The sequence below is a fragment of the Streptomyces sp. NPDC127114 genome (assembly GCF_042677525.1).
Lineage (GTDB): Bacteria > Actinomycetota > Actinomycetes > Streptomycetales > Streptomycetaceae > Streptomyces.
In genome coordinates this window covers 1-81,606 of sequence record NZ_JBHXTJ010000034.1, presented here as the reverse complement: position 1 = coordinate 81,606, position 81,606 = coordinate 1, and the positions used below count along the sequence as shown (strand labels likewise).

67 protein-coding genes are annotated in these 81,606 nt (G+C 72.0%); 43 read left to right on the top strand and 24 right to left on the bottom strand.

The annotated features are described in order from the left end of the window. Positions 1 to 43 precede the first annotated feature (43 nt). Both ACFVGS_RS28090 and ACFVGS_RS28085 read right to left on the bottom strand, forming a co-directional pair. The gene (locus ACFVGS_RS28090) at positions 44 to 2,353 is read right to left on the bottom strand and encodes a helix-hairpin-helix domain-containing protein (RefSeq protein ID WP_385694325.1); all 2,310 of its coding nucleotides are present in this window, start codon (positions 2,351 to 2,353) and stop codon (positions 44 to 46) included. Then, positions 2,350 to 3,336, bottom strand: a complete 987-nt coding sequence (locus tag ACFVGS_RS28085; protein ID WP_385694323.1) for an aldo/keto reductase — start codon at positions 3,334 to 3,336, stop codon at positions 2,350 to 2,352. Before ACFVGS_RS28085 ends, ACFVGS_RS28090 begins: the two co-directional genes overlap by 4 nt. Before the next feature lie 186 nt (positions 3,337 to 3,522). On the opposite strand from ACFVGS_RS28085, the gene ACFVGS_RS28080 reads away from it, so the two are divergent. Together ACFVGS_RS28080 and ACFVGS_RS28075 are read left to right on the top strand one after the other, a co-directional pair. After that, on the top strand, positions 3,523 to 4,572 hold the full coding sequence (locus ACFVGS_RS28080) for an LLM class F420-dependent oxidoreductase (protein WP_384414514.1): 1,050 nt from the start codon (positions 3,523 to 3,525) through the stop codon (positions 4,570 to 4,572). Between the two features lie 268 nt (positions 4,573 to 4,840). Then, positions 4,841 to 5,626, top strand: a complete 786-nt coding sequence (locus ACFVGS_RS28075; RefSeq protein WP_385694320.1) for a ferritin-like domain-containing protein — start codon at positions 4,841 to 4,843, stop codon at positions 5,624 to 5,626. A 29-nt stretch (positions 5,627 to 5,655) separates the two neighbouring features. On the opposite strand, the gene corA is transcribed toward ACFVGS_RS28075, so the two are convergent. Next, positions 5,656 to 6,648, bottom strand: a complete 993-nt coding sequence (corA, locus tag ACFVGS_RS28070) for a magnesium/cobalt transporter CorA (protein WP_384414698.1) — start codon at positions 6,646 to 6,648, stop codon at positions 5,656 to 5,658. Positions 6,649 to 6,744: 96 nt separating this feature from the next. On the opposite strand from corA, the gene ACFVGS_RS28065 reads away from it, so the two are divergent. The 5 genes from ACFVGS_RS28065 (at position 6,745) to ACFVGS_RS28045 (ending at position 13,524) form a co-directional block, all read left to right on the top strand. Further along, on the top strand, positions 6,745 to 7,434 hold the full coding sequence (locus ACFVGS_RS28065; protein ID WP_384414519.1) for a histidine phosphatase family protein: 690 nt from the start codon (positions 6,745 to 6,747) through the stop codon (positions 7,432 to 7,434). Positions 7,435 to 7,550: 116 nt separating this feature from the next. Beyond that, positions 7,551 to 8,141 carry a DUF3090 domain-containing protein gene (locus tag ACFVGS_RS28060; RefSeq protein ID WP_384414522.1) on the top strand — a complete coding sequence of 197 codons (591 nt, stop codon included), beginning with the start codon at positions 7,551 to 7,553 and terminating at the stop codon, positions 8,139 to 8,141. Beyond that, positions 8,105 to 8,959 (top strand): SCO1664 family protein, encoded by an 855-nt coding sequence (locus ACFVGS_RS28055; protein WP_384414701.1) that lies wholly within the window; start codon positions 8,105 to 8,107, stop codon positions 8,957 to 8,959. Before ACFVGS_RS28060 ends, ACFVGS_RS28055 begins: the two co-directional genes overlap by 37 nt. 166 nt (positions 8,960 to 9,125) lie before the next feature. Then, entirely contained in the window at positions 9,126 to 10,355 is a 1,230-nt protein-coding gene (mshC, locus tag ACFVGS_RS28050) for a cysteine--1-D-myo-inosityl 2-amino-2-deoxy-alpha-D-glucopyranoside ligase (protein WP_384414524.1), read from the top strand. A gap of 112 nt (positions 10,356 to 10,467) precedes the next feature. Beyond that, positions 10,468 to 13,524, top strand: coding sequence for an NPCBM/NEW2 domain-containing protein (locus ACFVGS_RS28045; protein WP_385694317.1), 3,057 nt, complete (start codon positions 10,468 to 10,470; stop codon positions 13,522 to 13,524). An 87-nt stretch (positions 13,525 to 13,611) separates the two neighbouring features. On the opposite strand, the gene ACFVGS_RS28040 is transcribed toward ACFVGS_RS28045, so the two are convergent. From ACFVGS_RS28040 to ACFVGS_RS28020, 5 genes are all read right to left on the bottom strand, one after another. Beyond that, positions 13,612 to 14,649, bottom strand: coding sequence for a PAC2 family protein (locus tag ACFVGS_RS28040; RefSeq protein WP_385694314.1), 1,038 nt, complete (start codon positions 14,647 to 14,649; stop codon positions 13,612 to 13,614). A gap of 153 nt (positions 14,650 to 14,802) precedes the next feature. Beyond that, positions 14,803 to 16,407 (bottom strand): FAD-dependent oxidoreductase, encoded by a 1,605-nt coding sequence (locus tag ACFVGS_RS28035; RefSeq protein ID WP_384414533.1) that lies wholly within the window; start codon positions 16,405 to 16,407, stop codon positions 14,803 to 14,805. Positions 16,408 to 16,423: 16 nt separating this feature from the next. Then, positions 16,424 to 17,953, bottom strand: coding sequence for a glycerol kinase GlpK (glpK, locus tag ACFVGS_RS28030; RefSeq protein ID WP_384414536.1), 1,530 nt, complete (start codon positions 17,951 to 17,953; stop codon positions 16,424 to 16,426). Positions 17,954 to 17,988: 35 nt separating this feature from the next. Further along, the gene (locus tag ACFVGS_RS28025) at positions 17,989 to 18,774 is read right to left on the bottom strand and encodes an MIP/aquaporin family protein (protein WP_384414539.1); all 786 of its coding nucleotides are present in this window, start codon (positions 18,772 to 18,774) and stop codon (positions 17,989 to 17,991) included. Between the two features lie 298 nt (positions 18,775 to 19,072). Beyond that, a complete protein-coding gene (locus ACFVGS_RS28020) occupies positions 19,073 to 19,837 on the bottom strand; it encodes an IclR family transcriptional regulator (protein WP_385694309.1) in 765 nt (254 codons plus the stop codon). 243 nt (positions 19,838 to 20,080) lie between these two features. Here ACFVGS_RS28020 and metH point away from each other — a divergent pair, with 243 nt between their 5' ends. The 4 genes from metH (at position 20,081) to ACFVGS_RS28000 (ending at position 28,130) form a co-directional block, all read left to right on the top strand. Beyond that, on the top strand, positions 20,081 to 23,599 hold the full coding sequence (gene metH / locus ACFVGS_RS28015; RefSeq protein WP_385694306.1) for a methionine synthase: 3,519 nt from the start codon (positions 20,081 to 20,083) through the stop codon (positions 23,597 to 23,599). Positions 23,600 to 23,730: 131 nt separating this feature from the next. Beyond that, positions 23,731 to 24,438 carry an HAD family hydrolase gene (locus ACFVGS_RS28010; RefSeq protein WP_384414547.1) on the top strand — a complete coding sequence of 236 codons (708 nt, stop codon included), beginning with the start codon at positions 23,731 to 23,733 and terminating at the stop codon, positions 24,436 to 24,438. Positions 24,439 to 24,893: 455 nt separating this feature from the next. After that, the gene (locus ACFVGS_RS28005; protein ID WP_385694304.1) at positions 24,894 to 26,483 is read left to right on the top strand and encodes an ABC transporter substrate-binding protein; all 1,590 of its coding nucleotides are present in this window, start codon (positions 24,894 to 24,896) and stop codon (positions 26,481 to 26,483) included. A gap of 69 nt (positions 26,484 to 26,552) precedes the next feature. Beyond that, the gene (locus tag ACFVGS_RS28000) at positions 26,553 to 28,130 is read left to right on the top strand and encodes an ABC transporter substrate-binding protein (protein WP_384414553.1); all 1,578 of its coding nucleotides are present in this window, start codon (positions 26,553 to 26,555) and stop codon (positions 28,128 to 28,130) included. Between the two features lie 70 nt (positions 28,131 to 28,200). Here ACFVGS_RS28000 and ACFVGS_RS27995 read toward each other — a convergent pair whose 3' ends face one another. Both ACFVGS_RS27995 and ACFVGS_RS27990 read right to left on the bottom strand, forming a co-directional pair. Further along, positions 28,201 to 28,872, bottom strand: a complete 672-nt coding sequence (locus tag ACFVGS_RS27995) for a response regulator (protein ID WP_384414555.1) — start codon at positions 28,870 to 28,872, stop codon at positions 28,201 to 28,203. A gap of 50 nt (positions 28,873 to 28,922) precedes the next feature. Then, on the bottom strand, positions 28,923 to 29,819 hold the full coding sequence (locus ACFVGS_RS27990) for a RecB family exonuclease (RefSeq protein ID WP_384414557.1): 897 nt from the start codon (positions 29,817 to 29,819) through the stop codon (positions 28,923 to 28,925). Positions 29,820 to 29,979: 160 nt separating this feature from the next. Here ACFVGS_RS27990 and ACFVGS_RS27985 point away from each other — a divergent pair, with 160 nt between their 5' ends. From ACFVGS_RS27985 to ACFVGS_RS27975, 3 genes are all read left to right on the top strand, one after another. Further along, positions 29,980 to 31,170, top strand: coding sequence for a site-2 protease family protein (locus ACFVGS_RS27985; RefSeq protein ID WP_384414560.1), 1,191 nt, complete (start codon positions 29,980 to 29,982; stop codon positions 31,168 to 31,170). 151 nt (positions 31,171 to 31,321) lie between these two features. Continuing rightward, positions 31,322 to 32,209, top strand: a complete 888-nt coding sequence (locus tag ACFVGS_RS27980; RefSeq protein WP_384414563.1) for a tRNA (adenine-N1)-methyltransferase — start codon at positions 31,322 to 31,324, stop codon at positions 32,207 to 32,209. Positions 32,210 to 32,517: 308 nt separating this feature from the next. Further along, entirely contained in the window at positions 32,518 to 33,087 is a 570-nt protein-coding gene (locus tag ACFVGS_RS27975) for a hypothetical protein (RefSeq protein ID WP_384414566.1), read from the top strand. Between the two features lie 33 nt (positions 33,088 to 33,120). Here ACFVGS_RS27975 and ACFVGS_RS27970 read toward each other — a convergent pair whose 3' ends face one another. Beyond that, complete coding sequence (locus ACFVGS_RS27970; RefSeq protein ID WP_384414568.1) at positions 33,121 to 33,432, bottom strand: ferredoxin; 312 nt, start codon at positions 33,430 to 33,432, stop codon at positions 33,121 to 33,123. Between the two features lie 242 nt (positions 33,433 to 33,674). Between ACFVGS_RS27970 and arc the strand changes: the two genes are divergently transcribed. The 5 genes from arc (at position 33,675) to prcA (ending at position 39,275) form a co-directional block, all read left to right on the top strand. Further along, positions 33,675 to 35,441 (top strand): proteasome ATPase, encoded by a 1,767-nt coding sequence (gene arc, locus ACFVGS_RS27965; protein WP_384414571.1) that lies wholly within the window; start codon positions 33,675 to 33,677, stop codon positions 35,439 to 35,441. 165 nt (positions 35,442 to 35,606) lie between these two features. Beyond that, positions 35,607 to 37,118, top strand: a complete 1,512-nt coding sequence (dop, locus tag ACFVGS_RS27960; protein WP_384414573.1) for a depupylase/deamidase Dop — start codon at positions 35,607 to 35,609, stop codon at positions 37,116 to 37,118. A gap of 145 nt (positions 37,119 to 37,263) precedes the next feature. Continuing rightward, complete coding sequence (locus ACFVGS_RS27955) at positions 37,264 to 37,476, top strand: ubiquitin-like protein Pup (protein ID WP_030759619.1); 213 nt, start codon at positions 37,264 to 37,266, stop codon at positions 37,474 to 37,476. Between the two features lie 159 nt (positions 37,477 to 37,635). Next, a complete protein-coding gene (prcB, locus tag ACFVGS_RS27950) occupies positions 37,636 to 38,475 on the top strand; it encodes a proteasome subunit beta (RefSeq protein WP_385694296.1) in 840 nt (279 codons plus the stop codon). A gap of 47 nt (positions 38,476 to 38,522) precedes the next feature. Continuing rightward, positions 38,523 to 39,275 carry a proteasome subunit alpha gene (gene prcA / locus ACFVGS_RS27945; protein WP_385694293.1) on the top strand — a complete coding sequence of 251 codons (753 nt, stop codon included), beginning with the start codon at positions 38,523 to 38,525 and terminating at the stop codon, positions 39,273 to 39,275. A 160-nt stretch (positions 39,276 to 39,435) separates the two neighbouring features. On the opposite strand, the gene ACFVGS_RS27940 is transcribed toward prcA, so the two are convergent. Next, a complete protein-coding gene (locus tag ACFVGS_RS27940; protein ID WP_385694290.1) occupies positions 39,436 to 40,467 on the bottom strand; it encodes a LacI family DNA-binding transcriptional regulator in 1,032 nt (343 codons plus the stop codon). Positions 40,468 to 40,591: 124 nt separating this feature from the next. On the opposite strand from ACFVGS_RS27940, the gene ACFVGS_RS27935 reads away from it, so the two are divergent. The 12 genes from ACFVGS_RS27935 to ACFVGS_RS27880 all read left to right on the top strand — a co-directional run bounded on the left by ACFVGS_RS27935 (position 40,592) and on the right by ACFVGS_RS27880 (position 53,631). Next, positions 40,592 to 41,923, top strand: coding sequence for an MFS transporter (locus ACFVGS_RS27935; protein ID WP_385694287.1), 1,332 nt, complete (start codon positions 40,592 to 40,594; stop codon positions 41,921 to 41,923). A gap of 9 nt (positions 41,924 to 41,932) precedes the next feature. Continuing rightward, positions 41,933 to 43,294, top strand: a complete 1,362-nt coding sequence (gene pafA / locus ACFVGS_RS27930) for a Pup--protein ligase (protein ID WP_384414588.1) — start codon at positions 41,933 to 41,935, stop codon at positions 43,292 to 43,294. Positions 43,295 to 43,422: 128 nt separating this feature from the next. Beyond that, positions 43,423 to 44,361 carry an FKBP-type peptidyl-prolyl cis-trans isomerase gene (locus ACFVGS_RS27925; protein ID WP_385694284.1) on the top strand — a complete coding sequence of 313 codons (939 nt, stop codon included), beginning with the start codon at positions 43,423 to 43,425 and terminating at the stop codon, positions 44,359 to 44,361. 64 nt (positions 44,362 to 44,425) lie between these two features. Next, complete coding sequence (locus ACFVGS_RS27920) at positions 44,426 to 44,806, top strand: FKBP-type peptidyl-prolyl cis-trans isomerase (RefSeq protein WP_384414594.1); 381 nt, start codon at positions 44,426 to 44,428, stop codon at positions 44,804 to 44,806. Positions 44,807 to 44,983: 177 nt separating this feature from the next. Continuing rightward, on the top strand, positions 44,984 to 45,988 hold the full coding sequence (locus tag ACFVGS_RS27915) for a helix-turn-helix transcriptional regulator (protein WP_384414596.1): 1,005 nt from the start codon (positions 44,984 to 44,986) through the stop codon (positions 45,986 to 45,988). Between the two features lie 16 nt (positions 45,989 to 46,004). Beyond that, on the top strand, positions 46,005 to 46,955 hold the full coding sequence (locus ACFVGS_RS27910; RefSeq protein WP_384414599.1) for a helix-turn-helix transcriptional regulator: 951 nt from the start codon (positions 46,005 to 46,007) through the stop codon (positions 46,953 to 46,955). An 89-nt stretch (positions 46,956 to 47,044) separates the two neighbouring features. Next, positions 47,045 to 47,299 (top strand): hypothetical protein, encoded by a 255-nt coding sequence (locus ACFVGS_RS27905; RefSeq protein ID WP_385694280.1) that lies wholly within the window; start codon positions 47,045 to 47,047, stop codon positions 47,297 to 47,299. Positions 47,300 to 47,371: 72 nt separating this feature from the next. Then, positions 47,372 to 47,569 carry a hypothetical protein gene (locus tag ACFVGS_RS27900; protein WP_384414606.1) on the top strand — a complete coding sequence of 66 codons (198 nt, stop codon included), beginning with the start codon at positions 47,372 to 47,374 and terminating at the stop codon, positions 47,567 to 47,569. 186 nt (positions 47,570 to 47,755) lie between these two features. Next, positions 47,756 to 48,040 (top strand): Sec-independent protein translocase subunit TatA, encoded by a 285-nt coding sequence (gene tatA / locus ACFVGS_RS27895; RefSeq protein WP_384414608.1) that lies wholly within the window; start codon positions 47,756 to 47,758, stop codon positions 48,038 to 48,040. A 104-nt stretch (positions 48,041 to 48,144) separates the two neighbouring features. After that, positions 48,145 to 49,047, top strand: a complete 903-nt coding sequence (tatC, locus tag ACFVGS_RS27890) for a twin-arginine translocase subunit TatC (protein WP_384414704.1) — start codon at positions 48,145 to 48,147, stop codon at positions 49,045 to 49,047. Between the two features lie 128 nt (positions 49,048 to 49,175). After that, positions 49,176 to 52,004: a DEAD/DEAH box helicase gene (locus ACFVGS_RS27885; RefSeq protein WP_384414610.1), complete on the top strand. Its 2,829-nt coding sequence runs from the start codon at positions 49,176 to 49,178 to the stop codon at positions 52,002 to 52,004. A gap of 220 nt (positions 52,005 to 52,224) precedes the next feature. Next, positions 52,225 to 53,631: a cytochrome P450 gene (locus tag ACFVGS_RS27880; RefSeq protein ID WP_384414613.1), complete on the top strand. Its 1,407-nt coding sequence runs from the start codon at positions 52,225 to 52,227 to the stop codon at positions 53,629 to 53,631. Between the two features lie 13 nt (positions 53,632 to 53,644). On the opposite strand, the gene ACFVGS_RS27875 is transcribed toward ACFVGS_RS27880, so the two are convergent. From ACFVGS_RS27875 to ACFVGS_RS27865, 3 genes are read right to left on the bottom strand one after another with little or no spacing between them, the layout of a single operon-like run. Further along, positions 53,645 to 54,598, bottom strand: a complete 954-nt coding sequence (locus ACFVGS_RS27875; RefSeq protein ID WP_385694275.1) for an ADP-ribosylglycohydrolase family protein — start codon at positions 54,596 to 54,598, stop codon at positions 53,645 to 53,647. Between the two features lie 9 nt (positions 54,599 to 54,607). Beyond that, entirely contained in the window at positions 54,608 to 55,081 is a 474-nt protein-coding gene (locus tag ACFVGS_RS27870; RefSeq protein WP_385694272.1) for an ABA4-like family protein, read from the bottom strand. Beyond that, a complete protein-coding gene (locus ACFVGS_RS27865) occupies positions 55,078 to 55,980 on the bottom strand; it encodes a hypothetical protein (protein ID WP_384414706.1) in 903 nt (300 codons plus the stop codon). The genes ACFVGS_RS27870 and ACFVGS_RS27865 overlap by 4 nt, the downstream gene beginning before the upstream one ends. A gap of 193 nt (positions 55,981 to 56,173) precedes the next feature. Between ACFVGS_RS27865 and ACFVGS_RS27860 the strand changes: the two genes are divergently transcribed. Beyond that, entirely contained in the window at positions 56,174 to 56,818 is a 645-nt protein-coding gene (locus ACFVGS_RS27860) for a MerR family transcriptional regulator (protein WP_385694270.1), read from the top strand. A 219-nt stretch (positions 56,819 to 57,037) separates the two neighbouring features. Further along, positions 57,038 to 58,828 (top strand): hypothetical protein, encoded by a 1,791-nt coding sequence (locus ACFVGS_RS27855; protein ID WP_385694268.1) that lies wholly within the window; start codon positions 57,038 to 57,040, stop codon positions 58,826 to 58,828. 139 nt (positions 58,829 to 58,967) lie between these two features. Here ACFVGS_RS27855 and ACFVGS_RS27850 read toward each other — a convergent pair whose 3' ends face one another. Both ACFVGS_RS27850 and ACFVGS_RS27845 read right to left on the bottom strand, forming a co-directional pair. Beyond that, a complete protein-coding gene (locus ACFVGS_RS27850; RefSeq protein ID WP_385694265.1) occupies positions 58,968 to 59,804 on the bottom strand; it encodes a siderophore-interacting protein in 837 nt (278 codons plus the stop codon). 233 nt (positions 59,805 to 60,037) lie between these two features. Beyond that, positions 60,038 to 60,943, bottom strand: coding sequence for a 5'-3' exonuclease H3TH domain-containing protein (locus ACFVGS_RS27845; RefSeq protein WP_385694328.1), 906 nt, complete (start codon positions 60,941 to 60,943; stop codon positions 60,038 to 60,040). 273 nt (positions 60,944 to 61,216) lie between these two features. Here ACFVGS_RS27845 and ACFVGS_RS27840 point away from each other — a divergent pair, with 273 nt between their 5' ends. From ACFVGS_RS27840 to ACFVGS_RS27825, 4 genes are all read left to right on the top strand, one after another. Further along, entirely contained in the window at positions 61,217 to 62,386 is a 1,170-nt protein-coding gene (locus tag ACFVGS_RS27840) for a glycine betaine/L-proline ABC transporter ATP-binding protein (protein ID WP_385694262.1), read from the top strand. Continuing rightward, positions 62,379 to 64,190 (top strand): ABC transporter permease/substrate binding protein, encoded by a 1,812-nt coding sequence (locus tag ACFVGS_RS27835; RefSeq protein ID WP_385694261.1) that lies wholly within the window; start codon positions 62,379 to 62,381, stop codon positions 64,188 to 64,190. Before ACFVGS_RS27840 ends, ACFVGS_RS27835 begins: the two co-directional genes overlap by 8 nt. Positions 64,191 to 64,394: 204 nt before the next feature. Continuing rightward, a complete protein-coding gene (locus ACFVGS_RS27830) occupies positions 64,395 to 64,946 on the top strand; it encodes a helix-turn-helix domain-containing protein (RefSeq protein ID WP_384414634.1) in 552 nt (183 codons plus the stop codon). Continuing rightward, positions 64,943 to 65,716, top strand: a complete 774-nt coding sequence (locus tag ACFVGS_RS27825) for a helical backbone metal receptor (protein ID WP_384414637.1) — start codon at positions 64,943 to 64,945, stop codon at positions 65,714 to 65,716. The genes ACFVGS_RS27830 and ACFVGS_RS27825 overlap by 4 nt, the downstream gene beginning before the upstream one ends. Here the strand turns inward: ACFVGS_RS27825 and ACFVGS_RS27820 are convergent. Further along, positions 65,643 to 66,800: a TDT family transporter gene (locus tag ACFVGS_RS27820; RefSeq protein ID WP_385694256.1), complete on the bottom strand. Its 1,158-nt coding sequence runs from the start codon at positions 66,798 to 66,800 to the stop codon at positions 65,643 to 65,645. The two genes, ACFVGS_RS27825 and ACFVGS_RS27820, sit on opposite strands and share 74 nt — an antisense overlap. 70 nt (positions 66,801 to 66,870) lie before the next feature. Here ACFVGS_RS27820 and ACFVGS_RS27815 point away from each other — a divergent pair, with 70 nt between their 5' ends. Further along, entirely contained in the window at positions 66,871 to 67,803 is a 933-nt protein-coding gene (locus ACFVGS_RS27815) for a LysR family transcriptional regulator (RefSeq protein WP_384414643.1), read from the top strand. Positions 67,804 to 68,011: 208 nt separating this feature from the next. Here the strand turns inward: ACFVGS_RS27815 and ACFVGS_RS27810 are convergent, their stop codons facing one another. Both ACFVGS_RS27810 and ACFVGS_RS27805 read right to left on the bottom strand, forming a co-directional pair. Next, a complete protein-coding gene (locus tag ACFVGS_RS27810) occupies positions 68,012 to 69,631 on the bottom strand; it encodes an amidohydrolase (protein WP_384414646.1) in 1,620 nt (539 codons plus the stop codon). Between the two features lie 14 nt (positions 69,632 to 69,645). Beyond that, entirely contained in the window at positions 69,646 to 70,308 is a 663-nt protein-coding gene (locus ACFVGS_RS27805) for a TetR/AcrR family transcriptional regulator (protein WP_385694253.1), read from the bottom strand. 71 nt (positions 70,309 to 70,379) lie between these two features. Here ACFVGS_RS27805 and ACFVGS_RS27800 point away from each other — a divergent pair, with 71 nt between their 5' ends. Beyond that, the gene (locus tag ACFVGS_RS27800; RefSeq protein WP_385694250.1) at positions 70,380 to 71,801 is read left to right on the top strand and encodes a purine-cytosine permease family protein; all 1,422 of its coding nucleotides are present in this window, start codon (positions 70,380 to 70,382) and stop codon (positions 71,799 to 71,801) included. Here ACFVGS_RS27800 and ACFVGS_RS27795 read toward each other — a convergent pair. The 3 genes from ACFVGS_RS27795 to ACFVGS_RS27785 all read right to left on the bottom strand — a co-directional run bounded on the left by ACFVGS_RS27795 (position 71,791) and on the right by ACFVGS_RS27785 (position 74,837). After that, a complete protein-coding gene (locus ACFVGS_RS27795; protein ID WP_384414655.1) occupies positions 71,791 to 72,474 on the bottom strand; it encodes a gamma-glutamyl-gamma-aminobutyrate hydrolase family protein in 684 nt (227 codons plus the stop codon). The two genes, ACFVGS_RS27800 and ACFVGS_RS27795, sit on opposite strands and share 11 nt — an antisense overlap. 32 nt (positions 72,475 to 72,506) lie before the next feature. Then, on the bottom strand, positions 72,507 to 73,955 hold the full coding sequence (gene eat / locus ACFVGS_RS27790; protein ID WP_384414657.1) for an ethanolamine permease: 1,449 nt from the start codon (positions 73,953 to 73,955) through the stop codon (positions 72,507 to 72,509). Positions 73,956 to 74,108: 153 nt separating this feature from the next. Next, positions 74,109 to 74,837 (bottom strand): FadR/GntR family transcriptional regulator, encoded by a 729-nt coding sequence (locus tag ACFVGS_RS27785; RefSeq protein ID WP_385694246.1) that lies wholly within the window; start codon positions 74,835 to 74,837, stop codon positions 74,109 to 74,111. 78 nt (positions 74,838 to 74,915) lie between these two features. Here ACFVGS_RS27785 and ACFVGS_RS27780 point away from each other — a divergent pair, with 78 nt between their 5' ends. From ACFVGS_RS27780 to ACFVGS_RS27765, 4 genes are all read left to right on the top strand, one after another. Continuing rightward, a complete protein-coding gene (locus ACFVGS_RS27780) occupies positions 74,916 to 76,280 on the top strand; it encodes a glutamine synthetase family protein (protein WP_384414662.1) in 1,365 nt (454 codons plus the stop codon). 7 nt (positions 76,281 to 76,287) lie between these two features. Continuing rightward, positions 76,288 to 77,652 (top strand): aldehyde dehydrogenase family protein, encoded by a 1,365-nt coding sequence (locus ACFVGS_RS27775; protein ID WP_385694243.1) that lies wholly within the window; start codon positions 76,288 to 76,290, stop codon positions 77,650 to 77,652. 5 nt (positions 77,653 to 77,657) lie between these two features. After that, positions 77,658 to 78,443 (top strand): 3-oxoacyl-ACP reductase, encoded by a 786-nt coding sequence (locus ACFVGS_RS27770; RefSeq protein WP_384414667.1) that lies wholly within the window; start codon positions 77,658 to 77,660, stop codon positions 78,441 to 78,443. 159 nt (positions 78,444 to 78,602) lie between these two features. Next, the gene (locus tag ACFVGS_RS27765; RefSeq protein WP_384414670.1) at positions 78,603 to 79,868 is read left to right on the top strand and encodes an HAD family hydrolase; all 1,266 of its coding nucleotides are present in this window, start codon (positions 78,603 to 78,605) and stop codon (positions 79,866 to 79,868) included. Between the two features lie 11 nt (positions 79,869 to 79,879). Here ACFVGS_RS27765 and ACFVGS_RS27760 read toward each other — a convergent pair whose 3' ends face one another. Next, positions 79,880 to 81,082, bottom strand: coding sequence for an amino acid deaminase/aldolase (locus tag ACFVGS_RS27760; protein ID WP_384414672.1), 1,203 nt, complete (start codon positions 81,080 to 81,082; stop codon positions 79,880 to 79,882). Positions 81,083 to 81,606: the final 524 nt, after the last annotated feature.

Here is an 81,606-nt window from a genome sequence, read left to right as displayed (position 1 = left end):
GCCCTTCCCGTGGAGAGCGGGGAGGGCGCGCGCCGTCTTCACCTCACGCCTCGGAGTCCTCGTGCAGCAGCGCCTCCAGAAGCGGACGCAGCCGCGTCGTGCGCTCCGGGTCCCGGCCCTCGGCCACCGCCCGGGGCAGCGCCTGCTCCACACCGTGGACGACCGACAGATGGCGCTCCGCGCGCCCGAACGCCGTGTACACCCAGGACCGGGTCAGGCCTCCCGCCGCGTCGCCGGGCAGCACGACGACCGCGGCCGGCCAGCGCGCCCCGACCGCCTGGTGCGCGGTTAGCGCCCAGCCGTGCCGCAGGGCGGACTCGACCCGCTCCTTCGCTACGACGACCTTCTCGCCCTCGCAGTCCAGGTGCAGGCCCTCGGCGTCGGCCGAGACGACCGTGCCGACCCGGGTGCGGCCCGGGGCGGGGGAGTGGGCCACCCGGTCGCCCGGGTCGAAGCCGCCGAAGCGGCCCGGGCCCGGGTTGAGGCGCTCCTTGAGCGCGGCGTTCAGGGCGCGGGTGCCGGCCGAGCCGCCGTGGCCGACCGTGATCACCTGGGTCTGCGCCGCCGGCACGCCGATCGCCCGCGGGATCGAGTCGGCGACCAGCTGCACCGTGCGGTGCACCGCCTCGCCGGCGTCCCGGACCGGGACGATCACGACCTCCTTGCCCGGTGCGGCCACCGGGTTCAGCTCTCCGACGCCGATGCCCGACACCAGCTCGCCCACCGGGCCGGGGTCGGGCACCCGGGAGGCGATCTGCGGGGCGACCCGGGCCGCGAGCAGATCGGCGAACACCCGGCCGGGGCCCGCCGGGCCGAGCACGTGCGGATCCCCGCTGAGCACCAGCCGGCAGCCGTCGGGCAGCGCCTCCACGAGCGAGGCCGCGCTCTCCACGTCGAGCTGCGGCGCGTCCAGGACGACCAGCAGGTCCAGGGCGAGGCTGCCCTCCGCGTCCCGGCCCGGACCGGCCGCGCCGGACAGCAGCGCGGCCACCGGCACCGCCCCGTCCCGGGCCGTGTGCGCCGCGAGCGCGACCCGCAGGCCCCGTGCGCGGGCGGCCTCGGCCAGCGCGGCCGGCTCGGCGCGGGCGGCCTCGCCGCCGGTGTGCAGCACGAGGCCGTGGGCGCCGGCCGCCCGGGCCAGTTCGGGGCCGTCCCACTCCGCGGCCTCGACCGTACGGATCAGGCGGGCGAGACCGTCGGCCAGGCTCTCCTCGGCGAGCGCGAAGCGCTCCAGGCCCAGCAGCACCGGCGTCTCGGGGCGCGGCTGCTCCCGGGCCTCCTCGCCGTCCTCCCCGGTCTCCTCCGGCTCCTCGTCCTGTTCCTCCTCCTGGAAGACCAGCACCGCGGCCTCGGAGACCGCGAGGTCGACGGCCTTGTCGGGCTCGGGCACCGAAAGCCTGGCGAGCCCGTCCCGTACGGCGCCGATCTCCAGGGCCGTGTGCCCCTTCAGGGCCGCCTGGTCGAGGAGCCAGGCGGTGAGGGCCACCACCCGGCGCGGGTCGGCGGGACCGCACTGCGGGCCCAGCAGCGCCCGCGCGAAACCGTCCGCCTGCTCGGACCGGACGCCCGGCACCGCGAGCAGCTGCCACGGGTCGTCCTCCAGCGCCCGAGCGGCGCCCTCGCCGAGGACCGCGGCGACCTGACCGGCGAGCGCCTCGGGCGCGCCGCCGCGCGCGAGGACCTGCCGCACGGCCGCCGTGGTCTCCTCGGTGACCAGCGGCGCCTCGGGCACCGGCGGGCGCACGGTCGTCTCGGGGGCCGCCGCCGGTGCGGACCGGGCCGGCTCGGGCGCCTCGACGCGCGGCACCGAGACCGGTCTGGCGCCGCTCTCCACCGCCCGCACCGCGGCGAGGAGGTCCGCGGCGGTGCCCGTCAGCTTCCCGCCCGCCTCCACGGGCGAGCCGCGCTCGGCCTTGCGCCGCTCGATCTTCGCCCGCAGATCCCGCTGCGCGGCCAGCTCCGCCTGCGCCTCGGACAACTCGGACGCGCCGGCACCCTCCGCACCGCCTTCGCCCGCACCGGAGCCTTCGCCCTCAGCCGTACCCGAGCCTTCGGCCGTACCCGAGCCTTCGGCCGTACCCGAGTCCTCGGCCGTACCCGAGCCGTCGGCCGTACCCGAGCCGTCGGCGGTACCCGAGTCCTCGGCGGTACCCGAGTCCTCGCCGGTACCTGCGTCCTCGGCCGTATCCGAGTCCTCGGCGCCGTCGGTGTCCCCGGTTTCCGCCGCACCCGGCGCCCCGTCGGCCTCCGGCCCCGCCTCGGGTGCGTCCGGCGGGCCCGAGGACGGTTCGCGGGCGTCGGTGGCGGTCTCGGTCGCCTCGGGCGGCGCGGTGTCGCCGGAAGGCTCGGTCACAAGGTGCTCCAGTCGTGATCCGGATAGCGGTGCACGGGCGCCGACACGTCGTCGAGGGCCCGGCAGATCTCGTCAGGAAGACTAAGGCTCTCCACTGACAAAGCCGCCGCGAGCTGCTGCGCGTTGCGCGCGCCGACGATCGGGGCGGCGACGCCGGGCCGGTCGCGGACCCAGGCGAGGGCGACCTGGAGCGGCGTGGTGGCGAGGCCGTCCGCCGCCGTGGTGACCGCGTCCACGATCCGGCTCGCGGCGTCGTCCAGATACGGCTCGACGAACGGCGCGAGCGCCTCCGAACCGCCGCGCGAGTCCGCCGGAGTGCCGTGCCGGTACTTGCCGGTGAGCACTCCGCGCCCGAGCGGCGAGGAGGGGAGCAGCCCGATGCCCAGGTCGAGCGCGGCCGGCAGCACCTCGCGCTCGACGCCCCGCTGGAGCAGCGAGTACTCCATCTGCGTCCCGGCGAGCCGGGTCCGGTCCCCGGCGTGCTGCCAGGTCCCGGCCTTCGCCAGCTGCCAGCCGCAGAAGTTGGAGACGCCCACGTACCGCGCCCGGCCGCTGCGCACGGCGATGTCGAGGGCGTGGAGCGACTCCTCCAGCGGGGTGTACGGATCGAAGGCGTGCAGCTGCCAGAGGTCCACGTAGTCCGTGCCGAGCCGGGCGAGCGAGGCGTCGAGCGCGGCGAGGAGGTGGCCGCGCGAGCCGTCCGTGCGCCGGTCGGGGTCGGGCACGCTGCCGGCCTTGGTCGAGATCACCAGGTCGCGGCGCGGGATCAGGCCCGACCTCTCGTCCACGAGCCGTCCGAGCAGATACTCCGCCTCGCCGCCCCCGTACACGTCCGCGGTGTCCACGAGCGTGCCGCCCGCGTCCCAGAACACCTTCAACTGCTCGGCGGCGTCGTGCTCGTCGGTGTCGCGGCCCCAGGTGAGGGTGCCGAGCCCGAGCCGGGACACGCGCAGGCCGGTACGTCCGAGATGCCTCTGCTCCATGGCCGCGAGATTACTGGCCACGGCACCACGCGGAGAGACCCTGTGGACAACCTGTCCACAGGCCCCCCGTCCGAGCCCCGCCGACCCGGTCGGCGCCCTGCTCCCCGCCGGCTCCTGACGAATGCCGGGACCGCGCGCTAGAGTCCCCGGCACAGGGACGTTACCGATGGGTAAGGGGTACGTGGCATGCGGCTCGGCATCAACCTCGGCTACTGGGGCGCGGGCATGGACGGCGACAACCTCGCCGTGGCCCAGGAGGCGGACCGCCTCGGCTACGACGTCTGCTGGGCGGCGGAGGCCTACGGCTCCGACGCCCCGACCGTGCTCTCCTTCGTCGCCGCGAAGACGGAGCGGATCGACATCGGCTCGGCGATCATGCAGATCCCGGCCCGGCAGCCCGCCATGACGGCCATGACCGCCGCGACCCTCGACTCGCTCTCCGGCGGCCGCTTCCGCCTCGGCCTCGGCGTCTCCGGCCCCCAGGTCTCCGAGGGCTGGTACGGCGTCAAGTTCGACAAGCCGCTGGCCCGCACCCGCGAGTACGTGGAGATCGTCCGCCGCGCGATGTCCCGCGAGCGCCTCACGTACGAGGGCGAGCACTGGACCCTGCCGCTGCCGGACGGCCCGGGCAAGCCGATCAAGCTCACGGTCCACCCGACCCGCCCGCACATCCCGCTCTACATCGCCGCCATCGGCCCCAAGAACCTGGAGCAGACCGGCGAGATCGCCGACGGCGCCCTGCTGATCTTCCCGGCCGCCGAGCACCTGGAGGAGACCGCGCTGCGCCACCTCCGCGCGGGCCGCGAGAAGGCCGGGCTCACCATGGACGGCTTCGACGTCCACCCGACGCTGCCGCTCGCCCTCGGCGACGACATCGACGCGCTGGCGGACGTCTTCCGCCCGTACACCGCGCTCTACGTCGGCGGCATGGGCAGCCGCAAGCAGAACTTCTACAACCAGCTGGCCCAGCGCATGGGTTACGAGAAGGCCGCCGCCGAGATCCAGGAGAAGTACCTGTCCGGCGACAAGGCCGGTGCCGCCGCGGCGGTGCCGCGCCAGCTCATCGACCAGACCACCCTGCTCGGCTCCGTCGAGCGGATCGCCGACCGCATGAAGGCCTACGCGGCGGCCGGCGTGACGACCCTGACGCTGGCCCCGGCCGGCTTCACGCTCGACGAGCGGATCGCGGCGCTGCGGGCCGGCGTCGAGGCCCTGGAGCGGGCCGGACTCGCGTAACGGGTCAGCCCCGACAGGCTCCGGGCCGTGTCCCGGACAAGCCTGCGGCCGTGGTGGGGGCTCGGGGGTCTTCCCCGCCACGGCCGTCACGCAGCACAACGCGTGAGCGCGCCCCGGGGTTACGGGCCGTGGCGCGGCCCGCCCGCCCCGGCCCGTACGTCGTTCGGCCCAGCGCCGGCCGTCCTCCTGTTGCCCGTCCCGGCACGGCGGTCTTGACTCGTACTCCACGGGCGTGCGGAGTGCGGACGTCCGCATGGAGGTGGCACCCATGCTTTCGGCCAAGAGCCTGTTCCAGGAAATCATCGACAACGACGAGTCGTTCCGGCTCTTCTGTTCCATCGCCGCCAGCGGCGAGGCACAGGGCGGCTGGGAGAACGGACGCATCGCCGCCCTCGTCGCCCCCGGCATGCGGGAGATGGCTCCCAAGATCACCCGGCACGGCGCCGACGAGGACAAACACGGCCGGATCTTCAACGCCCTGCTGAGGAAGCGCGGCCTCGATCCCGTACCCGTACCGCCCGAGACCGACTACACGATGCTGCTGGAGAAGCGCGGGATCGGCCTCGCGCACGACAAGCTGCGCCGCGACGAGCCGCTGACCGAGCGGGACATCGTCGTCTACCTCAGCCACAGCCGGGTCACCGAGCAACGGGCCGCCGACCAGATGGACATGCTGGTCAAGTACTTCGGGGACCACCCCGAACTGGGCAAGGCCATCCACATGATCGACAACGACGAGACCAACCACCTCGCCTACTGCCACGAGGAGCTGCTCCGCCTCAACTACGCGGGCCACGGCCGCCTCATCCAGCGCACCCTGCGGGAGTCCGCGCTCGTCGAGATCCAGGTCTACCGGGACGTCAGCCTCGCCGTGATGAGCCACATGGGCCGCATCCTGCGGTGGCCGAAGGCGAAGGCAGCCGCCCTCGCCGCCGGCATCCACGGCATGTACGCGTACGAGCGGGCGGCCGGATGGCACCGGATGGTGGGCCTGACGATGCCCGAGCGGCGCGACGCCCTGGGAGGGCCCGCGACGCCCGCCCCGGCCTTCTGAGGCACCGGCTCTTCGCCTGCGTCCCGGCCCTACATCCAGCCGCGCCGCTTGAACAGCCGGTACAGGCCCAGGACGGTCCCCGCCATCAGCAGGAGCAGCGCCGGGTACGACCACACCCAGCGCAGCTCCGGCATGTGGTCGAAGTTCATGCCGTAGATCCCCGCGACCATCGTGGGGACCGCGGCCATCGCCGCCCAGGCCGAGATCTTGCGCATGTCGTCGTTCTGCCGCACGCCCATCTGCGCCAGGTGCGCCGACAGCACGTCCGACAGCAGCCGGTCCAGGCTCTCCACCTGTTCGTTGGCGCGCAGCAGATGGTCCTGCACGTCACGGAAGAACGGCGTGGCCTTGTCGTGCACGAAGGGCACCGTGCCCGTGGCGAGCCGGGCCATCGGCGCGGTCAGCGGGCTCGCCGCCCGGCGGAACTCCAGGACCTGCCGCTTGGCCGTGTAGATCCGCTCCGCGGTCCGCTTCGGGCTGCCGCCGGACGGCGCGAAGACGTCGGCCTCCAGCTCCTCCAGGTCGATCTGTAGCTCCCCGGCGACGTCGATGTAGTGGTCCACGACCGCGTCGCTGATCGCGTACAGGACCGCGGTGGGCCCGTGCCGGAGCACGTCCGGCGTGGCCTCCATGCGCTTGCGCACCGCCGTCAGCGGGCTGCCGGCCCCGTGCCGCACGGTCACGACGAACGAGTCGCCGACGAAGACCATCACCTCGTCCGAGCTGACCCGGTCGCTCTCCGGCTCGTACACCACCGGCTTGAGCACGACGAAGAGGCAGTCGTCGTACACCTCCAGCTTGGGCCGCTGATGCGCCTTCAGGGCGTCCTCCACGGCCAGCGGGTGCAGCGCGAACTCCGAGGAGACATGCTCGAACTCGGCCTCGGTCGGCTCGTACAGGCCCACCCACAGGAACGCGTCGCCGCTCGACCGCGCCTCCGCCAGCGCGTCCGACAGGTCGGCGGGGCTCTCCTTCCGCTGCCCGCGCCGATAGATGGCTGAGTCCACGATCACGCGCCGTATTCTCCCCCCATCGCCGCCGGACCGCATCCCCGCGGGGAAGCGGTCCGGCCGCTCGGGCGTCCCCACGCGCGCGTGCCTGCGCCTACGCTGGCCCCCATGGTCACCCTGATCCTCGTACGGCACGGACGCTCCACCGCCAACACCTCCGGGGTGCTCGCCGGACGCACGCCCGGCGTCGCGCTCGACGAGCGCGGCGCCGCGCAGGCCGTCGAGCTGCCCGGGCGGCTGGCCGGAGTGCCGCTCGCCGCCGTCGTCTCCAGTCCGCTCCAGCGCTGCCACGAGACCGTGCGCCCGCTGCTCGACGCCCGCCCCGGGCTGCCGCTGCACACCGAGGAGCGGATCAGCGAGTGCGACTACGGCGACTGGTCGGGCCGCAAGATCGCCGAGCTCATGGACGAGCCGCTGATGCAGGTCGTCCAGGCGCACGCCTCGGCCGCCGTCTTCCCCGGCGGGGAGTCCATGCGCGCCATGCAGGCGCGGGCCGTGGACGCGGTGCGCGACTGGAACGCCCGGATCGAGGCCGAGCACGGCGAGGACGCCGTCTACGCGATGTGCTCGCACGGCGACATCATCAAGGCGATCGTCGCCGACGCCCTCGGCCTCCACCTGGACCTCTTCCAGCGGATCCAGGTCGATCCCTGCTCGGTCACCGCGATCCGCTACACGCGCCTGCGTCCCTTCCTGCTCCGCCTCGGCGACACCGGCGACCTGGCCGCCCTCGCCCCGCGCGAGACCGCCGGCGGACAGGGGGAGGCCGAGGTCGGGGGCGGTGCGGGCGCACCGTGATCCATCCGCGCAGTAGGGTGGACGCGCCGCTGTAGGGCCGTTCCGCGACACCGGCGGCCACGAGAGCAGCGTTCACGACAGCAGCACCACAGCCGAGAGCCAAGGGAGTCAGGAACGTGTCCCGTCAGGTGTTCCTCTACGACCCACCGGAGCGTTTCGTGGCCGGCACGGTCGGGCTGCCTGGCCGCCGTACGTTCTTCCTCCAGGCGTCCGCGGCCGGCCGGGTCACCAGCGTCGCCCTGGAGAAGACCCAGGTCGCGGCCCTCGCCGAGCGGATCGACGAACTGCTCGACGAGGTGGTGCGCCGTACCGGCGGCAACGCCCCCGTACCGGCGATGGCCCCCGCCGACATCACGGACACCGCCCCGCTCGACACCCCCGTCGAGGAGGAGTTCCGGGTCGGCACCATGGCGCTCGCCTGGGACGGCGAGGAGCAGCGGATGATCGTCGAGGCGCAGGCCCTCGTCGAGCTCGACGCGGACTCCGAGGAGGACCTCGCCGAGGCCGAGGAGCGGCTGCTCCAGGACGAGGAGAACGGCCCGCCGATGCTGCGCGTCCGGCTGACCGGGGCCCAGGCCCGGGCCTTCGCCAAGCGGGCCCTCGACGTGGTGAACGCCGGCCGGCCGCCGTGCCCGCTGTGCAGCCTGCCGCTCGACCCCGAGGGCCATGTCTGCCCGCGTCAGAACGGATACCGTCGCGGCGCATGAGCAGCCATCAGGCCCCTGCGACGCCCACGACTCCCGCGGTCCTCGAACTGCTCGGCCGCGGTGAGCTCACCGTCCGCGGCCAGGTCCGCGAGGCGTCCAACGCGGTGCTGTTCTGCTCCGTCGCGTACGCGGGCGAGGAGGCGGACTGCGTCTACAAGCCGGTCGCCGGGGAACGCCCGCTGTGGGACTTCCCCGACGGCAGCCTCGCCCGTCGCGAGGTCGCCGCCTTCGAGCTGTCCGAGGCCACCGGCTGGGGCCTGGTCCCGCCGACCGTGCTGCGGGACGGGCCGTACGGCGAGGGCATGGTGCAGCTGTGGGTCGAGGCCGACCCGGAGGCGGCCCTGCTCGCGCTGGTCGAGGACGAGGAGCCGGGGGAGGGCTGGAAGGCCGTCGGCCCCGCCCAGGTGGCCGAGGACCGCACGGCGCTGCTCGTCCACGCCGACAGCCCGCAGCTGCGCCGGCTGGCCGTCCTGGACGCCGTCATCAACAACGGTGACCGCAAGGGCGGGCATCTGCTGCCCGTACCCGACGGACATCTGTACGGGATCGACCACGGCGTCTCCTTCCACGTGGACGACAAGCTGCGCACCCTGCTGTGGGGCTGGGCGGGCGAGGAGCTGACCGAGGAGGCCGTCGCCGTGCTGGCCGGTCTCGACGCGCGGCTCGCGCCCGGCACTCCACTGGCGGAACGGCTCGCGGCGCTGCTGACCGCCGCCGAGGTGGACGCGCTGCGGGCGCGGGTCGCCCGGCTGCGCGGGACCGGGCGGCATCCCGTACCGTCGGGGCGGTGGCCAGCCATCCCCTGGCCGCCGGTGTAGCGGCGGGTGTTGCCCCGGCGGACCGATGCTTTTCCGCCAACCTCCCGCGGACGCGCCACACCCCCTAGGGGTATGCACGAACGGCTCTGACCCGCAAGACCGCCTATTCGGTCAAGATCCCGGGTGCGGTTCGTATCCGGAACACCTGTCCGGTTACGCTCAGGACATGCATGCCTGGCCCGCTTCTGAGGTCCCCGCCCTGCCCGGCAAGGGCCGCGACCTCCGGATTCACGACACGTCGACCGGCGGACGAGTGACCCTCGACCCCGGCCCCGTCGCCCGTATCTACGTCTGCGGCATCACGCCGTACGACGCCACCCACATGGGGCACGCGGCGACCTACAACGCGTTCGACCTCGTGCAGCGCGTGTGGCTCGACACCAAGCGGCAGGTCCACTACGTCCAGAACGTCACCGACGTGGACGATCCCCTCCTCGAGCGGGCCGTCCGCGACGGCATCGACTGGGTCGGCCTCGCCGAGCGCGAGACCGCCCTGTTCCGGGAGGACATGACCGCCCTGCGCATGCTGCCCCCGCAGCAGTACATCGGGGCCGTCGAGGCCATACCGGGCATCGTCCCGCTGGTCGAGCGGCTGCGGGACGCCGGTGCCGCCTACGAGCTCGACGGCGACATCTACTTCTCCGTCGAGGCCGACCCGCATTTCGGCCAGGTCTCGCACTACGACACCGCGCTGATGCGCCACCTGTCCGCCGAGCGCGGCGGCGACCCGGACCGGCCGGGCAAGAAGAACCCGCTCGACCCGATGCTGTGGATGGCCGCCCGCGAGGGCGAGCCCAGCTGGGACGGCGCCAGCCTCGGCCCCGGCCGCCCCGGCTGGCACATCGAGTGCGTCGCCATCGCCCTCGACCACCTCGGCATGGGCTTCGACGTCCAGGGCGGCGGCTCCGACCTGATCTTCCCGCACCACGAGATGGGCGCCTCGCACGCCCAGGCCCTCACCGGCGAGTTCCCCATGGCCAAGGCGTACGTCCACGCCGGCATGGTCGCCCTGCACGGCGAGAAGATGTCCAAGTCCAAGGGCAACCTGGTCTTCGTCTCCCGGCTCCGCAGGGACGGCGTCGACCCGGCCGCCATCCGGCTCTCCCTGCTCGCCCACCACTACCGGGCCGACTGGGAGTGGACCGACCAGGTGCTCCAGGACGCCGTCGCCCGCCTGGGCCGCTGGCGCGCCGCCGTCTCGCGCCCCGACGGCCCGTCCGCCGACGCGCTCGTCGAGGAGATCCGCGAGGCCCTCGCCGACGACCTGGACGCCCCGGCCGCGCTCGCCGCGGTCGACCGCTGGGTCGCGCTCCAGGACGCCGAGGGCGGCACCGACGAGTCCGCCCCCGGGCTCGTCTCCCGTGCCGTCGACGCGCTGCTCGGCGTCGCCCTGTAGCCGTCCCCGGCGACGCCTCCGGCTGCCCGACCGCCCTCGGACTTCCCCTGGAAGTCCGGGGGCGGTTCCTTTTGTCCTGTCGCCACGCTCGAATCTGCGCTAAACAGACGCCATGCAATCATCAATGCGCATGAGAGCTGCAGTCGCCGGCACACTCCTCGGCCTGCTCGCCGTCTTCGCCGGACCCGGAAGCCCCGCGTCCGCCGAGCCGTCCGACACCACCGTCGGCGCCGTCACCGGCTTCGCCGCCGAGGGGTCCGTCTACCGCCTGACCGCGGGCCACGCGGAGGCCCGGGTCAGCTTCGTCACGGACGAGACCTTCCGCATCGAACTCGCCCCCGACGGAAAGTTCACCGACCCCACCGGACACGACATCGTCCTTCCGCAGGGCCCGCCGCCCGCCACCCGCTGGGCCGACCGCGGCGACCGCTACGAACTCAGCACCGCCCGGGTGACCCTGCGCGCCTACAAGTCCCCGCTGCGCTTCGCCGCGCTCCGCGCCGACGGCACGCCGCTGTGGACCGAGACGCAGGGCCTCACCTGGAACCAGGACCGCACCGTCCAGACCCTGGCCCGCGGCGCCGACGAGCAGTTCTACGGCGCCGGCATGCAGAACGGCCGCGGCAACACCTCCCACCGCGGCAAGACCGTCGAGGTCGGCGTCGACTACAACTGGAACGACGGCGGCCACCCCAACTCCGTCCCGTTCTACCTCTCCTCGGCCGGCTACGGCGTCTACCGCAACACGTACGCGCCGAACACCTACGCCTTCGGCGAGCCCGTCACCACCACCGCCCGCGAACAGCGCTTCGACGCCTACTACTTCGCCGGTGACGGCAAGGACGCCCTCAAGGACGTCATCGGCCAGTACACCCGGCTCACCGGCAAACCCTTCCTCCCGCCCGTCTACGGGCTGGAGATCGGCGACGCCGACTGCTACCTGCACAACGCCAACCGCGGCGAACGCCACACCCTCGACGCCCTGAAGGTCGCCGACGGCTACGTGCAGAACGACATGCCCAACGGCTGGATGCTCGTCAACGACGGCTACGGCTGCGGCTACGAGAACCTCGCCGAGACCGCCCAGGGCCTCCAGCAGCGCGGCATGCAGCTCGGCCTGTGGACCGAGGACGGCCTCGACAAGCTCGCCGACCAGGTCAGGGCCGGTCAGCGGGTCGCCAAGCTCGACGTCGCCTGGGTCGGCGAGGGCTACAAGTTCGCCCTCGACGGATGCAAGGCCGCCCACGCGGGCATCGAGGCCAACAGCACCGCGCGCGGCTTCACCTGGGCGCCCGAGAGCTGGTCCGGCGCCCAGCGCTGCGGAGTCCAGTGGTCCGGCGACCAGTCCGGCAGCTGGGAGTACATCCGCTGGCAGATACCCACCTACGCCGGCGCCTCCATGTCCGGGCTCGCCTACACCACCGGCGACGTCGACGGCATCTTCGGCGGCAGCCCCCGGACGTACACCCGTGACCTCCAGTGGAAGACCTTCCTCCCGGTCACCATGACCATGGACGGCTGGGCCGACCACGACAAGCAGCCCTTCCGCTACGGCGAGCCCTACACCTCGATCAACCGGGCCTCGCTCAAGCTCCACGAGGCCCTGCTGCCGTACATCTACTCGCACGCCCACCGGGCCACCGAGACCGGCGTCGGCCTCGCCCGGCCCCTCGTCCTCGAATACCCCGACGACCCGGTGGCCGCCTCCGACGCCGCGAAGTACGAGTTCCTGAGCGGCGAGGACTTCCTCGTCGCGCCCGTCTACAAGGACGCCGTGGAGCGCGACGGCATCTATCTCCCCAAGGGCACCTGGATCGACCACGCCACCGGGCGCACCTACGAAGGCCCCGTCACCCTCGACGACTACAGCGCCCCGCTCGACACCCTGCCCCTGTTCGTCCGGGCCGGCGCCGTCGTCCCCATGTGGCCCGGCGGCATCCGCTCCGCCACCGACCGCAGGCCCGGCGACCCGATCGCCTGGGACGTCTACCCGCAGGGCACCTCCTCCTTCGAGCTGTACGAGGACGACGGCGTCACCCGCGAACACCGCTCGGGCCGGTACGCCACCCAGCGCGCCGAGGTGACGGCCCCGCAGCGCGGAGCCGGCGACGTGACCGTGCGCATCGGCGCGAGCGTCGGTGACCACACCGGCAAGCCGGCCGCCCGGCCGTACCACTTCACCGTCCACACCGGCGACGCGCCCGGCGCCGTCACCCTGGGCGGCCGCGCGCTGGCCCGGCACACCACGAAGGCCGCCTTCGAGGCCGCCACGCAGGGCTGGTGGTACGACCGCGACGACCGCGGGGGAGTGGTCCGGGTCAAGACCGCCGCCCAGCCCACCGACCGTGCCTTCACCCTCGTCCTCAGCGGCACCAGCGCCGTCGGCGGGGCCGTGCCCGGCGCCGCCGCCACCCTCACGGCGTCCGCCGGCCAGGAACTGGGGGCCGGCGTGCCCGGCACCGTCGCCGTGGACGTCACCGCCGGCACCAGGGATGCCACCGCGGTCGAGGTCGGCCTCGACGTCCCCGCCGGCTGGCAGGTCGCCCCGGTCGCGCCGATCGCCCGCGTCCCGGCCGGCACCACCCGGCGCGTGGAGCTCGCCGTCACCCCGGCCGCGGACGCCGCCCCCGGCGAGGCCACGCTCACCGCGACCGCCCGGCACCGCGCGGCGGGCGCGGACCTCACCGCGAGCCTGCGCTTCGCCGCCGGAGTCATGCCGCCACCGCCCACCGCGCCCGCCTGGGCGAGCGACCTCGTGTGGCTGAAGTCGGCCAACGGCTGGGGCCCGCCCGAACGCGACCGCTCCAACGGCGAGTCGGGCGCCGCCGACGGCCACACCCTCACCCTGGCGGGCAGGACCTACGAGAAGGGCATCGGCGCCCACGCCGACTCCGACATCGAGGTCTATCTCGGCGGCCGCTGCACGTCCTTCACCGCCGACGTCGGCATCGACGACGAGATCGCCGGCTACGGTGACGTGGCCTTCTCCGTCGAGGCCGACGGCAGGGTGCTGTGGACCTCGCCACGGGTGACCGGGGCCTCGGCCACGGTCCCGGTGGACGTCGACGTGACCGGCGCCCGCCACGTCCGCCTGAGGATCACCGACACCAACGGAACGAAGAGCGGCGACCACGGGGACTGGGCGGCCGCCCGGTTCGACTGCGCCTGACGGTCCCGGTCCTGGTGGGGCGTCCGGCCACCACGGGCAGGAAAGACGCGTACGGGAGGGGCGGTCGCGCCGCCCCTCCCGTACCGGTCACTCCTCGGCGTCGTCGCCGTCGGACTCCTCGCCCCGTTCCGCGTCCGAGCCGCCCTGTGTGTCCCCGTCCGCGCCCGGGACCGCCTCGGGACCCGGCTGCTGCGGCTTCGGCGGACGGGTCCGCTCGCCCGGACCGTCCCTCAGGTACGAGGTCTCGCCGCCTTCGGTCGCCACCCCGGGCCCCGGACCCTGGCCCGGGTCGCGGCGCCGCAGATAGCGCTCGAACTCGCGGGCGATGGCCTCTCCGGAGGCCTCCGGCAGCTCCGCCGTGTCCCGCGCCTCCTCCAGGGTCTGCACGTACTCGGCGACCTCGCTGTCCTCGGCGGCCAGCTGGTCCACGCCCAGCTGCCAGGCCCGCGCGTCCTCCGGCAGCTCGCCCAGCGGGATGCGCAGGCCGATCAGGTCCTCGAGGCGGTTGAGCAGCGCCAGCGTCGCCTTCGGGTTCGGCGGCTGCGACACGTAGTGCGGCACCGCCGCCCACAGGCTCACCGCCGGGACGCCGGCGTGGGTGCAGGCCTCCTGGAGGATGCCCACGATGCCCGTCGGGCCCTCGTAGCGGGTCTCCTCCAGGTCCATCGTGCGGGCCAGGTCCGGGTCGGAGGTGACGCCGCTGACCGGCACCGGCCGGGTGTGCGGGGTGTCGCCGAGCAGCGCGCCCAGGATCACCACCATCTCCACGCCCAGCTCGTGGGCGAAGCCGAGCAGTTCGTTGCAGAACGAACGCCAGCGCATCGACGGCTCGATCCCGCGCACCAGGACCAGGTCCCGGGGCTTCTCGCCGCCGATCCGCACCACGGAGAGCCGGGTCGTCGGCCAGGTGATCTTCCGGACGCCGCCGTCCAGCCACACCGTGGGCCGGTTGACCTGGAAGTCGTAGTAGTCCTCGGCGTCGAGCGCCGCGAACACCTCGCCCTTCCATTCCCGGTCCAGATGGGCGACCGCCGCGGAGGCGGCGTCACCGGCGTCGTTCCACCCCTCGAACGCGGCCACCATGACCGGGTCGATCAGCTCGGGAACCCCCTCGAGCTCGATCACCCAGCGCCTCCTTCGTCGAAGTTCCTGTCGTACGGACCAACCTTACGGCTTTCCCCGGCCGCGTCGGCCTTGATCAACTACCCAGGAAAACCGGGCCGCACACGGAACGGGTAAGGGGCGGTCCCCAATGGAGACCGCCCCTTACCGCACCGCTCACTTGCGCAGCATGTCCTCGACCTTGCCGCGGATCTCGTCGGTGGCGAGGCCGCGGATGGTCAGGGTGGTGCGGCGGCGCAGCACGTCGTCCGCGGTCTCGGCCCACTCGAGGTCGCGGGCGTAGGCGACCTGGGCCCAGATCTCCGGCGCGTCGGGGTGGATGCGCTCGGCGAGCTCGGGGCTCTCGTTCGCCATGCGGGCGATGTCGAAGGCGAGCGAGCCGTAGTGGGTGGCCAGGTGCTTGGCGGTGTCGGCGGACATCCGCGGGCCGGGCGCCGGGCCGTCCACGAGCAGCCGGTGGGCGACCGCGTTCGGATTGGCGATGCCGGGCAGCGGCAGCCGCTTCGGCAGCGCCGACACCGGCTCGTAGTCCTCGCCGAGCGGGTGGCCCGGGAGCGACTCCAGCTTCTTCATGATCGTGCGGCCGATGTGGCGGAAGGTGGTCCACTTGCCGCCGGCGACCGACAGCATGCCGCCGCGGCCCTCGGTGACGACCGTCTCCCGCTTGGCCTTGGAGGTGTCGCCCGGGCCGCCGGGCAGCACCCGCAGGCCGGCGAAGGCGTAGGTGATCAGGGAGCGGTCGAGCTGTTGGTCGCGGATGGAGAAGGCGGCCTCGTCCAGGATCTGGGCTATGTCCTTGTCGTTGACCGCGACCTCGGCCGGGTCGCCCTCGTACTCCTCGTCGGTGGTGCCGAGCAGGAGCATGTCCTCCCACGGGAGGGCGAAGGTGATCCGGTACTTGTCGATCGGGGTGGCCAGCGCGGCCTTCCACGGAGAGGTGCGCTTGAGCACCAGGTGGGCGCCCTTGGAGAGGCGGATGGAGGGCGCCGCGTTGGGGTCCTCCATCTTCCGCAGGTGGTCGACCCACGGGCCGGTGGCGTTGAGCACCAGGCGGGCGGTGACGCCGAACTCCTCGCCGGACAGCCGGTCCCTGAGCTCGGCGCCGGTGACCCGGCCCTTGGTGAAGCGCAGGCCGGTGACCTCGGCGTGGTTGAGGACGACCGCGCCGGCGTCGACGGCGGCGCGGACCGTCATCAGCGCCATGCGGGCGTCGTTCATCTGGTCGTCGCCGTAGACCGCGACGGCCTTCAGGTTGTCGGTGCGCAGCTCCGGCACGTCCTGGGCGGCCTTGGCGGGGCTCAGCAGGTGGCCGACGCCGTCGCCGAAGGCGGACAGGGCGCTGTAGGCGAAGACGCCGGCGCCGAGCTTGGCCGCGCCGTGCGGGCCGCCCTTGTAGACGGGCAGGTAGAAGGTGAGCGGGTTGGACAGGTGGGGGGCCACCTGTCGGGAGACCGCGCGCCGCTCGAAGTGGTTCTCCGCGACGAGCTTGACCGCGCCGGTCTGCAGGTAGCGCAGACCGCCGTGGAGGAGCTTGGAGGAGGCGGAGGAGGTGGCGCCGGCGAAGTCGCCGGCGTCCACCAGGGCCACCCGCAGCCCGGACTGCGCGGCGTGCCAGGCGGTGGAGATGCCCAGGATGCCGCCGCCGATCACCAGGAGGTCGTACGTCGCCTTGGACAGCTGCTCCCTGGTCTCGGCGCGGGTCGGAAGCGAACCGGCGGCCGGGTGCGTCCCCAGGGAGGGGAGGCTCTGCAGGGTGGTCATCGCGAATTGCTCCTCGTCAGTTCTCTTCTGCTTCGATCCAGCCCATGGAGCGCTCTACGGCCTTGAGCCAGTTCTTGTACTCGCTGTCGCGCTTGTCGGCGTCCATGCGAGGGGTCCACTCGGCGGCCCGGCGCCAGTTGGCGCGCAGGGCGTCGGTGTCGGGCCAGAAGCCGACGGCCAGGCCGGCGGCGTAGGCGGCGCCGAGGCAGGTGGTCTCGGCGACCATCGGGCGCACGACGGGGGCGTCCAGGAAGTCGGAGAGGGTCTGCATCAGCAGGTTGTTGGAGGTCATGCCGCCGTCGACCTTGAGGGCCGTCAGCTCCACGCCGGAGTCCTTGGTCATGGCGTCGGTGATCTCGCGGGTCTGCCAGGCGGTGGCCTCCAGGACGGCACGGGCGATGTGCGCCTTGGTGACGTAGCGGGTGAGGCCGGCGATGACACCGCGGGCGTCGGAGCGCCAGTACGGGGCGAAGAGGCCGGAGAAGGCGGGCACGAAGTAGGCGCCGCCGTTGTCCTCGACCGAGGAGGCGAGGGTCTCGATCTCGGCGGCGGACTTGATGAGGCCCATCTGGTCGCGCATCCACTGCACCAGGGAGCCGGTGACGGCGATCGAGCCCTCCAGCGCGTAGACCGGCTTCTCGTCGCCGATCTGGTAGCCGACCGTGGTCAGCAGACCGCTGTAGGAGTTGATGATCTTGTCACCGGTGTTCATCAGCATGAACGTTCCGGTGCCGTACGTGGACTTGGCCTCGCCCTCGGCGAAACAGGTCTGGCCGAACAGGGCGGCCTGCTGGTCGCCGAGCGCGGAGGCGACCGGGACGCCGTCGAGGACGCCGCCCTTGACGGTGCCGTACACCTCGGCGGAGGAGCGGATCTCCGGCAGCACCGCGGCCGGGATGTCCATGGAGGCGAGGATGCGCTCGTCCCAGGCCATCTCGTGGAGGTTCATCAGGAGGGTGCGGGAGGCGTTGGTGACGTCGGTGACGTGGTGGCCGCCCTCGACACCGCCGGTCAGGTTCCAGATGACCCAGGAGTCCATGGTGCCGAAGAGGATGTCGCCGCGCTCGGCGCGCTCGCGCAGGCCCTCGACGTTGTCGAGCAGCCAGCGGACCTTGGGGCCGGAGAAGTACGAGGCGAGCGGGAGGCCGGTCTCGCGGCGGAAGCGGTCCTGGCCGACGTTGCGGCCGAGTTCCTTGCACAGGGCGTCGGTGCGGGTGTCCTGCCAGACCAGCGCGTTGTGCACCGGCTCGCCGGTGTTCCTGTCCCACATCAGGGTGGTCTCGCGCTGGTTGGTGATGCCGATCGCCTTGACGTCGGCCGCGGTGATGCCGGCCTTGGCGATGGCGCCGGCGACGACCTCCTGGACGTTGGTCCAGATCTCCATGGCGTCGTGCTCGACCCAGCCCGGCTTCGGGAAGATCTGCTCGTGCTCCTTCTGGTCGACGGAGACGATGCGGCCGTCCTTGTCGAAGACGATGCAGCGGGACGAGGTGGTGCCCTGGTCGATGGCGGCGATGAACGGTCCGGCGGTGTGGGCGTCGGTCACGGTGTACTCCAAGGGAAGGCTGGAAGAAGGACGGCTCAGGCGAACGCGAGGTTGTAGATACCCGCGGCGATGGCGCCGCCGATCAGCGGACCGGCGACCGGGATCCAGGCGTAGCTCCAGTCGGAGCCGCCCTTGTTCGGCAGCGGGAGGAGGGCGTGCACGATGCGCGGGCCCAGGTCGCGGGCCGGGTTGATGGCGTAGCCGGTCGGGCCGCCCAGCGAGAGTCCGATGGAGACCACCACGAAGGCGGTGATCAGGGCGCCGATGACGCCGAGGCCCTTGCCGCTGTCGTTGAGGCCCTGGGTGAGCACGGCCAGCACCAGCACGACGGTGCCGATGATCTCGGTGGCGAGGTTCTGCCAGGGGTTACGGATCTCCGGGCCGGTGGAGAAGATGCCGAGCACCGGACCCGCCTTGGGCGCGGCCTTCTGGTCGACCATGCCCTCCTCGTGCGGGGTCGAGATGATCGACTCGTCCGTGAGGTGGGCCCGGAACTGGCCGTAGTAGGCGATCCAGACCAGCGCCGCGCCGATCATGGCGCCGAGCATCTGGCCGGCGACGTACACCGGCACGTCGCTCCAGTCGCCGCTCTTGATCGCTATGCCGATCGTGACGGCGGGGTTCAGATGGGCGCCGGAGAGGGAAGCGGTCATGTAGACCGCCGTCATGACGGCGAAGCCCCACCCGAACGTGATCGCGAGCCAGCCCGCGTTGCGGGCCTTGGAGCTCTTCAGCGTCACGGCGGCGCAGACGCCGCCGCCGAGCAGGATGAGTACGGCGGTACCGATGGTCTCGCCGATGAAGATGTCGGAGCTGGACACCCGCGACTCCTTTGTCCTTCGTCCAGGGGAAGGCGAACCACGGGTCCCTCCGGTGGTTCGCGCCCTCAGGTGAGGGCGTTGCCGGCCCTTGGCACTGTCACACCTTAGCGCGTATTGCCGGTAGCTGTTCGACAATGCCGACCGATGAACGGAAGTTTTGCGCCACGGTTAACAGCGCGTCAAGGGTCGCGAGCGCGAAAAACCCGCCGATAACGCGATCGTTACCGACGGGTTGGAACGTGCTCCGGCGGAGCCGGACACGCGGCCCCGCGAGCGGCCTCGGAAGGGCCTGTGGGGGTCAGAAACGGCCCGCGCCCAGGTCGCGGGAGACCGCGCGGGCGCAGTCCCGGACGGCCGCCACGAGCTCCGAGCGCAGCTCGCCGCCCGCGCAGACCCGCTCCACCGCACCCGTGATGGCCACCGCCCCCACCGGCATCCGGCGCCGGTCGTGGATGGGCGCGGCCACCGAGGCCACGCCCTCCCAGGTCTCCTCCACGTCCGCCGCCCAGCCGCGCGCGCGGGTCATGTCCAGCAGCATCTCGAAGTCCGCGAGCGCGGTGACCGTACGGGGCGTGAACGGCTCCCGCTCGACCTCCACCGCCTCGCTGTGCGCCACCGGGTCGTACGCCGAGAGCACCTTGCCGAGGGCCGTGGAGTGCAGCGGCTGCATGGCCCCCACCTCCAGGACCTGGCGGCTGTCGTCCGGCCGGAAGACGTGGTGGACGATGAGCACGCCCTGCTGGTGCAGCACGCCCAGGTGGACGCTCTCGCCGCTGGAGCGGGCCAGGTCGTCCGTCCAGACCAGGGCCCGCGCGCGCAGCTCGTGCACGTCGAGATAGCTGTTGCCGAGGCGCAGCAGCTCCGCGCCCAGCTGGTAGCGGCCGGACGCCGGGTCCTGCTCGACGAAGCCCTCCGCCTGGAGGGTGCGCAGGATGCCGTGTGCCGTGCCCTTGGCGAGGCCCAGCGAGGAGGCGATGTCGGACAGGCCGAGCCGGCGCTCGCCGCCCGCGAGCAGTCGCAGCATCGCCGCCGCCCGTTCAAGCGACTGGATGTTCTTCGCCATCGCCCGGCCCTTCTCCTCACATGCTGTTCGACAATGCTGAACACTATCGGTCGATGCCGACCTTGTGTCACACCTGACAGTGTCGGACAAGAACGGGCCGGACCGGGAGTCCCCGGACACAGGATGCCGTCCACCTGCTGGAACCCCGTGTCCACCCCGGCACTCACGCGGCTACTCTGGGCCCGTGCACCCTCCGCCGAGGGCGCAAAGCCGACAGCCGTCGCATCCCAGGGAGCCCTATCCATGGCCTCGTCGCCGACCCCTTCCGCCGCACCCGCAACCGCCGCCCGGCGGGCCGACGCCCTCCGCGAGGCCTTCGCCTCCCGGGTCGTCGTCTCCGACGGCGCCATGGGCACGATGCTCCAGGCCCAGGACCCCTCCCTCGAGGACTTCCAGCAGCTCGAGGGCTGTAACGAGATCCTGAACGTCTCCCGCCCGGACATCGTCCGTTCGGTCCACGACGCCTACCTCGCGGTCGGCACCGACTGCGTCGGCACCAACACCTTCAACTGCAACTTCTCCGCGCTCGGCGAGTACGACATCGCCCACCGCATCCACGAGCTCTCCGAGGCCGGCGCGCGCATCGCCCGCGAGGCCGCCGACGAGTACACGGAGAGGACCGGACAGCAGCGCTGGGTCCTCGGCTCGATGGGCCCGGGCACCAAGCTGCCCACCCTCGGCCACGTCGAGTACAGCACCATCCGCGACGCCTACCAGCAGAACGCCGAGGGCCTCCTCGCCGGCGGCGCCGACGCCCTGCTCGTCGAGACCACCCAGGACCTCCTCCAGACCAAGGCCGCGATCATCGCCGCGCACCGCGCCATGGAGATCGCCGGCTACACCGTCCCGCTGATCACCTCGGTCACCGTCGAGACCACCGGCACCATGCTGCTCGGCTCCGAGATCGGTGCCGCGCTGACCGCGCTCGAGCCGCTCGGCATCGACATGATCGGCATGAACTGCGCCACCGGCCCCGCCGAGATGAGCGAGCACCTGCGCTACCTCGCCCGGCACGCGGGCATCGCGCTCTCCTGCATGCCCAACGCCGGCCTGCCCGTGCTGACCAAGGACGGCGCGCACTACCCGCTCTCGGCCGAGGAGCTGGCCGACGCCCACGAGACGTTCGTCCGCGAGTACGGCCTCAACCTGGTCGGCGGCTGCTGCGGCACCACGCCCGAGCACCTGCGCCAGGTCGTCGAGCGCGTCCGCGGCGTCGTTCCGCCCGTCCGCGAGCCGCACCCCGAGCCCGGCGCCGCCTCGCTCTACCAGACGGTCCCGTTCCGCCAGGACACCTCGTACCTCGCCATCGGCGAGCGGACGAACGCCAACGGCTCGAAGAAGTTCCGCGAGGCCATGCTGGAGGCCCGCTGGGACGACTGCGTCGAGATGGCCCGCGACCAGATCCGCGAGGGCGCGCACATGCTCGACCTCTGCGTGGACTACGTCGGCCGCGACGGCGTCGCCGACATGAAGGAGCTGGCCGGCCGCTTCGCCACCGCCTCCACCCTGCCGATCGTCCTCGACTCCACCGAGGTCGACGTCATCCAGGCGGGCCTGGAGAAGCTCGGCGGCCGCGCGGTCATCAACTCCGTCAACTACGAGGACGGCGACGGCCCGGAGTCCCGCTTCGCGAAGGTCACCCGCCTCGCCCAGCAGCACGGCGCGGCCCTGATCGCCCTGACCATCGACGAGGAGGGCCAGGCCCGCACCGTCGAGAAGAAGGTCGAGATCGCCGAGCGGCTCATCGACGACCTCACGGGCAACTGGGGCATCCGCGAGTCGGACATCCTCATCGACACCCTGACCTTCACCATCTGCACCGGTCAGGAGGAGTCGCGGGGCGACGGCATCGCCACGATCGAGGCGATCCGCGAGCTGAAGCGGCGCCACCCGGACGTGCAGACCACGCTCGGCCTGTCCAACATCTCCTTCGGCCTCAACCCGGCCGCGCGCATCCTGCTCAACTCCGTCTTCCTCGACGAGTGCGTGAAGGCCGGCCTGGACTCGGCCATCGTCCACGCCTCGAAGATCCTCCCGATCGCCCGCTTCGACGAGGAGCAGGTCACCACCGCGCTCGACCTGATCTACGACCGGCGCACCGAGGACTACGACCCGCTGCAGAAGCTGATGGCCCTGTTCGAGGGCGCCACCGCCAAGTCCCTCAAGGCCGGCAAGGCGGAGGAACTGGCCGCCCTGCCGCTGGAGGAGCGACTCAAGCGGCGGATCATCGACGGCGAGAAGAACGGCCTGGAGGCCGACCTCGACGAGGCCCTGACCACCACGCCCGCGCTCGACATCGTCAACAACACGCTGCTCGACGGCATGAAGGTGGTCGGCGAGCTGTTCGGCTCCGGCCAGATGCAGCTGCCGTTCGTGCTCCAGTCCGCCGAGGTCATGAAGACCGCGGTGGCCTACCTGGAGCCGCACATGGAGAAGTCCGACGCGGAGGGCAAGGGCACGATCGTGCTCGCCACCGTCCGCGGCGACGTCCACGACATCGGCAAGAACCTCGTCGACATCATCCTGTCCAACAACGGCTACAACGTCGTCAACCTGGGCATCAAGCAGCCCGTCTCCGCGATCCTCGAGGCCGCCGAGGAGCACTCCGCCGACGTGATCGGCATGTCCGGTCTGCTGGTGAAGTCCACGGTGATCATGAAGGAGAACCTGGAGGAGCTGAACCAGCGCGAGCTGGCCGCCAGGTACCCGGTGATCCTCGGCGGCGCCGCCCTCACCCGCGCCTACGTCGAGCAGGACCTGCACGAGATCTACCAGGGCGAGGTCCGCTACGCCCGCGACGCCTTCGAGGGCCTGCGCCTGATGGACGCCCTCATCGCCGTCAAGCGCGGCGTGCCCGGCGCGGCCCTGCCCGAGCTCAAGCAGCGCCGGGTCGCCAAGGGCGCCGCCACCCTCCAGATCGACGAGCCGGAGCCCGGCGGCCGCTCGGACGTCGCCACCGACAACCCGGTGCCGACGCCGCCGTTCTGGGGCACCCGGGTCGTCAAGGGCATCCAGCTCAAGGAGTACGCGAGCTGGCTCGACGAGGGCGCCCTGTTCAAGGGCCAGTGGGGCCTCAAGCAGAACCGCGCCGGCGACGGCCCCTCGTACGAGGAGCTCGTCGAGACCGAGGGCCGGCCGCGGCTGCGCGGCTGGCTGGAGCGCCTGCACACGGAGAACCTCCTGGAGGCGGCCGTCGTCCACGGCTACTTCCCCTGCGTCTCCAAGGGCGACGACCTGATCATCCTCGACGAGGCCGGCAACGAGCGCACCCGCTTCACCTTCCCGCGCCAGCGGCGCGGGCGGCGCCTGTGCCTCGCGGACTTCTTCCGCCCGGAGGAGTCCGGCGAGACCGACGTCGTCGGCCTCCAGGTCGTCACCGTCGGCTCGAAGATCGGCGAGGCCACGGCCGAGCTCTTCGCGTCCGACTCCTACCGCGACTACCTGGAGCTGCACGGCCTTTCCGTGCAGCTGGCCGAGGCCCTCGCCGAGTACTGGCACGCCCGGGTCCGCGCCGAGCTCGGCTTCGGCGGCGAGGACCCCGCCGACGTCGAGGACATGTTCGCGCTCAAGTACCGCGGCGCGCGCTTCTCCCTCGGCTACGGCGCCTGCCCCGACCTGGAGGACCGGGCGAAGATCGCCGAACTCCTGGAGCCGGAGCGGATCGGCGTCCACCTCTCGGAGGAGTTCCAGCTGCACCCCGAGCAGTCCACGGACGCCATCGTCATCCATCACCCCGAGGCGAAGTACTTCAACGCTCGGTAACCGGTACGGGGGTAAATCCCTGCGCCGCGTGTGATCGCGACGTACACTGGTCGGTCCAGTGCAGGCCGGTCGCCCACCCCCGTACCGGGGAGGGTGGCCGGCCTCTTCGTCCCTCCATGGAGGTGTGCCGGATGACCAGTACGGTCCCCGCGTCCTTGTTCCGTGCCAACGGGAGCTCCGCGCTGCAGGCGGTCTTCCTCGACATGGACGGCACCCTCGTCGACACCGAGGGCTTCTGGTGGGACGCGGAGGTGGAGGTCTTCGCCGACCTCGGACACCGGCTCGACGAGGCCTGGCGGGACGTCGTCGTGGGCGGGCCCATGACGCGCAGCGCCGGCTACCTGATCGAGGCCACCGGCGCCGACATCACGCTGGAGGAGCTGACCGTACTGCTCAACGAGAAGTTCGAGCAGCGCATCGACCGGGGCGTGCCGCTGATGCCGGGCGCCGACCGCCTGCTCACCGAACTGGCCCGGCACAACATCCCGACCGCCCTGGTCTCCGCCTCGCACCGCCGCATCATCGACCGGGTGCTCGCCTCGCTCGGCCGGGACCGGTTCGCGCTGACCGTCGCGGGGGACGAGGTGGCCCGCACCAAGCCGCACCCGGAGCCGTATCTCACCGCCGCACGGGGCGTCGGCGCCGAGCCGGCGCTGTGCGCGGTCGTCGAGGACACCGCGACCGGCGTCGCCGCTGCCGAGGCGGCCGGCTGCCGGGTCGTCGCGGTGCCCTCCGTCGCCCCGATCGCGCCCTCCGCGGGCCGGGTGGTGGTCCGCTCCCTGGAGGAGGTCGACGTGCCCTTCCTCCGGACGCTGATCGCCTCGCCCAGGGCCGTCTGACGGCCCGCGCCGTTCGCGCCCGGAAACTTCAGGCCATCCGCCGGAAGGAACCCTGAGTGACTTTGGTCACCCAGAGTGCCGACCGGCGGGTGGCCTGTCTGCGTGCGGTGTCCCGAAACCACCGGTTACACCCCGCCCTTGTGTCCCGGTTCGCTACCGCCCGTACGAATCATTCCCGCGCATGACTATCGAACGCACCGTATTCATGCTTGTCGGCCGGGTGCCTTCGCCGTCTTCCCCGTCCGGTGGCACTGGTGTAGCCCACTAATCTTTCGCACGTACTCCGCCGCACCCTCCGCGTGCCCCGGCGGCCACCCAAGTCGCCGCGTACGCAGGACCGATCGCACCACGTCCCGGCCCGATCGCCACGCCCCGACCGGGCGTCCGGCGGAGTGACCGAAGCCGCTGTACCAATGCCGGCCGTCACCCCGTGCCGGACGAGGAGAACGTCCCTGATGAACCGCAAGACCCTGGTGCTGCCGGTCGTGGCCGCACTGCTCACCCCCCTGCTCGCCGGCTGCGGTGAAGGGGACGAGAGCAGAGCGATCGTCGTCGGCACCACGGACCAGTTCGTCGCCACCGAGGACGCCCCGGCCCCGCTCGACCCCGCCTTCGCCTACGACACCGGCGCCTGGAACATCCTGCGGCAGACCCTCCAGACCCTCATGCACGTCCCGCGCGGCGGCGGCGCCCCGGTCCCCGAGGCGGCCCAGAGCTGCGGCTTCTCCGACAAGGAGAGCGAGAGCTACCGCTGCAAGCTCCGTGAAGGACTCACCTTCGCCGACGGCACCCCGATCACCGCCGAGGACGTCAGGTTCTCCGTCGAGCGCGTGCTCGCCATCAAGTCCGACAACGGCACCGCCGCGCTCCTCGCCAACATCGACACCGTCGAGACCAAGGGCGACCTCGAGGTGATCTTCCACCTCAAGACGCCCGACGCGACCTTCCCGTACAAGCTCTCCACCCCCGTCGCGGGCATCCTCAGCAAGGACAAGTACGACGGGAAGTCGCTGCGCGAGGGCTTCGACGTCGACGGCTCCGGCCCGTACACGATGAAGGCCGAGCGCGACGGCGACAAGGCGACGAAGTTCGTCTTCACCAAGAACACCCGCTACAAGGGCGACATCACCCTGCGCAACGACAGGGTCGAACTGCGCACCTTCGCCGACGCCGACGGCATGGACAAGGCGCTGCGCTCCGACGACATCGACATGGCCGCCCGCGCCATGTCCCAGCCGCAGATCAAGGAACTCACCGAGAAGCCCCAGGAGGGCATCGAACTCACCGAGGTCCCCGGTCTGGAGATCCGCTACCTCGCCTTCAACACCAAGGCCCCCGCCGTCAAGGAGAAGGCCGTCCGGCAGGCCATGGCCTCCGTCGTCGACCGCGGCAAGCTGATCGACCAGGTCTACGGCCCCACCGCCGAGCCCCTCTACTCGCTGATCCCCTCCAGCGTCACCGGCCACGCCACCTCGTTCATCGACACCTACGGCGAGCCCGACCCGTCGAAGGCCGCCAAGCTGCTGCGCGAGGCCGGCGTCAAGACGCCCGTCCCGGTCACCCTGCACTACACCACCGACCACTACGGCGCCGAGACGGCCGACGAGTTCGAGGCGCTGCGCGCCCAGCTCAACGCCACCAAGCTCTTCGACGCCCGCATCCAGGGCACCGAATGGTCCAGGTTCCGCCCGGCCCAGAAGCGCGGCGACTACGCCGTCTACGGCCTCGGCTGGTTCCCGGACTACCCGGACCCGGACAACTACGTCGCTCCGTTCCTCGACAGCGACAACTTCCTCAACACCCCCTACGTCAACCAGTCCGTCCGTGACCGGCTCATCCCGCAGTCGCGCCGCGAGGCCGACCGCACCGCCGCCGCCCCGGTCTTCGAGCAGATCCAGAAGATCGTCGCCAAGGACGTCCCCGTCCTGCCGCTGTGGCAGGGCAAGCAGTACGTCGCCGCCCGCGACGACATCACCGGCGTCGAGTGGTCGCTGAACACCTCCTCCGACATGCTCCTGTGGGAGCTCGGCCGCGGCACCGCCTGACCCCTTCGTTTGTACCGGCCGCGCAGCGGTTGCGCGGCCGGCCTGGCAAGAGATCAAGAGGCAAGTTCTGTGAAGGCACACAACAAGTGGCTGACCGCCCCGCTCGCCGCGGGCCTGGCCGCGACCCTGCTCAGCGGCTGCGGCACCGAACAGGGCGGTGACTCCGGCGGCGCCGGGTCCGCCGTCCGCGTCGGCATGTCGGACGAGATCATGGCGACCGACCCGGCCGCCGGTTACGACCCCGGCTCCTGGCTGCTGTTCAACAACGTCTTCCAGTCCCTGCTCGCCTTCCCGAAGGGCGCCTCCGAGCCCGAGCCCGAGGCCGCCGACAAGTGCGGCTTCTCCGGCGGCAGCAAGATCTACACCTGCACCCTGCGCGACGGCCTGAAGTTCTCCAACGGCAACCCGCTCACCTCGGAGGACGTCAAGTTCTCCTTCGAGCGCGCCCTGAAGATCGCCGACCCCAACGGCCCCGCCCCGCTGCTCTCCTCGATCGACTCCATCGAGACCCCCGACGAGAAGACCGTCGTCTTCAAGCTGAAGGTCCCCGACGCCACCTTCCCCAGCAAGATCGCCTCGGGCGCCGGTTCCATCGTCGACCACCGCGAGTACCAGGCCGACGGCCTGCGCACCGACGGCAAGGCCGTCGGCTCCGGCCCGTACAAGCTCGACTCCCTCAGCGACACCGAGGCCGTCTTCAGCGCCAACGACTCCTACCAGGGCAACGCCAAGCGGAAGAACGGCAGCGTCACCCTCAAGCTCTACCAGGGCGACCGCGAGGCCCTGGCCAAGGCCCTCTCCGCCGGCGACGTCGACGTCGCCTACCGAGGCCTGGCCGCCGACGACATAGCCGCCCTGGAGAACTCCCAGGGTGACAAGGGCATCCAGGTCGTCCAGGGCTCCAGCGCCGAGGTCCAGCACATGGTCTTCAACGTCAAGGACCCCGTCGTCGGAAAGCTCGGCGTCCGCAAGGCCATCGCCCACCTGGTCGACCGCGAGGCGCTCGTCCAGAACGTCTACAAGTCGACCGCGACGCCGCTCTACTCCATCGTCCCGGCCGGCATCGCCGGACACTCCACCTCGTTCTTCGACACCTACGGCGAGCCCGACAAGGCCAAGGCCAAGGCCGCGCTGCGCAAGGACGGGATCACCGAGAAGGTCAAGCTCACCCTCTGGTCCACGCCGAACCGCTTCGGCCCCGCCACCGACCAGATGATGGAGGCCATCGCCGGCCAGCTCAACGCCAGCGGCCTGTTCGACGCCAAGGTCCGGTCCGTCTCCTTCGAGCAGTACGAGAAGGACATCGCGGCCGGCAAGTACGGCGTGTACGTCCGCGGCTGGGTCCCCGACTACCCGGACGCCGACAACTTCACCTCCCCGTTCTTCGGCGACGACAACGTCCTCGGCAACCGCTACGAGAACGCCCTGATCACCGGCGAGCTGCTGCCCGCCGTCGCCGCCTCCCCGGACCGCTCCCAGACCGGCTCCACGTACACCAAGGTCCAGGACCTCGTCGCCGACGAGCTCCCGCTGCTGCCGCTGTGGCAGGGCAAGCAGTACGCGGTGGCCCGCGAGGGCGTCACCGGCCTCGAGTGGACCCTCGACGCGTCCACCGTCTTCCGCTTCTGGGAGATCAAGAAGGGCTGACGCCCCTCCGCCACGACGAGGGCCCGGCGCGCCTGCGGCGCACCGGGCCCTCACCCGTACCTCCGGAGACTCACTGCGCGCCGGGACGCACCAGACCGCTCTCGTACGCGTACACCGCCGCCTGCACCCGGTCCCGCAGACCCAGCTTCGTCAGCACATGCCCGACGTGCGTCTTCACCGTCGTCTCGCTGACGAACAGGTCCGCCGCGATCTCCGCGTTCGACAGACCCCGCGCCACCAGCTTCAGCACCTCGACTTCGCGGTCGGTCAGCGTGTTCAGCGTGTCCGGCACCTGCTCCTCGCCCGACGGCAGATGCGCCGAGTACTTGTCGAGCAGCCGGCGGGTGATCGACGGCGCCAGCATCGCCTCGCCCGCCGCCACCACGCGGATCGCCTGCACCAGCTCGTGCGCCGGGGCGTCCTTCAGGAGGAAGCCGCTCGCCCCCGCCCGCAGCGCCTCCACCACGTATTCGTCGAGGTCGAACGTGGTCAGCACCAGCACCTTCGCCGGACCGTCCCGGCCCGGACCGGTGATCTGCCGCGTGGCCTCCACCCCGTCCATCCGCGGCATCCGGATGTCCATCAGCACCACGTCGGGCTGCAGCGCCCGCACCTGGTCCAGAGCCTGGAGACCGTCCCCGGCCTCACCGACCACCGCGAGGTCCTGCTCGGCCTCCAGGATCATCCGGAAACCGGTGCGCAGCAGCGGCTGGTCGTCGACCAGTAGGACGCGGATAGCCACGGACAACTCCTTCACGGCGTGGGCTGGACCTGATCCATTCTGCCCTGGGCCTACTCCGCGGACTCCGGCGGGCGCGCGGGCACCACCGGCAGCGGATACACCGGGGGAGTGCCGCCGAACTCCGGACACACCGCCTGGTGGTCGCACCAGCCGCACAGCTTCGTCGGCCGCGGCCGCCAGTCACCCGTCTCCGTCGCCAGCCGGATCGCCTCCCACAACGCGTGCAGCTTGCGCTCCACCCGCAGCAGATCCGCCTCCACCGGGTCGTACGTCAGGACGTCGCCGCTGCCCAGGTACACCAGCTGCAGCCGGCGCGGCACCACGTTTCTCAGCCGCCAGACCACCAGCGCGTAGAACTTCATCTGGAACAGCGCGCCCTCGCTGTACTCGGGCCGCGGCGCCTTGCCCGTCTTGTAGTCGACGATCCGCACCTCGCCCGTCGGCGCCACGTCCACCCGGTCGATCACCCCGCGCAGCCGCAGCCCGGACGCCAGCTCCGTCTCCACGAACAGCTCGCGCTCGGCAGGCTCCAGACGCGTCGGGTCCTCCAGCGTGAACCACCGCTCGACCAGCGCCTCCGCCTCCGACAGCCAGCGCGCGAGCCGCTCGGCCCGCGGCTCCGTCGGATCCGTGCCCTGCGCGTCCTCCGCGAACAGCTCGGCGAGCTCCGGACGCGACTCCAGGAGCCGGTCCCACTGCCCCGGGATCAGCGCCTTCGCCCGCGGCACCGTCCGCTCCACCGCCGGCGCGTCGAACAGCCGCTCCAGCACCGCGTGCACCAGCGTGCCGCGCGTCGCCGCCGCGCTCGGCTTCTCCGGCAGCCGGTCGATCACCCGGAACCGGTACAGCAGGGGGCACTGCATGAAGTCGCTCGCCCGCGAAGGCGACAGCGACACGGGCGGCCGTGCCTCCACGGCGCCCACGGGCGGCTGCTCGCTCGTACTCATGACACAGACCCTACGGCCCGCCACCGACAGTCCGTAGCCGTCCGACCCTGATCCACCCGACGGGCGCGCGCGGAATACCATCGACGCAGGACCCGTCGCGCTGCATGATCGAACCGTGACCGAGTGCGCGGGCCGAGCGGCCCGGCGACGAGAGGAACCCGTGAACCAGGACGAGTCCAAGCCGCAGCGGACCGAGGAGCCAGGCGGTGGCATCCTCATGGGCCGGCCCTTCGGCGTGCCCGTCTACGTAGCCCCCAGCTGGTTCCTCGTCGCGGCCCTCATCACGTGGGTCTTCGGCGACCAGATCGAACGCGTCCTGCCCGAACTCGGCGCCGCCCGCTACCTCGTCTCGCTGTTCTTCGCCATCGCCTTCTACGCCTCCGTACTCGTCCACGAACTCGCCCACACGCTCGCCGCGCTCCGCTTCAAGCTCCCGGTGCGCCGCATCCAGCTCCAGTTCTTCGGCGGCGTCTCCGAGATCGACAAGGAGACCGAGACCCCCGGCCGCGAGTTCGTCCTCGCCTTCGTCGGCCCGCTGCTCTCCCTCGTGCTCGCCGGACTCTTCTACCTCAGCCTCTACGCGGTCGAACCCGGCACCGTGCCCGGCGTACTCCTCGGCGGGCTGATGATCTCCAACCTGATCGTCGCCGTCTTCAACCTGCTGCCCGGCCTGCCCCTCGACGGCGGCCGCATGCTCCGCGCCGTCATCTGGAAGATCACCGGCAACGCCATGAGCGGCACCGTCGCCGCCGCCTGGGTCGGCCGCGCCCTCGCCGTCACCGTCCTCATCGGCCTCCCGCTGCTCACCCGCACCGGCTGGCTCGGCAACTCGCCCGAGGACATCTCCGGCTTCACCACCGTCACCGACGCCCTGCTCGCCGCGATCCTCGCCGCGATCATCTGGACCGGCGCCGGCAACAGCCTCCGCATGGCCCGGCTGCGCGAACACCTCCCGGAGCTGCGCGCCCGCGCCCTCACCCGCCGCGCCATCCCCGTCGAGCCCACCACCCCGCTCTCCGAGGCCCTCCGCCGCGCCAACGAGGCCGGCGCCCGCGCCCTCGTCGTCGTCGACGGCCACGGCGCACCCACCGGAATCGTCCGCGAGACCGCCATCGCCGCCGTCCCCCAGCACCGCCGCCCCTGGGTCGCCGTCAGCGCCCTCACCCAGGACCTCGTCGACGGCATGAGGGTCCCCGCCGAGCTCACCGGCCAGCCCCTCCTTGACCACCTCCGCGCCAGCCCGGCCACCGAGTACCTGGTCGTCGAGGAGACTGGCGAGATCTACGGCGTGCTGTCCACCGCCGACGTCGAGAAGGCCTTCGTCAAGGCCATGGCACGCCCCTCCTCGTAACGCCGGTACACGGCTTCCGAGCCGAAGGTCCGCGGCGGCGCCGAAAGGGAGAGCGCGCGGAGGCCCCGAGGAACGAGTGGCCGAGCACGGTCGACCGTCGGTGCCGACTTGAGCGGGCCGGAGGCGAGGAAGCCCTTGATAAGGTGCTCACATGTCCGAACCGACCGGTGCCGCCCGCCGTCGCGGGCCCTTCAAGGTCGGGGACCAGGTCCAGCTCACCGACCCCAAGGGACGCCACTACACGTTCACGCTCGAGGCCGGGAAGAATTTCCACACCCACAAGGGGTCCTTCCCGCACGACGAGCTGATCGGCGCTCCCGAGGGCAGTGTTGTCCGTACCACGGGAAACGTCGCCTACCTTGCGCTGCGCCCCCTGCTCCCCGACTACGTCCTGTCCATGCCCCGCGGCGCCGCCGTGGTCTACCCCAAGGACGCGGGGCAGATCCTGGCCTTCGCCGACATCTTCCCCGGCGCCCGCGTCGTCGAGGCGGGTGTGGGCTCCGGCTCGCTGAGCTCCTTCCTCCTGCGCGCCATCGGGGACAGCGGCATGCTGCACTCCTACGAGCGCCGCGAGGACTTCGCCGAGATCGCCAAGGGCAACGTCGAGCGCTACTTCGGCGGCCCCCACCCCGCGTGGCAGCTGACCGTCGGCGACCTCCAGGACAACCTGTCCGACAGCGACGTCGACCGCGTCATCCTCGACATGCTCGCCCCCTGGGAGTGCCTGGAGGCCGTCTCCAAGGCGCTCGTCCCCGGCGGCATCCTGTGCTGCTACGTGGCCACCACCACGCAGCTCGCCCGCACAGTGGAGTCCATCCGCGAGTTCGGCTGCTACGCCGAGCCGCAGCCCTGGGAGTCCATGATCCGCAACTGGCACGTCGAGGGCCTGGCCGTGCGCCCCGATCACCGCATGATCGGCCACACCGGCTTCCTGGTCACCGCCCGCCGCCTCGCGGACGGCGTCGAGCCCCCGATGCGCCGCCGCCGGCCCGCCAAGGGCGCCTACGGCGAGGACTACGAAGGCCCCAACAAGGGCTGACGCCCTCACCGGGGCTGACGCCCCGACAACGCAACGGTGCCGCCGCCGAGTTCCCGCCCCAGAGCGCGGAAGTCGACGGCGGCACCCTCATGTTCGCAGCCGAACCGGAGCCCGCACGGCCGAGCCCCCGCCCGCGACGCCCGCGGCCGGTGCGACTCGGCCCGCCACCCGTAACACCCGTGCCCCGGCCCGTAACCCCGCGCGCCGGCCCGTAACACCGGAGCCGACCCCGCCTGTTCCGCACTCCTGTGACGTGTGGCACGATGCCCGCAACTCCTTCCGCACCACCCTCACAGGAGACTTCTCGCGTGCAGACCTCCGCCGTCACGGACCTCGCGCACACCCACGCCCGCCCGGTGCACTGGCTGACCACCGCCACCGCCATGGCCGCGGTCGTCGCCCTCGCCGGCCTCCTCCAGCCCGACCCCGCCGGAGCCACCGGCGCGCACGGCGCCCCCGCCCCGCGGCCCGCCCCCGACGCCGACACCGCCCACTACCCCCTGGAATGCGGCGGAGCGCCCAGCACCATCGCCCGACGGGCCACCGGCGACCTCGACGGCGACGGAAACCCCGAGACCGTCGCAGTCGTACACTGCGAAGCCGGCTCCGGCACGCCGCCCAGCGGCATCTACGTCCTCACCCACGGCAAGGGCTCCGGCACACCCGCCGCACGCGTCGTCGCCACCCTCGTGGAACCCTCGCAGCAGCAGAACGTCGGCGACTTCGCCGTACGCGGCGGAGCGGTCCACGCCACCCTGCTCGGCTACTCCGGCCCCGACGTCCCCAGCTGCTGCCCCGACCAGCGAGAACAGGTCAGCTGGCGCTGGCAGGGCGGAACCTTCGTCCGCACCGCCCAGGACCAGGCACGCGCGGTCTGACCGGCCGGCCCCCGCCGGCCCGTCACCGGGACGTCACTCCGCGTCGGGACCGTACACCTCGACGCCGTCCCCGACCCGGCGCACGTGGATGCAGTCGCCCGGGCACTCCTTCGCGGAGTCCACCACGTCCTGCAGCAGCGGCAGCGGCACCGGCGTCGTCGCCCCCGGCTCCTGGAGCAGCTCGTCGTCCGCGCTCTTCACATAAGCGAGCCCGTCGATGTCCAGCTCGAAGACCTCGGGAGCGTACTGCGCGCAGATCCCGTCCCCGGTGCACAGGTCCTGGTCGATCCAGACCTCCAGCGCCTCGTCGGCACCCGTCGCCGGGGCCTCCTGCTGCACGGTCATATCTCCTGCCGTTTCTGCGTCGCGTCGATAAGTCGGGCAAACCCTGACGGGTGTTGACCACCCACGACGATACAACCGGGCGCTTTTGCCGTGCCCGCCGGTGGGTATTCCCCTGGCGTGAGGGGAAGCGCAAGGGTGAAGATCGGACACACCCCAGAGTCTTTTTGATCTAGGGGTTTCAATCATCACCCACCCAGGTAGGGTCAGGAAGCGTCCAGCTCCCCTTGGAGGAGGTGAGGACCGTGGCAGCCCACGACGACGACATCAACCGCGGCATCCGGCCGGGGCGGGGGTCTGAGGACCCCGCCGGCCAGGTTGCCTATCTCGAGCAGGAAATCGCCGTCCTGCGCCGCAAGCTCGCCGACTCTCCGCGTCACACGAGGATTCTCGAGGAGCGGATCGTCGAGCTGCAGACGAACCTGGCCGGCGTGTCCGCTCAGAACGAGCGACTCGCCAATACGCTCCGTGAGGCCCGCGACCAGATCGTGGCCCTCAAGGAGGAGGTCGACCGGCTCGCCCAGCCGCCGGCCGGCTTCGGTGTCTTCCTGCAGGCCAACGAGGACGGAACGTGCGACATCTTCACCGGGGGCCGCAAGCTCCGGGTGAACGTCAGCCCCAGCGTCGAGCTCGACGAGCTCAGGCGGGGCCAGGAAGTCATGCTCAACGAAGCGCTCAACGTGGTCGAGGCCATGGAATTCGAGCGCGCCGGCGACATCGTCACCCTCAAGGAGATCCTCGAGGACGGCGAGCGCGCCCTGGTCATCGGCCACACCGACGAGGAGCGGGTCGTGCGGCTCGCCGAGCCCCTCCTCGACATCACCATCCGCCCCGGAGACGCCCTCCTCCTGGAACCCAGGTCGGGATACGTCTACGAGGTGATCCCGAAGAGCGAGGTCGAGGAACTCGTCCTCGAAGAGGTCCCGGACGTCGACTACGACAAGATCGGCGGTCTGGGCAACCAGATCGAACTGATCCGCGACGCGGTCGAGCTCCCGTACCTCTACCCCGACCTCTTCAAGGAGCACGAACTCCGGCCGCCGAAGGGCATCCTGCTCTACGGCCCGCCCGGCTGCGGCAAGACGCTGATCGCGAAGGCCGTCGCCAACTCCCTTGCCAAGAAGGTCGCCGAGGTGACCGGCCAGCCCGCCGGGAAGTCCTACTTCCTGAACATCAAGGGCCCCGAACTCCTCAACAAGTACGTCGGCGAGACCGAGCGGCACATCCGCCTCGTCTTCCAGCGTGCCCGGGAGAAGGCGAGCGAGGGCACCCCCGTCATCGTCTTCTTCGACGAGATGGAATCCCTCTTCCGCACCCGCGGCTCCGGCGTCAGCTCGGACGTGGAGAACACCATCGTTCCCCAGCTGCTCGCCGAGATCGACGGCGTGGAAGGCCTGGAGAACGTCATCGTCATCGGTGCCTCCAACCGCGAGGACATGATCGACCCCGCGATCCTGCGGCCCGGCCGGCTCGACGTCAAGATCAAGATCGAGCGCCCGGACGCGGAAGCGGCCAAGGACATCTTCGCCAAGTACCTCACGGCCTCCCTCCCGCTGCACGCCGACGACCTCGCCGAGCACAGCGGATCCAAGGAGGCCGCCGCCCACGGAATGATCCAGTCCGTGGTCGAGCAGATGTACGCGGAATCCGAGGAGAACCGCTTCCTCGAGGTCACGTACGCCAACGGCGACAAGGAAGTCCTCTACTTCAAGGACTTCAACTCCGGCGCGATGATCCAGAACATCGTCGACCGGGCCAAGAAGATGGCCATCAAGGCCTTCCTCGACCACGACCAGAAGGGCATCCGCGTCTCCCACCTCCTCCAGGCCTGCGTGGACGAGTTCAAGGAGAACGAGGACCTGCCCAACACCACCAACCCCGACGACTGGGCCCGCATCTCCGGAAAGAAGGGCGAGCGGATCGTCTTCATCCGCACCCTCGTCACCGGAAAGCAGGGCGCGGACACCGGTCGCTCCATCGACACGGTGGCCAACACCGGTCAGTACCTGTAGTGACGCGCACCGGCTGCGGATGTCCGGAATTCGGGCATCCGCAGCCGTCGCTTTCCACTCACCCAATCGCATTCGATCTCCCCGTACGCGCGCGGCCGCTCTAGGCTCGTGGGTACCGCCGAATCACGCACAGTGCGGGGGTCGGCGCCGGGCAAGGAGGGCCGCATGACCGTACGGCGCGTTATGGGCATCGAGACGGAGTACGGGATCTCCGTCCCGGGGCACCCCAACGCCAATGCCATGCTCACCTCGTCCCAGATCGTCAACGCCTACGCGGCGGCGATGCACCGGGCGCGCCGCGCCCGCTGGGACTTCGAGGAGGAGAACCCGCTGCGGGACGCCCGCGGCTTCGACCTCGCCCGCGAGGCCGCCGACTCCAGCCAGCTCACCGACGAGGACATCGGCCTCGCCAACGTCATCCTCACCAACGGCGCACGGCTCTACGTGGACCACGCCCACCCCGAGTACAGCGCCCCCGAGGTCACCAACCCCCGCGACGCCGTCCTCTGGGACAAGGCCGGCGAGCGCATCATGGCCGAGGCCGCGGAACGGGCCGCCCAGCTGCCCGGCGCCCAGCCGATCCACCTCTACAAGAACAACACCGACAACAAGGGCGCGTCCTACGGCACGCACGAGAACTACCTGATGAAGCGGGAGACCCCCTTCTCGGACATCGTGCGCCACCTGACGCCGTTCTTCGTCTCCCGCCAGGTCGTCACCGGCGCGGGACGCGTCGGCATCGGCCAGGACGGCCGCGAGCACGGCTTCCAGATCAGCCAGCGCGCCGACTACTTCGAGGTCGAGGTCGGCCTGGAGACGACGCTCAAGCGCCCCATCATCAACACGCGCGACGAGCCGCACGCGGACGCCGAGAAGTACCGCCGGCTCCACGTGATCATCGGGGACGCCAACCTCTCCGAGATCTCCACCTACCTCAAGCTCGGCACCACGTCCCTCGTCCTCTCCATGATCGAGGACGCCTTCATCACCGTCGACCTCGCCGTCGACCAGCCCGTACGCACGCTCCACCACGTCTCCCACGACCCCGGGCTCCAGTACCTGATCACGCTGCGCAGCGGCCGGACACTCACCGCCGTGCAGCTCCAGATGGAGTACTTCGAGCTGGCCAGGAAGTACGTGGACGAGCGGTACGGCTCGGACGCCGACGAGCAGACCAAGGACGTGCTGACCCGCTGGGAGGACACGCTCAACCGGCTCGAGAACGACCCGATGAGCCTGGCCGGCGAGCTGGACTGGATCGCCAAGCGGGAGCTCATGGAGGGCTACCGCAAGCGCGACGGCCTGGACTGGGACGCCGCCCGGCTGCACCTGGTGGACCTCCAGTACGCGGACGTGCGGCCCGAGAAGGGCCTGTACAACCGTCTGGTGGCCCGTGGGCGCATGAAGCGCCTCCTGGACGAGGAGACGGTGGAACGGGCGGAGACGAGCCCTCCAGAGGACACCAGGGCCTATTTCCGCGGCCGCTGCCTGGAGCAGTACGCGGACGACGTGGCCGCCGCCTCCTGGGACTCGGTGATCTTCGACCTCCCGGGCCGGGACTCGCTCCAGCGCGTCCCGACCCTGGAGCCCCTCCGGGGTACCCGGAACCACGTCAAGGAGCTCCTGGACCGCTGCCGGACGGCCGAGGAACTGGTCCGCGTCCTTTCCGGCGGCTGAGGCGGCTGAAATGCCCGGGCACTGGGAATCATGAGACCAGTGCCCGGACGTTGCGGAAACTGCAGGGCCGATGTCAGTCCCGGCTTGTAGGGTCGGATCTTGTACAGACCCACACGAGCGGGCCGATTCGAGCGGGGTGAGGTTTATGGCGACCAAGGACACCGGCGGCGGACAGCAGAAGGCGACGCGTTCCACCGAGGAGGTCGAGGAGACCACGGCGGAGGCGAGCTCCGACCTCAAGGAACGCCAGGAGAAGCTGAGCGACGACGTGGACTCCGTCCTGGACGAGATCGACGACGTCCTCGAGGAGAACGCCGAGGACTTCGTTCGCTCCTTCGTGCAGAAGGGCGGCGAGTAGCCGCTCAGGCGCCCACCCGACCCTCCGTCCCCGGAGCCCCGGAAAGCCGCGGGTCCGGGGACGGATGACAGGCGCAGGCACGGGTAAGGTCCGTGCACAGCAAGCAAGATCGGCCCGTGCGTCCCACGGCGGGCCGTCGTTCCCATCGGAAGGAATCGCGTGGAAGCCAACCCTCGTAGTATCGGGCGTCTGCCGGCGGCCTTCCTGACGCCGGGCTCGTCCTCCTTCATGGACTTCCTCTCCGACCACTCGCCGGAGCTGCTCCCGGGCAACCGGAAGCTGCCCGAGGGGATCGTCGAGGCGCCGCACGGGACGACCATCGTCGCCGCGACGTTCCCCGGCGGCGTGGTGCTCGCCGGTGACCGGCGGGCGACCATGGGGAACATGATCGCGCAGCGGGACATCGAGAAGGTGTTCCCGGCCGACGAGTACTCCGCGGTCGGCATCGCCGGTACCGCGGGTCTCGCCGTGGAGATGGTGAAGCTGTTCCAGCTGGAGCTGGAGCATTTCGAGAAGGTGGAGGGCGCGACGCTCTCCCTGGAGGGCAAGGCGAACCGCCTGTCCACGATGATCCGCAGCAACCTGGGCATGGCCATGCAGGGCCTCGCCGTCGTGCCGCTCTTCGCGGGCTGGGACGAGGGCAAGGAGAAGGGCCGGATCTTCTCCTACGACGTCACCGGCGGCCGCTCCGAGGAGCACGGTTACGCCGCCACCGGCTCGGGCTCGATCTTCGCGCGCGGGTCGATGAAGAAGCTCTACCGGGACGACCTGACCGAGCAGCAGGCCACCACGCTCGTCGTCCAGGCGCTGTACGACGCGGCGGACGACGACTCGGCGACCGGCGGCCCGGACCTGGCCCGCAGGATCTTCCCGATCGTCACCGTCATCACCGACGAGGGCTTCCGCAGGCTCACGGAGGCGGAGTCCTCCGAGCTGGCCCGGTCGGTCACCGAGCGGCGTCTGGAGCAGCCCGACGGGCCGCGCGCCGCTCTGCTCTGACCGTTCGTCGACCCCTGTAGAAGCCCAGAAGAAAGGGACGGTAGCCGGTGTCCACGCCGTTCTATGTCTCACCTCAGCAGGCCATGGCCGACCGGGCCGAGTACGCCCGCAAGGGCATCGCCCGCGGCCGTAGCCTCGTCGTCCTCCAGTACGCCGACGGCATCGTCTTCGTCGGCGAGAACCCGTCCCGCGCGCTGCACAAGTTCAGCGAGATCTACGACCGGATCGGCTTCGCCGCAGCCGGCAAGTACAACGAGTACGAGAACCTGCGGATCGGCGGCGTGCGCTACGCCGACCTGAGGGGTTACACCTACGACCGTGACGACGTCACGGCCCGTGGTCTGGCCAACGTGTACGCCCAGACGCTGGGCACGATCTTCTCCAGCGCGGGCGAGAAGCCGTACGAGGTGGAGCTGGTCGTCGCCGAGGTCGGCGCGGAGCCGGAGGGCGACCAGATCTACCGGCTGCCGCACGACGGGTCGATCGTGGACGAGCACGGCTCGGTCGCGGTCGGTGGCAACGCGGAGCAGATCAGTTCCTTCCTGGACCAGCGGCACCGCGACGGCATGTCCCTCGCCGAGGCGTTGAAGCTGGCCGTGCAGGCGCTGTCCCGGGACACCAACGGCAGTGAGCGGGAGATCCCCGCGGAGCGGCTCGAGGTGGCGGTCCTGGACCGCACGCGTCCGCAGCAGCGCAAGTTCAAGCGGATCGTCGGCCGGCAGCTGAAGCGGCTGCTCGAGGCGGACGACGCGGCCATGGCGAAGACGGACGACCCGTCGGACGAGGCCGCGGAGGAGTAGGCCGCGGCGGAGGATTCCGCCGTCAGGCGTTTCGGCCCTGGTCCGCTCCGGCGGGCCAGGGCCTTCGTCGTGCCCGGGTGCGGTCCGCCGTATGCGGGTGCGGTCCGTCGTACCCGGGTGTTCGTCGTATCCGGGTGCGGGTGCTCGCTGCCGGGTGCCTTCAGACGGCCGGAGCGGGGCCCGAGGAGCCGCGGACCACCAGTTCGACGGGGAGTTCGACCGGCTCGGGCCGTTCGCCGGCGAGGACGGCGTCGAGGGCGGCCATGCCCCGCCCGCCGAACTCCTCCGCGGGCAGTCGCACGGTGGTGAGTTCCGGCTCCAGTGCGGTGGCGAGCGCCATGTCGTCGAAGCCGGTGACGGAGAGGTCCTCGGGGACGCGCAGTCCGAGCCGGCGGGTGGCCTTGAGGACGCCGGCCGCGAGGATGTCGTCGTCGCAGATCACGGCGGTGGGGCGGGGGCCCGGGGCGGTGAGCGCCGCGGTGGCGGCCTGTGCCGCGTCGGCGACGTCGAGCGGGGCGCGGGCCGTGCGGAGCCCGGCGTGCGGCTCCGTTCCGTGCAGGGCCTCGGCGAGGGCGGCTGCGCGTACGTCGAAGGTCCAGGACGGGACGGCGGACGCCAGGTGCAGGAAGCGGCGATGACCGAGGCCGAGCAGGTGGCCGGTGACCCGGCGCATGCCGTCCGCGACGTCGAGGTTGACGTGCGCGGCGGCGGTGCGGTCGGCCGGGTCGCTGTCGAGCATGACGAGGGGCAGGTCGGTGCCCTGGAAGGCCTTGAGGGCGTCCGTGGCCATGGAGGAGGCGATGACGCCGTCCAGGGAGGCCGGTGCGGAGGCGAAGGGGTCCTTGGCGGGGCCGACGCCGTCGGGGGAGGGGTACAGGACGACGCCGAAGCCGTGCCGGGCGGCCTCGGCGGCGGCGCCGGTGTAGACGTGCGCGAAGAACTCGTTCGTGAGCGCGGGGACGACGAGGAGGGCGGTGCGGGTGCGGCCGAGGCGCAGGTTGCGGGCGGCGAGGTTGGGCCGGTAGGCGAGCGCCTGGGCCGCGGCGCGGACCGACTCGGCAGTGCGTTCCGAGACCCGGCCGCGCCATTTGCCGCCGAGGACGAGGGAGACCGTGGCCTGGGAGACTCCGGCCGCCCGGGCGACGTCCCGGCTGGTCGGCCGAGTGGCGGCGGGCTGTTCCGGCGTGTGCACTGGAGCCTCCGGGTGGGGAACGGGTGCGGTACGCGGGGTGGACCGCCGTGCTGCCGACATGGTACGTATGACCCAGGACGTTATACGTAAAACCTCGGGCGGATGCCCCGGGAGGGGAGCGATCATGGCCACCGAGGCCAGAGCGGGCAGCGGCTATCTGGACATCCTGCGCGCCCCGCACGCCGCGCGCCTGCTGACCGGCACCCTGGTCGGCCGGCTGCCCAACGGCACCGGCCCGGTCGCCATCACCGTGTTCACCCGCGCCGAGGGCGGCAGCTACAGCCTGGCCGGCGGCCTCATCGCCGCCTACGGCCTCGCCACAGCCGTCGGACAGCCGCTCCTGGGCCGCGCCGTCGACATGAAGGGGCAGCCCCGCGTCCAGCTCCCCGCCGCCGTCGTCTCCGCACTCGGCATGGCGGCCCTGGCCGTCACCGGCATCGGGAACCTGTTCCTCGCCTACGCCGCCGTCCTGGTCGCCGGGCTCTTCACGCCGCCGCTCGAAGGCGGGCTGCGGGCCCTGTGGCCGAGCGTCCTGGGGCGCGAGGACCGGGTCCACCGGGCGTACGCGCTGGACGCGGTCGCCCAGGAGGTCATGTTCACCGTCGGGCCGCTGCTGCTGACCCTGCTGGTGTCGCTCTGGTCGCCCGCCTCCGCGCTCCTCGTCATCAATCTGCTCGGCGTCCTGGGCGCCCTGTCGGTCGTCGTCTCCAAGCCGTCCCGCGCCTGGCGCTCGGCGCCCCGCGAGGCGCACTGGCTGGGCGCGCTCCGCTCACCGGGCCTCCTCGCGCTGCTGGCCTCGTTCTTCTTCGTCGGTCTCGCCCTCGGCTCCATCACCGTCGCCGCCGTCGCGTACGCGGACGACCGCGGCAACGAGGCGGTGTACGGCTGGCTGATGGCCGCCCTCGGCCTCGGTGCCCTCGTCGGCGGCGTGGCCTACGGCGCCCGCCAGTGGGCCGGTGCGCCCGAGCGGAGGCTGCGGGTCCTGGTGCTGCTGCTGGCGCTCGGCTACCTGCCGCTGCTGCTGGTGCCCGGCCCCGCCGCCATGACCGCGCTCGCCGCCCTCTCCGGGGTCTTCCTCGCGCCCGCCATCGCCTGCGCCTTCATCGTGGTCGACCGCCACGCGCCGCGGGGCACGGTGACGGAGGCCTTCTCCTGGCTCGTCACCACCTTCGGCGTGGGCGCCGCGCTGGGCTCCGCGGTCTCCGGGCCGGCCGTCGAACTCGCCGGGACCCCGGCCGGTTTCGCCGTCGCCGGCGTCGGCGGGCTCATCGCCTTCCTCGTCCTCCTCGCCACCGGTCGTGTGCTCGGGCCGCCCGCGGGGGCGCGACACGCCGTGAGCGGGGGCGCCGCGGGCGACGGGGCCGGGGCCGGGGCGGCCGAAAAGAACGCGCACTCATCGGAAAATGATCGAAACGGGGCCGTCGAACCCGGTTTCAGCTCAGGTCTTCAGGCGTAATGTTCAGACATGGACCGCCGCATTTTCGGGCTGGAGAACGAGTACGGCGTCACGTGCACGTTCAGGGGACAGCGCCGACTGTCTCCTGACGAAGTGGCGCGCTACCTCTTCCGCCGTGTCGTGTCATGGGGCCGCAGCAGCAATGTCTTCCTGCGGAACGGCGCCCGCCTGTACCTGGACGTGGGTTCGCATCCGGAATACGCAACTCCCGAATGCGACAACGTGGTCGAACTGGTCACCCACGACAAGGCGGGCGAGCGCATTCTCGAAGGACTCCTCGTCGACGCGGAACGCCGCCTGCACGAGGAGGGAATCGCGGGCGACGTCTATCTCTTCAAGAACAACACCGACTCCGCCGGAAACTCCTACGGTTGCCACGAGAACTATCTGGTGGCCCGCCACGGGGAGTTCTCCCGGCTCGCGGACATCCTCATTCCGTTCCTCGTCACCCGTCAGCTCATCTGCGGTGCCGGAAAGGTGCTGCAGACCCCGCGCGGCGCCGTGTACTGCGTCTCCCAGCGCGCCGAGCACATCTGGGAGGGCGTCAGCTCCGCCACCACGCGCTCGCGTCCCATCATCAACACCCGCGACGAGCCGCACGCGGACGCCGAGCGCTACCGTCGGCTCCACGTCATCGTCGGCGACTCCAACATGTCCGAGACGACCATGCTGCTGAAGGTCGGCGCCACCGACCTCGTGCTGCGCATGATCGAGGCGGGCACCGTGATGCGCGACCTCACGCTGGAGAACCCGATCCGGGCCATCCGCGAGGTCAGCCACGACATCACCGGCCAGCGCAAGGTCCGCCTCGCCAGCGGCCGGGAGGCCTCCGCCCTGGAGGTCCAGCGGGAGTACTACGAGAAGGCCGCCGACTTCGTCGACCGCCGTGGCATCCGCAGCGGCACCGTCGCGCAGGTCCTCGAACTGTGGGGCCGTACGCTCGACGCCATCGAGCAGGAGCAGCTCGACCGCATCGAGACCGAGATCGACTGGGTCATGAAGTACAAGCTCCTGGAGCGGTACCGGGCGAAGCACAACATGACCATGTCGCACCCGCGGGTCGCCCAGATAGACCTCGCGTACCACGACATCCACCGCCGCCGCGGCCTGTACTACCTGCTCCAGAAGAACGGCCAGGCGGCGCGGGTCTGCAACGACGTGAAGATCTTCGAGGGCAAGTCGGTGCCCCCGCAGACCACGCGGGCCCGGCTCCGCGGCGACTTCATCCGCCGTGCCCAGGAGCAGCGCCGGGACTTCACCGTCGACTGGGTCCACCTCAAGCTCAACGACCAGGCACAGCGCACCGTGTTGTGCAAGGACCCGTTCCGTTCGGTCGACGACCGGGTGGAAAAGCTGATCGCCGGAATGTAGGACCGGCACAGTTCCGCAGGCGGTCGCACCTCGGCCCCGCACGTTTCACGTGCGGGGCCGACGGCATCACAGGACGGTCCCCTAGAGTGTCCGGACAACTACTGTGCCGTCTGAGATCTGAGGAACTAGTGCGCCGACTTGCCGGCCTGCTCGTCGTCCCGCTTCTGCTGCTCACCACAGCGGCATGCGGCAGCGACGACAAGGGCTCCGATTCCGGTTCGATGAAGAACGGGCTTCCCGCCATCACCGCGGGGGAGAAGTTCGGGGAGAAGCCGACCCTCTCCAAGGGCGTGGGCGACCCGCCGAAGGCCCTCAAGGTCAACGTCATCAGCGAGGGCGACGGCGCGGTCACCAAGAAGGGCGACGCGCTCTCGGTGAACTACCTGGGTCAGGAGTGGGACGAGACCACCCCCTTCGACAACAGCTTCGACCGGAAGCAGCCCTTCTCGCTGACCCTCGGTGAGGGCCAGGTCATCCAGGGCTGGGAGAAGGGCCTGGAGGGCCAGAAGGTCGGCAGCCGCGTCGAGATCGGCATCCCGCCGGAGCTCGGTTACGGTGCCCAGGGCCAGGGCGACATCAAGGGCAACGCGACCCTGGTGTTCGTGGTCGACATCCTGAAGGCCGTCACCATCCCGAAGTCCGCCAGTGGCACCGAGGTGGCCCAGGACAACAAGGACCTGCCCAAGGTCGGCACCAACACCGACGGCAAGCAGCCGTCCCTGACCGTGCCCAAGGTCGACCCGCCGACGAAGCTGGTCTCCAACTACGTCCTCGAGTCCAAGGGCGAGACCGTCGCCGCCACGGACACGGTCGTCGTGAACTACGTCGCCGCCCTGTGGAAGGACGGCAAGGTCTTCGACTCGACGTACACGCAGGGCAAGCCCGCCAACTTCCCGCTCGCCCAGCTGACCCTGAAGGGCCTCAAGGACGGCCTCGTCGGCAAGAAGGTCGGCAGCCGCGTCCTGATCGTCGCCCCGCCGTCCGAGGCCTTCGGCGACAAGGAGCAGCAGGGCATCCCGAAGAACTCCACGCTCGTCTTCGCCGTCGACATCCTGGCGAAGGTGTAAGACTGTCCAGGTCGCACAGATCATCGTCTGTGCGGTTCGTAGTTCTTCTGAGGAGCGCACTGCAGTGAACATCGAGAAGCCCGAGGTCGACTTCCCGGGCGGCGAGCCGCCGGCCGACCTGGAGATCAAGGACATCTGGCTGGGTGACGGTCCGGTCGCCGAGGCCGGCGACCTGGTCGACGTCCACTACGTGGGTGTGCTGTTCGAGTCCGGCGAGGAGTTCGACGCCTCCTGGAACCGCGGTAACCCGCTCCAGTTCCAGCTCGGTGTCGGCATGGTCATCCAGGGCTGGGACCGCGGCGTCCAGGGCATGAAGGTCGGCGGCCGCCGCCAGCTGATCATCCCCGCGCACCTGGCCTACGGTGACCGTGGCGCCGGCGCCAAGATCGGCCCCGGCGACACGCTGATCTTCGTCTGCGACCTGGTGGACGTGAAGAAGGGCTGATCCGGCCCCGTCGTACGGCTTCGAGGGCCCCCGCCTCCCCGGCGGGGGCCCTCGGTCGTGTCCGGCCGGGGCACTCGGCCCTTGCCCCGTCCCGGCCCGGCTTTTGTCCGGACACCCCGGGGCGGTACGGTCGGACGTCCGAGAAGTCAATCCGGCAGAAGAGGGTGCGGGGCGTCGATGGCGATTGCCAAGGCCGAGCGGCTGATGAATCTTGCGCTGTGCCTGCTCGGAACCCGCCGTCCGCTGAGCAAGCGGGAGCTCCGCGGCTCCATCGAGGCATACGTCGAGGCCTTCGGGCCGGGCATGGGTGCGGCCTTCGGGCCGGGCAACGGCCCGGCGGCCGGCGACGACGCCTTCAACCGGATGTTCGAGCGCGACAAGGATGATCTGCGCGAGCTCGGCCTGGTGATCGAGACCGTCGAGAACCTCGACGGCGAGATCGGCTACCTCGCCCGCCGGGACTCCAACCGGCTGCCTCCGATCACCCTCGACGCCGAGGAGGCCGCGGCCCTCGGCCTCGCCGCCAAGGTCTGGCAGCAGGCGCGGCTCGCCGGGGCCGCGAGCGGTGCCCTGCAGAAGCTGCGCGCCGCCGGGATGCCGGAGGCGGAGGACTCGTACGACTCCCAGCACAGCGCCCTGGAACCGCGCATCCCGGTGCACGAGGCCGCCTTCGAGCCGCTGATGCTGGCCTGCCGCGACCGCCGGCCGGTCGTCTTCGACTACCGCAAGGCCACCGCCGCCCGCCCCGAGACCCGGCACGTCGAGCCGTGGACGCTGGAGTGCTGGCGCGGCCACTGGTACCTCGCGGGCTGGGACCGGGACCGCGGCGCCGAGCGGGTCTTCCGGCTCTCCCGCATCACCGGCAAGGTGCGCTCCCGGGCCGGCGCCTTCACCGCGCCCGTGCCCGACGTCGTCACCGTCCGCGAGACCGTCGAGAGCTGGGCGGGCGAGACCGCCACGCGCTCCGCCCGGATCCGGCTGCGGGCCGGCTGCGGCTACCCGCTGCGGGCCCGCGCGCTGTCCGTGACCGAGGGCGCGGACGGCTGGGACGAGCTGGAGATCCCGTACGGGCACGGCCTCGACGCCTGGCTCGTGGAGTTCGGGCCGGACGTGGTCGTCCTGGAGCCCGCGGACCTGCGGGCCGACGTGGTGGAGCGGCTGCGCGCCGTCGCCAAGGGCTGAGGGGGAAGGAACGACCATGGCCGCCAACGCCATCGACCAGACGAGGCGCATGCTCTCCCTCGTCACGTATCTCCGGGAGCGCCCGGGCGCGCACGTCGCCGACGTCGCCCGCGCCTTCGGGATCACCGAGGACGAGCTGATCTCGGACCTGGACGTGCTGCCGATGTGCGGCACCAGCTTCCGGGGCGGCGACCTCCTCGACATCGACACCGACGGCGACCGGATCTGGTGGCACAACCCCGACGACGTCGCCGCCCCGCTGCGGCTCGCCGCCGACGAGGCCACCGCCCTGCTCGTGGCGGCGCGCGCGGTGGCGACCCTGCCCGGCCTGCGCGAGGGCGACCGCGAGGCGCTGCTGCGCGCCACCGCGAAGCTGGAGGCCGCGGCGGGCGAGGCGGCCGGCGCCAGCTCCCGGCTCTCGGTGACCTTCGAGTCCGAGGGCGGGGTCTTCGCCGAGGTCGACCGGGCCATCTCCGAGCGGCGCCGGCTGTGGCTGCGCTACTACTCGCCCGCGCGGGACGAGCTGACCGAGCGCGAGGTGGACCCGATCCGCCTCTTCGCCGTCGGCCACACCTACATGGAGGCGTGGTGCAGGCTCTCCGAGGCGCGCCGCACCTTCCGGCTCGACCGGGTCGCCGAGATCCGGATCCTGGACGACCACGCCGCGCCGCCGGAGATCGAGCTGCGGGACCTGTCGGAGGGGCTGGTGCAGCCGTCCGCCGAGGACCCCGAGGTCGTGGTGGAGGTCGGGCCCGGCGGCCGCTGGGTCGCCGAGTACTACCCGCACGACCGGGCCGACGAGCTGCCCGACGGCGGCCTGCGGATCACGCTGCGCACCCCGTCACCGGCCTCGCTGCGCCGGCTGGCGCTGCGGCTCGGCAGCGACGGGCGGATCGTCGCCCCGCAGGAGCTCGCGGACAGCGCCCGGGAGGCCGCCGTGGCGGCGCTGGCCGCGTACGAGGGCTGAACAGCAGGGGGGAACGTGACGTTCCGGGGGGACCGGACGCTGTTCCCGGTGGGACCGTACCCGTACCGCAGTGGGGAGAGTTGAGGGAAATGTCCGCGATGTCCGCCCTTACGGCGCCGGTCGCCCCGGTCACCTTCAAGGCCGCCTGCCCCGACTGCCGCGCCCGCTTCGAGCTTTCCGCGGGCGCCCTGCGGCTCGCCATCGGCGCGAGCCGCCGCACCACCTTCTACTCCTTCACCTGCCCCGAGTGCGGCAGCGCGGTCCGCAAGCCGGCCGGTGAGCGGATCGTCGAGCTCCTCACCGGTGGCGGCGTGAACACCCTGCGACTGCACACCACCGGCTGACGGGCCGCCGCGCCCGCGGCCACCGGCCACACCGCCCGCGGCCCGGCCGCCGGCAACGTCTAGGCTCGGCACATGTTCTGGCCCATGCTCGCCATCGCCCTCGGCTTCCTCGGCATCGCCGTCCTCGGCGTCCTCGGCATCAAGGTGTTCCTGGAGGCCCAGCGTCTCGGCCGTCAAGTGGCCCGCACCACACAGCGCATCCAGCAGGCCGCCGAGGACCTCGAGAAGGCGGCCGTCGGTCTGGCGCGAACGGGCGAGACGCTGCGCTGAATTCGCCCCGCACGCTGCACGGACGGCCGCCCGCGCCCACGTCCGGTACGCAATCCGGAGTATGCAAGGGCATTGCCGCCCGTTTACTCCTGCGGGTTACGATCGCTAGCAGCGCGGTGGCCGGACGCATGTCCGACCGGCCGGGCACGCACTCCAATGTCGCCTCGGTGAAGAAGGTAAACAGCTATGGGTAGGCTCGGCCCCACCGAGATCATTCTGATCCTCGTCGTGATCATCCTGCTGTTCGGCGCCAAGAAGCTCCCGGACATGGCGCGTTCGCTGGGCAAGTCCGCCCGCATCCTCAAGAGCGAGGCCAAGGCGATGAAGAGCGACGACCAGCAGAGCGCCCCCGCCGACCCGCCGCACCCCGCGCCTCAGGACCAGGCCGCGCCGCGCACCATCCAGGCCGCGCCCGGCGACGTGACCAGCTCGCGTCCCGTGACCGAGCCCACCGACACCACCAAGCGCTGACCCGGTCCGCCGCGGCCGCCGCCGGGGGCGGCGGCCGCCGCACGAGATGAGGACGTGGGTTGCTCAAGTCTGCCCGCAAGCAGGAGAAGGATCCCGAGGGCCGGATGCCCCTCGTGGAGCACCTGCGTGAACTTCGCAACCGCCTGGCGAAGGGCCTGCTGGCCATCGCGGCGGTGACCGTCGTCGCCCTCGTGTACAGCGAGGACCTGATGGTGTTCCTGACGAAGTCGGTACCCAAGTGCCCCGAGGGAACGATGGGCGACGGAGGCAACTGTGCCGTCGTCTCCTTCAACACGCTGATCGCGCCCTTCAGCACGACCATCCAGGTCAGCCTCGTGACCGGCCTCGTCGTCGCGAGCCCGGTCTGGCTGTACCAGCTCTGGGCCTTCATCGCGCCCGGACTGCACAAGCACGAGAAGAAGTACACGTACGCCTTCGTCGGCGCCGCGGTCCCGCTCTTCTCGGCCGGCGCCTACCTCGCGTACCTCATCCTTCCCATCAGCGTGAAGGTGCTCATCAGCCTCACGCCCGAGGGCTCCGCCAACATCCTCTCGCTGGCCGACGTCCTCGACTTCACCCTGCGCATGGTGCTGGTCTTCGGCCTCGCCTTCGAGCTTCCGCTCGTCCTGGTGATGCTGAACCTCACCGGAGTGCTCAGCGGGAAGCGCATGGCCCGCTGGTGGCGCGGCGTGATCATGGGCGTCTTCGTCTTCGGCGCCGTCATCACGCCGACGACCGACCCCGTCGGCATGCTCGCCCTGGCCGGCCCGATCACCCTCCTCTACCTGGCGGCGGTCGGCTTCTCGCTCCTCAACGACAAGCGGCGCAGCCGCAACAACCCCGACGCCGAGCTCGGCGACGACGAGGCCTCGCGGCTCGACCTGACGCCCGAGGCCGTCGGCGAGGTCGAGACCGTCAGCGCCGCCCGGGCCCTGCCCGAGCAGGCCACCGGGGAGTCGGAAGGCGCCAGGTCGCACCGGCTGAACGGGTACGACGACATCACCTGACCCGTCACGTGCTCCGCCAGGTCCCTCCGGACGCCGTCCGGGGGGACCTGCGCGTTCCCGCCCCCTCCCGCAGCGCCTCGATAAAGATCGCGTCACTGTCAGAGGGGGCGGGTAGGCTCGACAACAAGATGACAGAGGACCTCACACCAGCCGAAGCGTACGCAGCTGCCCGCGCCCGCAACGCGGAGCAGGCCACCGCGCTGGCTCCCTTCCGCGAGATGTACGACTTCGGTCTCGACCCGTTCCAGATCGAGGCATGCCAGGCTCTCGAAGCGGGCAAGGGCGTGCTCGTCGCCGCACCCACGGGCTCCGGCAAGACCATCGTCGGCGAGTTCGCCGTCCACCTCGCCCTCCGGCAGGGCCGCAAGTGCTTCTACACCACGCCCATCAAGGCGCTCTCCAACCAGAAGTACGCCGACCTCGTGAAGCGGTACGGGCACGAGAAGGTCGGCCTGCTCACCGGCGACAACAGCGTCAACGGTGACGCCCCGATCGTCGTCATGACCACCGAGGTCCTCCGCAACATGCTCTACGCGGGGTCGCAGGCACTGTCCGGCCTCGGCTACGTCGTCATGGACGAGGTCCACTACCTCTCGGACCGCTTCCGCGGCGCCGTCTGGGAGGAAGTGATCATCCACCTCCCCGAATCGGTGACCCTGGTGTCACTCTCCGCGACCGTGTCGAACGCCGAGGAGTTCGGCGACTGGCTCGACACCGTCCGCGGCGACACCGAGGTGATCGTCTCCGAGAGCCGCCCCGTGCCGCTGTGGCAGCACGTCCTGGCCGGCCGCCGGATGTACGACCTCTTCGAGGAGGAGACCGACCACGGCGGCCGCGGCGCCTCCCGCCGCGAGGTCAACCCCGACCTGCTGCGCCTGGCCCGCACCGAGAACTCGCGCACGTACAACCCGCGCGACCGGCGCCGCGGCAAGATGGTCCGCGAGGCCGACCGCGAGCGCGAGCGCCGCCAGCGCTCCCGCATCTGGACGCCCGGCCGGCCCGAGGTCATCGAGCGCCTCGACGCCGAGGGCCTGCTGCCCGCGATCACCTTCATCTTCAGCCGCGCCGGCTGCGAGTCCGCCGTCCAGCAGTGCCTCTACGCGGGACTCCGGCTCAACGACGACGAGGGCCGTGCCCGCGTCCGCGAGATCGTCGAGGAGCGCACCGCCGCCATCCCCACCGAGGACCTGCACGTCCTCGGCTACTACGAGTGGCTGGAAGCCCTGGAGCGCGGCATCGCCGCCCACCACGCCGGCATGCTCCCCACCTTCAAGGAGGTCGTCGAGGAGCTGTTCGTCCGCGGCCTCGTCAAGGCCGTCTTCGCCACCGAGACCCTCGCGCTCGGCATCAACATGCCGGCCCGTTCCGTGGTCCTGGAGAAGCTCGTCAAGTGGAACGGCGAGCAGCACGCCGACATCACGCCCGGCGAGTACACCCAGCTCACCGGCCGGGCCGGACGCCGCGGCATCGACGTCGAGGGCCACGCGGTCGTGCTGTGGCAGCGCGGCATGGACCCCGGCCACCTGGCCGGACTCGCCGGCACGCGGACGTATCCGCTGCGCTCCAGCTTCAAGCCCTCGTACAACATGGCGGTCAACCTGGTCGACCAGTTCGGCCGGCACCGCTCGCGCGAACTCCTCGAGACCTCCTTCGCCCAGTTCCAGGCCGACCGCTCGGTCGTCGGGATCTCCCGGCAGGTCCAGCGGAACGAGGAGGGCCTGACGGGCTACCGGGAGGGCATGACCTGCCACCTCGGCGACTTCGAGGAATACGCGCGGCTCCGCCGCGAGCTCAAGGACCGCGAGACCGAGCTGGCCCGGCAGGGCGTGGCGCAGCGCCGCGCCCAGGCCGCCGCGTCCCTGGAGCGGCTCAAGCCCGGCGACGTCATCCACGTGCCGACGGGCAAGTTCGCCGGCCTCGCGCTCGTCCTCGACCCGGGCGTCCCCGCGGGCCGTACCAACGGGCACCGCGGCTTCGAGCACCACGACGGGCCGCGTCCGCTGGTCCTGACCGCCGAGCGGCAGGTCAAGCGGCTCGCCTCCATCGACTTCCCGGTGCCGGTCGAACCGCTGGAGCGGATGCGCATCCCGCGTTCCTTCAACCCGCGCTCCCCGCAGTCCCGCCGCGACCTCGCGTCGGCGCTGCGCAGCAAGGCCGGGCACATCAACCCGGAGCGGCACCGCAGGCAGCGCTCGGCCGCCGCCGACGACCGCGAGATCGCGCGGCTGCGCACCGAGATCCGGGCCCATCCCTGTCACGGCTGCGACGAGCGCGAGGACCACGCCCGCTGGGCCGAGCGCTACCACCGGCTGCAGCGCGACACCAAGCAGCTGGAGCGGCGGATCGAGGGCCGCACCAACACCATCGCCCGCACCTTCGACCGCATCGTCGCGCTTCTCACCGAGCTCGACTACCTGCGCGGTGACGAGGTCACCGACAACGGCAAGCGGCTCGCCCGGCTCTACGGCGAACTCGACCTGCTCGCCAGCGAGTGCCTGCGCGAAGGCGTGTGGGAGGGGCTCAACCCGGCCGAGCTGGCGGCGTGCGTCTCCGCGCTCGTCTTCGAGGCCCGGCAGTCCGACGACGCCGTCGCGCCGAAGCTGCCGACCGGGAAGGCGAAGGCCGCGCTCGGCGAGATGGTGCGGATCTGGGGCCGGCTCGACGCGCTGGAGGAGGAGTTCAGGCTCCACCAGACGGAGGGCGTCGGCCAGCGCGAGCCGGACCTGGGCTTCGCCTGGGCCGCCTACCAGTGGGCCTCCGACAAGGGGCTCGACGAGGTGCTGCGCGAGGCCGAGATGCCCGCGGGCGACTTCGTGCGCTGGTGCAAGCAGGTCATCGACGTGCTCGGGCAGATCGCGGCGGCCGCTCCGAAGGAGAACAGCACGGTCGCCAAGAACGCCCGCAAGGCCGTGGATTCGCTGCTCAGGGGAGTCGTCGCCTACAGCTCGGTCGGCTGAGCGGACAGGAGCCGACAGGAGTCGACGGGAGTTGATGGGTGCTGACAGGCGTCGATGGGCTGACAGGCGCTGAAAGGCGTTGACCGTGGCGTGACGGTGGGTGTGACGGTGAACTGACAAGGGTTTTCCACAGGGGTGGCGGAGTGTCGGTTCCTTCCGCTTCCATGAACTCGTACAGCAGAACGAGATCGTGAAGCAATTCCGCAGGGGGGAACCGCACTTGACCACGCACGCCGGTCCGTCCGCCGTCGCCGGCGCGACCGCGGACGGACGGAAGACCGTCCCGGGCCCCCGGGGCGTCCCTTTCCTCGGGAACCTGCCGGAGTTCGGCAAGGACCCCCTGGCCTTCTTCGAACGGCTGCGGGAGCGCGGGGACTTCGTCCGCTGGCGCTTCGGCCGCACCAACTCCCTGTTCATCGCCCATCCCGAGGCCATCGGCGAACTCCTCACCGAGGTCGAGCGGACCTTCGACCAGCCCGACCTGGGCATCGCCTTCCGCACGCTGCTCGGTGAGGGTGTCGTCGTCTCCAAGGGTGCCGACTGGCGGCGCAAGCGCTCCCTCGTGCAGCCCTCGGTGCGGCCCCGTCAGGTCAAGTCCTACGCCGCGACGATGGCCGAGTGCGCGGTGGACCTCGCCGGGCGCTGGACCGACGGGCAGCGGGTCGACATCAAGAAGGAGATGGCCGCTCTCACCCAGCTCATCGCCGTCCGCACCATCTTCGGCGTCGACACCGCCGCCGACGCCGAGGCGATCGGCCGTGCCATGGACGTCGCCCAGAAGGAGATCGGCGCCGAGTTCAGCGGCATCGGGGCGATACTGCCCGACTGGCTGCCCACTCCCGGCCGGGCCCGCATCAAGCGGGCGACCGCCGTCATCGACGCCGAGGTCGCCCGGGTCGTCGCCCGCCACCGCGACGGCGACACCGAGCGCCCCGACCTGCTCAGCCGGCTGCTCGCCGCGCAGGACGAGACCGGTGCCCACCTCTCCGACCGGGAGATCCGCGACGAGACCGTCACGCTCTACATCGGCGGGCACGAGACCACCAGCTCCACCCTCGTCTGGGCCTGGTATCTCCTCTCCCGCAACCCGCGCGTGGCCGAGGCCCTGGGCGCGGAGCTCGACCGGGTGCTCGGCGACCGCGAGCCGGGCTTCGACGACTACGCCGAACTCGCCTACGCCCAGGCCGTGGTGAAGGAGACCCTGCGGCTCTACCCGACGATCTGGCTGCTCACCGGCATAGCGAAGGAGGGCGCCATGCTCGGCGGCGCCCCGGTTCCGCCCGGCACGCGGGTCTGGAGCAGCCAGTGGGCCACCCACCGCGACGCCCGCTGGTACCGGGACCCGCTGGAGTTCCGCCCCGAGCGCTGGCTGACACCGGGGGAGGGCGAGGAGGCGGAGGAGATACCCGAATACGCCTGGTACCCCTTCGGCGGCGGGCCCCGCGTCTGCCTCGGCACGCGTTTCGCCATGGTGGAGGCGGTCCTGATCCTGGCTGTCCTGGCCCGCCGCTTCCGGCTGGACGTCACCGCCGAGGACATCCGCCCGGTGCCGGGGCTCACCCTCCAGCCGGACCGGGACGTGCTGGCGACGGTGCGGTCGCGCGGGGGCCGGCCGGAAGGGGCCTGAGCACGGGCCCGGTTCAGGCCTGGTGAGGGACCTGCTGGGAGTCCTGTCGGGCCAGGGCCCGGGCCAGGGCGCGCAGGTCTTCGGCGCGCAGGACGCGGTCGCCGAAGCCCGGCAGGGGGACGTGCAGGGCTTCGGCCCAGCGGGGCGGGACGGCGTCCGGTCCGTACACCGCGCCGGCGAGCATGCCGGTGACGGCGGCGACGGTGTCCGTGTCGCCGCCGAGGTCGACGGCGGCGGCGAGGGCCTGTTCGAACGAGGTGGTGCTGCGCAGGGCCCACAGGGCGGAGCCGAGGCAGGGCCAGACGGCGCCGTTGAACTCGGTGGCGTCCTCGGGCCGCCAGTCGGGGGCGAGGACGGTCGCCCACCGTTCCCGGTGGGCTTCCGCGACGTCGCCGAGCACGTCGGGTACGGCCGCGAGCGGATCCTCGCCGAGGAGGGCGACGCGGACCAGTTCGTGGAGCACCGCCGTGCCCTCCCAGGCGGCGGCGTCCCCGTGGGTCAGGGCGGCGATCCGTCGGGCCGCGTCCATGGTGGCGGTGCGGCCGGTGGAGGCGAAGCGGACGGCCGATGTGGCGGCCCGCATCAGTGAACCGTTGCCGGCAGCACGGCCGTTGAGCTGGAAGTGCAGGGCTGCGGCGATGTCCCAGGGATCGCCGCCGAGGAGCACGGCCTCCGTCTGCAGGCCGATGTCCTTGGGCTCGGCGGCTGCCCAGCGACGGAAGCGGTCGAACATGTCCGGCAGATCGAGTCCGCCGCGTTCGAGGAGCGACTCCCCGACGAGCACGGCCATCTGCGTGTCGTCCGTGGCTTCCCCGGGGTCCCAGCCGCCGCCCCCGCACATCTCACCGGTGCCGTCGGGGAAGCGCTCCCGGAACACGCCGGGAAGTCCGAACTCGAAGGGCGCGCCGAGCGCGTCCCCGACGGCGGATCCCAGTACGGCGCCGACGGCCCGGTCCTCGTGTCGCATGCGGCGAGGCTACAGGCGGGCGGTCTGGGCCGGGTGGGCGGAGGCGGAGCGGTCGGGGCGCTCCGTGCGGGACCGGCGGGCTGCCCGGATCGGGAGGAAGAGGAGGAGGGCGAAGGGGGAGAGGAGGATCGTGAGGACGAGGAGCGGGCCCATGAGGAAGGGCGAGAGGCCGAGGCGGCGGCCCTCGCGGTAGATCCACTGCCCGAGGAGCAGGTCCCAGGCGATGATCTGGGCCCAGACCGCACTCGCGCCGTTGGCGAGCACGGTGAGGTCGCGGAAGGCGTCGATGTCCGGGCTGCTGACCGCCGTCCAGAGCTCCGGGAGGACCGGGGCCACGAGGACCAGGTAGAGCGCGAGGACCGGGAGCACGGTCAGCGGCGAGGCGGCCACGCGGTCCGTGATGCTCCGGCCCGGCGCGAAGATCATCAGCAGCCAGACGGGCGCCGCGAGGAAGAAGGTGAGTTCGAAGAGGAAGCCGGTCATGCGGCGAGTTCCTGACGGTCGGCCGATACGGAGGTCTGCGGGAGGCGGAGCGCCAGCGCGGTGGCCGCGACGGTGAGGACGGCGAGGGCGCCGGCCGCGGCGAGCGTGAGGGCGTCGGGCGAGAGCAGCGGCTGGCCGCGCAGGGCCTGCCAGGTGACCAGGGCGAAGGTGCCGGCGTAGGCGCCCGAGGCGACGAGCGTCAGCCGGAGCCGGACCCGGTCGTCGGCGAGCCGGGCGAAGCGCGGCGCGAGGGCGGCGAGGAGCAGCAGGAGCAGCGGGACCAGCTGGAGCGCGTGCATCCCGAAGAAGTGGGCGATGCGCAGGTCACCACCGGTGGTGGACCAGCCGATGAGCGGGATGCCGGGGCCGCCGTCGGGGACGCCCACGCTGTGCGCGCCGGTGACCGGCGGGTCCTCCTGGGCGAGCTGCTCCGGCGTCGGCCGGACCATGAGGAAGCCGACCGCGGCGCCGGCCAGGGCGATGAGCGAGGAGAGACGTACGGCCCAGGCGGTGGCGCGGTCCAGGATGCGGGCGCGCAGAAGCAGCACGGCGATCACGAGTGCGGCCAGCCAGAGCACGACGACCGTCATGCCCATGAGCTGGAAGACCGCCGCGTCGAAGGCCGTCCCGACGTTGAAGTGGCTCTGCGTGCCGCGCACCACCTGGCCGGTGATGAGGACCATCTCGACGGCGCTGGCCGCCGCGAGCACGGTCCCGGCCCACCAGCCGACCCGCCGGGCGCGGGCCCCGGGCAGCAGGGAGAGCATCCAGGCGAGCGTGAGCGCGTACGCCACGAACGAGACGGAGAACTTGAACGGCTTGGCCCAGATGGGCACGCCGAGCAGCATCCGGTCGTCCAGCACGAGTCCGCCGGCCGAGACCAGGGCGAGCAGGACCATCGAGCCCGTGAACCAGACCAGGGGCCGGTGCAGGGTGCGGAGCCGCAGCTGGGGTGCCGATGAGGTTGAGGACATGAGGATCCCCCCGTGGGATGGAATAGATAGTGGCACTTGCCGCTATCTGATAGCTCCACTATCTATGATGAGGGGCGGGTCGGCAAGGCCATAGCGCGACCGGAAAGGTGAACACGCGGTGCGAATCGGAGAGTTGAGCCGGAGGACCGGGGTGTCCGTGGCGACGATCAAGTACTACGTACGGGAAGGACTGCTGCCTGCCGGGCAGCTCACGAGTCCGAACCAGGCCTCGTACGAGGAGTCGCACGTCCGGCGGCTGCGCCTGATCCGAGCGATGATCGACGTCGGCGGACTGTCCGTAGCCGCCGTCCGCGAGGTCGTCGCCGCGGTCGACGACCCGGACCGCCCGCTGCACGAGATGCTCGGCGCCGCCGCCGACAACGTGGTGCCGCGCTACGAGGGCGCGGGCGACGAGCCGGGCGAGGCCCTCGTGGCCGCCCGCGCCACGGTCGCCGACCTGATCGCCCGCCGGGGCTGGCTCTCCCACCGCGACGCCCCGGCCGGAGAGGCCCTCGCGGTCGCCATCGCCGCCCTGGAGAACGTCGGCCACGGCGGATTCTCCGAGGCGGTCCTCGAGGAGTACGCGGACGCGGCGGAACGCGTGGCCCGGGTGGACGTCGACTACGTGGCCAAGAACGTCGCCCGCGAGGAACTCGTCGAGAGCGTGGTGGTCGGCACGGTCATCGGCGACGCGGTCTTCGCGGCCCTCCGCCGCCTCGCCCACATCGAGGCCTCGCGCCGCGTCTTCGGCATCGAGCGCTAGCTCTTTCAGGGCGGGAACCTGGGCCGGCGCCCCACCGGGCGCCCCGCCGGGCGCCGTCGTCGGGCGGCCCCGCCCGGCGGGCCGCCTTGGAGAGGGTGCGGCTCCGGTCGGGTGAATTACGGGTGGGGGCCCGGCGCGCGCGGGTGCCGACGCGTCCGCAGAAACGATCGGGCTCTGGTACGACGGGCGCGTTCCGACACGACCGAAGGGAACTCGCCCATGCCTCCCACGACCCTCGACGCACCGGAGCCGGGGACGCCCCCGCGGCCGAGACCGAGCCGTCGGCGCGGTTTCGCGGCGCTGCTCACCGGTGTCCTGCTGGCCGCCGTCCTCCCTCTGGCCGCCGGGGCCCCGCAGGCCCGGGCCGCCGTGGGCATCGACGAGTACCCCGTGACCAACCCCAGTACCCCCGTCGGCATCACCACCGGGCCGGACGGCAACCTGTGGTTCACCGAGGCGGTCGGTAACAAGATCGGCCGGATGAGCCCGACGGGCACCCTCATCGCCGAGTACCCCCTGCCCTTCGAGTTCAGCACCCCGCACGACATCACCACCGGTCCGGACGGGAACGTCTGGTTCACCATGCAGCACTGGGACTCCCGGGTCGGGAAGATCGACATGAACGGCACGGTCACCGAGTACCCGCTGCCCGAGCAGTTCGTCGAACCCACCGGCATCACCGCGGGCCCGGACGGGGCCCTGTGGTTCACCGAGCAGAACGCCGGCCGGATCGCACGCATCACCACCGCCGGCGCCCTCACCGAGTTCCCGCTGCCCACCGGCTCCGGCCAGCCGTCCTCCATCACCACCGGACCTGACGGCAACCTGTGGTTCACCGAGATCGGCGCCGACCGCATCGGCCGCATGACCCCGTCCGGCACCGTCACCGAGTTCCCGGTCCCCGGCGGCGGCGGTCCGGCCGACATCACCACGGGACCCGACGGGAACCTCTGGTTCACCGTGTTCGGCGGCAACCGGATCGGCCGGATCACGCCGTCCGGCGCGATCACCCAGTTCGACCTGCCGCCGAGCGAACTCGCGCCGCAGCCCCAGGACATCACCGCCGGGCCGGACGACAGCCTGTGGTTCACCGAGCTCAACAACGGGAAGATCGGGCGGATCAGCACGTCCGGCGTCATCGCCGAGTTCCCGCTGCCCTCTTCGGAGTCCGCCCCCTGGGGCATCACCAAGGGCCCGAACGACGACATCTGGTTCGCCGAGGCCACCGGCTTCGTCGGGCACCTCCGGCTGACCGACGCCAACCTGACCGTCGCGAAGTCCGACACGGGCTCGGACCCCGTCGTGGAGGGGCAGAACGTCACGTACACGCTCACCGCGACGAACAACGGCCCGCAGACGGCCGAGGGAGTCGTCCTCCAGGACACCCTCCCGGCCGGACTGCAGTTCGTCTCCGCGTCGCCCGGTTGCACCGCCGCCGGCACCACCCCGGACGTCGTCACCTGCGCCATCGGCACCCTCACCGCCGGAGCGAGCGCCGCGCGGACCATCACCGCGACGGCCACCACCGAGGACGTCGTCGTCGACACGGCGGGCGTGGCCGGCGCGGTCTCCGACCCGGCCCCCGCCAACGACACCGCGACGGAGACCACCACCGTCGACGCGGTCACCTGCTTCGGCGAACAGCCCACCCTCACCGGCACCCAGGGCGACGACCAGCTCACCGGCACGCCCGCGCGCGACGTCATCCTCGCCCACGGCGGCAACGACAGCATCAGCGGCCTCGGCGGCGACGACCTGATCTGCGGCGGCCCCGGGGCGGACTCGATCACCGGCGGTCCCGGCCACGACCGCATCGCGGGCGGCGCTGGTGACGACACCGTCCACGGCTCCCCGGGCGACGACACCGTGACCGGCGGCCCCGGCGACGACTCCCTCTTCGGCGACGTCGGCAACGACGACCTCGACGGCGGCCCGGGTACCAACAGCAACAACGGCGGCCCCGGCACCGACGTCTGCGCCAACCCCGGCACGGGCCCGGGATGCCCGTGACCTGACGCCGACGGGGTGCTCCCGGGACGGGGAGCACCCCGTCGGCCGGTGTGCGGATGAGCCGTGTGCGGCGTGCGCCGTGCCTTGCGGCGCGTGCGGTGCGCGGCTCGCTCAGCGTGCTCCGTACGCGCCGCGCGCGTCAGTTCTCCTGTTCGCGCTCCACCTGCTCGTTCCACTCGCGCTTGATCGCGCGCCAGGCCTCGTCCGTCTTGCCCAGACGCCAGTAACCCGAGATGGACAGGCGCTCGCGCGGCACCTCACGGTCGAGGCGGAGGTGGCGGCGCAGTTCCTTCACGAAGCCGGCCTCGCCGTGGACGAAGGCGTGCACGTCACCCGCCGGGAAGTCCAGGCCGCGCACCGCCTCGAGCAGCGCCTCGCCCACCGGGCGGGCGCCGCGGTGCAGCCAGGTGACGTCCACCCCGGCCGCCGTCGCGAACTTCTGCTCCTCCGCCGCGTCCGAGACCTCCAGGAACGCGTGCACCGTGGTGCTGGCCGGCAGCCGCTCCAGGGCGACCGCGATCGCCGGGAGGGCGCTCTCGTCGCCGACGAGCAGGTGCCAGTCGGCGGCCTCGTCCGGCGCGTACCCGCCGCCGGGGCCGAGGAAGCGGATCGTGTCGCCCGCCTGGGCGCGCGCCGCCCACGGCCCGGCCAGACCCTCGTCGCCGTGCACCACGAAGTCGACGGTCAGCTCACGATGCACGGCGTCCCAGGCCCGCACCGTGTAGGTCCGGGTCGTCGGCCACTGCTCACGCGGGAACTCCGCCCGGATCCGCTCCATGTCGAACGGCTCCGGGTAGCTCACGCCCTCCGGCGCGAAGAGCAGCTTCACGTAGTGGTCGGTGTACTCGCCGATCTCGAAGGCGTCCAGACCAGGACCGCCGAGCACCAGGCGCACCATGTGCGGAGTGATCCGCTCCGTGCGCACCACCTGGGCCTCGTGTGCCCTCGGTGCCTTGCGTGCGGGCTGTTCTGCCACGGAGGTCTCCCGTTCCCGGTAATGACTTAGGTTTACCTAAGTTAGCATCCCGTGAGGGGACCGGCGAGGAGCCCCCGGAAGCGGCCGGCCTCCCGGACTCCGGGGCCCGGGCCCGCAGTCCCCTAGGCCCCGCACGCCCCGTCGCGCCAGGCCCCGCACCACCCCGTCGCCCCGGGCCCGGCGCACCCCCGCCACCCCCAGGCCCGGCACGCGCCGCCCGGGGCTTCGAGGCCTCAGCGCGCCAGGACCGGCAGCAGCCGGGCCACCGCCCCTCCGAGCCCCCACCGCTCCACCAGGCCCGCCAGCGCCTCCGGGTCCCGCGGCTCCGACGGCAGCGCCGCCGAGAACTCCGGCAGCGGCGCGTCCCGCGCCACCCGCACCACCGTCGGCGCCACGTCCAGGTACTCCGCCGCCTCCACGATCCCGCGCCGCTTCGCCGGAGTCAGCCGCGAGGTCCGGTCGCCCGCCGCCGCCCGCACGCCCGCCAGGTCCCCGTACTCCGTGATCAGCTGCGCCGCCGTCTTCTCGCCGATGCCCTTCACCCCGGGCAGCCCGTCGCTCGTGTCGCCGCGGAGCGCCGCCATGTCCGCGTACTGCTCCGCCCGCACCCCGTACTTCGCGAGGATGAACTTCTCGTCCACCAGATCGCAGTCGCCCACTCCCTTGCGGGGATACAGCACCCGCACCCCGCGAGCGTCGTCCACGAGCTGGAACAGGTCCCGGTCGCCCGTGACGATGTCCACCGGGCCGGCCGCCCGGGCGGTCAGCGTGCCGATCACGTCGTCCGCCTCGAAGCCCGCCGCACCGACCCGCGCGATGCCCAGCGCGTCGAGCACCTCCACGATCACCGGCACCTGCGGCGACAGCGTGTCCGGAACCTCCTCCACGTCCGGGCCCGCCGGCGTCTCCTCGGCCACCCGGTGCGCCTTGTACGAGGGGATCAGGTCCACCCGCCACTGCGGCCGCCAGTCGTCGTCCCAGCAGGCCACCAGGTCGTCCGGCCGGTGGTCCTGGACGAGCCGGGTGATGAAGTCGAGCAGCCCGCGCACGGCGTTGACCGGCGTCCCGTCCGGTGCCCGGACCGAGTCCGGCACGCCGAAGTACGCGCGGAAGTAGAGGCTGGCGGTGTCGAGGAGCATCAGGCGTCGCGTCACACCCCGATCATGCCGCACGGCGCCGACAACACCACCCCGCACGCGTGACACGCGTCACCTTCGCGTTTGCTCCCGGAAAGCCCAGGGCAGGCGCGAGCCCGGAGCGGACCCGGTACGGGATTCAACGATCCGGACGGCCATCCGGACCACGGACGAATCCCCGTACGTGGCGGGCGCGCGGGCAGATCCCGCCCCGCTCCACGGCCCGGCTGCTGCGGGGGTGGCGGGCCGTTTTTCGTTGCTACCCGTGAGGTGTATGTGTCCAGGCTCCAGGCCGACCACCTGTACAAGGTGTTCGGCAGACGACCCGACGAAGCAGTCCGCGAACTCGCCGAATCCGGCGCCGACCGGGACGCCCTGCGTGCCGACGGCACCACGGCGGCCGTGATCGACGCGTCCTTCACCGTCGAACCCGGCCAGATCTTCGTCGTCATGGGTCTGTCCGGATCCGGCAAGTCCACCCTGCTGCGGATGCTCAACGGCCTGCTGACCCCCACCGCCGGCCGGGTCCTCTTCGACGGCCGCGACCTGACCGCGCTCTCCGACCGCGAGCTGCGCGAGGTCCGGTCCAGGAAGATCAGCATGGTCTTCCAGCACTTCGCCCTCTTCCCGCACCGCAGCGTCCTCGAGAACGCCGCGTACGGGCTGGAGGTCCAGGGCGTCCCGCGCGCCGAGCGCGAGAAGCGCGCCGCCGAGGCCCTGGAGCTGTGCGGACTCGCGGGCTGGGAGAAGTCCTGGCCCGACGAGCTGTCCGGCGGCATGCAGCAGCGCGTCGGCCTCGCCCGCGCGCTCGCCACCGACGCCGACCTGCTGCTCATGGACGAGTCGTTCAGCGCGCTCGACCCGCTGATCCGCCGCGACATGCAGGACCAGCTGCTGGTGCTGCAGCAGAAGCTGAAGAAGACGATCGTCTTCATCACCCACGACCTCAACGAGGCCATGCGCCTCGGCGACCGCGTCGCCGTCATGCGCGACGGCCGGATCGTCCAGCTCGGCACCGCCGAGGACATCCTGGTCCGCCCCGCCGACGACTACGTCGCCTCCTTCATCCAGGACGTCGACCGGACCCGCGTGCTCACCGCCGCCGCCGTCATGACCGACGGCACGGTCGACCCCGGCGACTGCCCGCCCGGCTGCGGCTGCCGGGCCGTCGCGCCGGAGACGCCGCTGTCCGAGCTGTGCACCGTCTCCGCCCGCTCCCTGCATCCCGTGGCCGTCGAGAACGCCGACGGCGACGTCCTCGGCGTCGTCGCCCAGGACCGCCTCCTCGGCGTCATGGGCGGCCTCGACGCCGACCTGCGCCCCGGCGCGCCCGCCGCGGCGAACAGGGCGAACGGAGCGGCCGTGATCACCGGCGCGACCGTGACGACCGGAGCGGCCGTCGAACCGGCCGCCGACGACGAGAAGGAGGTGACCGCCCATGCCTAGGCTTCCCCTCGGCCAGTGGGTCGACAACACCGTCGACTGGCTCCAGGCCCAGTTCTCCTGGCTCTTCGACGCCGTCACCGGCGTCGTCACCGGCCTCTACGACGGCATCGACGCCGTCCTGTCCGCGCCCCAGCCGCTGCTCTTCGCCGGCATCCTCGCCGTCGTCGCCTGGTGGCTGCGGGGCCTCACCGCCGGTGTGCTCGCCTTCGCGGGCTTCGCCCTCGTCGACTCCATCGAGCTGTGGGACGACGCCATGTCGACCCTCTCCCTGGTGCTCGTCGCCACCCTCGTCACCCTGGTCATCGCCGTACCCCTCGGCATCTGGGCGGCCCGCTCCAGGACCGTCAGCGCCGTGCTGCGCCCGGTCCTGGACTTCATGCAGACCATGCCGGCGATGGTCTACCTCATCCCCGGCATCATCTTCTTCGGCGTCGGCGTCGTCCCCGGCATCATCGCCACCATCATCTTCGCCCTGCCGCCCGGCGTGCGCATGACCGAACTCGGCATCCGCCAGGTCGACGGCGAACTCGTCGAGGCCGCCGAGGCCTTCGGCACCACCCCGCGCAACACCCTGCTGCGCGTCCAGCTGCCGCTCGCGCTGCCCACGATCATGGCCGGCGTCAACCAGGTGATCATGCTCGGCCTGTCCATGGTCGTCATCGCCGGCATGGTCGGCGGCGGCGGACTCGGCGGCGCCGTCTACCGCGCCATCGGCAACGTCGACATCGGCCTCGGCTTCGAGGCCGGCATCTCCATCGTCATCCTCGCCATGTACCTGGACCGGATGACCGGCGCCCTCGGCCGCCAGGTCTCCCCGCTCGGCCGGCGCGCCGCCGCCAAGGCCCACGCCGCGCGGGCCGCCCGCGCCGGAGCGAAGATCTGGGGCCACCGCCCGCAGCCCGTCACCGCACTCGTCGGCGTCGTGATCCTCGCGCTCGTCGCCGGCGGCATGGGCTTCCTCGGCGGCAGCGGCGGCTCCTCCACCACCGCCGCCGGCCAGGCGAACACCGGCCACGGCAAGAAGATCAGCCTCGGCTACATCCCCTGGGACGAGGGCATCGCCTCCACCTTCCTCTGGAAGGAGCTCCTGGAACGCCGCGGCTACGAGGTCGACGCCAGGCAGCTGGAGGCCGGCGCCCTCTACACCGGACTCGCCGGCGGGCAGATCGACTTCCAGACCGACTCCTGGCTGCCCGTCACCCACGCCCAGTACTGGGAGAAGTACCGGAACAAGCTGGAGGATCTCGGCTCCTGGTACGGCCCCACCTCCCTCGAACTCACCGTCCCCTCGTACATGAAGGACGTGAACAGCCTCGCCGACCTCAAGGGCAAGGCCGGGCAGTTCAAGGGACGGATCGTCGGCATCGAGCCGAGCGCCGGAATGATGGGCATCCTCAAGGACAAGGTCCTCAAGGACTACGGCCTGGAGGGCGAGTACAAGGTCGTCGACGGCTCGACGCCCGGCATGCTGGCCGAACTCAAGCGCGCGTACGACAAGAAGGAGCCGATCGTGGTCACCCTCTGGTCGCCGCACTGGGCCTACTCCGGTTACGACCTGAAGAAGCTCCAGGACCCCAAGGGCAGCTGGGGCAAGGGCGACGGCGTCCACACCCTGGCCCGCAAGGGCTTCGCCGCCGAGAACCCCGAGGTCGGCGCCTGGCTGAAGAACTTCAAGCTCGGCGAGAAGGAGCTCACCGGCCTGGAGGCCGTCATCCAGGAGACCGGCAAGGGCAAGGAGCAGCAGGCCGTCCGCACCTGGCTCGACCGGAACCCGGGCCTCGCGGAGCGGCTCGCCCCGCAGTAGAGGCCGGCTGGATCCGGACTCGCGATAGTTCCGAATTCGCTCCGAAAAGGGGTGGTCGCCGAACGTGTTCGGCGACCGCCCCTTTTCGCCACGACGCGAAACCCGGGCCCAAAGCTGCGTAAGGTTCAGGTAACCGACCAGTACGAGACCACGAGCGCCGCGAGTGACACGGGCGACACGAGCGACACGAGGGAGGGGGCCGAGATGGACGACAAGGAGTCACTGCGCGTGGGCGCGGCCGTCAAGAGGCGCCGACGGGCACTCCAGCTGACGCTGGCCGTCGTCGCCCAGCGCAGCGGCCTGTCCGTGCCCTTCCTCAGCCAGGTCGAGAACGAGCGGGCCCGGCCCAGCGACCGCTCCCTCCAGCTGGTCGCCGCGGCCCTGGAGACCACCGCCGCCGAGCTCCTCGCCGCCGCCGAGGCGGCGCGCACCGTCGACGTCGTCCGCTCGGACGAGGAACTGTGGGAGATGCCGCCGGGCGTACGGCCGCTGGTCCGCGGCAGGCACCAGCTCCAGGCCCTGGAGTTCACCGGCGAGCAGGACGCCGGCCGCGAATTCCTCCACCGCAACGACGAGTTGCTGTACGTCGCCGACGGCGCCGTCGAGGTCGAGGCCGAAGGCCGCGCGTACCGGCTGGGCAGCGGCGACACGCTCTACCTGTCCGGCGGGGTGCGCCACCGGTGGCGGGCCACCGCGCCCGCGACCCGGCTCGTGTTCGTCTCCGTCGCCGACCACATCGAGGCCGAGGAGGGATGAGGGCCGTCCCCCGGCCTCCCGCGGCGCGCGGCCCGCGGGTCGTCTCGCTCGTCCCCTCGCTGACCGAGGCGGTCGCCGTCTCCGCGCCCGGCGCCCTGGTCGGCGTCACCGACTGGTGCACCCACCCCGCCGACCTCGGCGGCGCGGTACGGATCGGCGGAACCAAGAACCCGGACATCGAGGCCGTCGCCGCGCTGCGGCCCGATCTCGTGATCGCCAACGAGGAGGAGAACCGCGGCCCGGACCTCGACGCCCTGCGCGCCGCCGGGCTCGACGTCCTCGTCACCGAGGTGCGCACCCTCGACCAGGCCTTCGCCGAACTCACCAGGGTCCTCGGGGCCTGCGGCGTGACGGACCGGCCGCAGTGGCTGGACGCGGCCGAGGGCGCGTGGGCCGCGGTCGCCGACGCCGTCGCCGCGGGCGACGACCCCCTCCGTACCGCCGTCGTACCGATCTGGCGCCGGCCCTGGATGGTGCTCGGGCGCGACACCTTCGCCGGGGACCTGCTCGCCCGCCTCGGCGTACGGAACCTCTACGCCGGGCATCCCGAGCGCTATCCGCGCGTGCCGGTCGAGGAGCTGAACGCCGCCGCGCCCGACCTCGTCGTCCTGCCCGACGAGCCCTACCGCTTCACGCGGGACGACGGCCCCGAGGCGTTCCCCGGGGCCGTCACCGTGCTCGTCGACGGACGTCACCTCACGTGGTACGGGCCGTCACTGGCCGAGGCTCCGCGGTCGCTCGCCCGGGCCCTGCGGGCAGCGCGCCGCTGACCAGGCCGCGCAGGGTGTGGCCGGCCGCGAGCAGCCAGGCGGCGACCAGCAGGACGTAGAGGCCGGCCGCGAGCCAGCGGAAGGCGGCCAGGCCAGTGTGCTGGGCCAGTCCCTCGGCGCCCGTCACGCAGGTGCCGACCGGGAAGGTGAAGGCCCAGAAGGTCATCGCGAAGCCCATGCCCAGACGACGGGCCCGCAGCACGAGCGCGCCGGCGAGGGCCAGCCACAGCAGGGCGAAGCCCATGACGGGGACGCCGTAGAGCACGGCGAAGGCGGCGAAGCCGTGGGCGTACGGCTCGGGCAGCACGCCCGGCGCGGCGTCGGCGAACTTGTTCGCGGCGGTCGTCGACTGGCCCAGCGGGCCCAGGACCAGGAACAGGGTGGGCGTCAGGGCCAGGGGGAGCGGGCCGTGGGTGACGAGGCGGCCGAAGACCAGGGGCAGCATCACCAGGGTCGCGAGCAGGCTGACGCCGAACATCGCGTAACAGGCGAGCAGGAACGTCTGCCGGGCCGGGCCGGCGGGAAGGTGGGGCAGGAGCAGGGGGCCGAGAGCCGCCGAGACCATGGGGGCGACGACCGGGAGCAGCCACACGGGAGAGGCGCCCTCGATCCGGTGCCGGGCCACCATCAGGTACGGCACCGCCACGGCGGCCACCAGACCGACGGCCGTGCCGGCCGTGAACAGGACGGTGTCGACGGCGACCGCGGCGGGCAGACCGATCCAGTCCCTGCCGACGATCACGGTTCCGCCGCCGACCGCGAGCAGGGCCATGGAGAGGCAGCCGTAGAACGGCGCCATCGCCGGGTCGAGGAGATGGGCGCGGGCCTGGTCGCGGTGGTGGGTCCAGTGCAGCGCGCGGGCGGCGAGCAGCGTCAGCAGCATGGCGAAGGATAGGGCCCAGACGGCGGTGCAGGCGGCCCGCAGTCCCGGGACGTCCACCGGGAGGGTGGCTCCCGCGTTGGCGATGACGGCGGTGCCCATCACCGAGGCGTACCAGTTGGGGCCGAGGTGACGGACCGAGGCCCACCGCACGCCGGGGGTGGTGGCGAGGGGGGCCGGACGGGAAGGTGCGAGCGTTGCCATGTCCCGACCTTCTCGCGGGCTCAGGGCCCCCACCAGGGGTGATGTGACTATGAGGGCATAAGCTGGCTTTATGAGCAGCGAGCCGAGTGACGTCGTCAGTCTTCTGTCCCACCGGGTCCCCGACCTCGGCGCGCTCGAACTGCTCCTCGCCGTCGCCCGGCACGGCAGCCTCGGACGGGCCGCACGCGAGGTCGGCATAACCCAGCCCGCGGCGAGCAGCCGCATCCGGTCGATGGAGCGGCAGCTCGGGGTGGCCCTGGTCGACCGGTCGCCCCGCGGGTCCCGGCTGACGGACGCGGGGGCGCTGGTCACGGACTGGGCGCGGCGCATCGTCGAGGCGGCCGAGGCCTTCGACGCGGGCGTGCAGGCGCTGCGCGGGCGGCGGGACTCGCGGCTGCGGGTCGCGGCCTCGATGACGATCGCCGAGTACCTGCTGCCGGGCTGGCTGATCGCGCTGCGGGCCGAGCGGCCCGACACCGCGGTGTCGCTGCTCGCGGGGAACTCGACGGTCGTCGCCGAGCGGCTGTTCGACGGTGAGGCCGATCTCGGGTTCGTGGAGGGGCTGGCCGTGCCGGAAGGGCTGGACGGGGCCGTCGTCGCCCACGACCGGCTCGCCGTCGTCACCGCCCCCTCGCATCCCTGGGCGCGGCGCGGGCGGGCGCTCGATCCGGCGGAGCTGGCGGCCACGCCGTTGGTGCTGCGGGAGCGGGGATCGGGGACGCGGCAGGTGCTGGACGCGGCGCTGGCGGGGTACGGGGGGCTGGCGCAGCCGCTGCTGGAGCTGGCGTCGACGACGGCGGTGAAGGCGGCGGCGGTGAGCGGGGCGGGGCCGGCCGTGCTGAGCGAGCTGGCGGTGGCCGAGGAGCTGGCCTCGCGGCGGCTGGTCGCCGTGCCGGTCGCGGGGGTGCTGCTGCGGCGGGATCTGCGGGCGGTGTGGCCGGCGGGGCATCGGCCTACGGGGCCGGCTCGGGATCTGTTGTCGTTGACGCGTAGTGGGGGGTGACCCTGGGTGCGGCCTGCCGCGCCCGTGGGTGGGCAGGCCGGTGGTGGTGCCGCGGGGGCCGTTCCGGGGCCCGCGTTCGGGACTGCATGATTTACGGCGCGGAGCTGGTCCCTGGTGTGGTGAACGGCCCTTGTTCCGCGCCACAAATCACGCGTCACGTCCCGAACGCGGGCCCCTCCACGGCCCCCGCTCCCCTTTGTCCGTCTTCTCAGGCCGTCTCCTCCGCGCGATGCGTGATTCGTCCGTCCACTGTCGTCAGCACGATCGGGAGCTGCGGCAGTTCCGTCGCCGGCGTTCGCAGGGGGTTTTCCGCCAGTACCGTCAGGTCCGCGCGGTGGCCCGGGGTCAGGCGGCCCGCCTCGTGTTCCTCGCTTGCCGCGAAGGCCGCGTTGACCGTCATGCCGCGCAGGGCCTCCAGCGGCGTCAGGGCCTGTTCGGGGCCGTGCGGCGGCTGGGTCAGGTCGCGGGTGGGGCGGCGGTGGCGGGCGCCCGCCATGACGGTGAGCGGCGGGAACGGGGCGATCGGCCAGTCCGAGCCGAGGACCACGGTCGCCCCGGAGTCCCACAGGTCGCGGCAGCGCCAGGCGCGGGAGGCGCGTTCCTCGCCCAGTCGGCGGGACCAGTTGTCGGTGTGGTCGGCGCGCGTGAAGTCGCAGCAGTGGGTGGGCTGCATCGAGGCGATGACGCCCAACTCGGCGAAGCGGTGCAGCGTGTCGTCCGGGACCGTCTCGATGTGTTCGATGCGGTGCCGGACCGTGCTCCGGTGCTTCTCGATCGCGTCCAGGGCGTGGCGTACCGCCGCGTCGCCGATCGCGTGGGTGGCGGTCGGGACTCCGGCGCGGGCCAGCTCGCCGATCACATGGGTGTAGGCCGCCGGGTCCGGCCAGAACGCGTGGGTCGACTCGCCGTGGCAGTCGGGGCGCTCCAGCCAGGCCGTGCCGTTGTCGATGGTGCCGTCCATGAAGAGCTTGACGCCGTCCACGCGCCACAGGCGGCCCCGTGCCTGCTGGAGTTCGATCAGCTCCCGTACGCCGTCCGCGTCGGTTCCGGGCTGGCACCAGGGCGCCACGCGGAGGCGGAGCGGAAGTTCCCCTGCCTCGTCGAGTTCGGAGAGGAGGGTGAGGCTCTCGCCGTTGGCGTCCATGACGTGGGCGCCGGTCAGGCCCGCCGCGGCCATGGCGCGGAGGGCCTTGGACAGACGGTCGCGGCGTTCGGCGTGGGTGGGCCGCGGTGCCACGCGTTCGACCAGTTCGCAGGCGGCGTCTTCCTGGAGCAGGCCGGTGGGACGGCCTCGTTCGTCGCAGACGACCTCGGCGGAGGCCTGGTCGAAGACGCGGGGGCCGTCGACGCCGGCGAGTTCCAGGGCGCGGCGGCTGGCGAGCGCGGAGTGGGCGTCGAAGAGCAGGAGGAAGGCCGGGACGCCGTCGAGGACGGTGTCGAAGGGGGCGACGGAGACGGGTTCGCCCCCGAAGACGTTGGGGTCGAGGCCCCAGGCGAAGAGCCAGTCGCCGCGGCCGAGGCGCCGTGTCTCCGTGGAGAGCGCGGCGCGGACGTCGTTCAGGTCGGTGCAGGGGGACAGGTCGAGGCCGTGGGTGAGTTCGGCGCCGCTGACGGGGTGGAGGTGGCCGTCGACCAGGCCGGTGGTCACCACGGCGCCCTTGAGGTCGATCACCTCGGTGTCGCCGGTGGCCAGGGCCCGGATCTCCCTGTCGTCACCGAGGGCGGCGATCCGTCCGGTCCCGGACACGGCCAGCGCCGTCTCCGGCAGGAAGGTGCCGGTGCCGGGGTCGAGCAGCCGGGCGGAGGACAGGACGAGTCGGGTGCGCACACGGGCTCCTGGGGTCACTGGGGGAGGAGAGGGGTGGGGAGGGACCGCGCCGCTCGGTCCAGCGTGCCGGGGGGCAGGTCCAGTTCGCGTTCGGCCGTGGTCACCGCCATCCGCCGTACCGCCTCGGGGCGGTTCTCGCGGGCCGTGTTGGCGTGGGCGCCCAGGCCGTCGAGGACGACGAGGATCTGGATCGCGGTCACGCGCGGGTCCGGCGTGCGGAACTCGCCGCTCGCCACGCCGTCGCGGAGGAGGCCTTCCAGTCGTTCGTCGTTCGCCAGTTCCTGCTCGTGGACCCGCTCCTGGAGGAGCGGGCGGTAGCGGCTGAGGTGGCGGGCGTTGATCCAGAGGCGGCTGATGTCGTCGTAGGCCTCGCCCTGTGAGAGCGCGAAATAGCGCGCGAGGTACTGGGTGGGCGTTCCGTCGGGGCGGTCGGCCGGGAGCAGGGCGTCGAGTTCGGCGGTGGCGGCGGTGCCGAAGGCCTCGGCCACCAGGTTCTCCGCCGAGGGGAAGTAGTGGCTGATCAGACCAGGGCGTACGTCGAGCTCCTCGGCGATGCGCCGGAGGGTCACGCACTCCAGGCCCTCGCCGAGGGCGACGGCCGCGGCCGCCTCGACGATCTCCGCCCGGCGGGCCTCGGGGGACTTGCGAACTCGTTTGCGCTGGACGCTTGACGACATGGGGGCGATGCTATTGAGTGTGCGACCAATAAGCAACCAGGTGTGCACGACACGCTCTCCCGGAGGGCCGCATGGCATTCAGCACCCCCGCTTCGAGACCCCGGTCCACCACGGCCCCCGACAGTGACCGGCCCACGCGGATCGAGTCCCACGGCATCGACCACATCCCCGACGAGGAGCGGTACGGACATCCGCGCGAGCTCTTCTCCGTCTGGGCCGCCGCCAACGTCAACTACCTGAGCCTGGTGATCGGCGGCGCTCTCGTCCTGATGGGCCTCAGCCTCGCCCAGGCCTTCGTGGTGATCGTGGTCGGCAATCTCTTCTGGCTGCTCACGGGCGTGCTGGCGATGTCGGGACCCGCGGCGGGAGCGCCCAGCGAGGTGATCACCCGGGCCATGTACGGCGTGCGCGGCAACCGCGTGAACAACGCCGTGACCGGGTGGATGATCTCCGTCTGCTACTTCGCGCTCAACCTGGCGGCGGCGGCCGGCGCCGCGTTCGCCCTGGTCGAGAAGACCGGGCTCGAAGCCTCGACGCCGGTGAAGATCGTCGTCGTCCTCGTCGTCGCGGCCGTCACGCTCACCATCGGCGTGTACGGACACGGCCTCATCGTGCGGCTCTACCTGCCCATCACCATCGCCCTGACCGCCGTCTTCGGCGTCGTCGCCTATGTCGTGCTGCTGAAGGCAGACTTCGGCTACGGGCCCGAGGTCTCGCTGAGCGGAGTGGACCTGTGGGCCACGGTGATCGCGGGCGTCACGCTCATCGCGGCCGGCCCGCTGTCGTACACCACCAGCGCCGACTTCTCCCGCTACCTTCCCGCCACGGCCTCGGCGAAGGCGGTCGTCGGCTGGACCGCCCTCGGCGGGTTCCTGCCCAGCGTCGCGGTCTGCTCGGTCGGCGCCCTCGCCGCCACCGTCGTCGACATGACCGATCCGCAGACCGCGCTCGAGTCGATGCTGCCGGGCTGGTTCGGGCCCGTGTTCCTGCTCGCCCTGGTGCTCGGCACCGTCGCGATCAACGCGATGACCGCGTACAGCGCCGGCCTCGCCCTCCAGGCGGTGGGCCTGCGCATCCGCCGCTCCCGCAGCGTCCTCGTCGACGGCGCGGTGGCGGTGGCCCTGACCCTGTACGCGCTGCTGGTGTCCGACTTCCTGGACACCGTCAGCAACGTCCTCCAGCTGACCGTCGTCCTGCTCGGTCCGGCCATGACCGTGTACGCGGTGGATATCTGGCTGCGCCGCAACCGGTACGACGGCGCCGCCCTCATGGACGAGAGCCCGGCGAGCCCCTTCTGGTACGCGGCGGGCTTCAGTCCCGCCGGTGCCGTCGCGGTGCTCGGCGGCGGTGCCGTGGCGGCGCTGTGCGTCGACACCGCCTACACCGGCCCGATCGCCCGGGCCCTCGGCGGTGTCGACCTCGCCATGCCCGTGGGCATGCTCCTCGCCGGGCTGCTGTACGCCCTCCTGTCGCGCGGGCGGATCAGCGCCTGACGGCCGCCGCCACGAGGGCCCGCATCACCCGCAGGTCCTCGCCCATCTCCGGGTGCCACTGGACGCCCAGCGCCCAGGCGGGGGAGGGGAGTTCGATCGCCTCGACCGTGCCGTCCGCGGCGTGGGCCGAGGCGATCAGGTTCTTGCCGAGGACCTCCACGCACTGGTGGTGGTACGTGGGGACGTCGGTCCGCTCCGGGACCAGGGCGGCGTAGCGGGTGCCGGGCACCGGGGAGACCGGGTGCCGGCCCATCACGCCGACCGCCTCCGTGTGCCCGTCCAGGTGCTGGACGAGGGTGCCGCCGAGCGCCACGTTCAGGAGCTGCATGCCGCGGCAGATCCCCAGGAGCGGTGTGCCGGCGTCGAGGGCCGCCTCGATCAGCGCCAGCTCCCAGGCGTCCCGGGCCGGGGCGGGCGGGCCGGTACGCGGGTCGGGCTCGGCCCCGTACCGCACCGGCTCGACGTCCGCGCCGCCCGCGATCACGAGCCCGTCCAGGCGCGCCACCGTCTCCGCCGCCACGGACGGGTCGTCCGGCGGCAGCATGGCCGGCAGGCCGCCGCTCCGCTGGACCAGGCGCGGGTACGCGGCCGGGAGCAGCGCCGCGGGCAGGTCCCACACGCCCCAGCGGGCCTGGTCCAGATAGGTCGTCACGCCGATGAGCGGCTTGGGCACGGGTTCCTCCGGGGTCGGGAAGGGGGGAGCGGTCAGCGTTCGAGTTCCGCCTCGGCCGCGGCGAGCGCCGCGAACTCCTCCTCGGGCGCGCTCGCCACCAGGTGGTGGCGACTGTAGAACGCGAAGTAGGCCAGCGCGATCACGTACACGGCGAGGGCGATGAAGGCCGCGTCCTTGTCCACCAGGAAGGTCGCCACGAGCGCCGAGAGGGCGAGGACGAAGGCGGCCGAGGAGGTCACGACGCCGCCCGGAGTGCGGTACGGGCGGGCCAGGCCCGGCTCCCGGCGGCGCAGCACGATGTGGGAGAGCGCCATCAGGGCGTACGAGATGGTGGCGCCGAACACCGCGATGTTCAGCATCCGCGCCCCGTTCCCGGTGCCGGCGGCGAGCGCGAACCCGATGGCGCCGGGGATCAGCAGGCCGAGGTAGGGCGACTTGCGGCGGCTGGTGAGCGAGAGGAAGCGGGGCAGGTAGCCGGCCCGGGACAGCGCGAACAGCTGGCGCGAGCCCGCGTAGATGAGGGAGAAGAAGGAGGCGACCAGGCCCGCGAGCCCCGCGTAGTTGACGAAGCGGCTGAGCGCGGTGGGCTCTCCGTCGCCCTGCAGCGCCACCACCAGCGGGTTTCCGGCCTCCTGGACGGCCGCGGAGCCGCGGGCGCCGGTGGCCGCGAAGAAGGTCACCACGGCGAGGACCACCAGGATGCCCATGGACAGGGCGAGCGCCCTGGGCATGGAGCGCACCGGGTCCTTGGCCTCCTCGGCGGCCAGCGGCACGCCCTCGACACCCAGGAAGAACCACATGCCGAACGGGAACGCCGCCCAGATGCCCAGGAGGCCGAACGGCAGCCAGGAGTTCGCTCCGGTGGCGTTCGCGTCGACCGGGATGTCGTTCAGGCCGTCCACGTGGAAGTCGCTGAGCGCGCCGAGCGCGAAGACGAGCAGCGCGGCCACGGCGACGGCGGTGACGATCAGGCTGAAGCGCAGTGCCTCGCCCACGCCCCACAGGTGGATGCCGATGAAGAGCGCGAAGCAGACCAGATAGACCGGCCAGCCCGACTCCAGGCCGAACAGGCCGAGCGACTCGACGTAGTCGCCGATGAAGATGGAGATGGCGGCCGGCGCGAGCACGTACTCGATGAGGATGGCGGTGCCGGTGAGGAAGCCGCCCCAGGTGCCGAGCGCGCGCCGGGCGAAGCCGTAGCCGCCGCCCGCGGTGGGCAGGATGGCGGACAGCTCGGCGAGCGAGAACACCAGACAGGCGTACATGGCGCCCATGAGGACCGTCGCGATCGCGAGACCGCCGAAGCCGCCCTTGGACAGGCCGATGTTCCAGCCGGAGAAGTCGCCGGAGACGACGTACGCGACGCCGAGCCCGGTCAGCAGCAGCCAGCCCGCGCTGCCGCGGCGCAGGGTGCGCCGCTCGAGGTAGTCGTCGGGGGCGGTGGTCTTTCCTGTGGTGCCTGAAGTGTCTTCCAGCGTCATGGCAGCGCTCAGCTCCCCGCTACGGGCCCAATGGATTGGTGCCATACCTTTGCGGCCGTCAGGCGGGGAGCGCAAGTCCCGTGCGTTACTTTCGGGTTACGCGCGGCTTCCGGAGCGCGCGGGACTCGCCGGGAGCGCGAGCGGGCGCCGCCCTCAGGTGAGGAAGCCGCGCAGCAGCGCCGCCGTGCCCGCGCAGTGCTCCCGCATCACCTCGCGCGCCGCGTCCGCGTCCCCGTCGAGCACCGCCTCCACCAGCGCGGTGTGCTGGTGCTGCGAGTGCTCCAGGTTGCGCACCAGCAGCGGGATGCCGTCCAGGAGGTCGTTGACCGTCGCCCGCACCGCTGCGTACTGCGCGGTCAGCGTCGGCGAGCCGGACAGCTCCGCGAGCGTCAGATGGAGCAGGGTGTCCTGGCGCCGGTAGTCGCCGAGCGGCGCGTCGTGCGTCGCCGCCAGCGCGGCGCGGAGGCGCTCCGCACCCTCGTCGTCCAGGCCGTGCGCCGCGCACAGCCCGGCGGCGCCGACCTCCAGGACCTCGCGGAAGCGCAGGGTGTCCTCCATGTCGACGGCGGCGATCCGGCGGCGCAGCTCGGCCTCGTCGGCGGTCTGCGGCCGGTGCAGCACGAACGTTCCGCCGTACCGCCCGCGCCGGCTCTCCACCAGGCCCTGCTCCTGGAGCACTTTCAGGACCTCGCGCAGCGTGACCCGGCTGATCCCCATCCGGTCGGCGAGCTCCCGCTCGGCCGGAAGCCGCTCCCCGCCGGGCACCAGGCCGAGCCGTACGACCTGCAGGATCTGCTCCAGGGCCTCCTCGAAACCGTTGCCCGCGCGCACCGGTCGCAGCACGGGCGTCAGCCGGTCCGCCGATTCACTCGTACTGGCCACGTCGTCGTTTCCCCTTCCCAAGCAATGGTTCTTGGCAATACCTTATGGCTCCCGGCAGGCCGAAGGAGGAGTAATCCCGTGGCAGACCGCACACCCCCGCTCACCGTCGACGAGCTCCGCACGCTCGTCGCGAGCGGTGAGATCGACACCGTCGTCCTGGCCTTCCCCGACATGCAGGGCCGGCTCCAGGGCAAGCGGTTCGCCGCACCGTTCTTCCTCGACGAGGTGCTCGACCACGGCACCGAGGGCTGCAACTATCTTCTGGCCGTCGACACCGAGATGAACACCGTCGACGGCTACGAGATGTCGTCCTGGGACCGCGGCTACGGCGACTTCGCCATGCGCCCCGACCTCTCCACCCTGCGCCGCGTGCCCTGGAACGAGGGCACCGCCATGGTGACCGCCGACCTCGTCTGGAACGACGGCAGCCCCGTCGTCGCCGCCCCGCGCCAGATCCTGCGCCACCAGCTCGACCGGCTCGCCGCCCACGGCTACACCGCCCACGTCGGCACCGAGCTCGAGTTCATCGTCTTCAAGGACACCTACGAACAGGCCTGGGACGCCAACTACCGCGGACTGACCCCGGTGAACCAGTACAACATCGACTACTCGGTGCTCGGCACCGGTCGCGTCGAGCCCCTGCTGCGCCGCATCCGCAACGAGATGGCCGCCGCCGGACTCACCGTCGAGTCCGCCAAGGGCGAGTGCAACCCCGGCCAGCACGAGATCGCCTTCAGGTACGACGAGGCCCTGGTCACCTGCGACCAGCACGCCGTCTACAAGACCGGCGCCAAGGAGATCGCCGCCCAGGAGGGCTGCTCGCTCACCTTCATGGCCAAGTACAACGAGCGCGAGGGCAACTCCTGTCACATCCACCTGTCGCTGCAGGACGCCGACGGCGTCAACGTGATGGCGGGCGACGGACCGGACGGCATGTCCGACGTCATGCGGCACTTCCTCGCCGGACAGCTCGCCGCCCTGCGGGACTTCTCCCTGCTCCTCGCCCCCAACATCAACTCCTACAAGCGCTTCCAGCCCGGCTCCTTCGCCCCCACCGCCGTCGCCTGGGGCCACGACAACCGGACCTGCGCGCTGCGGATCGTCGGCCACGGCCGCTCCACCCGCTTCGAGAACCGGGTGCCCGGCGGCGACGTCAACCCGTACCTCGCCGTCGCCGCCCTCGTCGCCGCCGGCCTGTACGGCATCGAGCAGCGCCTCGAACTCCCGCCCGCCTGCACCGGCAACGCCTACACCGCCGACTACGCGCACGTCCCCACCACCCTGCGCGAGGCCGCCGAGCTCTGGGAGAACAGCGAGATCGCCAAGGCCGCCTTCGGCGCCGAGGTCGTCGCCCACTACCGCAACATGGCGCGCGTCGAACTCGACGCCTTCGACGCCGCCGTCACCGACTGGGAACTGCGCCGCTCCTTCGAACGCATGTGAGGAACCCTTGCTCCAGGTACTGAACCCGGCGACCGAGGAGGTCGTCGCGACCGTCCCCGCCGCCACCCCGGCCGACGTCGACGCCGCCGTCACCCGCGCCGCCGCCGCCCAGCGGGCCTGGGCCGCGGTCGCCCCCGCCGACCGGGCCCGCGCGCTGCGCCGCTTCGCCGCAGTCGTCGACGCCCACGTCGAGGAACTCGCCCTCCTGGAGGTCCGCGAGGCCGGCCACACCCTCGGCAACGCCCGCTGGGAAGCCGGCAACGTCCGCGACCTGCTCGACTACGCGGCCGGGGGAGTCGAGCGCCTCAACGGCCGGCAGATCCCCGTCCCCGGCGGCCTCGACATCACCGTCCTCGAACCCCTCGGCGTCGTCGGCGTCATCGCGCCCTGGAACTTCCCCATGCCGATCGCCGCCTGGGCCACCGCACCCGCCCTCGCCGCCGGCAACGCCGTGGTCCTCAAGCCCGCCGAGACCACCCCGCTCACCGCGCTGCGCCTCGCCGAACTCGCCCTGGAAGCCGGACTGCCCGAGCACCTCTTCCAGGTCCTGCCCGGCGAGGGCCCGGTCGCCGGCGCCGCGCTCGTCGACCACCCCGGCGTCGCCAAGGTCGTCTTCACCGGCTCCACCCGCGTCGGCAAGCAGATCATGGCCAGGGCCGCCGACCAGGTGAAGCGGGTCACCCTCGAACTCGGCGGCAAGAGCCCCAACATCGTCTTCGCCGACGCGGACCTGGAGGCCGCCGCGGCCGCCGCCCCCATGGCCTTCCTCGACAACAGCGGCCAGGACTGCTGCGCCCGCACCCGCATTCTCGTCCAGCGTCCGGTCTACGACCGCTTCCTGGAGCTCCTCACCCCCGCCATCGAGGAGATCGTCGTCGGCGACCCCCTCGACGAGCGCACCCAGATGGGCCCGCTCATCTCCCGCGCCCAGCTCGACCGCGTACGGGCGTACGTCACGGACGCCGCCGAGCACGGAGAAGCCGTCCGCGGCAAGGCCCCCGAACGCCCCGGCTTCTGGTTCCCGCCGACCCTCCTCACCGGCGTCCCCGAGGACGCGCCCTGCGCCGTCGAGGAGATCTTCGGGCCCGTCGCCGTCGTCCTGCCCTTCGAGGACGAGGCCGACGCGATCCGGCTCGCCAACGCCACGCCGTACGGCCTCTCCGGCTCCATCTGGACCCGCGACATCGGCCGCGCGCTGCGCGCCTCGCGCGCCGTCCGGGCCGGCAACCTCTCCGTCAACTCCCACTCCAGCGTCCGCTACTGGACCCCCTTCGGCGGCTTCGGCCAGTCCGGCCTCGGCCGGGAGCTGGGCCCCGACGCCCTGACCGCCTTCACCGAAACCAAGAACGTCTTCATCAGCACGGAGGCCTGAACCGCATGACTACTGAAGCCACCATCTGCCGCCGGCTCGTCGGCCGCACCGCCGTCATCACCGGCGCCGGCAGCGGCATCGGCCTCGCCGCCGCCCGCCGGCTCGCCTCCGAGGGCGCCCACGTGGTCTGCGGCGACATCGACGAGCGGGCCGGCAAGGCCGCCGCCGAAGAGGTCGGCGGCACCTTCGTGAAGGTCGACGTCACCGACCCGGAAGAGGTCGAGAACCTCTTCAAGGTCGCCTTCGACACCTACGGCTCCGTCGACATCGCCTTCAACAACGCCGGCATCTCCCCGCCCGACGACGACTCCATCCTGGAGACCGGCCTGGAGGCCTGGAAGCGCGTCCAGGACGTCAACCTGACCTCCGTCTACCTGTGCTGCAAGGCCGCCCTGCCGTACATGCGGCGCCAGGGCAGGGGCTCCATCATCAACACCGCGTCCTTCGTCGCCATCATGGGCGCGGCCACCAGCCAGATCTCGTACACCGCCTCCAAGGGCGGCGTGCTCGCCATGTCCCGCGAACTCGGCGTCCAGTTCGCGAGGGAGGGCATCCGGGTCAACGCCCTGTGCCCGGGCCCGGTCAACACCCCGCTCCTCCAGGAACTGTTCGCCAAGGACCCCGAGCGCGCCGCGCGCCGCCTGGTGCACATCCCGGTCGGCCGCTTCGCCGAGGCGGAGGAGATCGCCGCCGCGGTCGCGTTCCTCGCGAGCGACGACTCCTCCTTCGTCAACGCCACCGACTTCCTCGTCGACGGCGGCATCTCCGGCGCGTACGTGACGCCGCTGTAGAACGGGCGCGTACGTACGCCGTCGTGGAAGGCGCGTACGCGCCGCCGCCGTAGAACACCGCGCCGGACCTTCCCACCGCCGCCACCCATCCCCACCCCCACCCCACGCAGCCGGGCGTCGCAAGGCGCCCGGCTGTCGTGCGTCAAGAGAGGTGTGATCATGACCAGCAGGCTCCGCACCCACGCCGCCGCGGCCGCCCTCGCCGTCGCCGCGACCGCGCTCCTCCCGGCCACGGACGCCACGGCCGGCCCCCGCCCCTGCCCCACGCTGAACGTCTCCGACGGCTGGCACGGCGACAACAAGGCCCGCATCGAGCGCCTGATAGCCGACCACTGTCAGGACGAGCAGGACAAGGGCACCAAGACGCCGAAGCCCCTCGCCGTCTTCGACTGGGACAACACCGTCATCAAGAACGACGTCGGCGACGCCACCCTCTACTGGCTGCTCCGCAACGACCGCATCCGGCCCCCGCGCCACGGCGACTGGGCCGCCACCAGCCGCTGGCTCACCCCCGAGGCCGCCACCGCCCTCGCCGGCGCCTGCCCCACGGGCGTGCGCACCCTGCCGACCTCCACCGACACGCGCTGCGCCGACGAGATCCTCGCCGTGTACGGGACGGGCGCCACGAGCACGGGCAGGACCGCGTTCGCCGGCTACGACCACCGCCGCATGGAACCCCAGTACGCCTGGCTCGCCCAGCTCCTGCACGGCTGGACCGCCCGCGAGGTCCGGTCCTTCGCGGCCGCGGCCCGCGCCGAGAACCTCGCCGCACCGCAGGGCGCCACCCAGCAGGTCGGCACCGCCCGGGTCACCGGCTGGGTGCGTCACTACGAGCAGCAGCGCGACCTGATCCGGGTGCTCCGGGACGCCGGCTTCGACGTGTGGATCGTCTCCGCCTCGCCCGAGCCCGTCGTCGACGTCTGGGCCCGGGGCGTCGGCATCGACCCCTCCCACGCCATCGGCATCCGCAACACCACCGAGCACGGCCGCCTCACCAGCCACCTCCAGGGCTGCGGAAGTGTCCACGACGGCGAGGACCGGATGATCACCTACATCGACGGCAAGCGCTGCTGGATCAACCAGGAGATCCTCGGCGTCCACGGCCCCGCCGCCGAGCGCGTCCAGCCGGCCGGCCGCCGCCAGGTCCTCGCCGCGGGCGACTCCGACACCGACGTCTCCTTCCTGCGCGACGCCACCGGCCTCCGGCTCGTCCTCAACCGCAACAAGACCGAACTGATGTGCCGCGCCTACGACAACGCCGACGGCCGATGGATCGTCAACCCCATGTTCATCGACCCGAAGAAGCAGCGAAGCACGCCGTACCCCTGCGCCACCACCGGCTACACCGCCGCCGACGGCACGGCGGAACCGGTCAGGAGGGCTGACGGCAGCGTCGTACCGGACCAGCGGGACACCGTCTTCTGACCCTGGACCTCCTAGAGGAAGGTCCGCCCCTCGCCCCGGTACGTGGGGACGGCGGCCGTGACCCGGTCGCCCTCCACCAGGTGCAGCGTGTCGAAGCGCTCGCACAGCTCGCCGGCCTTCGCGTGGCGGAACCAGACCTTGTCGCCGATGCGGAGGTCGTCGGCGGGCGAGCCGAGCAGCGGGGTCTGGACCTCGCCCGGGCCCTCCTGCGGGTCGTAACGCAGCCCCTCGGGCAGGTACGGGACGGGAAGCCGGTCCCGTCCGGCGACGCCGGACGCGGGATAGCCGCCGCCGAGGACCGTCACCACGCCCACGCCGGGGCGGCGCACGACGGGCAGGGCGAAGAGGGCGGCGGGGCGCCCCGAGAACGAGGTGTAGTTGTCGAAGAGCCGCGGCACGTAGAGCCCCGAGCCCGCCGCGATCTCCGTCACCGCGTCCTCGGCGGCCGTGTGCTGCACGCTGCCCGTGCCGCCGCCGTTCACGAACTCCAGCTCCGGCGCCACCGCGCGCACGGCACGGACCACCGCCGCCCGGCGCGCCGCCAGCTCCCTGCGGGCCGCCGACTGCATCAGGCGGATCGCCCGCGAGCGCACCGGCCGGCCCGCCACCGCGTCCCCGACGCCGGCCACGTGGCCCTCGTACGCCATGAGGCCCACCAGCCGGAAACCGGGCCGGCGGGCGACCGAGCGGGCGAGATCGGCCAGCTCGGCGGGCTCGCGGAGCGGCGAGCGCCGGGCCCCGATCCGCACCCGGCCGCCCAGCAGGTGCAGCGAGGTGTCCAGCTCCAGACAGACCCGGACCTCCTCCCTGCCGCCCGCCCGCGAGGCCTCGATCAGATCGAGCTGGGCCACGTCGTCGACCATCACGGTCACCGCGCCGGCCAGCTTCGCGTCGCCCGCGAGCTCGGCGAAGGCGGCCCGGTCGGCCGACGGATAGGCCAGCAGCACGTCCTCGAACCCGGCCCTGGCGAGCCACAGCGACTCGGCGAGCGTGAACGACATCACGCCCGCGAACCCGTCCCGTGCCAGCACCCGCTCCAGGAGGGCCCGGCACCGCACCGACTTGCTGGCGACCCGGACCGGCTTGCCCCCGGCCCTGCGGACCAGATCGTCGGCGTTCGCGTCGAAGGCCTCCAGGTCGACGAGGGCGACCGGCGCGTCGAGGTGGGAGGTGGCCCGGTCGTACCGGGCGCGGTCGGCGGCACGGGGAGTCATGGGCCGAGCTTGCCAGACGGGTTTACGGGTGGGTAGCCCCTGGGTTCCCGCACCAGGGGGAACAGACCGTAGAGTGGCGGCCATTGCTTTCACGGAACGACCAGGGGGACGGGGATGAGCACCGAGCCGCAGCGCCCGATGTCCCGCATCACCGAAGCCCTCCTCCCTCCGGAGCCCGTCACACCGCCGCCGCACCACCGCCTCCCGACCCCTGCCGAGCAGGCCCCGCCGAACGCCTCACCGCAGCCGACGCGCGGGCCAGGGACGCCCTCCCCGGCTGCCGATCTCCCGCGTCCGACAGCCTCGCCGCAGCCGGCGCCCGGGCCCGGGCCCGGGGCGGCTTCCCTGACGCAGGCCACGCCGGGCACGCGGGCGTCTTCCTCCCGTGGCGCCGCGGCGCCAGGCGCCTCGCGGCCCTCCGCGCCCGTGCCTCCGGCCGAGCGTCCCGTGTCCCGTATCACCGAGGCCCTGCTGCCCCCGGAGCCTCCGGTGCCGTCGGCTTCCACGGCTCCGGTGCCGGCGGC

Bases quoted from the DNA above. Each gene is read 5' to 3' on its own strand.
- ACFVGS_RS27765 (WP_384414670.1), top strand. From the start codon at position 78,603: ATGACCAGCAGGCTCCGCACCCACGCCGCCGCGGCCGCCCTCGCCGTC.
- ACFVGS_RS28065 (WP_384414519.1), top strand. From the start codon at position 6,745: ATGGTCACCCTGATCCTCGTACGGCACGGACGCTCCACCGCCAACACC.
- mshC (WP_384414524.1), top strand. From the start codon at position 9,126: ATGCATGCCTGGCCCGCTTCTGAGGTCCCCGCCCTGCCCGGCAAGGGC.
- ACFVGS_RS28005 (WP_385694304.1), top strand. From the start codon at position 24,894: ATGAACCGCAAGACCCTGGTGCTGCCGGTCGTGGCCGCACTGCTCACC.
- ACFVGS_RS27905 (WP_385694280.1), top strand. From the start codon at position 47,045: ATGTCCGCGATGTCCGCCCTTACGGCGCCGGTCGCCCCGGTCACCTTC.
- ACFVGS_RS28085 (WP_385694323.1), bottom strand. From the start codon at position 3,336: ATGGAGCAGAGGCATCTCGGACGTACCGGCCTGCGCGTGTCCCGGCTC.
- ACFVGS_RS28075 (WP_385694320.1), top strand. From the start codon at position 4,841: ATGCTTTCGGCCAAGAGCCTGTTCCAGGAAATCATCGACAACGACGAG.
- ACFVGS_RS27855 (WP_385694268.1), top strand. From the start codon at position 57,038: ATGCCTCCCACGACCCTCGACGCACCGGAGCCGGGGACGCCCCCGCGG.
- ACFVGS_RS27865 (WP_384414706.1), bottom strand. From the start codon at position 55,980: ATGGTCCTGCTCGCCCTGGTCTCGGCCGGCGGACTCGTGCTGGACGAC.
- ACFVGS_RS27815 (WP_384414643.1), top strand. From the start codon at position 66,871: ATGAGCAGCGAGCCGAGTGACGTCGTCAGTCTTCTGTCCCACCGGGTC.
- ACFVGS_RS27830 (WP_384414634.1), top strand. From the start codon at position 64,395: ATGGACGACAAGGAGTCACTGCGCGTGGGCGCGGCCGTCAAGAGGCGC.
- ACFVGS_RS27955 (WP_030759619.1), top strand. From the start codon at position 37,264: ATGGCGACCAAGGACACCGGCGGCGGACAGCAGAAGGCGACGCGTTCC.
- ACFVGS_RS27870 (WP_385694272.1), bottom strand. From the start codon at position 55,081: ATGACCGGCTTCCTCTTCGAACTCACCTTCTTCCTCGCGGCGCCCGTC.
- ACFVGS_RS28080 (WP_384414514.1), top strand. From the start codon at position 3,523: ATGCGGCTCGGCATCAACCTCGGCTACTGGGGCGCGGGCATGGACGGC.
- tatC (WP_384414704.1), top strand. From the start codon at position 48,145: ATGCCCCTCGTGGAGCACCTGCGTGAACTTCGCAACCGCCTGGCGAAG.
- ACFVGS_RS27910 (WP_384414599.1), top strand. From the start codon at position 46,005: ATGGCCGCCAACGCCATCGACCAGACGAGGCGCATGCTCTCCCTCGTC.
- ACFVGS_RS27900 (WP_384414606.1), top strand. From the start codon at position 47,372: ATGTTCTGGCCCATGCTCGCCATCGCCCTCGGCTTCCTCGGCATCGCC.
- ACFVGS_RS27935 (WP_385694287.1), top strand. From the start codon at position 40,592: ATGGCCACCGAGGCCAGAGCGGGCAGCGGCTATCTGGACATCCTGCGC.
- ACFVGS_RS28020 (WP_385694309.1), bottom strand. From the start codon at position 19,837: ATGGCGAAGAACATCCAGTCGCTTGAACGGGCGGCGGCGATGCTGCGA.
- ACFVGS_RS28010 (WP_384414547.1), top strand. From the start codon at position 23,731: ATGACCAGTACGGTCCCCGCGTCCTTGTTCCGTGCCAACGGGAGCTCC.
- ACFVGS_RS28035 (WP_384414533.1), bottom strand. From the start codon at position 16,407: ATGACCACCCTGCAGAGCCTCCCCTCCCTGGGGACGCACCCGGCCGCC.
- ACFVGS_RS27760 (WP_384414672.1), bottom strand. From the start codon at position 81,082: ATGACTCCCCGTGCCGCCGACCGCGCCCGGTACGACCGGGCCACCTCC.
- ACFVGS_RS27885 (WP_384414610.1), top strand. From the start codon at position 49,176: ATGACAGAGGACCTCACACCAGCCGAAGCGTACGCAGCTGCCCGCGCC.
- ACFVGS_RS27845 (WP_385694328.1), bottom strand. From the start codon at position 60,943: ATGCTCCTCGACACCGCCAGCCTCTACTTCCGCGCGTACTTCGGCGTG.
- ACFVGS_RS27990 (WP_384414557.1), bottom strand. From the start codon at position 29,819: ATGAGTACGAGCGAGCAGCCGCCCGTGGGCGCCGTGGAGGCACGGCCG.
- ACFVGS_RS27800 (WP_385694250.1), top strand. From the start codon at position 70,380: ATGGCATTCAGCACCCCCGCTTCGAGACCCCGGTCCACCACGGCCCCC.
- ACFVGS_RS27825 (WP_384414637.1), top strand. From the start codon at position 64,943: ATGAGGGCCGTCCCCCGGCCTCCCGCGGCGCGCGGCCCGCGGGTCGTC.
- ACFVGS_RS27915 (WP_384414596.1), top strand. From the start codon at position 44,984: ATGGCGATTGCCAAGGCCGAGCGGCTGATGAATCTTGCGCTGTGCCTG.
- ACFVGS_RS28045 (WP_385694317.1), top strand. From the start codon at position 10,468: ATGCAATCATCAATGCGCATGAGAGCTGCAGTCGCCGGCACACTCCTC.
- ACFVGS_RS27770 (WP_384414667.1), top strand. From the start codon at position 77,658: ATGACTACTGAAGCCACCATCTGCCGCCGGCTCGTCGGCCGCACCGCC.
- metH (WP_385694306.1), top strand. From the start codon at position 20,081: ATGGCCTCGTCGCCGACCCCTTCCGCCGCACCCGCAACCGCCGCCCGG.
- ACFVGS_RS27970 (WP_384414568.1), bottom strand. From the start codon at position 33,432: ATGACCGTGCAGCAGGAGGCCCCGGCGACGGGTGCCGACGAGGCGCTG.
- ACFVGS_RS27835 (WP_385694261.1), top strand. From the start codon at position 62,379: ATGCCTAGGCTTCCCCTCGGCCAGTGGGTCGACAACACCGTCGACTGG.
- ACFVGS_RS27875 (WP_385694275.1), bottom strand. From the start codon at position 54,598: ATGCGACACGAGGACCGGGCCGTCGGCGCCGTACTGGGATCCGCCGTC.
- ACFVGS_RS27980 (WP_384414563.1), top strand. From the start codon at position 31,322: ATGTCCGAACCGACCGGTGCCGCCCGCCGTCGCGGGCCCTTCAAGGTC.
- dop (WP_384414573.1), top strand. From the start codon at position 35,607: ATGACCGTACGGCGCGTTATGGGCATCGAGACGGAGTACGGGATCTCC.
- eat (WP_384414657.1), bottom strand. From the start codon at position 73,955: ATGACGCTGGAAGACACTTCAGGCACCACAGGAAAGACCACCGCCCCC.
- tatA (WP_384414608.1), top strand. From the start codon at position 47,756: ATGGGTAGGCTCGGCCCCACCGAGATCATTCTGATCCTCGTCGTGATC.
- ACFVGS_RS27805 (WP_385694253.1), bottom strand. From the start codon at position 70,308: ATGTCGTCAAGCGTCCAGCGCAAACGAGTTCGCAAGTCCCCCGAGGCC.
- pafA (WP_384414588.1), top strand. From the start codon at position 41,933: ATGGACCGCCGCATTTTCGGGCTGGAGAACGAGTACGGCGTCACGTGC.
- ACFVGS_RS27820 (WP_385694256.1), bottom strand. From the start codon at position 66,800: ATGGCAACGCTCGCACCTTCCCGTCCGGCCCCCCTCGCCACCACCCCC.